We start from the raw sequence: 115,343 nt of genomic DNA on the forward strand, positions 1-115,343 counted from the left end.
TAACCCTAGTCACATACTTTATGTATGCTCCTAGGGCTTAGTTTCTCTTGCCGCCTAGCTACAGAACGAACTATTTAGAGCATTTACTCTTCGTCATATTTTATGCTGTAGCGTTGTTGGCTACGTTCACTAACCTTAGTTACAACTTAGCGTATGCTCCCCGCGCTGTTTTCACTTTGACGCCTAGTGGCACTCGAACTATATAGAGCATCTACTCCTCGTCATATTTTATGCTGTAGCGTTGTTGGCTACGTTCACTAGCCCTAGTCACATACTTTATGTATGCTCCTAGGGCTTAGTTTCTCTTGCCGCCTAGCTACAGAACGAACTATTTAGCGCATTTACTCTTCGTCATATTTTATGCTGTAGCGTTGTTGGCTACGTTCACTAACCCTAGTCACATACTTTATGTATGCTCCTAGGGCTTAGTTTCTCTTGCCGCCTAGCTACAGAACGAACTATTTAGAGCATTTACTCTTCGTCAGAAATCTAATTTATTCATTAATCTTTTCAATTAATTGATAAGCTGCGGTGATGCGGTCGGAAATTGGGTACCATTTATTGGATAAAATCACGATGCCGATTTGTTCTTCAGGGATAAAGGCGGCATAAGCTGCAAAACCATTTGTGGAGCCTGTCTTGTTGTAGAACGCTCGCGTTTCTGGCGGCATTGCCGGTTTAATTGCTTCGATTTTCTGTGGTTGTAATGCCATTTCATCACGGTTACCTTGATGTAATTGTGATAAAGAGACAGGCCACGGGTAACTTTCCCACATCATATCTTGTACAAATGAATCTGTTAGATAAAAGCCTGTGTGGGTATCTTCTACCGCTTCTTGCCATGATTTTGCGACTTTTACCGTCTGCATATTAATATCTAAGAAACGGATCAAATCTTTGGCAGTAGATTTCAAACCATAGGATTCGGCATCTAAAATCTGTGGTGCCACTCGCGATGGGTGATCTTTCTTATTATAACCCTGAGCATAATTTTTCATTTGGTGCTTAGGGACATGAATATAGGTATGTTTGAGCCCCAGTGAAGGCAGCATTAATTTTTCCATCGCTTGTTCAAATGGCATTTTGAGTTGTTTAGCGGTGACGATGCCTAATAATCCAGTACCTAAATTTGAGTAAGAACGATATTCTCCAATGGTTTTTTCAGGGAGCCAATGTTGGTAATAGCTTATTAATTCAGCTGAATTCGTAATGGTCTCCGGCACAAATAATGGTAATCCAGAGGTGTGGGTGGCTAAGTTCATCACGGTGATATGGTCAAATGCTGAATCTGTTAACTCGGGTAGGTAATGACTCACTTTTTGTGAGAAATCTAATTTACCTTGTTCTTGTGCATAAGCGGCTAATGTTGCTGTAAATGTTTTCGAAAGAGAGCCAATTTCAAATAATGTGTTGTTATTGATAGGGGCTTTGTTTTGCTTAGACAATACACCGTAATGATAAAAATAGTGCTTTCCTTCAATGGAGATTGCCACCGACATTCCGGGTATCTGTTGTTGTTTCATTAGTGGTTTAATAATGTTATCAACGTTTTGTTGAGTTAGCGCGTTGGCTGAAATTGTGGTTAAGGCTAAGCTAAGAGCGGCAAAAATCCGCCCCTGACGAAAAACATTTCTCATAGGTAGTCCAATTAAATAAAAGTTTAAGTTGTTGCTAATATAAATAAGGAAGAACTTCATTGCATAACTGAAGTGCTTTAGTATAGATTTCTAGGCTGTTATACCGTTGTTGTATAGCAGTATGCGTGTTTTACGCCTTCATTTAAAACGATATAAAGTTCGATGAGGTAAAAGAAAATCTTATGTCAGGGAATTATCGTCATCGACTACCTTTAAATGCTTTGCGTGCATTCGAAGCATCTGCCCGCCATTTAAGTTTCACGCGAGCAGGTATGGAATTGAATGTGACCCAAGCGGCGGTAAGCCAGCAGGTTCGGTTATTAGAAGAGCAACTAGGTTTAGAATTATTTATCCGCTTACCTAGAGGGTTGGCCTTAACAGATGAAGGCTTAGCGCTCCTACCTGTGTTGAGTCGTTCTTTCGACCAAATTGAGTCTTTATTGCAGCAGTTTGATGATGGGCACTACCATGAAGTGTTAAGTATATCAGTAGTGGGAACATTTGCGGTGGGTTGGTTACTACCTCAATTATCAAAATTTTCTAATTTATACCCGTATATTGATTTACGGATTATGACACATAATAACGTAGTCAATTTGGCGGCAGAAGGTGTTGATTTTGCCATACGCTTTGGGGAGGGGTTATGGCCTCTGGCTGAGAATATTCCATTATTTAGCGCATCGCATACTGTGTTATGCTCTGAGAAAATGGCTAACCGCTTAACGACTCCCCTAGATTTAAAAGCGCATCATTTATTGCGCTCATACCGTAAAGATGAATGGGAAAAATGGTTTCTTGCCGCAGGTTTAGAGCCGTGGCGAGTGAAAGGGCCTGTGTTTGACTCGTCTCGTCTAATGGTTGAAGCTGCGTTATTAACGGATAGTGTGGCATTGGTACCGAGTTGTATGTTTGAACATGAGTTGAGTGCTGGGAGTTTAGTGCAGCCATTTGATATTTCAGTGACATTAGGGGGCTATTGGCTTAGTCGCTTGAAGTCCAAACCATGTACACCTGCGATGATGATATTCCGTAATTGGTTATTGGATGAATCCCAACAAAGATAAATCGGTGCAATAATGTCATGCACCGACATTTAATAAATCAGCATATAATGATGCTCATATTTAAATATTAAAATACTAACGCCTCAGCAGAAAAATAATTTTTTTTACTAAGTGGGGTGTCTGTATTTTTATTTATTTCTGTCTCGTCAGTTAAAAAATAGGCAGGGTCAATATTAAATATCTGAGATAATTGATATATCGTATCAACATGGATATTGACTTCGCCATTTTCATAACGTGATTGATGTTGTTGGCTAATACCTAATAAGCTACTTAATTCTTTTCCGCTCATACCATTAGCTTCTCTTAATGCTCTAATTTTTAGACCAACAGATTTTGATATTTTTCGTTTCATAATGTTCTCTCTAATTTTAATAACACAAAATTAATTAAGAATTTTTAATATTATTAATGTTTCTTATGTGGCTTAATTCTCTTTTTTAGTACTAAAAAAATGAAAAAAAGATTTAATATCAATCTTAAAGTATTCTGCATATTGAGATAACCTATCTATATTTATTCTATTCACTCCTCGTTCATATCTAGATTGTTGTTGTGGACTAATTCCTATTTCCTTAGATATAATAGATATAGGAATACCTAACTTTTTTCTATGATAATAAATTTGATATCCAATTTGTTTGGATATTGAATAATTTTTTGACATGTTTTCCCTTTATAAAATAAATCATAAACAACAGGGCTACACTAGATATAGATAAGACAAAAACTAGAGCTTAATAGTTAATATATAGATAATTAAAAAAAAAGCATGTGTTTAAATCAAGATATTGTATTTTTATATGGAATGGTATTATTTAATGACCACCCATTTTAGATGGTCGTAATATGATACTTAAAACTAGGCCAATTATTCATATCGAATATTGACTGTTGCTGTACTGTTCGCTTTCCCAGGCGTTATTTTAGCTGCCGTTTTAATATAGCGAGCTTTCCAGTTGAACCGGATATCTCCAGCAGCTGAATTAGTTATGGTATTGTTTTTAGTAGCTAGTTTTATAGGGGCATTACTTGCATTTAGTAGTTGTATGGCAATACCTGTTGCAGAGCCCGTGCCAGATAACTTGATTTTCCCTGTTTGCGTATCAACATACCCCGCACTACTGGTAATGGTTGTTTTAATATTAGTTCCGGCAGCACAACTTAAGGTGATCGGGATATTAACACTAGCACTTACTGCGCCAATATCCTTAAATTGTGTGTCATACCAATCACCTAAAACAACGGTATAGTTGTTCGACTTTGTTGTGCATTTTGCTACATTTATTCGCACGGCATTCATCGGTATATTTAATGTACTGATATTCCAATTTATATGGTTAGGGTTTTCTTGGACTAATCGTGCAACAGCCCCTGCCTTAAGGGTATTAGACTGTGTTACATTTCCGGTTTTTTTTACTATAACAACCCATTTGGGCACTTCAATACGCCATGGCATTCTATCTCCGATAGGGTATGGACTATAATAATTTAATGACCCTGCCCCCATCGCTCGAATTTCTACACTGATACCTGGAATATTAGTGGCAGCTATTTTATTTAAGTTTGGCACCCAGCCATTTATATAGCTGGCATGTAATCTTGCCTGTCCACATTGACCGTCTTTTCCTGAGAATGTCGTAATATTATCACTAGCAAAACGAATTGTATATGTACCTAAATTCCTTGTTGAATTATCATCATATTGAATAGTATGAGTTTGTGTAGGAACATTGACATTAATATTCCTTAAGTTTGGGTTTTGAATACAAGCAGAATATGAATATGTAGAATACAATAGTGTTGTCATTAATAATGCTTTTATATTAGATTTCTTCATAGATGTTTCCTCTGGTTTTTATAGGGAATTCTTTTTTAATATATTCTTTCTCTATTTCAGTGAAGATGAAAAACTCTAATATACTAATGTTAAATATCTCAGCATACTGATTTAGCCTATCTAAATTTATTCGGTTAATACCATGTTCATATCTTGATTGTTGTTGTTCACTCACACCAATTATGTTTGCAATCTGGTTTAATGTCATTCCATTCATTTTTCTATAATATGTTATTTTACTTCCAACTATTTTGGAAATAGGGTAGTAATTAGACATAATGTATCTCCTATTAAAATAAATATAGGCGTAATAAGAAATTATATTTAATTACTGATAAGTAAATGTAAATTCTAAGTGGCTTTTAAAAGACCCTGCAATCATTCCATTACCATAACCTGAAACTCTAGCTGATAACGGAATTTCTACGCTTCTAGTTTGTGTGTTGACATTTGTTGTAATGGTATCGCCGTTTTTTATAGTCGCTTTATTTGCAGTTCTTGCTAAATTCAAAGCAACATTTTTTGCTGTCCCGTTGTTTATAAAATACTCTGGAGTTGTTGGGTCTGGAGTGCCTGATATAGCCATTACAGCTTGGCTTGTTCCTACAGGGCAATTTTTGAGCTTAACTGAAAAATCAACCCATGACGATTTTTGTGTATCCTTAATATTCCAAATATTAATCTTTTTTAAATCAATAAGGTAATTAGATTTTTCAAGTTCACAAGGCGCAGCTATGACAGTACCGTGTACTTTAATATTCGCAGCTTGCCCAAAAACAATGAAAGAGCAGCTCATTAGTGATAGAAATAAAATAAAGTGTCTCATATTCTTTTCCCTGTTTATAAATAGGTAATTGTTGCTGTAATATTTGCAGAAATAGTTCCAGGGGTGACATTACCTAATGAGCTAAACGCACGTGTTCTTAATGGGATGTTAATATTTGTTTGTCCATTTGTAGTGACTTGCAATACTTTTTGGTTACCTAAAGCGGTTGTTCCATTACCATTTTGTAGTTGTACAGCTAGGTTCCTTGCCGTACCTTGGTTTTTGTATAAACTTGTTGCATCCGCAGTATCCGCGGTTCCTGTAAACGTCAGTTTTACTTGGTTAATATAGGTAGAACAGTTATTTAAGCTAATATTAAAGTTTTTCCATGGGGAACCTGAATTGGTATTTTTAAAGACATCTGCAGAAATACTTTTTAGGTCAATATCAATATTATTCCCACCAGTAATATTACAAGTAGCCGCTTTAATATTTCCGGTAAAATTCAACGTGACAGTGCTAGCAGCGAATAAATTCCCACTGAATATTAAGCTACTAAGTAAAAGTAAATTTTTAGGTATTATTTTCATTTTTTATTCCTACTCATAGCGGATATTTACAGTAGCGGAGGCATTCGCTGTACCTGGCGTGATATTATCTGCCGTTTTTATATAGCGAGCTTTCCAATTAAACATATAATCACCAGCCGGCACATTATTTTGCAGGCTGTTCTTGGTATTCAGCTTGATTGGATTATTATTTTTATCCAATAATTGTATTGCGACACCAGTAGCACTATCAGCTCCTGTTAGCCCTAATTTTCCTGTCGCCGCATCTTCATATTTAGAGCTTGTGACAGTCGCTTTAATATTGGTACCTGCCGCACAGGTTAATGTAATTGGAATATCAACCGGTGTACTGGTTGAGCCTATATTAGGAAATTGTGTATCATACCAATCTTGCATATCAATATTGTAGGTTGACTGATTATTCTTTAATGAACAGCTAAGCACATTGATACGAATAGCATTAGTTGGCATATTTAAGGTTGTTAAAGTCCACGTCACACTGGTTGGTGCACGGTAAGTTACGGTTAACCTTGCGACATTTCCGGCTCTTAATGTGCCACCTTGTGTTACCGAACCAAGTTTTTTTACTGTGATGCCCCAATGCGTTGTTAATATATTATAATTGGAGTTGTTTTTATCCCATGAAGCATTAAACGCTCCAATGCCTGCGGTTGTAACAGAAATGCCAATACCCGGAATATTAGATAGGGCAACTTTATTGGCATTTGGTGACCAGCTATTGATAAAACTCCCCGTTAAGTATGAAGTAGCACAAGAACTCGAATCACTAGCTACCCACTGAGATGTAGATGAAAAATCAGCACGGAGAGACCCTAAATCTCTAGGTGTAATATCATCATATTGAATGTTATATACTGCGGTCGGTACGTTAGCGAATTTATTATTTAAATTTGGGTTTAAGGTACAAGCTGCATTAGCATACCCTGAGTATAAATATATAAAACTCATAGCCAATATCGATTTATAAATAAAATTTTTCATTATTTATTCCTTATTATCGGCAAACTGCTGCTGTTTTATATAACCCCATATAATTCGATATACCTGCTAAGTTATAATTGACTTGGCATTGTTGTTTATCGTTATATTGAATAATAAAATTGCCGTTTTCAGCTAAGCCTGATAAATAAATTTCGCCATCATTCCCCACCATACTGTTTAACTGCGGGTTATCGTTAAAGATAGCTTGGGCGCCAAAAGGTACAGGTTTACCGTCAGTAAAAGTCAGCAGCATAATTGCGCGGTAGCCAACGTTTGCGGTAAAGCTCGCTTTGACTAAAGCCCCTCGGCTTGGTGAAACACTTCGACTGGATAAATCCATCTCAGTATTCTCAGGTAATGCAGAGGTATCGATATCGATCATATTTTTGCGATAAGCAGTGACATAAGGTACCAATGCGTAACCTTGGTTATTTGTAGTCACCCCAGCTTGGTTTAGGATCGGTACATCACCTGCATCAGGAATTTCAACAAGCGCCGCGGTTTCTCCCAACTGTTGGCCAAGTACAAGGCCGCCAGAATGTGCGACTAAGCTACCGTTAACCCCGTAATAGAGGTTATAGCTGTCTTTGCTGTAGCCACTACCGCCTGAGACTTCACCATATTGGCCTTTATAAGAAGCATTCATATTACCGTTAGTGCCTTGGTCTCGAGTAGTAAAGCCTTGTTGAACGCTCCAATTTAACCGGTTATTTAACTGTGATGCTGAAAGACCAATGCTTCCGGTACTTGCACTATTACTGCTGCTACTACTGTTAAAGTTGTAATAGAAGGTATCGTCAAATACCGAAAAGGGTACGCTGACGGAAAGCGCTAATTGATGGTCATCTTCGCTTTTTGAACGACTTCCTGACCGATAAGAATAGCTATTGGTATTTTTGTTATAGGTATAATTCAAACTATAACTGACACCTTGCCAACTATTGTTATAACCCACCGTGGCAGATTGCGTTTTTCGGTCACTGTTCCAATAATCTTCATTAATATAACCAACAGAAATTGAACCAAAACTATCCCCTAAGTTTTGGCTGAGGGTAATTTCACCACGATTACGGCGTCGTTCAATTTCAGGGGCATAGTTTGTATCCCTATAACCATCAAACACTTCCGCTAAACTATAAAAGCCTTTGGTGGAATAACGATAACCTGCCAATGCGATATTAGTACCAATATCATTGATATTTTTGTTATAGCGGAAACGGTATGATTGGCCTTTTTCCTTAACATCATTACTGAGCGTTGAATTTGCATGAGTAACGTCAATTGATAAGGCACCAAAGCGCCCAAGGTTTTGCCCTGCACCAATGGAATAAGACTGGTAATGTTCACTAACTTGGCTTCCTCCATATGCGGTGATGCCATAAGGCAAGCCATAGATTAAGGTGAACTGACCAAATTTTGTTTTATCAATGCTATTATCATAAGCGCGGTATTCACCGCCAGTTACGCTATAAGAAAAATACCCTTCACGTTGTAATACGGGTAATGAAGCGAAAGGAACAATTTGGTATTGCTCGCTACCATTAGACTCTTTTATTGTGACATGTAAATCGCCGCTCCCCCCTGTTGGGTAGAGGTCTGTAATTTCAAAAGGACCAGCAGCCACTTCAGTTTGGTAGATAATGTAGCCATTTTGGCGGATTGTTACTTGTGCATTGCTACGTGCTATCCCGCGAACTACAGGCGCATAACCATGCAAGCTTTCAGGGGACATATCGTCATCTGTTGCCAATTGTGCACCACGAAAGGGCACACTATCAAAAACCATCGAAGGCGAAACACTATCACCTAAAGTTAATTGGCTTTTGATACTATTAATGCCACGCGATGCATAAGTGTAAATGGTGTCCCATTTACCGGATTGGTCATTATTACTGGACCATGTTGTATAGTTACGCAAACGCCAGGCCCCAAGATTTATACCGGGTCTTAAATTCACATAATGAGATGTACTATCTGAATCATTATTTTTTCGGTCGTAATTTTTTGAACCATTATAGCTATAGTTTAATAATAACGCGTTGATTCCATTGTCAATGTTAGCTAAATCAACATATCCCCTTGGGTTTCTATCCAAGGCAATTTGAGGAATACTAAGATATAAACGTTGTGAACCAAATTCAAAATCACTTTTTGCATCAGGGATGGCAGCAAGGTTTATACAGTGGCTTCCTGAATGTTGCAATTCAGGGTAATCATTAACTTTAATGCCAAATTCTTTGAGATCATTAAGAGATAAACAAGGAGCTAACTTGTTATTACTGTCTTTATCAAACTTAAGGCTTTTAGCACCAATTAGGTTGGTATTAACATAGATATCAACATAGTAATCCCCTGCTAATTGTTCATCATTTTCAAATTGTGATAAGTCAACTGAATCTTTATTAGGTAGCTCTAAAAAATCAGGGTCAAAATAGACTGTATCATCTGGTTTTTCTTCAGCATATAATGCCGTCGTATAGCCTAAATATAATAATAGACCAAGAAATATTTTATTTAATTTCATATCGTAACCTAACTCATTTTATAAGTTTATATTTTCTTTTCGAGTGTTTCTGGTGCAGACCCATAGTCATTAATAACTTCCCATTTAATTATTCCATTAGAACTAGGGTTATTAACGTCAAAAGATGCACTTGCAAATGGTGCGACATAAGAAACATCATTTGCTTTAGTTCCATTAAAGCTAATGCTTTGAAAGTTCATAAAATAGGGAGTTGGGTTTTTAACAATAATGTTATTTCCTGACTTAGACCATACTAATTTTTTTTGTTCTTCAATAAAATCAACATTCTTTAAGCTTTTTGGACGATAGATCAGCTTCATTTGTGTTTTAAATGCAATTTGCAATGAATTTTCTGTTCTTTCTGTCGCAGGGATCGTTTTTATATTCAGCCAGAATAATGACTCTCTATCATTCGGTAGTTTATTCTCAGTTAGAAAGATTCTAAGTGCATTTGTGTTATCTGGATTCAACCTAAATAATGGTGGTGTTATAGCAAAATCAGATTGTTTTTTTTCATCGATATTATCAATCCAAGACTGAATTAAATAAGGGATCTTATCTGGATTTTCTACACTAATGCTGACATCTTTGTTTCCCTCATTGTAAATAACACGAGTTCCACCAATAATGACACCTGCATATGCAGTGTTTAATAGTGTAAATACAGAAATGAAAATATAGATAATGAATTTCATAATACCACCATTGATTATAATTATATAAGGCTTAATTCCTTTTAAACCTTATTTGTTATTTAGTTATAATTGATTGTAAATGTTGCAGTGCCGTTAGCAGGACCAGGAGTTACAGTGTCAGATTTAGCAATATAACGTGCTCTGAAGTCTAAATTATTTTCAACACCATCTTTTAATGGGTATGTTTTAGAGGCAGTAAATAGTGGGACTACTTTATTAGCATCATCAGTAATTTGAATACCGACACCAGTTGCAACACCAGTTTCTTCTTTTAATTTAATAACTTCATCATCGCCGATATAAGAATCCGCATCAAACTTAACAGAAGCACTTGTTACAGTCGTTGGGCAATTAATTAATTTAATGGTAAATTTAGTGGCGGCAGCAGTACTACCTGCACTTGGTAATGCGGTTTTTGAAACTTTACCTAAATTAACTTTTAATGCATCAGAACCAGCAGCTAATTCACAGGCTTGGTCAATAATTTCACCAGTAAAATCAATAGTACCATCCGCTGCTAATGCATTATTAATAGCAAAGATTGAGGATGCAGCAATTAATGATGCAAGTAAATTCTTTTTCATCTGTTTTTCTCCGGAATATAATTTATTTATTTTTCATTGAGTGGTTGAAAATATCAATTACTCAACTGAAGAGTATTTTGAATCTATTTTTTAAAATAAACAAGTTTTGTTATATTTGGTGAAATATAATTAAATTTTAATATGATTAATATCATAATAAGTAATTAACACACTATGGGTTAATAATTAACTCCATGTACTTACTTAAAGTAAATTTCATTTTTACTGGGTTTTTTACTAAAGTTAAATAACGATATAAAACTAAGATTACCTATAAAGTGGTGGATAAATTTAATTTATCTCTTATATGGTGATTGTTTGGGTTTATCAGGCGTTAGCATATAGAGTATACTTGAAGTGTTTGTCATTTATATTATCTAAAAATGAAAAATCATTATAAATATCAAATCACGATGGTCTAAATATGCTTGTTTTGGTGTTTTTATTATGGATATCATTTATTAACCATCGCATTTCAATGGTCTATATAAGTGATTGCTTATTGTTTTTATTATCAATGGCTGAGAGAGAAAATTAAATGTTAAGCTAATTATCATAAATAAGATGGAGATGTATTCTTTTATTTCGCCACCTTATTTTAATGATATGCTTTTGTTTTAATTAGGCTTACATAAACAAATAATGAATTACTCAAGCCCTAATTCTTTTAATTTTCGAGTTAAAGTATTCCTTCCCCAGCCTAATAAACGGGCAGCTTCTTGTTTATGGCCCTTGGTATATGTCAATGCGCAACTTAGCATAGTACGCTCTAATATAGGAATTGTTTGTGCTAATAAATCGTCTTTACCTGCTGATAACGCGTTATTAGCCCACTTTTCTAATAATTCAAACCATTGTGCTTCTGAGTTGGCTTGATGTGTAGGTAAAGTTACGTATTCATTGGCCTTCAGGTTATTTTCTTCAGTATTTTGTATCGGGCGCTCTTCCAGCAAATCTTCCGGTAGGTCTTGCGGTAAAATTTCTTGGCTAGCGGCCATCACTGTGAGCCAGCGACAAACATTTTCTAATTGGCGGACATTACCCGACCAATAATAGCGCTGGAGGATTTTTTCGCTATCAGCATGTAGCACTTTACTCTCTACACCTAACTCCTTAGCGGTATTTTGTAAGAAGTAATGCGCAAGGCGTGGGATATCTTCGGTACGCTCGCGTAATGGTGGTAATTGTACTCGAATGACATTCAACCGGTGAAATAAGTCTTCACGAAAAAGCCCTTCTTTGACGCGTTTTTCGAGATCTTGGTGGGTTGCTGCAATAATACGCACATCCACTTTTACAGGAGTATAACCACCAATCCGGTAAAATTGCCCTTCAGCGAGAACGCGTAGTAATCGAGTCTGCACATCGAGGGGCATATCGCCAATTTCATCTAAAAATAATGACCCATGATTGGCTTGTTCAAACCGGCCTTGGCGCACTTGGGTTGCACCGGTAAATGCCCCTTTTTCATGACCAAATAGTTCGGATTCAATTAAATCTTTTGGGATCGCAGCCATATTCAGTGCAATAAATGGCTGATTAACACGAGGACTATGCTGATGTAAGGCGTGAGCAACTAACTCTTTCCCTGTTCCTGATTCACCATTAATTAGCACGCTGATGGATGAGCGAGATAAGCGACCAATGATTCGATAAACCTCCTGCATGGCTGGGGCTTCACCAATCATGGTTGAAGACACAATAGGAGCCTGCTGTTTAGTATCCCGATCAGTGTGATTTTGTTCACGGCTGTGATTGAGTGCCCGTTCGACCAGTGCCACTGTTTCATCAATATCAAATGGCTTTGGTAGATAATCAAAGGCCCCAGATTGGTAAGCATTGACCGCGGCATCAAGGTCTGAATGCGCCGTCATGATAATAATCGGCAGTAAGGGATGAGATTGCTTAATAGTATTTAGTAATTCAATACCATTTGTGCCTGGCATACGAATATCAGATAACAACACGTCAGGAAGTGAGGTCTCTAAGGCAGCGAGAACAGCATCAGCGCTATCAAAACAGGTGCATGAAAATTCAGCACTGCTAAGTGCCCGTTCTAATACCCAGCGAATAGAACTGTCATCATCAACAACCCAAATTTTTCCCTGTGCCATAGATATCTCCTATTTTTTGATTGGTAGATAAATAGAAAACTCGGTATGCCCCGGCCAACTGGTAAATTCGATTTTACCCGCGTGTTGGTCGACTAAGCTTCGAGCAATAGATAAACCGAGCCCTGTACCATCAGGTCGCCCACTAACCATTGGGTAAAATAAAGTGTCTTGAATTGCTAATGGGATACCTGGGCCATTATCTTCAATATCAATACGCGCTGTTAGTCGATAGCGTTCACCTTGTAACATCACCTGAAATGCGGTGCGTGTCCGTAGCGTAATATTTCCCCCAGTTACCGCGAGAGCTTGCAGCGCATTGCGTGCTACATTTAGTAGTACTTGCTCGATTTGATCAGGGTAATATTCGAGTTCAGGTAAGCTTGGGTCATAATCACGAACCAGTGTGACGTTATCCGGCTTTTCTAAGGATAGCAAACGCGTCACATTTTCCATTATATGATGAATGCTTTGCTGGGTTTTAGGACCCGGATATTGCGGACCAAGCAACCTATCGACAAGTGCCCTTAAGCGGTCAGCTTGCTCAATGATAACTTGAGTATATTCATTCAGTTGAGGGTCAGGCAGTGCTTTAGATAATAACTGCGCAGCACCTCGCAAACCGCCTAGTGGGTTTTTTATTTCATGGGCAAGTCCGCGAATGAGCTCGCGGGCTGCAAGTTGTTGGGCATTTTGCGCTAATTCTTGGCTTAGACGCCGTTGACTATCAAGTTGAGAAAGCTCAACTAAAATAAATTGTTCAGAAAATGGCTGAGCACTGAAAGACATCACATGGGAATGGTTATTAAACACCAGTGTGACCTCATTTTCTGTAAAGCTATGCCCTTCCTTTAAACTACTCAACATCAGTTCATCATTGAGTGAACAATAACTAAAGAGAAGAGGGAGAGGGGTACCATATAGCTTACGCTGGCTTTGAGTTAAAATCTGGAGTGCAGCATGATTGGCATAGTGGATAACCAGGTCGTAATCCAAAATCAGCACGCTATTAATTAGTGAATCGAGAAGTTGTTCTGGTGCTGGCAAATGTTCGGTTTTCATGTAATGTTGCTCCTGCACTATTTTGGTGCATTATACCTGATAGACCAAACAACCGATATTTGATTTTGTTCCGCTAATATTTTACAGAGAAAAGGCCCCATCAAAAGATGGGGCAAGTGCTTCACGGCAACAAAGACTAGCAGTGGAACGGCGTGTTACACACTGTAGTACATTTCAAATTCGAGAGGGTGTGGTGCCATACGGACACGCTGGATATCGCTGCGAACTAATTCGATATAAGCGTCAATGGCGTCATTCGTGAATACACCGCCACGGGTTAAGAATTCACGGTCTTTATCTAACTCAGCCAAGGCTTCGTCTAAAGAGCCTGAAACTGTTGGGATTTCTTTGGCTTCTTCAGGTGGTAAGTCGTATAAGTTTTTATCCATTGCATCGCCTGGATGGATTTTATTGATAATGCCATCAAGGCCTGCCATTAACTGTGCAGCAAACGCGAGGTATGGGTTAGCCGCAGGGTCTGGGAAGCGTACCTCAATACGACGTGCTTTAGTGCTGGCAACCACCGGAATACGGATAGATGCAGAACGGTTACGCGCTGAGTAAGCCAGCATGACTGGTGCTTCAAAGCCCGGAACTAAACGCTTGTATGAGTTGGTTGTTGGGTTGGTAAATGCGTTCAGCGCACGAGCGTGTTTAATGATACCGCCGATGTAGTACAGCGCCATCTCAGATAAACCGCCGTATTTGTCACCAGCAAACAGGTTAACACCGTCTTTAGACAAAGACATATGGCAGTGCATACCTGAGCCGTTATCACCGACGAGTGGCTTTGGCATAAAGGTTGCGGTTTTACCGTATGCATGGGCAACATTATGAACAACATATTTATAAATCTGGGTTTCATCCGCTTTTTTGGTCATAGTATTAAAGCGGGTAGCAACTTCGTTTTGACCTGCTGTTGCCACTTCATGGTGATGCGCTTCAACCACTAAGCCCATTTCTTCCATTGTGGTACACATTGCAGAGCGCAGGTTTTGTGATGAATCAACGGGGGGAACTGGGAAATAACCGCCTTGTACTGCTGGGCGATGACCTTTATTGCCGCCTTCGTATTTTGTGCCAGTATTCCACGCTGCTTCGATATCATCGATATGGTAGTAGCTACCATGCATATTATTGCCAAAACGGATATCATCAAAAACGAAAAATTCAGGCTCTGGACCAAACAGAACGATATCAGCGATACCGCTAGAACGTAAAAAGTCCTCAGCGCGTTTTGAAATTGAACGCGGGTCCCTGTCATAACCTTGCATAGTGCCTGGTTCTAAAATATCGCAACGGATAATTAAGGTTATGTCAGCAAAGAATGGGTCGATAACCGCGGTTGATGGGTCTGGCATCAATACCATATCTGATTCATTAATCCCTTTCCATCCACCGATAGATGAACCATCAAACATCTGGCCTTCTTCAAAGAAGTCTTCGTCAACTTGGTGAGCAGGGATAGTGATGTGTTGCTCTTTACCTTTAGTGTCGGTAAAGCGCAGATCAATAAATCTAACATTTTGCTCTTTTATTAACGATAAAACATGTTCAGCGGACATTCTCGGCTCTCCTGGTCGGGTCTAATCAACAATCGTCTAGATGATGCGCTTGTTGTTTTTTGTCTAGCGGTAGTGAGTCGTGTAAAACGAGGCACTGTTATTCGCTCTGTAAATATATAAGCGAAAATCATGCCAACTTTTTAAATTATAGTAAATTCTGATTGTTACAAAGAAATGATGGGAGAGAAAATGATAGAATGGAATAAAATGCACTAAATTGGTGCTTATTGTTAGTTGTTTGCACTATTTTGGTGCGTTTCTTTAAATGTGAATCATTTATGTCATGCATTCATCATAAATATAATATTTTATGTTCTTCGCTTATGCCAGTATTAATAAGGATATATTTGAGCAACATTGAGTATTGAATCTAAATATATTTTTGTACTTTACATAATATTTATGTGGAAAAGTGACGACATAGTTAATAGGGGTATAAATATATGGCAAGATCTCAAGGTTGGGCTCCACCATTAGCATGGGGACCGTGGGTTAATCTTCATACGCACGTAGGGAATAGCGCTTATACTGTTTCATTTGATGCAGTATCAAGTCTGCAATCAACATTTGATGCTGAAATACAATATGTAACCAATTCAGGTGATAGAACCGTTCGTACTATGGGGCCTGGCTCATATAGAATTAATGGAAATAATGGGGCAGGACAAGACCGGATTAGGTTTAAGAGCCATTCAGTAGGGCTGACGATAGGAGTTAGGTACTAAATATAAAAGTGGCTTTATGCTAACTTTACTTATTCATCAAAGATTTAAATAAATTTAAATTAGATTGATTGTTTAGATTTTGGTAAAAACCATCATCTAATGAATGGATGTTTCCTAAATGAATGTTTTTTTGAATAAGAACGTTATTAAAATAAACATTCATTTTTTTATTTTTATTTTTGGTTAGAAAATCATATAGTTTAGGCCGGCAATTATTTGTATTGCTAAGTGTTATAAAAACAATATGTTCATTATTTTTTGATTCATCCTTATATGATTCGATACATTCTTTATCTAATTGAAAAAAAGAATTATTTGTAGAGTAAGATAAAATGTTATCGCTTTTAATTTTGCAACTAATGAGCAATAGCCCCGTTATAATTGCTATAGATGAAATAAAAAAGATTTTTTTTGAATTATTCATAAATGTTATTATCATTCCAAATACTCAATTGTTTATAGTATAAACTATAAACAGAATATTTCATGTTATTTATTCTGAGGTGCGAGAAGAGTAGGACTCGTATATATAAAGAAAGCCCATATAACAAAGAATATGGGCCTCTTACATTATTCATCGTTACTATTGGTTAGTAACGTATTCACTTCTTCAATTTGTTTTACTGCATCATTGATAATGGATGCAATTTGGCGAGTTTGTTCTTCATTGAGTTGCTTTAAAACCATTTTATGGCGTAATAATGCTTTAAAACGACTGACCGCCATTTCAATGTCTTCCGCTAAATTACCACCTTGTTGCATATCGCGTGCTTTTGCCAGTTTACGGGCAATCACCACTTCGATGTCTTTATTCTGAGCTAAATGCGATGCTCCTTCAGGCGTGATAGTAAAGCTTTTACGGTTCCGCTCAACAATTTGTGATTCCAAGAAGCCTTGTTCTTCTAGTAGTGTAAGAGTTGGGTAGATTACACCAGGGCTAGGCACATAAAGGCCGTTAGAGGCTTCTTGAATATCTTTAATTATCTCATAGCCATAACTTGGTTTTTTGGCAACTAATGAAAGCACCATAATATGAAGGTCACCATGGTCAAATAGACGACGCAGACCTTTGCCTCTTCCTCGACCCCTTTGGCGCTCACCGCCATGTCCGTGGCCATGACGGCCTTCACCGTGGCAGCATTTTTCACCATGTCCGTGACCATGACGGCCTTCACCGTGGCAGCGTTCTTCACCATGTCCGTGACCATGACGGCCTTCACCGTGGCAGCATTCTTCACTGTGTCTGTGACTATGACGGCCTTCACCATGGCAGCGTTCTTCACTGTGTTCGTGACTATGACGCCCTTCACCATGGCAACATTCTTTGTGTTCATGACGATGATTACCATGACAGCCGTTATGGTGGTGGTCATGCTGATTTTCGTCATGCTGTGCATAATATACATGACGACAAGATTTAATTAGCATATAGTTATTCCTTAGTTTGTAACTTTAGATATATCGAATCTATTTTGTCGTTTCACTATATTTAGATATATCTAATTAGTCAATTTAGATATATCTAAATGACACAAAAAGACATTAAAAAAGGTAGTTAAGAAAGAAAGTCTATTTTATATTCTTTTTTTTGGCTGCTAATATTGAGTTTTTAGCGTATTATTCTGCTACTTTGTGAATTATTAGTGCTGATACTCACTATTTTATTGGGTATTTTGGCGCTGTTATGCAACTGAATGTTTTTTCGTTAAAAACTTTTTATACAGTGATGGGTTTCACATTTATTCCACTTCTGCGGAAAAACGTGTAAAATAACAGCAAATTAACGTAGAAAGTATGTTTTGGTCGATAATAACGGCTAAAAAAGCATATTCCTTTCCTGTCAATTAAACGGTAAAAATCCTTGTCAATTCAAAATTTAAGAAACATCGCCATCATCGCTCACGTTGACCATGGCAAGACCACACTGGTTGGTAAATTACTGCAGCAGTCAGGTACGTTCGGTGAACGTGAAACTGTTGATGAGCGTGTTATGGACTCCAACGACTTGGAGAAAGAGCGTGGTATTACCATCCTTGCTAAAAATACCGCTATCCAATGGAATGGTTATCACATTAACATCGTAGACACCCCAGGCCACGCCGACTTTGGTGGTGAGGTTGAGCGCGTTATGTCTATGGTTGACTGCGTTCTGCTGGTTGTTGATGCGATGGATGGCCCAATGCCACAGACTCGCTTCGTAACGCAAAAAGCGTTCGACCACGGCTTACGTCCTATTGTTGTTATCAACAAAGTTGACCGCCCAGGTGCACGCCCTGATTGGGTTGTAGACCAAGTATTCGACTTATTCGTGAACTTAGGTGCAACGGATGAGCAACTCGATTTCCCTATCGTTTATGCATCTGCATTAAACGGTATTGCAGGTCTTGACCATACTGAAATGGCTGAAGACATGACGCCACTGTACGAAGCTATCGTAGAGCACGTTGCGCCGCCAGCAGTTGACATCGATGGTCCATTCCAGATGCAAGTATCGCAATTAGATTACAACAGCTACTTAGGCGTAATCGGTATTGGCCGTATTAAACGTGGTGTTGTGAAGCCAAACCAACAAGTCACTGTTATCGATAGCGAAGGCAAAACTCGCAACGGTAAAATCGGTAAAGTTCTGACGCACTTAGGTTTAGAGCGAATTGACTCACAGCAAGCCGATGCGGGCGATATCGTTGCTCTAACTGGTTTAGGTGAACTGAATATTTCTGACACTATTTGCCAAGTGGGTAGCGTTGAAGCTCTGCCTGCATTAGCCGTTGATGAGCCAACAGTTAGCATGTTCTATTGTGTTAACACCTCACCATTCTGCGGTAAAGAAGGTAAATTTGTGACTTCACGTCAAATCCTTGACCGCCTGAATAAAGAACTGGTGCACAACGTGGCACTACGTGTTGAAGAAACTCAAGACCCAGATGCATTCCGTGTTTCTGGTCGTGGTGAACTTCACTTATCTGTTCTGATTGAAAATATGCGTCGTGAAGGTTTCGAATTAGCCGTTTCTCGTCCGAAAGTTATCATTCGTGAAATCGATGGCCGTAAACAAGAGCCATTCGAACAAGTTACTTTAGACGTTGAAGAGCAAAACCAAGGCGATGTGATGAAAGCGTTAGGTGAGCGTAAAGGTGACCTACGTGACATGATGCCAGATGGTAAAGGCCGTGTGCGTCTTGACTACATTATCCCAAGCCGTGGTTTGATTGGTTTCCGTACAGAATTCATGACGATGACCTCAGGTACTGGTTTACTGTACTCTACATTCAGCCATTACGACGATGTTCGCCCAGGCGAAATCGGTGGTCGTCAGAACGGTGTTCTGATCTCTAACGGTCAAGGTAAAGCAGTTGCTTATGCACTGTACAGCTTACAAGATCGTGGTAAGTTATTCTTAGGTCACGGTGCAGAAGTGTATGAAGGCCAAATCATTGGTATTCACTCTCGTTCTAACGACTTAACAGTTAACTGCTTAACGGGTAAAAAACTGACTAACATGCGTGCGTCAGGTACTGATGAAGCGACAACATTATCACCACCAATTAAAATGACTCTGGAACAAGCTCTTGAGTTTATTGATGATGATGAATTAGTTGAAGTGACTCCGCAGTCTATTCGTCTGCGTAAGCGTCACCTGACTGAAAACGATCGTCGTCGCGCGAGCCGTACAAAAGAAGACTAATTTTAGTTAAATTAGTTAATAAGAAGGCGCCGAAAGGCGCCTTTTTTTATGGGTTGAGTTGTGGGTAAACACCCGGCCCTATAGGCAGTCCTGCAAAGTACCAGCCAACAAGCAATAACATCCAAACTATAAAAAAGACAATAGGATACGGTAATATTAAGGTGTAATAAGTTCCGAGCTGTGCATTTTTATAGTAGCGTTGTAAAAAACCTAAAAAGAGAGGAAGAAAAGGTGACATAGGTGCAAGTGGTAGCACCGCTGAATCTGCGATACGAAACACAATCTGAGCAAATGCAGGGTGAAAACCTAGTAGCACAAACATAGGAACAAATATTGGGGCGAGGATCGACCAGATAGCTGAACCACTTGCGATAAACATACAAAGGAAAGCGGATAGGAACATCAAACCAATAAACGCAGGTACTCCGGTCATACCAAGGGCTTCCAGTAAGTCGGTTAACCCAATCGCCATAAATTTCCCCATGTTACTCCAGTTAAAAAAAGCAACGAATTGTGAAAGGGGGAAAACCATAACAATAAACCCTGCCATACTTTTCATTGGGTCAACTAATAAATCAGGAATATCATTAGGCTTTTTGATTTGCTTTGTTGATACACCATAGGTAATGGAGACCACGAAAAAGAAAATAATAATGACAGGAACAATCCCTTTAATGAAAGGGGATGGGATCACTGTATTGGTGATTGGATCGCGTAGTGGGGCACCTTCAGGCACAACAAGTAAAGCCACTAGACCGATAAAAACTAATGCAGACAGCCCACTCATCAATAATCCACGGTTTTGAATTGGTGTTAATTGTTCGATTCGGTCATGGGATGTGCCTTCCCATATAGGCAGGCGAGGTTCGATAAATTTATCAGTAAGTAGTGCCCCCGCAATCGTGAGTACAATCACTGACGTAGCCATAAAATACCAGTTATCAATAACACTAACATGAAGGCTTGGGTCAATGATCATGGCCGCTTCTGTACTTATCCCTGACAATAAGACATCCGTCGTGACAATCAATAAGTTAGCAGTAAAACCTGAAGCGACCCCTGCAATTGCAGCTAGTAAGCCAGCAACAGGATGACGGCCTACAGCAATAAAAATTAGCGCTCCTAAGGGTGGCATGACGACCAGCGCAGCATCAGAAGAGATATGGCTAAAAAAAGCAATAAATAGCACCATATAGCTGGCATAACGTTTATTAATGCCGGAAGCCATTTTATACATCAGAGCTTGGAGTAAACCGACTTTTTCGGCTAAACCGGCACCAATCACAAGTGCAAGAATGGCACCAAGAGGGGCAAAACTACTAAAGTTTTTAACAATATTGGGCAAAATCCATTGTAATCCCTCAACGCTTAATAAATTTTTAACGCTAACCATTTCGTCATTGGCTGGGTTTTTAACGGATAAACCAAACCAAGACAAAATTGCAGTAGCAATCATGAGTACCGCAATCAAATAAACAAATAAAATAAACGGGTTAGGTATTTTATTTCCCACGCGCTCTATCCAGCGAAAAATCGCACCGGGGCTTTTGTGATGAGTTGTTGTGTCACTCATAGAATTTCCTTGTGTCTGTATTCATTGTTATTGTTATGACTATTGAGCGGGATAAATCCCGCCAGTATAAGGAACTACTTTAATTTTGAAGGCGTTACATCTTTAGGGATAGGGCATTGATAGGGTGCGGTTTGTCTTTGTTGATGAAACTCAGCTTTAGCTTGTGCTAATAATTCTGGTTTTAAGAACAACTCAAGTGCACTGGATGCCATAATTTTTCCTGCGAGCAGCATTCCTTTATGAGCAATGGATGTGCGCCCCTGAGCGACTAACTGCCATGTATGTAGTGCGGTACCGAATGCGAAGCATGGGCTAAAACACTGCGCAGTAGGGGTCACCCAACTGACATCTCCTACATCTGTTGAGCCATACATTAATTCTTTTGACTCAACGTAAGGTAGCACTTCGTCAGTGAGTACTTTATTACCTTGCCTTTCACACCAAAGCACCCCTTTTTCACCGCCACTACGAGCTGCATTCAATTTGGCATTGCGCAAATCATCTTTAGTCAAAGTGCTATAGATTTGTTCAGCGAATTGGCGTTCTTGTTCTGTATATTCAGGGATGCCAAATTCCGTAATATGATTAAACATCGCATGTTCTAGAGTGCGATTCGGTACATAGTTTGAACATGCTTTGTCAAAACGCACCTCTAACTGAGTGCCGGTCATTAAGGCTGCGCCTTCAGCAATCTTAATAACGCGTTGGTAAATATCTTGCGCTTCATCGAGCTGCGGAGCGCGCACAAGGTAAAGAACCTCTGCATCTGCTTGTACGACATTTGGAGAGGCACCGCCCGTATTGGTGACGGCATAATGAATGCGTGCCTCTTGAATAATGTGTTCGCGTAGAAACTGAACGCCGACATTCATGAGCGTTACTGCATCTAAAGCACTACGTCCAAGATGAGGTGAGTTTGCTGCATGTGATGCAATACCTTTAAAACGAAAAGCCGTTTGAATATTAGCAAGAGACTTGACGTTGAAGACGCCACTAAAAGATTCTGGATGCCAAGTAATTGCGGCATCAACATCATTGAATAGTCCTTCCCTCACCATGAAGGTTTTACCTGAACCGCCTTCTTCACCCGGACAGCCATAGAAACGTACCGTACCCGATAAGTTATTTTCTTTTAGCCATGCTTTGACTGCATAAGCGGCGGATAAGGCAGCGGTACCTAACAAATTGTGACCACAGCCGTGGCCATTTCCATTTTCAATAACTGGGCTAGGTTCACTGCATGCCGAATGTTGGCTCAGGCCTGCAAGGGCATCGAATTCCCCGAGTAGTGCAATAACGGGAGTGCCTGAACCGTAACTTGCGATAAAAGCGGTTTCGATATTACCAACGCCTCTTTCGACGTGAAAACCTTCCTTTTCTAACGCATCAGCGAGCAGAGTCGATGAGTAAGTTTCTTCAAAACGTGTTTCTGGATGATCCCAAATATCATCACTTAATGTAGTGAATTGATGTTGGTTTTTTTCAATATAATCATTAATAAATGATGTAAATGTATTATCCATTTTGAGCTCCGAATTCAGGTAAATGCAGGGCGATAGTGGACAGCGTTTTAACGGCGGTCGTCATCACTTGTTCATCGAAATCAAAGCGCTCATTGTGGTGACCCGCGCTGAGCTGGGTGCCAAAAATCATATAAGTTGCTTGTCCCCCGAGTTGTTTGACGCGCTCCATAAAGTAGGTCGCATCTTCAGAGCCCGCGGCTTGGGAGCGGTCTTTCACCACAGATGTGAATTCAGGGAGGTGGGCTTGAGCCAAATCGCAAATAAAATCAACCCATTGTGGACTTGGATGGCTACTTTGTGCAGCGCCCATTAATTTAATATCAACGGAAACATCTTGCATCTTGGCTGCACCCTCGATGATATTTAGGGCTTTTTGATAGATAAACTCATTAATTTCATTAGTTTCACCTCGAGTTTCTACTTTTAATAACGCAGAGTCTGGAATGACATTTCGACCGATCCCTGCTTGTAAAACCCCAACATTTATTCGAGAACTACCTTCACTATGGCGTGGAATGCCATATAAGCCTAAAGTCGCATGGGCTGCGGCCAGTAATGCATTTTTACCATCTTCAGGTTTTGCACCTGAATGAGCAGCAACACCTTGATAGGTAACATCAAATTTAGTTGTCGCTAAAAAGTTTTTGCTGCCACAAACGACTTCGCCTTGTGGGACTCCAGTTCCAAGGTGAATAGCAACAAAAAAATCGACATCATCGACAACACCTGCCTCCATCATGGATTTCGCGCCGCGAGTGCCTTCCTCCGCTGGTTGGAAAATAATTTTAATACGACCGGAGAGTTTGGATTCGTATTGTTTGAGAACATGCGCAAGCCCTAATCCAATAGCGGTATGGCCATCATGACCACAGGCATGCATCATGTGTGGGTTACAAGAGGCAAACCCTTCATTGTAAGGACGGTGTTGGCACGAAAGGTCTTCGTTTAGGTCAAGGGCATCCATATCGACTCGGAAAGCTAGAGTTGGACCGGGTCTTTCGGTATCTAATGTCGCGACAATTCCTGTAAACCCCCCAGAGAAATGCCCTAGCCATTGGGTAAGAGCCCCTTGCTCAATTGCTCTTTTTTCTTGTTTTTCTAATTCAGCAGGAGAAGGGAGCCCCATTCTAGCGTCAGCTTTAATCACTTCTTTGCCAAGTTGTAATTGGTAGCCAAGCTGATGCAGCTCTTCTGCTACTAGAGTCGCAGTACGAAATTCTAACCAACCAGACTCTGCATATTGGTGAAAATCTCGACGCCATGTCTGTAACTGCTGTGCCATTTGATTGATAGTGGCATATAAGTCAGTATCCATTTTTTATCTCTTTTAGTTATCACAAAAAAAGTAAATTCTGTTATGTTTGATTACGAATTATTAACATTTAGCGAGATAAAATTTTGTTTATTAATTAAAAATAAATTTATTTAGATGCTGATGTATTTTTTACCTTTAAAAATTATTTTAAAAGGCTAAATGTTAATTATTTGTTTCTTTGTTTTTAGACTTTACACAATCAAATCAGAGCAAAAAAGATACAATTATCTTTCGCTATATAACTAAAAGTTATCGGGGTAAACACATGGCTCCAGCAATAAAATTGAATCAGCTTAGGGCATTTGTAGAGGTAAGCCGTCATGGCAGCATTCGAGCCGCTAGCCGTTTTTTACAACTCTCCCAACCGGCACTAACGAAATCGATTCGTGAATTAGAAAGTACGTTAGGGGCAAAGTTATTTATTCGCAGCAACCAAGGGATTTACTTAACAGAATGCGGTGAGGGTTTTTTAAGGCGTGCGAGCTTAATTCTTGAAGAGTTAAGGGTTGGGCAGGAGGAAATCTCCCAACGGATTGGTTTGATTGGCGGGACTGTCAATATTGGTGTGGCAGGGAGTATCGCTCGTTCTTTGATGCCTAAAGTCGTCACACAATTTCACCGCGATTTCCCCAATATTAAATTGCGTATCATGGAAGGGCAGCTACTAACCATGTTAACTCAGCTAAGGCAAGGAGAGCTGGATTTTACGATTAATACATATTACCCAGGCAGTTTAGACGCAGAATTTAATTTTGAGCGGCTGATGCAAAAAGAGTACAAGGTGATTATGCGTAAAGACCATCCTTTACGGCATGCGAAATCTTTGAGTGAGTTGGTTGATTGTGATTGGACGATGCCAACTCCCAAGGGGACGTATTATAAGCAACTTGCTGACGTTTTTTCGTTGATGGAGCGTCCCATGGTCTTTAGCGTAACTTGCGAAACGTTAATTGGCTGCTTAAGTTTAGTTGCTCAAAGCGATTTTCTAACCATTGTTTCTGTGGATACGATCGACGAGCCGTTATTCGAACAAAGGTATATCGCTTTAGATTTAAAAGAACAATTACCCTATGCCACCTTTGCTTTGGTTCAACGAAGAGATGCCACATTGACACCCGCAGGGGAACACCTAGCCCGATTATTTCGTATTTATTGCCGTAATAATGATGATGGGAATAAGGTAGGTAGATAATATTTTTGCATTTATCTATTAAAGGAATGGTTAAGTAAGGCGGTTTCCTGAGTTAGTGGTTCACCAATATTTTGACAAAATAACGTGAAATATCACCAATTAGGGCTGTTCAGTTGCATGAATAATGATTAAAGTAAATTTAGTGAATAACAATGAGGAAAATTTATGCTGTATATCTTCGATATGGGTAATGTGATTATTGATATCGACTTTAATCGTGTGTTTGATAAATGGGCTGAGCTTAGTGGTACACCAAGTGAAGAAATCAAATCGCGGTTTTCTTTTGGTAATATCTTTCAATTGCATGAATGTGGCAAAATTTCAGATATCGAGTTCGCAGAGCTTCTGTGTGAAGAAATGGGCATTACACTGAGCTTTGAAGATTTTGCTGAAGGCTGGCATGCTATTTTTATTTCGTTAAGAGCTGAAGTGATTGATATCATGGAGCGCTTGCGCGAACAAGGGCACCGTGTTGTCGTCTTATCAAATACGAATCGCCTACATTTAGACTATTGGCCAGAACACTACCCAGAAATTGCAGCTAGCTCTGATTTCCTTTACCTATCCCAAGATTTAGGCATGCGTAAGCCTGACCCGGAAATTTATGAATATGTTCTGCAATCTGAAGAATTTGATGCTGCAGATGCTATTTTCTTTGATGATGTTGAGGAAAATGTAAAAGCCGCGGAAGCACTTGGCATTCGCAGTATCCATGTTACCAGTAAAGACACCATTCCCGAATATTTCCGGACTTACGATTTTAGTGCCGAAGTTAAGTAACTTACTGGTTTTTATAATGGAGTAACTGTAAAACGTTGCTCCATCTTTTTGTTATAGAGTAAACATGATTGCATTAATTCAGAGAGTCACTCACGCGAGTGTCGTTGTTGATGAAACCGCCGTAGGGCAAATTGATTCAGGTCTACTGGTTTTGCTTGGTGTCGAAAAAGACGATGATGAGCAAAAGGCAAAGCGTTTATGTGAAAAGGTGCTGGGCTACCGTATTTTTAGTGACGAACAAGGGAAAATGAACTTAAACGTCCAACAAGCTGGCGGTAGTTTACTGGTTGTTTCGCAATTTACTTTAGCCGCAGATACCAAAAAGGGTATGAGACCCAGCTTTTCTGGTGGGGCAGAGCCAGAGCGTGCAGACCGCTTGTATCAATACTTTGTTGAGCAAAGCCGCCAACAAGGCATTAATACGCAAACAGGCCAGTTTGCTGCAGATATGCAAGTCAATTTAACTAATGATGGACCGGTCACCTTCTGGCTACAGGTGTGAATCAACTTTTTAAGGGGGAAACGATGTACCATCTACGTACGCCGAAAGATGAACTTGAGTTTGCAACTTACTACCATTTTCGTTGGGAAATGTTGAGAAAACCTTTTAATCAACCCCTAGGTTCAGAGAAAGATGGCTATGATGCCACTGCACATCATCAAATGGTTGTTGATGATAAAAACCGTATTCTTGCGATCGGCCGCTTATATATTAATGCAGATAACGAAGGTGCGATCCGTTTTTTAGCCGTCAACCCAGTAATGCAAGGTAAAGGGCTGGGGAAGCTGATTATCATGGCACTTGAGTCTGTTGCACGCCAAGAAGGGGTGAAGCGGATTGTATCCAGTGTGCGTGAAGAAGCGGTTCCTTTTTTCGATAAAATGGGGTTTGCAAATCGCGGAATAGTCGCAGGGCAGTTAAAAACACCAGTTCGTCATTATTTGATGATTAAACCGATTGAAACCTTAGATCAAATTTTACACCGTCCAGATTGGTGCGGTGAATTGCAACAAGCTTGGTATAAATACATACCATTGAGCGAGAAAATGGGAGTACGGATAGAGCAGTACACTGGGACTCGCTTTATAACAACCATGCCCGAAGCGGGCAATCAAAATCCCCATGAAACTATTTTCGCAGGCAGCCAATTTTCGTTAGCAACATTAACGGGTTGGGGGTTAATTTGGTTATTGATGCAGGAACACCAGTTAGGCGGTGAGATTGTGTTAGTGGATGCGAATATCCGCTACGGTAAGCCTGTCAGTGGTAGGCCAACCGCCACTGCTGATTTAGCAAATATGAGTGGTGACCTTGACCGATTAGCTCGTGGCAGCCGAGCCCGAGTGAAACTTAAGGTCGAGGTAAGTAATACTGATAACCAAGTGGGTGCTGTTTTTAGTGGGACTTATATGGTATTACCCATTGAAACAACAAAATAAAGTATATTTTTGATTATTAAATAACAGAGGCAGGTAATTTATATAATTAGCGTTACCTGCCTTAGTTTTGTGTTTATTATGGCGTACCTAGTACAGGGACCTCTTCTTGAAGTATTGCTCCTTCCATTGGCGGTTGTTCTGCTTCGGTTTCAACTGAAGAAGTCACTACCCCGTTAACAACGGTTCTGAACATACGTTTACCTTGTAACGGAACGGCCATTAGCTCCCCGTTTAGGCTTTTTGAGAGAGACGGTGCGAGTAAATCGCCTTGTAGAGTCGCATCAAAATCACCAATAACCTGTGCTGGGAAACCAGACCAGCCCCACTGATTTAAATCAGTTAAATCAATATTAGAACCGGATGCACGTAACAGGAATGGCACTTTATTTGGCGTTTGCTTAACCAGCAAACCGATTTTGCTGATACCTTTATCAGTACTGACCGTTAAACTTGCAGCGGCTGAAGATTTGCCACTTTGACGAACTTCTAAGAATGGACGTCGAACTGGAACTTGGTTAATTGTGCCGCTATCTGCATTAAACGTCGCTTTACCGCTCCAAACTCCCCATTGTTTTTGTTTGACCAAATCAACGTTTTCAATGTTGGCACTTAACGCTGTAAACTCGAAAGGGAACTCGGGTTGGATATTCATTAACAGAGACTGAGATAAGCTAAATTTCTTGATGGATAACCCAGATAACCATGCAGGAGCTGGCTCTGCCAAGAAGGATAGCCATGTTTCAGGTAATGTGTACAAAATACCCGCTAGCTTGCCTTCATTGATGGTCAGTACTTGGTCATTACGTTGCCAAGAGCCGTTTAGGTTGAATACCCCTTTATTGTAGTAACCAGACAGCTTATCGATATTAAGGGCATCGCCATCAATATTTAATTCGCCAATCAGTGTGCTGAGTTGTTGGTTTTTCACAACCAGTTGCTCAACATTGAAACTGATTTTACTTTTAGGGCTAGACCAACTTCCCCGAACGAGGTCAAGGTGGTCGATTTCAGTACTCAGCCCTGAAAGAGCCCAATCTTTACCTTGAATATCAATATTGGCTAATTCAAGGTTTTTGATTTTTATGGTTCTATCACTTTTAATCGCAGTAAATAATGTATCGAAATCAATACTGTTTTCCCAGCCCACTTTATTCATGATGAGAGAACCGATTGTGATTGAACCATCAGCAAATAGTTTACCTTCCCCTGAGACATAGCCATTATTTAGGTAGGCACTTGCTTTGCTAATTTCAGTGGCTTGCGTTTGCCGTTTCCCTGTCACTGCGACATTTTTTAACGACAGTTTATTCATTTTTAATTGGTTGGCTGTAAAACGAAAATCACCATAGCCAAAAGGGGAATTAACTGTTGGTTGCCAAGGTGTTATTCCCCCAGTGAACCCATCAACCTGAATATCATCATCACCTTGTTTTAGCAGAATTTTACTGTTCTCGAATTGCAAGATATCCGCAGTGATAGGTAAGGGCATTTCCCCTTGTGTGATGGCAGCTGACAAGTCACCTTGTGTAATAACAAAACGCCGAATAGCATTTCCACTGAATAAATTACGCCAGTTGATATCGACGACAATTTGCCGTGCATCCAAGGCGAGGTTTTTGTCTTCTGAAGCTAACTTAACATCTTGAAAGATAAATTCCCCAGGGTTGGAAAACTCATGCCCCATGACCCCGACATTAATATCATAACGGGTAAATTGACTTAAAAATTGGCTGGAATAGGAGGCTCCTAGACGCGTCTGTAAGCCAATATAGGCAAAAATAAATAGAAGTAATAGTAGCAAAAGTGCATAGGTAACAAATTTGATTAACCATTTCACGGCTTGCTACTCCTTCATCATGTGGGTGGATAACAAGATAGAGACTTGTTTAATATCGCGGCAGTTTAAGGATAGCATACAGAAGAACCGCCAGAATATTCAACTCTGACGGTTAAAATGAAAGCTTATTTTTCGAGGGGAAAGACTAAATTCAGAACAATTGCAGTTAAACCACCGGCAGCAATTCCAGAAGAAAATAAGGTTTTTAGCCAGTCGGGCGCAAATTGTAGGATCAGAGGTTGCTGTGAGACCCCCATTCCTACCGCAAGTGAAAGGGCGATTATCATGATTGCTCGACGATTTAATGGCTCTCTAGACACAATACGTACACCTGACGCGGCGATAGTGCCGAACATCACGATGGTCGCGCCACCCAGAACAGGTTCAGGGATTTGCTGTACAAAGCCTGCAACAGCAGGGAATAAACCTAGCAATACGAGCATTAAGGCGACGATATAACCGACGTAGCGGCTAGCGACCCCTGTTAACTGGATCACCCCGTTATTTTGCCCAAAGCAGGAGTTCGGAAAGGTATTAAATACAGCAGAAACCATTGAGTTTAAACCATTAGCGAGCACCCCACCTTTAATACGTTTCATATACAAAGGACCACGAACGGGTTGTTCTGATACATCCGAAGTCGCAGTGATATCACCAATCGTTTCTAAAGAGGTCACCATAAAAATAAGAATAAGTGGGACGAGTAGGTTCCAATCAAATGATAACCCATAATAAAACGGTTCTGGTACGGTAATTATCGCTTGGTTAGCTTCTGCTGGTTGCGCAGTTGGCAACATGTCCATCCACCAAGCAACAATATAGCCGACAGCCATGGCAATGACGAGTGAAGCAACACGTAAGTACGGGTTTTTCTGGCGATTTAATAAAATAATAACGGCGAGTACCACTCCCGCTAAAATTAAATAATCGGGGGAACCGAAGGTATTGTCGCTAATTGCACCGTAGCCACCACCGATGGATGTTAGGCCAACTTGAATTAACGATAACCCGATGATCATGACCACAACACCAGACACTAACGGTGTGATGACGCGGCGAGCTAAATGTAAGAAGCGGGAAAGAATCACTTCAGTAAGTGCGGCAACGAGTAAAGTACCAAATAGTGCTGCCATCATTGAGGGAATATCTGCCCCACCTTGCTTTAGTGCGACTCCGCCCATGATTAAAGGTGCAACAAAGTTAAAACTGGTGCCTTGAATAGAAAGTAAACCTGAACCAATAGGGCCCCATGCTCTAATTTGAATTAAAGAAGCAATCCCTGAAGCGAATAAGGACATACTAATAATACGTTGGGTGTCGTGAGCTGGTAGCCCAAGCGCTTGGCAAATTAACATTGCTGGCGTGATAACAGCTACAAACATAGCCAGAAGGTGTTGCCCCGCGGCAAACAGAGCCTGTGGTAGCGGTGGTTTGTCTTCTAATTTATAGATAAGCTCACTTTGTGTTTGTATGGTTGCTTCTGTAGTTTGTTTTTCAGACGTTGCAGTATTCATTGCCTTCATTTCCCCCACCAAAAAACGCATTGTAATGCGGCGAAATTAAAAAGCAATCGTTTGCGCAGAAAAAGTTTTATACGATAGTTAAATAACGCTGTCACATTTTTATATCTTTTAACTTGTATTTATAACAGTTTTTTTTTCTAATCCTATAACCTGCTTTTGGCGTTTTAAGGAAGATATTAACGTCTTATTGGTTTTTAATAATTTTAACAACAGACGAGGTACGTAAATGTATCATCTCGATGTCTACGGTACGCTAGTAGCTGCTACCTTAGTATTATTGCTTGGGCGTAAACTGGTAAAATCAGTTCCCTTTCTTGAAAAATACACTATCCCAGAGCCCGTTGCGGGCGGGTTGTTAGTCGCTTTTAGTCTTTTATTGCTGAAGCAATTATTTGACTGGAGCCTTTCTTTTGACTTATCACTGCAAGAACCAATGATGCTGGCATTTTTTGCCACAATCGGCCTAAATGCTAACTTAGCGAGTTTGAAGGCAGGTGGTAAGGCATTGTTTATTTTCATTTTTGTTGTTGTAGGGTTACTGCTTGTTCAAAACACGGTGGGTATTGCTCTTGCTGAGTTACTTGGCCTAGACCCATTAATGGGGCTGTTAGCGGGTTCTGTAACTTTATCCGGTGGTCATGGTACTGGTGCGGCATGGGGTAAAATTTTTACCGAGAGTTACGGTTTCCAGAGTGCAACAGAAGTTGCTATGGCTTGTGCAACGTTTGGTTTGGTTCTGGGTGGGTTAATCGGTGGGCCTGTTGCTCGCTTCTTAACTCGAAATATCCCAACGCCGGGAAATACTGACGATGATAAAGACGTTCCTAGCGCATTTGAAAAACCGCAATCAGGGCGAATGATCACTTCAATGGTTTTAATTGAAACTATTGCATTAATTGCTATCTGTTTGCTGGTGGGAAGCTATATTGCAGGTTTATTAGCGGACACAGTGTTCGCGTTACCGAAATTTGTGTGTGTGCTGTTTGTCGGTGTGATTTTAAGTAATAGCTTATCATTGCTGGGTTTTTACCGTGTATTTGATCGCGCGGTTTCCGTCATGGGGAACGTCAGCCTTTCATTATTCTTAGCAATGGCATTAATGAGCTTAAAATTATGGGAATTAGCATCATTGGCAATTCCGATGATAGTTATTTTGGCTGTTCAAGCTTGTGTTATGGCAGGGTATGCGATTTTTGTCACCTTCCGAGTGATGGGCAAAAATTATGATGCTGCTATTTTAGCTGCGGGTCATTGTGGCTTCGGTCTTGGTGCAACACCGACTGCAATTGCAAATATGCAGGCGGTAACAGATAGGCTAGGCCCATCTCACCTAGCATTCTTAGTAGTGCCAATGGTTGGAGCATTCTTTATTGATATCGTTAATGCAATCGTGATTAAACTGTATCTATTGCTACCGATATTTCCAACGATTGCTGGATAACATAGATTAAATAATAATAAGTAAAGCAGGTATTGCCGTGAAATTTTTCACGGCAATTTTCGTTTTAAGATATGAATAAACAATAATGATAGGTTGCTATGTAATAATTAAGCGTGGCTATATTGTTCCCGCTCTGGTAACCAGCGATCAATAATTTGCTGCGCGTTTTCAGGGTAGTGTTGCTGAATATGACGAGCAATGCGTTGCACTTCTGGCAACATATATTGGTCGCGTAATAAATCAGCGACTTTAAAATCGGCATTACCCGTTTGCTTCGCCCCTAATAGCTCCCCAGGCCCGCGAATTTCAAGGTCTTTTTGGGCGATCACAAAACCATCATTGCTGTCTCGTAAGACTTGCAACCTTTGCTTTGCGGTGTGAGTTAACGGTGTTTTATAGAGTAATACACAGTGGGAGGCGATAGCCCCTCGCCCTACACGCCCTCTTAATTGATGCAGTTGTGCGAGGCCTAAACGTTCAGGGTTGTCGATTATCATTAAACTGGCATTAGGCACGTCTACACCGACCTCAATAACCGTGGTCGCAACAAGTAGCTGAATTTCATTATTTTTAAAAGCAGCCATGATGCTTTGTTTTTCTGCGGGTTTCATACGACCGTGTACCAAACCCACTTTCAATTCAGGCAATGCTAGGGCTAATTCTTCACTTGTTACCTGAGCGGCCTGAGCTTCTAATAATTCCGAATCTTCAATTAAAGTGCATACCCAATAGGCTTGGCGGCCTTCTTCGATACAAGCTTGGCGAACTCGTTCGATAATATCATTACGCCGTGTATCCGGTATTGCAACCGTAGTTACAGGTGTTCGACCCGGTGGAAGTTCATCAATAATTGATGTATCTAAGTCTGCATAGGCGGTCATTGCTAGCGTGCGTGGAATGGGCGTTGCGGTCATAATTAATTGATGGGGGTGGAAGCCTTGTTTTTCGCCTTTTTCACGCAGAGCGAGCCGCTGATGAACCCCAAAGCGGTGTTGTTCATCAATAATTACCAGCCCTAAAGCTTTAAAGCTGACTTGTTCTTGGAAAATAGCATGCGTCCCAACAACCATTGCCACTTCACCATTGGCTATCGCTTCTTGTTGCTGTTGGCGTGCTTTACCTTTTTGCTTCCCAGCGAGCCAGCCAACTTTGATACCTAAAGGTTCGAACCATTGCTTAAATGTATTAGCATGTTGCTCCGCTAAAATTTCGGTAGGTGCCATTAAGGCAACTTGTTTGCCATTCTCGATAGCACAGAGAGCCGCTAAGGCCGCGACAAGGGTTTTCCCTGACCCGACATCACCTTGAATTAAGCGCATCATAGGCGCGTTTTTAGCAAGGTCTGCTTCGATTTCACTGACAACTCGATTTTGAGCCTTGGTGGGTGAAAAAGGAAGTTGGGCTAAGAGTTGTGTTTTTAGCTTACCATTATTGATTAATGGCTCTGCATACAGACGCTCATTACCTGCACGGATCGCTAACATACTTAGGTGGTGAGCGAGTAGCTCTTCAAGCACTAAACGTTTTTGGGCTGGGTGATGACCTTTTTCCAGTTCACTCAACGCGACGTTTGGTGGAGGGGTGTGCAACAGGCGTATTGCGTCTGGTAAGCTAATCATCCCCCGGCTAAGTTCTTCAGGAAGTAGTTCTTTAATTTTCCCATTACTAAGCAGAGCAAGAGCTTGATCGATGACTTTGCGTAATGTGGCTTGGCGTACCCCTTCTGTTGTGGGGTAAACCGGTGTTAAATTTTCTTGTAAAGTAACATTATCGGCATCTTGAGAAACTTTATATTCAGGGTGAATAATTTCTGGGCCTGTATTTCCTCGACGTACTTCACCATAAGCTGTAACCCGACGCCCTTCGGCTAAGTTGTTTTTCATCGCCGCAGAAAAATTGAAGAAACGTAAGGTAAGGTTGCCGGTTCCATCTGTAATCAGGCAAGTCATCATCCTTCGTCGTCCAAAGACAACTTTTGTTTGTAACACCTCGCCAGTAATAGTTGCTGTAGTTCCAGGTAAAAGATCTTTGATTTGGTAAAGGCGGGTATGGTCTTCGTAGCGAAGAGGAAAATGGAGGAGCAGGTCTTGAACGGTGTTCAAACCGATTTTACGCATCTTTTCTGACTGGCTTGCACCAATTCCATGCAATGAGGTCAGAGAAATGGTATCAAGTAGCCCATTATTCATATTATGTCCTTTTCCTTAACCAAATTGCCGTCTTTTCATTTTTTCAGTTAACTGCATTTGTACCCACCATTCGTCATCAGCTTCAATCTGCCCCTGATCATTAATAAATGGACGAGGAAGGCCTTTACGTTTAGCAACCTCTGCCAGTACAGGGTAGCCACCTTCAAATAGCCATTCTTGTTGTTCATGTGGCGATAATAGGCTGTATTCGCGTTCATACATGCCCGCTTGCTGCCGTTGCCTTTGTGCTTCATATAGGATTAATGCACAAGCAACTGAAACGTTTAGAGATTGCACCATGCCTGCCATTGGAATGATGATATGGCTATCCGCTAATGTGAGAGCTTGTTGTGAAATTCCTTTTTTCTCTTGCCCCATCATAATACAAGTTGGACGGGTATAATCAATCTCGCGAAAATCAACCGCATGCTCAGATAAGTTGGTTGCTAGAACTTGCATATTTTGTGATTTTATTTGGGTAATCGCATTTTCAGTTGATTGATGCGAAATGATTTTTACCCAACTATTGCTTCCCGCGGCTGAGGAGACAGAGAGCCTCATCTGTTGGTCGGGCCAAATAGCATGAATTTGATGGACCCCTACGGCGTCAGCGCTACGTACAATAGCGGAAACATTGTGAGGTTTGTGAATTTCTTCAAGACAGAGAGTTAGGTCGGGTTGCCGCATCGCCATCATTTGGCAAATGCGGCGATAGCGGCGTTCATTCATAGTAGTTAATTACGGTTTCGGCTAACACGTAGGACATCTGGCATGATACGAATTTTACGCATGACATTCGCCAATTGAACACGGTTTTTAGTTGTTAGGCGGATAAAGGCACAATACACGCGACCATCTTTTTCTTCAGTATTCATACTTTGAATACTAGAGTTTGCATCATTGATTGCGGCAGTTAAGTTTGCAAGAGCACCTTGGTGGTTGATCATATCCACTTTAATTTCAGCGATGAAATCGGTATTAGTGTCGTTATCCCAGTCGACCGGCATAAATTTATCGGGTTCTTTTTGATAACCGCGTATATTGCGACAAGATTCATGGTGGATAACCAAACCTTTACCGGGACTGATATGTGCGACAATTGGGTCGCCGGGAATAGGGCGGCAACATTTGGCGAAAGTAATTAAAACGCCATCAGCCCCTTTGATTGATAATTTGTTGCGACTTTCTACGACAGGTTGTTCTTCCGGTGTCGTTTGAGCGTTATTTTGTAAATTACGGGCAACGACTACGCTCATTGCATTCCCCAACCCGATTTCTGCCAGTAGGTCATCAATTGAGTTTAGTTTCATGCGTGCCAGTTCAGCATCGATGTTCCCTTGGGGGATATCCGCTAATTTATTTCCGGCTCCTAAAGCGTGATTCAGTAAACGGCGACCTAAGTTGATAGAATCTTCACGTTTTAAATTCTTTAATAATTGGCGTATTTTGGCGCGAGCCTTCGAACTCACGACAAAATTAAGCCAAGCTGCATTTGGCCGCGCACCAGGAGCAGTAATGATTTCGACAGTTTGACCACTAGTGAGTGACTGTGATAGCGGATAAGGCTGGCGGTCAACACGGGCGCCTACGCAGGCATGGCCAATATCAGTATGCACGGCATACGCAAAGTCAACAGGCGTTGCTCCGGTCGGTAATTCAACAATTCGCCCTTCCGGTGTAAAAACGTAAATTTCATCAGGGAATAAGTCTGATTTAACGCTTTCAATAAACTCAAATGAACTGCCCGCACTTTGTTGTAATTCAAGCAAACTTTGCATCCAGCGCTGTGCTCTAACTTGCGCTGTAGTGCCTTGTTCACCTTGTTCTTTATAAGCCCAGTGTGCAGCAACCCCCATTTCAGCCATTTGGTCCATATCTTCAGTACGAATTTGTACTTCAACAGGTACCCCGTGAGGCCCAATTAGAGAGGTATGTAGCGATTGATAGCCGTTAGCTTTAGGAATAGCAATATAGTCCTTTATGCGCCCCGGACGTGGCTTATATAGACTATGCATTTGGCCTAACACGCGGTAGCAAGTATCCACATCTTTGACAATAACCCTGAAAGCATAGATATCCATGATGGAATGGAAACGCTGCTCTTTTTGGTGCATTTTACGATAGATGGAATAAAGGTGCTTTTCCCGCCCACTGACTCGGCAAGGTACACCAGCTTCGGTTAGGCGGCCGTCAATTTCAGAGAGGATTTTTTGGATCATCTCTTTACGGTTACCTCTAGCCGCTTTTACCACTTCTTTGATTACGCGGTAACGGTTAGGATATAACGCTTCAAAACCGAGTTCTTCGAGCTCTGTTTTTATATGATGTATACCCAATCTATGAGCTAAAGGGCTATAGATTTCAAGGGTTTCACGAGCAATGCGACGGCGTTTATCAGGCCTTAAAGACCCTAAGGTGCGCATATTGTGAGTGCGGTCTGCCAGTTTGATCAAAATGACCCGGATGTCTTTTACCATCGCCATGATCATTTTGCGGAAGTTTTCTGCTTGAGCTTCTTTTTTGTCGCGAAAGTTAAGCTTGTCTAGTTTGGATACCCCTTCGACCAAACCGGCCACCGTGGTACCAAACAGCTCTTCTATATCTTGGAATGTCGCTGGAGTATCTTCAATCACATCATGAAGTAGCGCTGCCATAAGTGTTTCATGATCCAGCCGCATTTCAGCAAGAATACAAGCAACAGCAACTGGGTGAGTTATATAAGGCTCACCACTCGAGCGGGTCTGTCCTTCATGGGCATCCCGCGCGACAACATAGGCTTTTCTTAGTAATTCAACTTGTTCTTTAGGGAGATACTTTTGAATGACTAAATTAAGGCTTTCAAACAGATACAAGGCAGACCCACCTTAGTGATTAGCGACGACCTTCAGCGATTGCAGAAACTGCCTGCATTTCAGCCGCTTCTTGCTCTTGCTGCTCTTGGCGCTCACGCACATCTAAAATGTGACCGTTGATTAAGCCTTCTTCTACTTCACGTAACGCGATAACAGTATATTTATCGTTTTCTTCAGGAACTAAAGGGTCTTTTCCGCCCGTTTGTAACTGACGAGCTCTACGTGCTGCGACCAATACGAGGTCAAAACGGTTACCAATTTTCTCTACTGCGTCTTGAACAGTTACGCGTGCCATAAGTGTGCTACTCCAAAGAAATAAAAAAATGACCTGATATGATACTGAAACTATTCTCAGTCTGCTAGTAATTTGCTGATTAAAGCACCATGTCTTTGAACTTGGCGCTCTAATTTCAAACGTTCAGTTCGGATGATAGATTGTAAATCACTTAATGCCGTGTTGAAATCATCATTAACAATAAGGTAATCATACTCGTTGAAATGTTCAATTTCACCTACTGCTTGCGACATCCGTTTTTCAATCACTTCATCGCTGTCTTGCCCACGGCCTCGTAACCTGCGATATAACTCATCTTTTGATGGAGGGAGAATAAAAATACTACGGGCTTCAGGCATTTTTGCCCTAATTTGTTGCGCTCCCTGCCAATCAATATCTAAAAAAACATCGACACCGCTATTTAGGACATCTTCGATGATAGGTTTAGACGTTCCATAATAATTACCAAAAACACAAGCATGTTCTAAGAACTCACCTTTTTCGACCATACCTAAAAAATCAGCTTCAGATACAAAGAAATAGTGTTCGCCATGAATTTCCCCAGGACGTGCTGCTCGTGTTGTATGAGAAACAGAAACTTGAGTGTCATACAATGGTTGTGTTTTTAATAAAGCCTGAATGAGACTTGATTTACCCGCACCGCTAGGCGCAGAAACAATATATAACGTGCCTTGTATCATGATGATTTCTTGAATAGTCGAGGATTAAACATAAAAGATGGTGATAAACCCGACATAGTATACACATACTTGCGCTAACATGCAGCGATAACAATAAACCATGAATTTTAGATAAAAATATTTAATTTGTGATCAAGTTGTGAGCCGGTGCCAGAAATTAGTCTTTTACTTATGAAAATCACATTTTTTTTGCGAAGACTTTTGCAAATAACGGCATTTTGATATGAGTGCTACAAAAAATAGCTTCATGCTTAAGGGGGTAGAAAAGAGCTAAATGAAGGCACCGTCATCGGTGGATAACGACAAGGAATGTTTATGTTTTCTATTATCTGTAGGTATATATTGGTTTTAGTTTATAGGCTAAGCAAATTAATTGTTGGGTTAGTGGTTGGTGTAAATGTGGTGCAGGCGGCGAGTAATCATTCAGTTGACCCACTGTGCGAAGCAAAAAACCTCACCTTAATAGCTCAAGAGAGTAATAGGTTAGGGGGACAATTACAGAAGTGGGATCAGGCTTATCAGTTATCAGGTAGTAGCCCAATTAGTGATGAAGCCTATGACCAATTACTCAACCTATGGCGCTCTATGCAGCGGTGTCGCCAGCTTTCAGAAAAACTTCCCCCTGTCCCTCTTCCTGAAAAAGTGTTATTGGCTAAACACCCAATCCCCCATACAGGGTTAAAAAAACTTAATGAACGAGAAGTCTATAACTGGATAAATACACGCAAGGATATTTGGCTTCAACCAAAAATCGATGGTGTAGCAGTCAGCTTGGTTTATGAAAATGGGCAACTTATTTCAATGATAAGTAGAGGTAATAACCTTGAAGGCATAGAGTGGCGAGCAAAAGCGGATTTTATCCCTACAGTACCTAAAAAAATTAAACATCAGGGGACATTAATCCTTCAGGGGGAGCTTTTTTGGCAAATGCATGAACATATTCAAGCAGAATATGGGGGAATGAATGCGAGAAATAAAGTCGCTGGGTGGTTAATGCGAAAAAATTTGCCAACATCCAATGAAAATAATATTGGCATTTTCATTTGGGCGTGGCCATCGGGAAATACTGACCCCAAAACACAGCTGTCATTACTTTCTAAAATCGGCTTCCCACTTGCAGAGCAATATAGCCATAAGATTGAAAGTAAAGCTGATGTTAAGCAATTACGTGAATATTACTATCAAAGTAAATTACCTTTCGTAACCGACGGCATAGTATTAAAAAGTTTCCCTGCCCCAAGCGCACAGGCTTGGCAGGCTAAGCAAAATAGTTGGGCGATAGCGTGGAAATACCCGTTTCGTAGCACGTTGTCAGGTATCGTCGAATTACAGTTCAAAGTAGGTCGAACAGGGCGGGTCAGTGTTGTCGCAGTCATTAGCCCAGTGACGATTGATTCAAAAAAAATTTCTAGGGTAAGTCTAGGGTCGCTGTCTTCATGGAAAAAACGTGATTTGTTAGTCGGAGATAAAGTCCTTGTCTCCCTTTCAGGGTTGGGGACACCGAAAATTGAAGAAGTTGTTTGGCGGCGAGAAGAACGACTTTATCCTGATACCACCAATTTTATACAATTCCACTCATTAACTTGTTTTACTTATACGAGGTCTTGCCTGCAACAGTTTGTTGCGAGGCTCGTTTGGTTAGGTAAGCAATTAAATATGAAAGGGATCAGTGAAGCAACATGGCAGCAGTGGGTCACTCATAATAACCTCACTCAGCTAACAACATGGCTATCAGAGTCATGGCAAAATAGTTTACCTAAAAATAAAAGAAATCAGTTATTAATTGAGCAATTAAGATTGGCCAGTGTCCAACCACTTTCTGCATGGTTAAGGGGGCTAGCGATCCCTTTACCAAAAGAATATATAGGGCGAATTACTGATTTGAAAATGTTGGATAACCAATCTGTGATTAACAAAATGAAATTAACCGCCAATCAAAAGAAAAAACTTAGCAAATGGTTAGCAGAGCCTGAAGTCAAATTGATTCTACAAGTGTTGGCGGGTAGACAAGTAAACTCCCCTTAATTTAGTGTTGTTAATGGGGAGTAAGTAATCGCTCAAAAGTTGTTATTCAACATACGGCAGAGCCCCGTCGTTCAGCTCACTTTGGGGCGAGAAGTTTGGTTATAGAGGTATTTAATCTTGGCTTTCATAATTAAAAATGGGCAGCCCAAGGCGATAGCGAATTGCTATTAACCTAGCACTTAAGCCAACAACAAGGGTAATGATAACGACAATATCTTTGGGGAGTGGGGTATGCACCAAACCGATGTAAATCCAAGCAGCGGCAAAAGAGACACCCGCATAGACTTCTTTTTGGAACACTAAAGGTATGGTATTACACAACATGTCTCTTAAAACACCACCAAAAACACCAGTAATCACTGCGGCGATTGCTGCAATGATTGGGCTGTAATTCATATCTAACGCAATTTGAGCGCCAAGTATAGAAAAAACAATAAGCCCGATAGCATCCAAAATTAAAAATAACCGTCTTAAGTGTTTCATCATCGGAGCTATCCAAATTGTTACAATAGCGGCTCCAGCAACAGTCAGAATATACTCTGGGTGTTCGACCCAACCAAGAGGGTAGTGACCAAGTAAAATATCACGGACGGAGCCACCGCCAATCGCAGTGGCAGATGCAATAATGATGACGCCAAAGACGTCCATTTTTCTCCGACCAGCAGCAAGCGCCCCAGTCATGGCTTCGGCGGTGATACCAATGATATAAAGTACACTTAATAACATGATGGTTTTATTCGATGCTAAGGTTATTACTAAAGGGTATTATTACTTTAATAACTTCTCGACTGAGATTTTCTAGTACTCAATAGGGTAGATTAGTTAAAGTAATCCGATAGTGATAGTTAATGATGCCAAAGGATAACAGATTGAATAGCAAATTACCTTATAAAGAAACACGTTTAACCTATGATAATAGATGTCATCAGCTGACTAATATTAATGTATGGACGCCTGATAGCGAATGGTTAGCTTATGATGTCCGTCCAAGCGGGAGCTCTTTTACTGGTTTATCGATAGAAAAAATTCATGTAAATACGTTACAACTGGTTGAGATTTATCGTGCGAGTCACGGGGCTCATGTCGGTGTTGTTACTGTCAGCCCAAATTCACCGGCCAAATATGCCTTTATACACGGCCCTGAATATCCAGATGAGCATTGGCAGTATGACTTTCATCATCGTCGAGGAGTATACGTTCATGATGAACAGCTAAATGTTGCCTATCCTATTGATGCCATGTGTATTACACCTCCTTATTTAGTGGGGGCGTTAAGGGGAGGCACTCATGTACATGTTTTTAGCCCTGATGGAAAATGGCTGAGTTTTACCTATAACGACCATGTAATGCATGAATTAGATGCAAAATTAGACCAACGGAATGTAGCGGTAGCCGTTCCAGCTGGGCCTGTTGAGGTCGCTGTGAAACAGCATTGTAGGGAATATAATGGGGATTATTTCTGTTGCGTAGTAACGCAAACCACATTAGAGCCTGCGCCAAATAGCGATCAAATTAGCCGAGCATATGAAGAGGGGTGGGTCGGGGTTAGAGGGTATCAAAAAAGCAATGGGGAGTGGCAAGAAAGGGCATTAGCATTTATTGGTGATACCCATTCTATAAATGGGGACATTGTGCCAGAGGTTTATCTTGTTGATCTCCCAGCAAAGCCTGAAAAATACACAATAGCAGGGGAGTTCCCCATTCAAGGCACGGAGTCACGGATGCCCTTTCCACCAAAAGGGGTGTCTCAAAGGCGTTTAACCTTTACACATCACAGAAAGTTCCCAGGGCTAGCAAAGCAGCCAAGGCATTGGCTTAGAGCCTCACCGAATGGTCAATCAATCGCCTGTTTGATGGCAGACGACCACGGTAATGCTCAGTTATATTTAGTAAATACACTTACAGGGGGGATATTACAAATTACTCATAGCTTATCTCCAATTCAATCAGCATTTAATTGGGATAGCACTGGTGAGTATATCGCTTTTATCTGGGATAACAGTGTAGTTCGTTGTCATGTTGCATCTGGGGCTATAGAAAGATTAACAGAGAGAACCCAGCAACCTCCAGTAGCAGATGCTGTTGTTTTTTCTCCTAACAATAAACTGATTGCTTTTATGCGTGACCTAGATGGTTTCAGGCAAATTTATATCGTAGAAACAGGGTTATCTTGTTAAATTTTAGTAAGGTATTCACTATTATTATGAATAAAAATGTTCTAGTTAACTTTTTTATTCATAATTTGCTTTATTTTATTCTGTTGTTATTTCTCGTCAAAGTAGGAAGATAACATTTAATTTAGGCTATATAAATAAGCATCTATAGTTTAATTACTTTGACCCAATAAAAAGATAATTCTAATCAAAACTATTATAAAAAATAGGTTGTTAGTTGCCTTTAAGTTTACAAAAATCCCATAAAACTAGTGGGTATATAATTATTTAAATTAAGTCATTACCATTAAAAAACAGGTAACATTAAATAAATTCATTAATTTATTGCTTTTTTATCTAATTCTTCCAAGCGCTTTTTGGGGGAATCTTCTTTTGAGTCGTTATTCGACCTAGAATAGTCTAATGGAATTAAAAGGGTATCCATTATGAAAGAAAATGGAAGGTCAATAGCAAGTAGCGGCCTAACAACCCAACCTGTTTCATCATCTTTAATCATTTTAATACTATTTTTAGAACCCGGATAATAGCCTTCTGAAGGGCCGGCATGAGTCATAATACTTGAACAACCACTTAAAATAACCGGTATTATAAGGGTAAGTAACCGTGCTGAAATTAAACTCGACATATGCTAGTTAACCTAAATTGGTTTGTTAGTTCTAACTTGTAGTTATAATAACTAAAAACAAAAAATTCACAATGACAGAGCGATATTATTATCGAATTTAACAAGATATATTTTTTATGTTAATGCATTATTTTTAAGTATTAGCTGAGGTTGTTTATTCTTTGTGTATCTATATAGACTGTGAATAACGTTAAAGAATAAAGGTTTACTATTCTATATTTGTTATCAGATTGAAAACTCAAAATAAATAGCCATTTTAATTCATCCTGAACTGTGCTCTATGGCACATATTACTGCTGTGCTATTTGGCATAATCGATTCAGTAGTATGTTTTCTCGCCTATTTAGGTTGAGGTAATGGGTTACTTATCGTCAAAAGGATGCGGTCTATGAGTGAATTAGCTCTTACTGTAAGTTTGTTGGCGTTGGCTGCCGCGCTTGGATTATGGATTGGTAATTGGAAAATCCGTAATGTTGGGTTAGGTATCGGAGGTGTCCTTTTTGGAGGGATCATCGTTGGGCACTTTGCTCAAAGTTATGGTTTACAACTCAATAAAGACATGCTGCATTTTATTCAGGAGTTTGGCTTAATACTTTTTGTATACACGATAGGTATTCAAGTTGGACCCGGTTTTTTCTCTTCGCTTCGAGTTTCGGGCTTGAAGCTTAATGGCTTTGCATTGATGGTCGTTGTATTAGGGGCTGTTGTAACTGCAATTATTTATAAAGTCGCTAATATTCCTTTGCCAATCATATTAGGTATTTTCTCAGGCGCAGTAACCAATACTCCATCTCTGGGGGCAGGGCAGCAAATTTTAACAGATTTAGGCTCAGACCCAAATCTTGTTGACCAAATGGGAATGGGGTATGCCATGGCATATCCTATGGGGATTTGCGGTATTTTATTGGTGATGTGGCTTGTACGAATTATCTTTCGAATTTCAGTGGATAAAGAAGCGTCTGCATTCAATAGCTCTAATTTTCAACAGCGCGATGCCCTACAAACAATGAACATTGCTATTCGTAACGCGAATCTTGATGGTTTGATGATGCAAGATGTTCCATTGCTTGGTAGTGAAGCCATTGTTTGTTCAAGGTTAAAGCGTGGCGATATGCTTGTTGTCCCTCAACCAACAACAGAGATTCACTTAGGTGATTTACTTCATGTTGTTGGTCAGAAAGAAGATTTAAACAAAGTTCGTTTAATTTTGGGTGAAGAAGTCGATGCCTCGTTATCGACATCAAATTCAACTTTACATTCTGTCAGAGTGGTAGTGACCAATGATGCTGTACTAAGTAAACGGCTTAAAGAGCTAAATTTAAAACAAAAATATGATGTTGTGGTTACACGCCTAAATCGTACAGGTATTGATTTGGTGGCAAATAATAATTCAGTTTTACAGTTTGGCGATATTCTAAATATTGTTGGACGGCCTGAATCTATTGAAGCGGTGACTGCTTTATTAGGTAATGCGAAACAAAAGCTTCAACAAGTACAAATGCTTCCAGTCTTTCTTGGTATTGGTCTTGGGGTTGTATTGGGGTCTATTCCCGTTTTTGTACCAGGTTTTCCTGCCGCACTTAAATTAGGTTTAGCTGGTGGGCCGCTGGTTGTCGCATTAATTTTAGGCCGGATAGGGACTATTGGCCGCTTATATTGGTTTATGCCACCGAGCGCTAACCTTGCTTTAAGGGAGCTCGGTATTGTGATGTTTTTAGCTGTGGTGGGGCTAAATTCTGGTGGTGGGTTTATTGATACCTTAATTAAAGGTGATGGGTTAACGTGGATTGGCTATGGTTTGTTGATTACGTTTGTGCCTTTATTTATTACGGGGGTCGTTGCCCGAATTTTTGGCAAAATGAATTATTTAAGCCTTTGTGGAGTATTAGCGGGTTCGATGACTGACCCTCCGGCACTGGCATTTGCGAATGGTATTCACCCGACGAGTGGTGCCCCTGCATTATCTTATGCGACAGTATATCCATTGGCGATGTTTTTAAGGATTATTTCTCCTCAATTACTTGCAATCTTATTTTGGGCAGTTTAGCGTTTTCTTATAAAATAAATATATATTTTTCAATTTGATAGGGTGAGTTAGAAGGGCTGTGATTGATAAGGTACATAAAAAATAATAGTTAGTATCACGATATATAGAGATAAAAAGTACCGTTGTTCAAGCAATCACCAAGTCTAAAACCTGTTTTAATAGTTTTGAATGATATTCGTATTGAAAAATAAATTTGATTTCAATTACGGAGTTCTCGCTAATTTTAGCCCTTTCTATCATTGAAAGGGCTTTTTTTTACTTCAATTTAAGAAGTGACTTCTTGATAAGCTTTTTCTAATTCTTCAGCCAGTATTTTAATGCCTTGTTCAATTTTTGCGGGTTCAGGAACATAGTTCATACGCATACATTGGTGTGCATGTGGCCAATCTTGCTCGATACCAGGAAAAAAGTAGTGGCCAGGAACCATTAAGACCCCCCGTTTTTTCAAGCGTTGGTATAATTCTAAACAATTAATAGGTAAATCTTTAAACCATAGCCACAGGAAAATAGCCCCTTCAGGCTTATGTATTAAGCACTTATCTTCAGGGATATAACGGCGAATGATGTCAATTGCCTCTTCTACACGTTGTTTGTAAAAAGGCCCTATGACATTTTGGGACAGCGATATAAGGTCGTCTTTTTTCAGCATCTCTAAAGCTAGGGCAGGCCCAATCCCACCGGGAGCTAAGCTAATAATGCCATTCATGTTACTGACAGCTTCTATGATTTCTTCATTCGCGATGATAATACCGCAACGAGTCCCCGGTAAACCAAGTTTAGATAAGCTCATACATAGAATGACATTTTCATTCCAAAATGGTGTGGCTTCACTGAATATAATACCTGGAAAAGGAACACCATAAGCATTATCTATTAATAGTGGAATGTTATTTTGTTTAGCTAATTGATCTAAGTGTTCAACTTCTTCATCGGTAATTACATTACCAGTTGGGTTTGTTGGACGAGAAACACAAATAACACCAATATCATCAGTGACTTCTAGTGTATTGAAATCCACACGGTATTTAAATTGACCATTAGGTAGAAACTCAATTTGCGGTTTGTTGGCGACAAATAAATCATCGTCGAGCCCAGAATCCGCATAACCCACATATTCAGGCGCTAAAGGAAATAGAACTTTACGGGTGATACCATCTTCAAAGCGACCAGCTAGCAAGTTAAATAGGTAGAAAAACGCACTTTGGCTACCATTTGATAGAGCGATATTCTTCGCACTAATATTCCAACCTAGTTTTGCTTTTAGTGTTGCAGCAAGCGCTTTCAACATGGCATCTTTGCCTTGAGGACCATCATAATTACATAAAGTGTCCGTCAATTGGCCATTAGCACACATTTCGGTTAACAGATCTTGGAAATACTTGTCCATTTCAGGGATATGAGCTGGGTTCCCTCCCCCTAACATTATGGAGCCTGGGGTTCTTATGCCTTCATTCAAGTCTTTCATTAATAATGAAATACCTGAATTTTGAGCAAATTTATTACCAAATTTAGAGAATATCATCGCATTTATTCACATATGTCTATATAAATTGTTAATAGGATTTAAAACATACTCTGCTGAACCTTAGAGTTCAACCGCTCATTTGCATATATTTGTGATTTAAATATCTGGTAATGGATAAATTAATGGATGAAAATTCTGCGATGTTAATGGTTTGATAGTTTCTTTTTCTTTTTATACGCTAAGTATCATCCATAAACACTAATTTATTTAAACTGGCAACAATGTATTAAATGGTCATTTATCATGCCAGTGGCTTGCATAAAGGCATAACAAGTAATTGAACCGACAAACTTAAACCCACGTTTTTTGAGCGCTTTAGAAAGCAGCATAGAAAGTTCTGTTTCGGCGGGGACTTGGGACGAGTTTTCCCAGCCATTGACAATAGGTTGGCCATTAACAAATTGCCAAAGAAAAGTGGAAAAGTCCTCTCCGCTTTCTTTCATTGCTAAATAGGCTTTTGCGTTGGCAATTATCGCTTTAATTTTTAACCTATTACGGATAATACGGGGCTCTTGCATAAGGCGTTCTATATCACTGTCGTTCATCAAGGCGATTTTTTTAGGATCAAATTGATAGAATAATTCCCGATAACCTTGGCGTTTTTTCAAAATAGTGTACCAAGAAAGACCTGCTTGTTGCCCTTCAAGGCAGATCATTTCGAACAGGGCTTGGTTATCATGGGTTGGTTTGCCCCATTCATGATCATGATAAGCAATATATTCAGGGTCTTTATTAACCCAATGGCAACGTGTTGATGCTGTATTCATTTTTCATCCTTTTTACAATCATATTAATCTTTTTTAAAAATGAGATATTTATACTGTATAAATAACCAGCTTAAAAGGGGGTGAAAGTATTTTTTTTTATTTTTAGAATAAATACAGACATATTCAATGCTGTATATCTTGCGGTCAAAGGGTATACTGACGTACTTTCATTAATTTAACGTATCGCGTGCGGATCTAACATGCAAAAGTTTGATACCAAAACCTTTCAAGGTCTTATCCTGACATTGCAGGATTACTGGGCGCGCCAAGGCTGTACCATTGTTCAACCACTGGACATGGAAGTCGGCGCAGGAACCTCCCACCCAATGACATGTTTGCGAGCATTAGGCCCTGAGCCTATTGCGGCGGCTTATGTTCAGCCATCTCGCCGGCCAACAGATGGCCGCTATGGTGAAAACCCAAACCGTTTGCAGCATTATTATCAATTTCAGGTGATTATTAAACCATCACCAGATAACATCCAAGAATTATACCTCGGTTCTTTAAAAGAGCTGGGTGTTGACCCAACTGTTCATGACATTCGCTTTGTTGAAGATAACTGGGAAAACCCAACTTTAGGGGCTTGGGGTTTAGGTTGGGAAGTATGGTTAAATGGTATGGAAGTGACTCAATTTACCTATTTCCAGCAAGTGGGTGGGCTTGAGTGTAAACCTGTGACTGGCGAAATCACTTATGGCTTGGAACGCTTGGCGATGTACATCCAAGGTGTTGATAGCGTATATGATCTTGTATGGTGTGATGGTCCGCTGGGCAAAACCACTTATGGTGACATTTACCATCAAAATGAAGTTGAACAATCAACTTACAACTTCGAATATGCAAATGTTGATTTTCTTTTCAAATGCTTTGAAGAATATGAAAAAGAAGCTCAACATCTTCTCGCTTTGGAAACTCCACTTCCACTGCCGGCTTATGAACGTATCTTGAAAGCTGCTCATACTTTTAACTTACTTGATGCGCGTAAAGCTATTTCTGTTACTGAACGCCAACGCTATATTTTACGTATCCGCACCCTGACGAAAGGGGTTGCTGAAGCTTATTATGCTTCACGCGAAGCGCTTGGATTCCCTATGTGTCATAAGAATTAAGAGGCTGTCATGACTCAACAGACTTTCCTTGTGGAAATCGGCACCGAAGAGTTACCGCCGAAGGCTCTTCGTTCATTAGCTGAATCATTTGCTGCAAATTTTACCAGCGAACTTGATAGCGCGAATATTGCGCATGGCGCGGTAACGTGGTTTGCTGCACCCCGTCGTTTGGCACTAAAAGTTGCTGATTTAGCATCTTCCCAACCTGACCGTGAGGTTGAAAAACGTGGTCCTGCTATTTCTCAGGCTTTTGGCCCTGATGGCCAACCAACTAAAGCCGCAGAAGGTTGGGCTCGAGGCTGTGGTATCACCGTTGACCAAGCTGAGCGTTTAACAACCGATAAAGGCGAGTGGTTACTTTATCGTGCCCAAGTTAAAGGGCAAGCCGTGAATGAACTACTGGTTGATATGGTTAGCCGCTCACTTGCTAAACTACCTATTCCTAAATTAATGCGTTGGGCAGATAAAGACACCCAATTTGTTCGCCCTGTTCACACTGTAACATTGCTGTTAGGTAGTGATGTCATTGAGGGTGAAATTTTAGGTATTAAGAGTGGGCGCACAATTCGTGGGCACCGTTTTATGGGTGAAGCAGAATTCACCATTGATAACGCCGAGCAATATCCTGCTATCCTACGTGAACGCGGTAAAGTGATGGCTGATTACGAAGAGCGTAAAGCCGTAATCAAAGCGGATGCAGAAAAGGCGGCTCAAGCTTTAGGTGGTAACGCTGATTTAACTGATAGTTTACTTGAAGAAGTTGCTTCATTGGTTGAGTGGCCAGTTGTTTTAACGGCGAAGTTTGAAGAGAAATTTTTAGACGTCCCATCTGAAGCATTGGTTTATACCATGAAAGGTGACCAGAAGTATTTCCCCGTCTATGATAATGCGGGTAAATTAATGCCTAATTTTATCTTTGTGGCGAATATTGAATCTTCTGATCCTCAACAAATTATTTCAGGTAACGAAAAAGTTGTACGCCCTCGTTTAGCTGATGCGGAGTTTTTCTTTAAAACTGACCGTAAGCAACGTTTAGAAGACAACTTACCGCGCTTAGAAACGGTGCTATTCCAAAAGCAATTAGGTACTTTGCGTGATAAAACAGACCGTTTAGAAGCACTATCGGGTTGGGTTGCCAATAAAATTGGTGCAGACGTTAATCATGCGACTCGTGCTGGCTTACTCGCTAAATGCGACTTAATGACCAATATGGTGTTTGAATTCACAGATACTCAAGGTGTAATGGGTATGCATTATGCTCGGCATGATGGTGAATCAGAAGACGTCGCATTGGCTCTGAAAGAGCAATACCAACCACGTTTTGCCGGTGATGCACTTCCCTCTACTGATGTTTCTGCTGCATTAGCCATTGCTGAGAAAATGGATACACTTGCCGGTATCTTTGGTATTGGGCAGCACCCTAAAGGTGATAAAGACCCATTTGCTCTTCGTCGCGCGGCTTTGGGTGTGTTACGCATTATCGTTGAGAAAGGCTATCAGCTTGATCTCGTTGAAATGACCGCCGAAGCAGCTCGTTTATACGGCGATAAATTAACGAATAAAGACGTCGTTAATGATGTGGTCGAATTTATGCTTGGCCGATTCCGTTCTTGGTATCAAGAATTAGGTTATAGCATTGATACCATCCAAGCTGTATTAGCTCGTCACCCAACTCAACCTGCTGACTTCGATGCACGAGTTAAAGCTGTGACTCACTTCCGTACGCTAGATGAAGCACAAGCGCTTGCAGCGGCAAATAAGCGTGTTTCTAATATTCTGAGTAAATCAGAAGAAAAATTAGCGGATACTGTCTTAGCTTCTGTACTGAAAACACCAGAAGAAGTGAAACTAGCAACTCATGTTGTAGTTCTACAAGAAAAGCTTGCTCCAATGTTTGCGCAAAGAAATTATCAAGAAGCATTAGCTGAGCTAGCTTCTTTACGCGATGTAGTGGATGAATTCTTTGAAAATGTGATGGTAATGGACGAAGACCAAGCGGTTCGTGTTAACCGTTTGACGCTATTAAGCCAATTACGTGAGCTGTTTTTAAAGGTAGCAGATATTTCTTTACTGCAATAACTTAAAATTAGGCCATAAACTGGTTTTATGATGCTATTTTTATAAAAGTTAATCTGTTTGATAAATAAGCACTAAATTAATTTAGTGCTTATTTTTTTAGTAAAATAAGGTGAGTTGCCTATAAACCTTACCATTTTGGTGGTTTTATCAGCACTCGAGCCAAATTAATAAAAAATGGGTTGACGACCCCCATTCTTGGCAGTATTATTCACACCGTTTTCGGCGAGTAGCGCAGCTTGGTAGCGCAACTGGTTTGGGACCAGTGGGTCGGAGGTTCGAATCCTCTCTCGCCGACCAAATTTTAAAACCCACCTCAATGAGGTGGGTTTTTCCGTTTATGGCACTTCTCATTTCCTCTCCATTTTTAAGAATAACTTTACTTGCATCCAACACCTAGATTCTGCTGATATAGATAAAAGCATACGGTTTGAGAATATCTCATGGGTTACGTATTTTTTGCTGGCAGCTCCCTCTATTAGGGTGGTTTTAGCTAATAAAACAGTTTTTCATGACAAGGACCTGTTAATGAAAGCAAAATACGTTGTACCAAAACACATTCGTTTTTTATTGTTAGGGTTATATATTCTTGTTACTTCTCACGCTTATAGTTCCGCTATAACTCAACCTATTAATACCGCGCAATGCATTCTTATTAATCAAGTTCATTTGGTAAATTCCCAGCGGTTAACTAAAGTAGAGCCAAGACGTATTAATGCATGGAGGCAGCAAATTGAAGGGCAATGCGTTGATGATCGTAAGCTATTGGAGTATGCCGATTATATTACAGCTGACCTTGTCCGCGCAGGTTATTTAACCTCATATTTATACTATCCTGAGCAAACATTTTTGTTTGGTATTTTGCGTATAAAAATCGTTGAGGGGACTATCTCTGCGGTGAGTTACCAAAATGAAAAAAACAAAGATCGCTCTTTATTATCTATTTTTCCACTGAAGCCAGGGGACCTATTAAATCTCCGCCATATTGAACAAGGCTTATCTAATTTACAGAATGTATCTTTACTTCCATTTCATATAAATCTAGTGCCTGATGACGTCGATAAAAATGCCACTCAAGTTATCGTTGTTGGCCAGCAACGCCGTGCATTAAATGGGGTGATTTCTTATGAAGCTCACAGGGCTGCTGGGCAAACGACTAATGTTATAAGCCATATATGGATGCTTGCAAATCCTTTACTACGAAGTGATTTTTTGTATTCAGAGGTTAACCATCACTTAAATGCTTTTAACGGAAGCGAAATGAAATCAATGGTATTGTTATATTCTCTCCCATACCACTATTGGCTATTTTCTGTATCTGCTGAGTACCATAAAAACCAAGTAGTAATAACAAATTATGATGTTAATTTACCTTTTCAACAGCGTAGCTGGGGTTTATTGCTACAAATTGAGCGCATACTGAATCGCACTGAAAACGCAGTTACTTCATTCGGTATTGGTAGCCAAGTTCAAAAAAGTGATACTTTTTTATCCGACTTACGTTTACAGACGCAAAAACGTCTGGCGAGCTATGCTATTGCTGAATTCTCACATCAGGTTGATTTTTTAAAGGGGAATACGCTTGTTTCTTTAAAATATAAACAAGGGGTAGATTGGTTTGGTGCTAATGCACAAAAAACGACAGGTTTGGATAAAGCACAAATCTTTCAGTTTTCACTGTCTAACTTGAGAGAAATACAGCCGTTTTATTATCTAAGCCAACTTGATGTGCAGTTAAGTCGTTCCAATCTAGATGCTTTATTAGAACGTGATACATTCATAGGAAATGGCGGTGTGAGTGGTTTTCTTACGGGGGTAAAACATTTTGAAATGGGGGATCATAGCTTAAAATTTCACAATGAGCTGCGGTGGCAGACTCCTTGGCCACATGTACAGTTGTATTCGTCATTAGGCTTAGGAACAACGGCGAATGACCGAGCGACATTTTGGAAAGAGAACCTACTGTTAGGCTGTAAAATAGGCGCGAAAGGTCAGTTAAAGGGCTTGTCTTACCATTTATTCATTGATACCCCTTTATGGCAATCTCAGCCGCTTGCTTTCAATACAGTCAGTTCCGGTATTAAATTCAGTTTTCATTATTAATTTAATTGGTTTTTCCTGTATCCATTTGTTTTTATTCTATATATTTTAATTTTGGATAATTATATCTTTTATGGTGGGTATAAAAGCATTTTCTGTATTCAGTCTAATTAAATAAAAAAGTGACATATAGCGATTTTATTCTTTAAGTTATCAAATAGTTAAAATTATGTTTAGCTTGTTTAGTTGAATGTTTTTTGTCTGCATGAAAAACAAGCTAAATAATAACAAACTAAAATAGTTTCTAACTTTATTTCCTTTAGAGTTTTATTTTGCATACCTCCGTATAGCACGCTATATTCGTTCACTAATTCAGCACTTAATCACAAATATAAAAATAAATAGCTCAAACATAAAACACTAATCATCAATAATAATGTGGTTATAACGTCTGCCTTTTGTCTTGATTGGTAATATATTAAGCTAATTTAGCGTGACAAATGTTTCTAATATGTTACGAGAGTTGTGGGTGTGTAGCAAATACGGCTATTGACGAAGTGAGTGACAGTTGATTAATTGCACAATGAATAACAAAAAATACAGATACTACATCTGTCATTTATATGACGGGTTTAGGCATTAAGCAAAAACAACATAGGAGCATACAGATGCGCTCTATTAAAAAGACAGGTCTACTTACTGTAGGGTTAACATTAGCAGCATTGGCTGTATCGGCCTCAGTACAAGCAAAAACATTAGTTTATTGTTCAGAAGGTTCTCCTGAAGGTTTTAACCCTCAACTCTTTACTTCTGGAACAACGTATGATGCAAGTTCAATCCCATTATATAACCGTTTAGTTGAATTTAAATTAGGGACAACAGAGATCGCACCTGGCTTAGCTGAAAGCTGGGAAGTAAGTGATGATGGCAAGGTATATACCTTCCATTTACGCAAAGGGGTTAAATGGCACTCTAATAAACAATTTAAGCCAAGCCGTGACTTCAATGCAGATGATGTGATCTACACATTTATGCGCCAAAAAGACGCTAATCACCCATATCATAAAGTATCAGGTGGTAGCTATGAGTACTTTATGGGCATGGATATGGACAAAATCATTGATAAAGTTGAAAAAGTTGATGATAACACAGTAAAAATTACGCTAACTCGCCCTGAGTCTCCATTCTTAGCGGATATGGCTATGGACTTTGCATCAATCCTTTCTGCGGAATATGCGGACCAAATGCTCAAAGCAGGTACGCCAGAAAAAGTGGACTTAAACCCAATAGGGACGGGCCCATTTGTTTTACAGCAATACCAAAAAGACTCTCGTATTTTGTATAAAGCCAATGATCAGTATTGGGGTACAAAACCGAAACTTGACCGCTTAGTTTTCTCAATCACGCCGGATGCTTCAGTACGTTATGCTAAGTTACAAAAAAATGAATGCCAAGTTATGCCATATCCAAACCCGGCTGACTTAGAGCGGATGAAGCAAGATAAAAACATTACATTGATGGAGCAGCCAGGTCTGAACGTTGGCTATCTTTCATATAATGTTGAGAAAAAACCACTGGATAACCAAAAAGTTCGTCAAGCCCTCTCAATGGCAGTGAATAAAGACGCCATCATTGATGCGGTTTATCAAGGCGCAGGTCAGAAAGCGAAAAACTTAATCCCGCCAACAATGTGGGGATATAACGACGCTGTGAAGGATTATGAATATAACCCTGAAAAAGCAAAAGCATTATTAGCAGAAGCAGGCTTCCCTAATGGCTTTGAGATTGATTTATGGGCAATGCCAGTACAACGTCCGTATAACCCAAATGCGCGCCGTATGGCTGAAATGATCCAAGCGGATTGGTCAAAGATCGGTGTTAAATCTAAAGTTGTGAGCTATGAGTGGGGCGAATATCTCAAACGTGCGAAAGATGGTGAGCCTCAAACCGTGATGATGGGTTGGACTGGTGATAATGGTGACCCTGATAATTTCTTCGCAACATTATTTAGCTGTGCAGCAAAAGAACAAGGTTCTAACTATTCAAAATGGTGTAATCAAAGCTTTGAAAACTTGATCCAACCTGCACGTCAGACGGCTGATCATGACAAACGCGTCGAATTGTATAAACAGGCACAAGTCGTAATGAATGAGCAGGCTCCTGCGCTTATCATTGCACACTCAACGGTGTTTGAACCTGTACGTAAGGAAGTGAAAGGCTATGTGGTTGATCCATTAGGTAAACATCACTTCGAAAACGTCGACATTGAGAAGTAATCGTATCTAATCTGTTAATGCCCTTCGTTGCTAATTTGCAGCGCGGGGCGTTTTCTCCTCTAAGGGGTATTCTTCTAGATGATAATTTTGCATGGTGAGTTTTGTATTAAGTAGTCTGTAAATTAATCATGTTAACGGTTTCTTGCATCTAAGCGTGCTGTAAGCAGCACCCATAAGGATCAATAACCCAAAGACTTAGAAGAAACAGAGAAGTTCAGTTGTTTGTGAGCACCCGGAAAATTTATTTTCTGAGTAGCCAAACGGACTAAGAGCCGTCAACGGCATTATTAAAGAGATTCAGGATATGCTGCAATTTATCCTCCGACGATTGGGGCTTGTGATCCCGACGTTTATCGGTATCACACTACTTACTTTTGCTTTTGTTCACATGATCCCCGGTGACCCAGTTATGATCATGGCTGGGGAGAGGGGGATCTCTCCTGAAAGGCACGCCTACTTAATGGCTGAGTTAGGCCTTGACCAGCCACTTTGGAAGCAATATCTGCATTATGTTAATGGGATATTTCATGGTGACTTAGGGATTTCTCTAAAAAGCCGTATTGGTGTTTGGGAAGAGTTTTTACCTCGCTTTTTAGCGACAGTTGAATTAGCCACTTGTGCAATGATTTTTGCGGTTTCTGTTGGTATCCCTGTTGGGGTTTTAGCCGCTGTAAAACGTGGGTCAATCTTTGACCACACCGCGATTGGTCTTTCTTTAACGGGTTATTCAATGCCGATATTTTGGTGGGGGATTATGCTCATCATGTTAGTGTCGGTGCAATTAGACCTCACCCCAGTTGCTGGGCGGGTGAGTGATATGGTCTTCCTTGATGATTCAAACCCACTGACCGGTTTTATGTTAATCGATACTTGGATTTGGGGTGAAGAAGGTAACTTTATTGATGCTGTTGAGCACTTGATATTGCCTTCTATTGTATTAGGGACGATCCCTCTGGCGGTTATTGTTCGCATGACGCGTTCATCAATGTTGGAAGTGTTAGGCGAAGATTATATTCGAACAGCGCGAGCGAAAGGCCTTGGCCGTGCACGCGTGATCCTAATCCACGCACTACGCAACGCTTTACTTCCCGTTGTAACGGTTATCGGTTTACAAGTTGGCGTCATGTTAGCAGGCGCTATTTTAACAGAAACTATTTTCTCATGGCCTGGGTTGGGACGTTGGTTAATCGAAGGGCTGCAACGTCGTGACTACCCTGTCGTACAAGGTGGCGTACTGCTCGTGGCAACGCTGATCATTTTTGTTAACTTAGTGGTCGACTTGCTATATGGCATTGTAAATCCACGCATTCGTCATAAAAAATAAGGAGCGCTAAATGTCTCAATCTACTGAGCCAACTGTTGTCAGCGCCCCACAGCCGATGACACCATTACAAGAATTTTGGCATTATTTTAAACGTAATAAAGGGGCCGTTGTTGGGATGTTTTATATCATCCTGATGGTACTAATTGCTATTTTTGCGGGTGTATTAGCACCACATGCCCCTGATGAACAGTTTCGTGATTTTTTATTGGCTCCACCAGTTTGGGATGAGGGTGGGAGCTGGCAGTTTATTCTAGGAACGGATGATGTTGGGCGTGATTTACTTTCTCGCTTGATGTATGGCGCTCGTTTATCTTTATTAGTTGGGTGCTTGGTTGTCGTGCTGTCCTTGATAATGGGCGTGACCATTGGCGTAATTGCAGGTTACTTCGGTGGTATTGTTGATGCGCTAATCATGCGTGTAGTTGATATCATGTTGGCATTACCTAGCTTGCTATTGGCTTTAGTTTTAGTCGCAATTTTTGGGCCTTCTATTGTTAATGCGTCTATTGCTCTGACTTTTGTTGCTTTACCTCACTATATCAGGTTAACGCGTGCCGCCGTTTTAGTGGAAGTGAACCGTGATTATGTGACGGCCTCTCGAGTTGCTGGTGCAGGCTCAATACGTCAAATGTTTGTGAATATTTTACCTAACTGTTTGGCTCCATTGATTGTACAGGCCTCTTTAGGTTTTTCGAATGCTATCTTAGATATGGCTGCTTTGGGTTTCCTCGGTATGGGCGCTCAGCCACCAACTCCTGAGTGGGGAACTATGCTGTCTGATGTGCTGCAGTTTGCACAGAGTGCATGGTGGGTGGTGACTTTCCCAGGACTGGCGATTTTACTGACGGTGCTTGCGTTTAACCTGATGGGTGATGGTTTACGCGATGCATTCGATCCAAAACTCAAGCAGTGATGAGGTAATCTAATGGCACTGTTAAATGTAGAACAACTCTCGGTTCATTTTGGCGATGGAAAAGCGCCATTTCGCGCGGTTGATCGTATCAGTTATAGCGTTGATAAAGGGCAAGTCGTTGGTATCGTCGGTGAATCTGGTTCTGGGAAATCGGTTAGCTCACTTGCCATCATGGGGTTAATTGATTACCCCGGGAAAGTGATGGCAGAATCGTTGGAGTTTGATGGACGCGATTTATTGTCTATGCCTGAAAAAGAACGTAGACAAATTATTGGTGCGGATGTCGCGATGATTTTCCAAGACCCGATGACCAGCCTAAACCCATGTTTTACCGTGGGTTATCAAATCATGGAAGCACTCAAAGTGCATCAAGGTGGCAGTAAAAGCACACGGAAACAGCGGGCTGTCGATTTACTCGACATGGTAGGTATCCCTGATCCTCAATCACGCTTGGATGTCTATCCCCATCAATTATCAGGTGGGATGAGTCAGCGGGTGATGATTGCAATGGCGATTGCTTGTCGCCCTAAACTGTTGATTGCTGATGAGCCAACAACAGCTTTGGATGTCACAATTCAAGCGCAGATTATTGAGCTACTTTTGGAGCTACAACAGCAAGAAAACATGGCGTTAGTGTTGATCACCCATGACCTTGCACTTGTGGCTGAAGCTGCACACCATATCATCGTGATGTATGCAGGGCAGGTGGTTGAATCAGCAAAAGCGAGTGATATTTTTAAACACCCACGTCACCCTTATACCCAAGCACTATTGAGAGCATTACCTGAGTTTGCAACGAATAAATCACGTTTAGCATCACTCCCTGGTGTTGTTCCCGGTAAATATGACAGGCCTGTCGGTTGTTTATTAAATCCACGTTGCCCATACGCAACGGATAAGTGCCGTCAAGAGGAGCCAATGTTACAAACCGTTGGTGATCGCCAAGTCAAATGCCATATGCCGTTAGATGATATGGGGAGGCCAACATTATGAGTGACAAACAACATACCCCATTGCTAAAAGCCGTGGATTTGAAAAAGTATTATTCTGTTAAAAGTGGTTTTTTTTCTGCGGAGAAAACCCTTAAAGCGTTAGATGGGGTTTCTTTTGAATTAGAGAAAGGTAAAACGCTAGCCGTAGTTGGGGAGTCGGGGTGCGGTAAATCCACACTTGGTCGTTTGTTAACGATGATAGAGCAACCTTCTGATGGCGAATTGTATTATCAAGATCAAAATTTGCTGATTAGAGATAAATCAGCGGAGAAGCTGCGCCGTCAGAAAATTCAAATTGTTTTCCAAAACCCATACGGCTCATTGAATCCCCGTAAAAAGGTGGGGCAAATTTTAGAAGAACCTTTATTGATTAATACTTCGCTATCGAAAGAACAGCGCAAAGAAAAAGTATTATCAATGATGGCAAAAGTAGGTTTAAAAACAGAACATTATAGCCGATACCCACACATGTTCTCGGGAGGGCAAAGACAACGTATTGCGATAGCACGAGGTTTAATGCTTGACCCAGACATTGTTGTTGCAGATGAGCCTGTTTCTGCGCTGGATGTCTCTGTTCGCGCTCAGGTATTAAACTTGATGATGGATTTACAACAGGATCTTGGCTTGTCTTATGTGTTTATTTCCCATGACTTATCTGTGGTTGAGCATATTGCTGATGAGGTCATGGTAATGTATTTAGGACGTTGCGTTGAAAAAGGCACGAAAGAGCAGATTTTTAATAACCCTTTGCATCCTTATACACAAGCCTTGTTATCTGCAACACCAAGGTTAAACCCAGACTCAAGGCGTGAACGTATTAAGTTAACAGGGGAATTGCCGAGCCCACTGAACCCACCTCCAGGCTGTGCTTTCGCGGCTCGTTGCCGTAGAGCTTTTGGCCAATGTACTCAGTTCCAGCCGACATTAAATGAGTATGACCAACAGTTGGTAGCGTGTTTTGCTGTTGATGAAGACGAGAAACAATCTGTTGTCGTGAGTTAATGTTTAATACGGCGGAAAGTCTGACTTTCTGCCGTTTTTCTCTTCTATTTTATATTTAATTCTCTTTAGGATATCGTTTATCCTAAATATCCAATCTTTCTTTTTAAATTACTCTTTTGGGGATAAAATCAAGTATACTGATTGACGTTTCTATTTTTCTTTAAAAAGCTGCTTGATTAGGAAGGTTGTGGTCAAATGAACACACAGGTCCAACGCTCACTAACGTTAAAAAGTATGATCGTATTCTTTGGAATTACGTTACTCTCTCTCGCGCTTTTTTTAGCTATCCAATTCAGCTACTTAATTGAACAACGTAAGCAAGATTATTTAGACCAGCTTAGTAATGCTGTTGTACAAATTCAGAAACCATTAACCGACGCATTGCTAAGTTCGGACCTTAGCGAGGCGAAAAGATTACTCATTAGCTTAAAGACATCAGGTATTATGGGTAATGCGATTGTGACGGTTGATAATGCAACGGTGATGAATTTAAGTTTTGCAACACCGAAGCCAATCCCCGAGTGGGCGACTTACTTTGTCGGCATTCCAGTCGAAATGACGGTACCTTTATATGCATACGGCAATGCTGTATTGCAAGCGAAGCCTCAAGGGTATTTAACCTTACAAGTCGACCCTAATCGTGTATATCGGTTTGCTTTAAACACACTGGCATTGATGACAACGACTTACTTATTGTTGGTGCTTATCATTGCTATTGCAATGACGTGGTGTGTCAGCAGGATGATTGTCAGGCCATTGCGTAAAATGGCTATCGAGTTACAGACAAATGATCAAGTTAATCAGCTGGTTGTTTCTGAATATCATCATGATGATGAGCTTGGGTTACTTGCAAAAGGTTACAACCGTCAAAGAAAACAGCAAAATTCAGACTAAGCCATGAACATGAACTCAGCTTTATGGTCTAATATCGTTATAGTGGTGAAAATTAAAATTGGATAAAGCCAAACGGTATTGTTTAACCCGGTAAGTTCACGCTTTTCGTTAATTTACCTGTCGTAATTTGCGGTTAAATATAAAGATATAAAACACATAGGGGTTTACATGCAGGGCTTGAAAGTTCGGTATATTATCAGTGTTGTATTATTATCAGTGACTCAATTTGCAAGCGCTGAATCTCTGCAACCTGATCCAGCATGGCAGCAAGGAAAGCTAGAAAATGGCTTTAGCTGGCAATTATTACAAACACCACAGCGTCCAAATGACCGTATCCAACTCAGATTAGCAATTAAAACAGGTTCATTAACAGAAAAAGCGAGTGAGAAAGGGTACAGTTATTTAATTCCTAAAATGGCGTTGTATCATCAGACTGAAACATTTCCAACCGCAACGTTACAAGAGTTTTGGCGTCAGGCAACAGACCCAGACATGCCAATTCCACCTGCGGTTGTTTCTTATGATTACACAACTTACAGCTTAAGTTTACCTAACAACAGGCCTGATTTAATCAAGCAAGCATTGAGTTGGCTAGCTACCTCTGTAGTGAAAGCCGAATATACCGAAACGACACTGCATAATGGCTTAACAGCTGAAAACGTGCCTGTTGCAACACTGCCTTTAAATGCAAGCGACCCAGTTTGGCGAGCTCGTTTAAAAGGTTCTGCGATGATGGGTTATGACCCTGGCCAAAAACCAAATGACAATGTCGATCTCGAAAGCGTGAACGCTTTTTACCAAAAATGGTATACGCCGGATGTGATGACGTTATACGTTGCTGGTCATGTGGATTCTCGGATGTTATCTGACTCGATATCGCAAACTTTTTCATCTCTAGAAGGCAGACGCTCTGAGCCTGTTTCTGTCGCGGTGCTATCGACGGTAAAACCACAATCTATTGATATTTTACAAGAGCAACTGGCGCAGGATACCCTTTCTTTGATTTGGGATATCGATTGGTTACCAATTAAAGACTCAAATATATTATTACGTTATTGGGCAAGTGACTTAGCGCGCGAAGCGGTTTATCGTTCTTTGCAAAAAACGTTTAATCAAAAATTTAACCAAGGTGAAGTGGTCCCCGGGCTTGATTGTCGTGTGCAATACCAGAAAGCCACTTGTACGCTATCTGTCAGTGCTGCACCCGAAAAAATGGCCGCGGTGACTGATATTGTCATTAATGAGTTAGCTACAATTAACCAAAATGGTATCCCTGCCGAGCTGTTTGATGACATGATGAAAGAAAAACAGGTGCAGCTATCGCAATTGTTTGCTGCCTATGCCCGCACTAGCACTGATGTTTTGATTAGTCAGCGTTTGATTTCCCAGCAAAATGGGGTCGTTGATATTGCTCCCGAACAGTATCAACGTTTAAGGCAGTCTTTTTTAGCATCGCAAAGCCTTGAGCAAGTTAACATGGAAGCGCGTCGCTTATTATCGCAAGAAGCAGCTTTTGTTTTAGCGCAGCCAAAAGATAAACAAACAATGGATGCGGAACAAATTCGCCAAAAATTTATTAAAGCACTTTGGCCTCAAGCCTCCACATCAACTGCCACGCAAACAGATCTCGTGCCTGCTAAACCGGCCGTTGCACAATAAATGATGAAGGGTAGCCGTTGGTCGCCATTGGCTATCCTTTTTCAAACTTGTTGGCTTAGTAACGATTCAATAGCCGTTATTAGTATTTCTCGTGAACCCCTGTTATCGACAAACCCTGCGGCACTTGTTTTTGTTTGAGGGGAGTAATAAGCCACAGAGCCCCAAAAACCTAAATGAGAATATAAGGTAATGCCGTTAACAACATTTGCCATAATGCCGAGTCGATAATTTTCTGCTCCATCATGGGGGCCGGTACTTAACATGGTTGTTAGGGTCGCTGGCGATGAAAAAATAGCCCCCCCGAAAAGCGCCTCTAAAAACACTGCCATCTGCTTTGATGACATCACTAAACCACCACCGCCATAAGCATCCATAGAGGCGTGGATATGTGTCCCTTCCAACTTCCCTAAATATTGGCGTGATCTAGGTGCTGCTATTGTTGGGGGAGATTCTAGGTGTTCCCAATAGGCAGTTTCTAGTCCAATTGAATCAAATTTGAGTAATTCTCTTACTGCTAGACCAAGTGATTTGCCTGTTATTCGCTCAATAATATCCCCCAACAAAATATAGCCAGTATCTGAGTAGATGTACGATTTAGCAGGTGGAAAAAATGGAAACTGCTTGTGGATGTACATTTCTAATTGCTCTGCACGGCTCCACTGATAATTAGGGCGTTTGAGAACTTCAGTTAGGTAGTCGGCATCAGCATGGTCTAATAGCCCGCTACTGTGATTGAGTAAATGACGCACGGTAATTGCATTCGTGTCATATTGGGCACTTAGTAATAAATTATATTTTGGGTCGATATGTTTAGAGATAGCATCATTGATGCTCAGTTTGCCTAATTCAGCAAGTCGTAAAATCGCTGCCGCGGTAAAGGTTTTTGTATTACTCGCTATCCGTAGTGGTGTATCGACAGTGAGTGGGGAGCCTGCAAGGTCTGACCCCCTAGAACAGAAACTAGCAACACTGCTTTTCGTCTGGTTGTGATAATAGAGAACAACCCCACAGGTTAATTCTTCAAGTTGTTTCACAAAGCTAGTCATCATGACCCCATGTTAGGTAATTATAATGAAGGCACTATATTAATCATGACTAGATGCACTAATACACGCTTTAAATGCGCTAAAAGCAGGGACATGGTAATTTTCGCGGTAAATCAAAAGGGTATCACAGTGAGTCACTGTAATTCTGCCTAATTTTAAAGATGAAACAGGCATTGATTCGATTAATTTTTTTGGAAGAAGTGCCACACAGCTCCCTGCGGTAACACAAGCCACCATCGCGTGATAAGAGTTCATTTCTTGTACATTCCAATCGAAACTTGCTGGAATATTTAACCATTGCTCCGCAATATTCCGATAGCTACACCCTTGTGCAAAAGCCGCTAAACAACGGGTTTTAACTTGATTTACAATGGTTGCTGAATGTTCATGTTCAGGAAGCAACAATTGCAATTCTTCTTGCCAAATGACCTCGGTCTTGATCCCCATTTGTGAGAGTTGGTTAGGTTCATATAGCGCAGAAGGCAGTGCGACAAACGCACAATCCAGTTTGCCGCTATTGACTTGTTCTAGCAATGAAAGTGAAGACCCAGTACGTAATAACAATTTAGTATTTGGGTTTTGCTGATGAAATTGTGCTAAAGGTATGGGTAGCCGACAAGCCGCCGTACTTTCCATGCTTCCAATACGCAACTGCCCACCTTCTCGCCCCCCACTAATGACATGGCGAGCTTCTTCCTCAAGGGCTAATAACCGATGAGCATAATCAAGAAATTGCCTACCAGCCTCTGAAAGTTCAAGGCGTTTATTTTGCCGAATAAACAACAGTTCGCCAAGATTTGACTCCAATTGTTGAATTCGTGTTGTGATATTCGATGGTACGCGACCTAAACGTGCAGCTGCGCGGGTGATATTGAGCTCAGCAGCAACGGTACAGAATATTTTAAGAGTTTCAGTGTTCATTTTCTCTTTATGTGAATATAGTGCTATATTCATTCTCAATGTAAGAAAGTAAAGTGTATCCCGACATTACAATAAAGGAAAGAAAATGGCTAAAGAAAATGCATTTTTACACCGGTTAGGCTTACGCTATCCTATCATTCAAGCTCCGATGGTGGGGGTGTCTACACCTGCATTAGTGGCGGCAGTTTCTGAGTCCGGTGGGTTAGGTTCATTAGGGTTAGGGGCAAGCACAGTTGAACAAGCACGTCAGATGATAGCTCAAACACAGGCACTGACAGATAAGGCATTCAATGTGAATCTATTTTGTCATCAACCACCAAAACGCAACCAAACTAATGAACGCGCATGGATAGAATATCTGGCGCCTTACTTTGCTCAGTTTAATACGGCTCCTCCAACTCATCTTAATGAAATCTACCAAACTTTTTTAGGTAACTCTGAAATGTTGGCGATGTTGTTAGAGATGAAACCAGCTTCAGTCAGCTTTCATTTTAATATCCCTTCAGCCGAGGTCGTACAGCAATTAAAGTCGCAAGGCATTTATACCTTAGCCACCGCGACTAATTTGCAAGAAGCCCAGTTAATAGAACAGGCCGGGATTGATGCAATTGTTGCTCAAGGTATTGAGGCTGGTGGGCATCGCGGTATATTTGATGTAAATATGCAAGATGAACAATTAACGACTAACGCATTGGTATCATTACTTATAAAACAGACCCAGTTACCTATTATTGCAGCAGGGGGAATGATGGATGGTTATGATATCAAAGGGGCATTAGATGGCGGTGCAGCCGCAGCGCAGTTGGGAACGGCGTTTATTTTGTGTCCTGAATCTGCCGCAAATAGTAGCTATCGGCAAAAATTGAAAAGCCAGACAACGGATACCACCACTTTAACAACTGTAATCTCAGGGCGGCCGGCAAGGGGGATTGCGAATCAATTTACGCAAATAGGCCTTGATTATAAAATAAATGAATTACCTGATTATCCAATTGCTTATGATATTGCAAAACAGTTAAATGCCGCAGCAAGTCAGTTGGGGAGTGATGACTTTTCTGCTCATTGGGCAGGGAAAAACCTAGTGAAAATCCGCGAAATGCCAGCCGCCTTGCTTGTGAAAACGTGGGTTGAAGAGATGAATGGATAAATTGTGTAAATAGTAGGGCGGCGATTATCGCTGCCCTAATTGGATGATTAAAGCGTTGTTTCGGTAGGCAATGAGTCTTTTTGCTCATCGGTAGCTATCCATGCTGCACAAAATAGGGTTAAACGGGCAAAAAAGTAGAAAAAAGCCATTAAACCTAGTACTGAACCAAATGCTGCACCGGAAGGAGATGACGCTAGGTTCGGTAAAATCCATGTCATGATTGATTTAATAATTTCAAACCCGATGGCAGCCAGAAAAGTCCCTTTGATGAGTGACCGACGACGATGTTGCATACGAGGTAAAATCCAAAAAATCCATAAAAATAATAGGAAATTAGCCATGATAGAGATAGTTAACCCTATTAGTGTCCACGCAGGTTTTAACCACTCGATACCATCAAGCCCTAATGTGCTGACAATGGTTGCTTGTGCAGAACCGGCCACTGAAGTGAGCATGATTGTGACAACCAATGCGATCAGCAAACCAATCAAAGCAAAAAAATCGCGGATATAGCGGAAAATAATGTTTTCGTGCTCATCTTCATTTCGCTCCCATACAGGGCGCGATTGAGCCAAAATAGCTAAACGTAAGTTATTTACCCAGTTGACCCCTGAATATACCGCTAAGGCTAAACCGGTTAACCCGACCGTCGTACGTTGGCGAATTGCAGTATCGATGGTTCTTTCTAATGTATTAGCTAGGGTTGGGTCAGTAATATTTGCAGAAATTCCTCGGACTAATTTTTCAAGTAGTTCAGGGTTACTGGCTAAGACAAAACCCGCAGCTGCAAATGAAAACATTAAAACAGGAATTAACGATAGAAATGAGAAATAGGTAATTGCGGCACCAAACTGGTTTCCCATACGGTCAGTAAAACGTTGTGCGGTACGAATGAGGTGTGCAATAAATGGAATTGCACAAATAAAATTAACAACACGCATTGAGAATGTGAGCGCTTTTTTACTGCCATCAATACTTTTATTCAGTGTCGCTTTCAGCTTGTTGCTATCTTTTTGTTCTTCTTCCTGCATATTCGACATTTAATCCCCTTTTCCTGCAACGAAAACTGTCTTACTTTGGCCTTGTTCAGTGGCTAGTTATGAATGATATGCACAATACTATAGCCTAAAATAAAGGGTAACTTCATCCCAATGCCTATTTTTTAGATAAACAAATGTCATTGGAATGATATTGTGCAGTGAAAGTAACCAATTCATTAATCAGGAAAAAGGGAATATATCAAAATTAAAGAGCCCCTTTGTATATCTGCATCTCGTCTTGTGCTTCTTTTAATTCAGCCTGCGCTTCAGCTAATTTGCGTTCACGTTTTTTAATCTTTTTGAGGTCATTACCTTGTTGCTTTTCTTCTTTTAATTCAGCTTCGCGTTCTTGCACTTTTTCACGTTTTTCGTCGACATTCTTTTGGCTATCACGATATAAAGACTCTGGGGTGCAATAACGATTAACGTTATCTAATGCTTCTTCTAAGCCGCGAACACGGTATTGGTTGCCATGCTGTTTCGCGTATTTTATCTGTGCTTCAATTCTTTGTTTTTTAATGTCGCAGCCATTTTGTGTTTTAGCTGCCATGACTGATGAACTTACAAAAAACAAAGCGGAAGCTGTGGTTACTATCAGTAGCTTCTTCATGATTTACCCCTGGTTATGTTGAAATTTGTATTTAGGATAGCGTTTTATTTCATTTAGGTCATGTGAATTTTAGCGCTGCCTTCACTGTGACAATTGTGGCTAAATTTAGCTATAATGAGGCTGAAGAATTAATCCGGCCTATTTTTTGTTCAAAAAGGCACTCTTTAAAGCACCTATTTAATAGTAGTCATCTTATTTGGCTAGTGTTGAATTTCCTCAGGAAATAAACGTTACATGTTAAGTTATCGTCACAGCTTTCACGCAGGCAACCATGCCGATGTGTTAAAACACACGGTACAGAGTTTGATTATTGAGTCTCTAAAAGAGAAAGAAAAACCTTTTCTGTATTTAGACACGCATTCAGGTGCAGGTCGTTATCAACTAACCAGTGAACATGCAGAAAAAACAGGTGAATACCTCGAAGGGATTGCGCGGATATGGGAGCAACCAGATTTACCTGAGGAATTACAGCCCTATATGAGTATTGTACGTAAGCTCAATGATAATGGCCGTTTGCGTTATTATCCGGGCTCGCCTTTATTAGCCAAATATTTATTGCGTGAGCAAGATAAACTGGTATTAACGGAATTACATCCGAGCGATTATCCGTTATTACGTACTGAGTTTTCACGTGATAATCGAGCACAAGTTTCTAAAGAAGATGGCTATCAACAATTAAAATCAAAGTTACCACCACAAAGTCGTCGAGGTTTTGTGTTGATGGACCCACCTTATGAAATGAAAACAGACTATGAAGCGGTCGTTAAAGGTGTGGTTGAAGGGTACAAACGTTTTGCAACGGGAACCTATGCAATTTGGTATCCCGTCGTGTTGCGCCAACAAATAAAACGTATGCTTAATCAATTAGAAGCAACAGGGATCCGCAGAATTTTACAAATCGAATTGGCTGTGCGACCTGACAGCGACCAACGCGGCATGACGGCATCGGGTATGATTGTCATCAACCCACCGTGGAAATTGGAACAGCAAATGAAAAATGTGCTGCCTTGGTTACATAAAACACTGGTGCCTGAAGGTATAGGGCATACTTTAGTTGAGTGGGTTGTACCAGAATAATTCGCACAATAGGATAGGTATAGCCAATTGAATTAACAGGTATTAGCTATCATAAAACGCTATTCATGCCATGGCAATCAATAGCATGATGCGAGAAAATGAATCAATGAGTCATTCAATCAATGGGAATAACCAAATTATGAGCAAACATTACGACTATATTGCAATTGGTGGCGGAAGCGGTGGTATTGCGTCGATGAACCGTGCAGCAATGTATGGGCAAAAATGTGCCTTAATTGAGGCTAAAGCATTAGGTGGAACTTGTGTGAACGTAGGTTGCGTACCGAAAAAGGTTATGTGGCATGCGGCACAAATTTCTGAAGCCATTCGTAATTATGGTCCTGACTATGGTTTCGATACGACAATTAATCGTTTTGATTGGAAAACATTAATTGATAGCCGTACTGCTTATATTGATCGCATTCATCAATCTTATGACCGCGTTCTTGGCAATAATAAAGTTGATGTGATCAGTGGTTTTGCTCGTTTTGTTGATGCACATACTGTTGAAGTGGATGGCGAAACTTATACCGCGGATCATATTTTAATTGCCACCGGTGGTCGCCCTGTGATCCCTGCTATCCCTGGTGCAGAGTATGGTATGACTTCTGATGGTTTCTTCGAGCTGGAAGCGCTACCAAAGCGTGTTGCTGTGGTGGGTGCGGGTTATATCGCTGTTGAATTGGCAGGTGTTTTAAATGGACTCGGTGCGCAAGCACACTTATTTGTTCGTAAACATGCGCCACTGCGTTCATTCGACCCTCTGATTGTAGAAACGCTGGTTGAAGTTATGAACACGGAAGGGCCAAAACTGCACACAGAGTCTATTCCAAAAGAAGTGGTAAAAAATGCCGATGGTTCTTTAACGTTAAAATTGGAAAATGGCCAAGAGCATACAGTTGATGCATTGATTTGGGCTATTGGTCGTGAGCCAATGACGGATAACCTGAATATTGAAGCCACGGGTGTTGAGCTGGATGAGAAAGGCTACATCAAAGTGGATAAATACCAAAATACCAATGTCGCTGGTGTATATGCAGTGGGTGATAATACTGGTGCTGTTGAATTGACTCCTGTGGCTGTTGCGGCAGGGCGTCGTTTATCCGAACGTTTATTTAATAATAAACCAGATGAACATTTAGATTACAGTAATATTCCAACGGTAGTATTTTCACACCCACCAATTGGCACTGTGGGTTTAACTGAGCCAGAAGCCGTTGAAAAATATGGCGCTGAAAATGTGAAAACTTATAAATCGTCTTTCACAGCCATGTATACTGCGGTAACTTCTCATCGTCAACCTTGCCGTATGAAGTTAATTTGTGTGGGTGAAGAAGAAAAAATTGTCGGTATTCATGGCATTGGTTTTGGTATGGATGAAATTCTGCAAGGCTTTGCAGTAGCGTTAAAAATGGGCGCAACCAAGAAAGACTTTGATAACACTGTGGCTATTCACCCAACCGCAGCGGAAGAGTTTGTGACTATGCGTTAAGCATACGAATAATATTGGTTATACTGTTAATGAATAAAAGAGCCAAGTAGTTAATAACTTGGCTCTTTTTACATGGGGATTACGCGAGTAGCTCGGCAATTTCAGGAATAGTTGACAAGCTTTTCATGTAAGCTTTCATTGCTGGTGTGACTTCCATCATATTGTATTTAGTGAAGAATATTACAAATGCCCCTACATACACATCCACTGCGGTGAATTGCTCGCCACAAATAAAAGGTTTAGCGTTATTTAAACCGGTTTCTAAGCACGCCATTGTGCGTTCAACAGAACCAAATCCAGATGATTTTTGTTGTTCTTCATTGAGCTGAATATTAAGGCCGTTAATTGTGAACGCAGTTTCTATTGGGCCCGCGGTAAAGAGGAACCATCGATAATAATCAGCACGCTTGGCGTCGTTAAGTGCAGGAGCTAAGCCTTTTTCAATAAATTTGTCCGCTAAATATAAACAAATCGCCGCTGTTTCAGTGACGATAGCCTCACCATCAACCAATGCTGGGACTTTTGCCATTGGGTTAATTGCCAAATATTCGGCCGTGTGCATATCTGCACCATAATCTAATTCAATACGTTTATAAGGAACATCTAAAATTTTTAACAGTAGGTCAACAGTATTACCGCGTGACATTGAATTAGTAAAAAGCACCAGTTCGCTCATGATTATTCCCTTATAAGAAGTTGAGCACTTACTATAAGGTAGAGCTGTGTCAGAAATTGTCAGTAGACACGCAGAGGACTTCTTTACTCCATCGTTCAAGCAAATAATTTTTAGGGTAGGGGAGTTTATGCTCAAGGGCACGATAGGATTGAATGCGGTCTAAACGAAAATGGCGATAACTTTCCCGTAATTCACACCAAGCGGCGAGTACTTGGGAATCTTTCATATAACCAATTGCAATCGGCCAAATAATTCGTTCACTCTGTTGGTTCTGGCCATCTAGGTAAATAATTTGAGCTTTACATTCTTCGCGCAAGCTTAGGCGCAAGTCTTTAGCAATAATATCGTTTATTTCATGGAAATGTGTGGTGGGCGCAAACAAGGTGTTTTGGTTTAAGATTTTCTGTGAATTACCTGCTACGACAGCATTTATTTTACTAATGGCACGTATTGCTGAGTTTTTTAGCTCTCTATCGGCATTACTTTTAACCCAGCGCAAACCTAAAACCAGTGCTTCCAGTTCATTTTCATCGAAAGTGAGTGGAGGCAATAATAAGCCGGTTTTTAGTTGGTAACCAATACCCGCCTCACCTAAGATTTCAGCGCCTTGGTTGCGTAACGACTCAATATCTCGGTAAATAGAGCGGATACTGACTTGTAGCTGAGAAGCAAGAGCTTCTGCCGTAATGGGGTAGCGGTTTTCTTTGAGTATTTGCAATAAAGTCAGTAAGCGTTGAGTGCGAGTCATTTATCAGCCTAGCTAGAACGATAGATTAAGAAATTAAACACAGAATAGGGTATTACAGGGAAAAATCAAAGCTGCGAAAGATGGCGGAAAATTATTGGCCTGATAGCCGGTAAGTTTAGCTTTCAGGCCTGATATGTTTAGAAAGTGACGACGGTTTTTAAGCCGAGTACCCATGCATCAGAGGTTTGCTTAATCCCCCCTGGATTGTGCCAGTATTGGACATCAGGTTGTAGCTCTAGCCAAGAAACCGGTTTGAAACGGTAATACAGTTCTGCGTTAAACGCGTTAGAGGTTATAGGGCGAAAGAAAGGGTCATGGTAATCTGTGATGCCAAATTGTTGGTTATACTGTTTTTGGCCTTTGGCAAAGTGATCACTTAATTCAATATAAGAAACACCTAAACCCACCCAGTCTTCAGGCCTTGCATCGAATAATCCACGATAACGCAAGGAACTTGAAACCACATAATTCATAAAATTACTACGTTCATCGTGGTAGCTTCCACTTAAGGATAAACTTAAACCTCTATTGGGGTCGTCTTGGTGGCGAGTTAATTGTTGGTTCATGCCACCATAGATAAACCATGTGCTGTGGTAGGTTTTATCTTTGTAGAGATCTTGCTGTTTGGCATTGGTGTACAATAATCCTACATTATAGGCCCCCGGTAACCCATTGACGAAAGTGCGGCTTTCGACCTCTAAAGGTAATACAATGCCTTTACTGCCTTTAGTTGACCAGCTCCAAGCGTGGCTTCTATCAGTTGCTTGAGGATTTTGTTCCATAACCCCTGTTTTAATAGTCACCTCTGGTGTGATTTTATAGCTGACAGTGGTTCCCCACGTGTGAATATTCCAGTTACTCCAGACAAGAGCATTTGCAGATTTACCACCACACTGGGTGCGCAATTGAAAATCACATGGAATAATTTGGTCGAATTCTTGTACTTTATTCATCATGCCAATACGCCAAGTGAGACGGCGTTCGTCAAAACTTCGGGCGAAAGTTAGCCAACCTAAGCGTGTAATAGAACCACCGCCAGCACTTTCTTGGGTTTGGTCATAATTAGGAGTTCGTGGGTCTTGAACCCGTTTTAAGGTGAGGTCATCATTGTGATTGCGGTTAACAATATTCCCTTCAATACGAGCATCTGGGATGCCTGTCCACCGCTCTAGGTCTTGGGTAAAGGTGAAGGCAAATTGGTCAATATAAGCGGTGTATTTATCATCATCATAACCGCCACTTGCATTATAGGCAACTTGGCTTAAATAATTACTATGAAATGAAAAACCATGATCCGATAAAATAGGGCGAATGCCAAGCATGTCGCCAAATAGCCCTTTAGGGGCAGGTTCAAACCCTAATACAGTACCATCCCATGATTGTTCATTAGCAATAGCGGGTAATGTTAAAAATAACAGGGGAAATATAATTTTTTTATTCATTTATTATGGAACCTATTTTAAGGCGCAAAAAACTAATAAATACAAAATAGTATTTATTAATATCTACGTAAATTTTATATATTAAATATAGGATGTAGAAACTACCTATATAATATCTGTAATATTACTAGAGAGGCTTATAAAGTATAAACCCCTCAATATTTAATTAGGTTAATTAACGAATTAATAACTCCCCTTTTGACTTAATGATTTTTTGATACCAATAAAAGCTTTTTTTCCGTTTGCGTTCAAGCGTGCCATTGCCTTGGTCATCTCTATCAACATAAATAAACCCATAACGTTTAGACATTTGCGCATTTGAGGCGCTAACAATATCAATCGGTCCCCAACTAGTATAACCCATAACATCTACACCATCTTGAATGGCTTCATGTACTTGGACTAAATGGTCGTTAATATATTGTATGCGGTAATCATCAATAATATCTCCCTCAGGAGTCACTTGGTCGATAGCCCCTAGCCCATTTTCAACAATAAATAATGGTTTTTGGTATCTATCCCATAATAAATTTAATATTGTTCTTAGCCCTTGAGGATCAATTTGCCATCCCCACTGTGAGCTTTCTAAATGAGGGTTTGGGATCATACTGAGAATATTACCTCGTTTCTTATTATATTCTTCTTTATCTGCGGTAATGCAGCCAGTCATATAATAACTGAAAGAGATAAAATCAATAGTTTGTTTAAGATCTTGTTTATCTTCTTCGGTAATATTCAGATGAATTTGGTTATCTTTAAAATAACGTAGCATATAACCGGGGTAAGCCCCACGGCATTGAACATCACCAAAGAATAACCATGTGCGATTTTCAGTCATGGCTTCCCAAATATCATTGGGCTTGCATGTTAGGGGATAAACTAACCCACCGAGCAACATGTTCCCTATTTTGGCATCAGGGATAATTTCATGGCAGGCTTTTGTCACTCTTGCGCTGGCAACAAGTTGGTGATGGATAGCTTGATAAATCGCTGTTTTTGAACTGGTCTCTGCTAATCCTACACCTGTCATCGGGGCGTGAAGTGACATGTTGATTTCGTTAAATGTGAGCCAAAGTTTGACTTTGTCTTTATACCGTTGAAAAACAGTGCGTGCATAGCGTTCAAAAAATGTAATGACTTGGCGACTTCCCCAACCACCATATTCAGTGACTAAGTGATAGGGCATCTCATAATGAGATAAAGTAACTACAGGTTGAATATGGTATTTCGCCATTTCTGCAAATAATTTATCGTAGAAAGCCAGCCCTTCTTCATTTGCTTCTTGCTCATCGCCACGTGGGAAAATACGGCTCCATGCGATAGAGGTACGTAAACAGGTGAACCCCATTTCAGCAAAAAGAGCAATATCTTCTGGGTAACGATGATAAAAATCGATAGCGATATCTTTAATATATTGGTCATTATTGGTGCGTTTAACGACTCCACCAAAAATACCATTTGGTTGAACATCAGAGGTACTTAACCCTTTTCCTGCTGTCAAATAAGCGCCTTCGGCTTGGTTTGCTGCAATGGCGCCTCCCCATAAAAATGTCTCAGGAAATTTTGTCATCATTTTATTCCTTATTTCGGATTAACTGTCATGAATGTAATACCGGGATTGATTGTTTGGTTGAGCGTGATGGTTTTAACAGCAGCATAGTCATCACTATTACTAACAATGATTGGTGTTGTTACGTCATAACCAGATTCAATAATTTTTTCTAAATCGAAGGTGAGTAACAGGTCACCGGCTTTGAACGTATCCCCCTGTTTTACCTCAGGAGTAAAGTAGAGACCGTCTAGTTTCACGGTGTCTATACCCACATGGATCAACACCTCAATACCGCTTTGACTTAATAGACCTAGCGCATGCCCAGTTTTAAAAAATGAGGCCACTTCCCCATCAAATGGGGCATATACCGCACCAATGTTTGGAATAATTGCGGTACCTTGGCCGAGTAATCCACTTGCAAAGGTTTCATCGGGAACTTCATTTAAAGGTAATGTACGGCCAGACATTGGCGATAGAATGTCATTCGGAGCAACGGGTTGCACTTGAACATCAGTAGGTTGAGCTTGTTGTGGCTGCTTTTTAACGCCAAAAAAACGGGTTGCTAGGCAAGCGAAGGTAAATGAAATCAATGAGCCGATGATTGCTCCCCAAACGGTTTTGTCAAAGCCGCTTGCAGGGATGATTTGGGTAAAGGTAAAAATATTCACTAGCCCAAAAGAGTAAGTTAGCGTTTGGCTGTAGCCGATGATTGCACCACCGACACCGCCTCCAATACAGCCGAAGATAAAAGGTCGGCGTAGTGGTAGGGTAACACCGTACACAGCGGGCTCAGTGATACCAAAGATCCCCGCGGTGACGGAAGAGCCTGCCATAATTCGCATTTTTGCATTATGGGTTGCTAACATGACGCCAAGTGCTGCACCGACTTGCCCAGCAACAGCAGGGAGAAGTAATGGCACGAGTGCATCTTGCCCAAATACACTGAGGTTATTGATACTAATTGGAACAATTCCCCAGTGTAGACCGAAAATAACACACACCTGCCAAATTGCGCCCATAAATGCGCCAGCAATAATGGGGGTAAAGTTATAAATAGCTTGGAATGTATCTGCAATTAATAGGCTTAACCAAGTTGCTGACGGGCCGATAACCAAGAAAGTGAGGGGGACGATAATTAATAAACATAAAAATGGTGAAATAAAATTTTTCATCGCCGCGGGTAATAAGAGGTTCAGCCTTTTTTCTAATAAACAGCTCAGCCAAGCTGCAAAGATAATAGGAATAACAGACGTACTGTAATTAATAAATGTGAGTGGAATTCCTAAAAAATATTCGGGAGCTGCACCCGCAAGGCTTTGTTGAAACGCAGTTAACATGGATGGATGTACTAGCGCACCTCCAATAGCCATGGTTAAGAATGGGCTACCCCCAAATTTTTTCCCTGCGGTATAACCGAGCACTAGCGGGAAGAAATAAAATAGTGAATCACTGGCTGCAAACCATAATTTATAGGTGGCACTTTGTTCTGATAGCCAATGAAGTGTAACAAATAAAGAAAGAAAGCCTTTTAAAATCCCTGATGCAGCCATAACTCCCAGTATTGGCGTGAATATACTGGAAACAATATCGATAAAATGGCTAAAAATATTTTCTTTATCCTCTTTTTCGCTGGATAGGTTTTTATCTTTTTTAGAGGGAGACACTACGGTTGTATCTTCTTTGCCAATTAATTGATTTATTGCGTTATAGACTTCATGAACGTGATTGCCAATGACAACTTGAAATTGCCCACCGCTTTCAACAACGGTAATCACCTCTGAATTTTGTTTCAAATGTTCAGGGTTGGCTTGTTTTATTTCCTTAAGTTTAAAGCGTAAGCGAGTGGCACAATGAATAACATTGACGATATTGTCTTGACCGCCAACATCGTGAATGATTTGTTCTGCTAAAGGTTGGTACTTCATAAAATATTCCTTTATCACATGATGATAAACATTAGTGCTATGAATGTGCAAAAAAAAACCTGATACTCTCTTCTTATCAGTAAGAAGAGTCATTATCAGGTTTTGCCCACCAGAATTGGCGGTAACAATCCATTAGGTTTTTATTGTAAGTCAGTCACATAGCGTATTTAATTAAGTTATATCGAGTTCTCTTTTCTGACACGCTCAATGTGGATAGTAAGAAACATACATTCCTCATCCGTTAAAGTGCGTTGGTATTTTTTTTGTAAAAACTGGCTTATTTTTTCGGCGCATCGCCAAGATGTTGAATAGTTTTCTTTAATGACAAGATGCATCGAAGCATCATCATTTGGCACGGGTGTATTATTCATCATGCGATGGGCAAAAAACTTTAAGTGAGTAATAAAACGTTGATAACTCAAAGTTTCTTCATGATAGTCAACTTTGAGGTTATATTTCACGATATTAATGATTTCTTGCATTACTTTCATTGTTTGTATGACAACAGGCATTTCCCCAGTAAGTTGTGCATTTACAAAATGTAAAGCAATGAACCCCGCTTCATCAACAGGTAGCTCGATACCGTGTTTTTCATTAATTAGAGCTAATGAATCTAAGCCTAATTGGTACTCTTTTGGATATAAACGTTGTATTTCCCATAGCATGGTATTAGTGATTGCTAAGCCTTTTGTTTGCCTTTCAATGGCATAATTACAATGGTCGGTTAATACAATATATAAACTTTCGTTTAATTCACCTAACTGGTATTTAGCTCGTTGAATTATCTCATCACAGGTTTTCATGATGGAAATGGGAATATGGCTAAGTAATTCGCTAAGCCGAGCAGTTAACTCGTCGCTACGTAACTCATAAATTTTTTCAATTTTTGTTATATCGACATCGTCATGTGCTTTTTTTTGAAATGCCAAGCCCCTCCCCATGACAACGATTTCCTGTTGTTTCTCATTCAGGGCAATGACCACATTGTTGTTTAATATTTTTGCGATCTTCACTTTCAATCCCTTAGAAACGAAAAAAACCCGATAGCCCAATGACAAATCATTGGTATATCAGGTTTTGCCTGTCAGTAATGACAGTAACAATCCAGTATTCTTACTTTTCTGCACTTTAATCAAATTGGGATATGAATTCAAATGTCAAAGCTTGAAAATGTGAGGAACCTCGTATTGCTATGTATAGTTAATCCAAATTTACTTGTTTATTAATTACACAAAAATTAGCAAGCTAATGGCTCTTTTGCCACCAAGATACAATATAATCAGCAATTTGTTCAGGGTTATTAATATCTAACTGTGGCACATTGGTATCGATAATTTCATTACTAGCAACAGCAACGACATAGTTGTCAATCAAGCCGTTGAGTGGCTTACCGACCTCTGAACGAAACAAGGCAATTTTATCGATCGTTTCCTGTTTAAACCCTTCGACTAAAATAAGGTCTAATGACGCGGGGTCGAAGCGACTCGCTAAATAATACAAATCCATTCCATTGGCATCAGGGGTTTCAGTCATCAGTGCCCAGCGTTTTTGACTGGCGACTAAGGTTTGGTCAGCCCCAGCCTTGCGTAGTTCAAAGCTGTCTTTGCCCGGTTTATCTACTTCCATATCATGGTGTGTATGTTTGATTAAGCCAACACGTAAGTTACGCTGGCGGAGCAAAGGGATCACTTTTTTCAACAATGTTGTTTTACCGGTACCGCTATAAGCAGTAATTCCTAGTAGAGGTAGAGTATTTTGCTTCATAGTTATTTTTGTTGTAACTCCCAATTACGACTATCTTCTAAGGTATTTAGGTTTGCAAATGCATCGAATTCTGATGAAAAAATAATCCCTTTTGCATTAACTTCTTGCATAAATATCATCAATTTACGATCACCTCTTGCAAGGTAATCATCAAGTTGTGTTTTTAATGAACGATGGAGCAAGGCAAATGTAGGGTGCTCGCGTCTTTCATCTTGTGCATAACAGGCTAAATGATTGCCTTTTTCGTTAAACATTTTTTCAGCTAAATTTAGCGGAAAAGCGGGGACATCGCAGGGGACAAATAGCAACCAATCAGTTTTGGCATAATGCATTGCAGATTGCATACCTGCAAGAGGGCCAGAAAAGTTATTCTCTAAATCAGAAATGACCGTTAACTGACTTTCATTGTAACGAGCTTGGTTACGGTTGGCATTGATCATTATTGACCCTACCTGTGGGCTTAGGCGCTCTAATATGTGTTGGTAAAGAGGTTTACCCATCAAAGGGACTAAACCTTTATCTTGCCCCCCCATTCTGGTGCCTAGGCCACCTGCAAGTATGACACCTGTTATTGACTGGCGAAACGTCATGTTCAATATCCTTGAATATCTTCAATAAAATGTTTTAACATTCCCAGAAAACACCTTCGAGTATAGTAATTGCTAAAATTTATTCTATTTGGTTATAAAATCAATGAATATTCGTCACAATTGCAGTTAAACTTTACGTAGATTGACAACAGTTCGCTTTTTCTCTTGTATGATTATTGGTAACTTGTATCGAATATTCGTGATAAAGGAATAAACATGAAATGCCATCGTTTAAATGAAGTTATTGAGCTACTACATCCTGTTTGGAAAGATAATTCAGATTTAAACCTAGTAGAGTTATTACAAAAGCTGGCTGATGAAGCAGGTTTTAAAGGCAGTTTGTCTGAATTGACAGATGATGTACTAATTTATCATTTAAAAATGCGTGGCACGAACAGTAATGAAGTGATCCCTGGTCTAAAAAAAGATTATGAAGATGACTTTAAAACAGCCATTTTGCGCGCTCGCGGCATCATTAAAGATTAAACTGTGATGGATAAAATAGAGCATTCGAATTTCCATTTCAGTGGAATTTCTCCTGATTTGATTCTAGATGCCTTGATGGAAGTGGGGATTTACCCTGAATCGGGCTTAATAGAGTTAAACAGCTATGAAAATCGAGTTTATCAATTTCAAGACGAAAACCGTCAGCGTTATGTGGTGAAATTTTATCGCCCTGAACGTTGGAGCCGCTCACAAATTCAAGAAGAACACGACTTTACATTGGAATTAGTCGAGGAAGGTCTCTCTATAGCTGCACCAATTGAATTTGCAGGGCAAACAGTATTAGAGTTCGGTGGTTTTTTATTTGCTGTTTTTCCGAGTATCGGTGGTCGGCAATATGAAACTGATAATTTATTTCAATTAGAAAGTGTAGGGCACTTATTAGGGCGAATACACCAGATTGGTAAACGTAAAAACTTTGCATTTCGTCCTACAATGGGTGTTGAGGAATACCTTGATCAACCTCGGCACATAATTACATCTAGCCCACTGATAACTGCACGTTATAAAGAGCAGTTTATTGAGTCACTGGATGCATTAATTGCACAAGTAAAATTACTGTGGCCTACAACATTGTCGTCAATTCGCTTACAAGGTGATTGCCACCCCGGTAATATTTTATGGCGAGATGAGGCTTGGCTGGTGGACTTTGATGATGCTCGAAATGGTCCCGCAATCCAAGATTTATGGATGTTATTAAATGGCCCTCGTCAAGAGCAGGTCATTCAATTAGATACATTATTAGAAAGTTATAATGAGTTTTGTGACTTTGATGTAAAACAGCTAAAGCTTATTGAACCTCTCAGGGCTATGCGTATGGTGCATTATCTTGGATGGGTTATCCGTCGCTGGCAAGACCCTGCATTCCCTCGTGCATTTTCATGGCTGCAAGCTGATGATTTTTGGAAAAAACAATCACTCGAATTTATACAACAAACCGAACGATTGAAAGATCCCCCTTTGCAGTTAACCCCTCAGTTTTAACTTTTAAGTCTTTGTTTTTGGAGAATGTAGTATATGAAAAAAATTATGTTGGCTTTGCTTGGTATTGCTATGTCATTTGGTGCTGCTGCGGCAAATTATACCGAAGGTAAAGAGTACACTGAGGTACAACCTGTGCAAGGTTTACCACAAGTTATTGAGTTTTTCTCTTTCTATTGCCCACACTGTTACCAATTTGAAACTGTGTATAAAGTACCTGCAACAGTAGAAAAAAACTTACCAGACAATGTAACAAAAGCGCGCTATCACGTCGATTTCCTTGGTCCTTTGGGGCCTGATTTAACTGAAGCTTGGGTGGTTGCTACTGTTCTGAAAGTAGAAGATAAAATGACCCCTCTTTTGTTTGAAGGTATTCAAAAAACGCAAACTATTAACACCAAAGCAGATATCCGTAATACCTTTATCAAAGCTGGTATTCTTGCTGAGGAGTATGATGCAGCTTTAAATAGTTTCGCTGTTAAAGGTCTTGTTGAGCAACAAAGACAAGCCGCGCAGAACTTAAAGCTTAGAGGCGTTCCAGCCGTATTTGTTAATGGTAAATACCAAGTACGTAATAACGGCATCACTGTAGATAACGCCGCAGACTATGGTAAAGAATTCTCTAACGTTGTGAATTTTTTAGTCAATAAAAAATAAGTATGATTGATGGTGGTAATATCGCCACCATCAACTGTCATATAAAGTATATTGAATCAATATCCACAATTACTTAATCTCCTCTTCTTTGCATTAAAGCAATTCTTAATTACACTAAGTCATTGATATTACTTTCTTGTTTTAGTCTTTTTAATGCATGTTACTTGTTGAATTTACTGAGCAACATAAATTTATACACACGGTTATCCACAGGTTTTGTCAAAGCAGCTAGTAACATTAAGTGACTAGAGTTAATGAAAGTAATCACTTAGGTTAACTATAGCTAGGTCGTTTACTTGAAAGAAGATGCTGATCGGCGAGATTTTAACAAAGTGGCTAAGTGGAAAAAACTTGGGATGTATCTGAAGCGACATTATGGCATCCTATTAGCATTCGTTCCCGATAAAAGATGATGACAGATTATGGCTCAGATTGCAGAAAACCCTCTTATTTTGGTTGATGGTTCCTCTTACTTATACCGTGCTTACCATGCATTTCCACCTTTGACCAACAGTGCTGGTGAACCTACAGGGGCTATGTATGGCGTAATTAATATGCTGCGTAGCTTGGTCATGCAATATAAACCTAGCCATGTTGCTGTTGTCTTTGATGCGAAGGGAAAAACATTTCGTGATGAGTTATTCGAAAGTTATAAATCTCATCGCCCGCCGATGCCAGATGATTTACGCGCACAAATTGAACCACTACACAGTATGGTTGAAGCTATGGGGCTACCGTTGCTCGTTGTTTCTGGTGTAGAAGCTGATGATGTAATAGGTACTTTGGCCTGTGAAGCTAGTCGTAACGGTACACCTGTTTTGATTAGTACTGGTGATAAAGATATGGCACAACTTGTGGAGCCTAATATTACGCTCATCAATACCATGAATAACACTATTTTAGGTCCGGATGAGGTTCAAGAAAAATATGGGGTTCCACCTGAGCTTATCATCGATTTCTTAGCGTTAATGGGGGATTCATCAGACAATATCCCAGGTGTGCCTGGTGTTGGTGAAAAAACAGCGCTGGCTTTATTACAAGGGATTGGCAGCTTAGAAAAAATATATGAGAACCTAGAAGCTATAGCGCCTTTGGGCTTTAGAGGGTCTAAAACATTAGCGCCAAAAATGGCTGAAAATCGTGAATTAGCTTTCTTATCATACCAACTGGCCACTATTAAAACGGATGTTAAGTTAGACAAAACCTGTGAAGAGTTACGTGTCGATCAACCTGATGTAGACAAATTGCATCAGTTGTTTAGCCGTTATGAATTCAAGCGCTGGTTGTCTGATGTAGAAAATGGGACGTGGATGGAAGGTAAAGGTTCAACTGCTAAAGCAAATCCGGCTATAGCAACATCTACGGCAAAAGTCTCAGTACCGACGGCCCCCACCTTAAATGCTGAAAATTACCAAACAATTTTAGAAAAGGCAGACTTAGACCGCTGGGTGGAAAAATTGAGCTCAGCATCTTTGTTTGCTTTTGATACTGAAACGGATAGCTTAGACACACAAGAAGCGCGCCTTGTGGGGATGTCATTTGCAATTGAAGCGGGTCATGCCGCCTACCTACCGTTAGCCCATGATTATCTTGATGCACCAGCTCAGTTGCCACTGGATGAAGTTTTACAAGCAATGAAACCGATACTGGAAAGTGAAAAAATCCTCAAAATCGGGCAAAACTTGAAATACGATGCGGAAGTTCTTGAAAATTATGACATTGAGTTAAAAGGTATCGGCTACGATACGATGTTGGAGTCGTATGTGCTCAATAGCGTTGCGGGGATGGGCCGTCATGATATGGACAGTTTGGCTGAGCGTCATTTGAACCATAAGACAGTGAGTTTTGAAGAAATTGCGGGCAAAGGCAAAAAACAGCTAACTTTCAATCAAATCGCGTTAGAGCAGGCCTCGAACTATGCGGCAGAAGATGCTGATGTAACATTATTACTGCACCAAGCACTGTATCCTCAATTGGAAGCTGAGCCAAAACTTAACCATATTTTTAAGAATATCGAAATGCCATTAGTTCCTGTTTTAGTCAGAATGGAGCGTAAAGGAGTTTTGATTGATGCAACAGTATTAGCCGCACAGTCGAAAATCATTACTGCGCGTTTAGCAGAACTTGAAAAAGAAGCGTTTGAGCTCGCTGGTGAAGAGTTTAATCTGGCATCACCAAAACAATTACAGGCAATTTTATTTGAAAAATTACAACTACCTGTTATCAAAAAAACGCCAAGTGGTGCAGCCTCGACCAATGAAGAAGTACTTGAAGAACTTGCATTAAACCATGCTTTACCAAAATTACTTCTGGAGCATCGTAGTTTAGCTAAATTGAAATCGACTTACACAGATAAACTACCGCTTATGATAAACCCACGTACGCAGCGTGTGCATACGTCGTATCATCAAGCCGTTACGGCGACTGGGCGTTTGTCTTCAAGGGACCCAAACTTACAAAATATCCCAGTAAGAACAGAAGAAGGCCGCCGTATTCGCCAAGCTTTTGTTGCACGCGAAGGCTATAAAGTCATGGCTGCGGACTATTCACAAATTGAATTACGTATCATGGCACATTTATCTCAAGATAAAGGCCTACTCACTGCATTTGCGGAAGGCAAGGATATTCACAAAGCAACGGCAGCAGAGGTATTTGGTGTTCCACTTGAACAAGTAACCAGTGATCAGCGTCGTAGTGCTAAGGCAATTAACTTCGGTCTTATCTATGGGATGAGCGCATTCGGGCTAGCAAGGCAATTAGGTATCCCGCGTGGTGAAGCTCAACGTTATATGGATCTCTATTTTGAACGTTACCCGGGTGTTCTACGCTATATGGAAAATACACGTCTACAAGCATCAGAACAAGGCTACGTTGAAACACTAGAAGGGCGCAGGCTTTATTTGGCTGATATAAAATCAAGTAATGGTATGCGCCGTAAAGCTGCTGAACGTGAAGCTATCAATGCTCCAATGCAAGGAACAGCTGCTGATATTATTAAAAAGGCAATGATTGCTGTCGATGAGTGGCTACAAACAGAGAAACCCCATGCTGATATGCTAATGCAAGTTCATGATGAATTAGTGTTTGAAGTTAAGGAGTCAGAACTCGAACAGGTACAAGCACAGGTTCAGACATTAATGGAGCAAAGCATGAAACTGGATGTTCCGTTAAAAGTAGATATTGGAATAGGTAATAATTGGGATGAAGCTCATTAATTATTAGTTTTATCTGACTGACAATAAAAAACGCCTAATAAAACCATTAGGCGTTTTTTTATGCATTTGACATTATTCACTATAAATTGAATATAACTACCCGATAAACCACTAAACTAACAATGAAAACAGAATGATTTCATGACATATTTATGCGACTTACCTCTCATAAATATGTAATTAAAATACGTTTTTAGGGCTGTATTTTTAAGGTGTACTTGCTGAATCGTAGTAAGCTTTGAAAAAAAACTACAAAAAGCCTTTTTTTCGAGCGAAAAATAAAGTACATTAATAGGCGTAGGGTACAGAGGTAAGATGTTCTATCTTTCAGACCTTTTACTTCACGTAATCGGATTTAGCTGAATATTAGCTGCTCCAGTCAATTTTTTTGATTGGAGCATTTTTTTGCCTAAAATTCAGTAGATTAGACTATCAAAGGCTTAGTGAGCTATTTCTAGCTCACACAGTGATGGGATTAAATTGGTGTGTTATACCAGCTATCTAACTTAATACGAAGTTTATCAACGCCTATTTTTTTCAGTGCTGAGAAATATTCAACTTCAATATCCCCCTCAAGTGGTGCAAGAGCTTGACGCACTTCCGTCAGCTGTTTTTTTCTCGCGCCAGAGGCAAGTTTGTCCGCCTTAGTCAGTAAAACGAGGACTGGTACACTCATTGCAACAGACCATTCTATCATTTGCATATCAAGATCTTTCAATGGATGGCGAATATCCATTAGCACCACAAGCCCTTTAATACATTCCCGCTTTTGTAAGTATTCACCGAGCGCTTGTTGCCATTTGCGTTTCATTTCTTCGGGAACTTCGGCATAACCATAACCGGGAAGGTCAACAAGGCGAATGCCTTCCTCAACTTCAAATAGGTTGATTAGCTGAGTTCTTCCTGGGGTTTTACTGGTGCGTGCTAAACCTTTTTGTTGAGTTAATGCGTTTAAAGCGCTTGATTTACCCGCATTTGAGCGGCCAGCAAAAGCAACCTCGATACCGGTATCTTTTGGTAAATGCCGAATATCCGGTGCACTGATGACAAATTTTGCCATCTGGTAGTTATGATTCTTAATTGCCATTTGTCGTTCTCCCTGAGTTAGCCTCAAAAGGCTGGGGGATTATAGCTTTGCTTACGCCATCCCGACAACTTGAAATATCCCTTGTATTGGTTTTACTGACTTAATAGTGAAATGCTTTACCTTTAGCGTGATATAAATCGTAAAATCTAGCTAATTGATAAATAATCATTATCTGTGAAGTTTTTTGTCTAAATTAGTCTACAATTTAACACGCTTGGTAGGTTTGACCGTTTTTGGCGTAAATATAGGTAAATCTTCAGCAATCTTGCTAGCTTCGCTCTAGAATTGCTTGATTGTAGTTGTAATGAGTCACAATGAAAGGGATCTTACATGTTAAAACGAATTTTTGTGCCAATTTTGGCCATTTGCGCAATTAGCGCGTCCTCTTTTGCATTATCGGCGGGTGAGACTTATGTTAAATTAGTCACTTCAGCGGGTGATATTGAATTAGAACTGAATGGTAAGAAAGCCCCTGTTTCGACAGAAAACTTTGTTCAATATGTTAATGAAGGTTATTACAACGGAACCACTTTCCACCGTGTTATTCCTGGGTTTATGATCCAAGGCGGTGGCTTTAATAAAGATTTGCAGCAAAAACAAACTCGAGCGCCAATTAAAAATGAAGCAGATAACGGGCTACGTAACCTACGTGGCACCATCTCTATGGCTCGTACTGCAAATAAAGATAGCGCAACAAGCCAGTTCTTTATTAACGTTGCTGATAACGCGTTTTTAGACCATGGTCAACGTGACTTTGGTTATGCGGTTTTTGGTAAAGTGGTAAAAGGTATGGATGTAGCGGATAAAATCTCTAAAGTGAAAACAGAGAATGTTGGTCCGTATCAAAATGTTCCTGTTGAACCCGTTACTATCATTTCAGCAGAAGTGATTAAAAAGCCTTAATCTTATATACACAGTGGGTAGGTGAATTTACCTGCCCGCTTGAGTTGTAAATATCGGTTCTGTGACATGTTCTGATGCACCTTACTTGTGTTATCCACTAAAAGTTAATCCGAATTTTCTATTTTTTGAGGTGGCTTTTACTTCCTTGTATTTAAAGTAATTCTTAACTTCAATATCATTTTGTTATCGTAATGTAAATATAATTCCATGATTTTTATATGGAAAATTATTTCTGATAAAAGCATTCATTGACTTAAATAGGCTATTTTCTTGTCTTGGCTGTGCTATGATAGCCGACCTTATTATTTTTTAGCGTTTTTAATCATCGTTCTGATTGCCAAGACCTAAAAAATATGCATAAGAAAATAATATATAATGATAAAAATCAGTCGGATAGCCTAATATGCTTCTACTTATTGATAATTACGATTCATTTACCTACAACTTATACCAATACTTCTGTGAGTTAGGTGCTGAGGTTGTTGTAAAACGTAATGATGAAATTACCATCGAAGAAATTGAACAGCTTTCGCCTACCCATCTTGTGATTTCGCCTGGGCCATGTACGCCTGATGAGGCTGGTATCTCCCTTGAGGCAATAAAATATTTTGCGGGTAAACTCCCTATTTTGGGTATTTGCTTGGGGCATCAGGCGATTGGGCAAGCTTTTGGCGCATCAGTCGTTAAGGCTCGTCAAGTTATGCACGGCAAAACATCAGCAATCCATCATAATCACCAAGGTGTGTTTAAAGGTTTAAACCGTCCTTTGACTGTGACTCGTTACCATTCTTTAGTTATTGCAGCAGAGACACTTCCTGTTTCTTTTGATGTGTCAGCATGGTCATTAAATAACGGTGATGTTGATGAAATCATGGGAATACGGCACAAAACTTTACCTATAGAAGGTGTTCAATTCCACCCAGAAAGTATTCTAAGTGAACAAGGTCATGAATTACTGAATAATTTTCTGAAGTATTAGTTTGCGAATATCATTGATAACAAATTAATTATGCATATTTCTCCGTTAACTATTGCTCTTTTGTGATTTTTTATTCATATTTGATGATTATATTTTCATTTTAGCAGAGAGTAAGGGTAGGTGAGGGGTATGTCAGAACAACAATCAGTCAATCGGCAGACTTTTGATCAAGTTATGTTGCCTATTTTTTCACCCGCTGAGTTTATCCCAGTTAAAGGTGAAGGTAGCCGTGTTTGGGATCAGCAAGGTAAAGAATATATTGATTTTGCAGGGGGGATTGCCGTTCTTGCCCTTGGCCATTGCCATCCTAGCTTAGTGTCGGCAGTGCGTGAACAAAGCGAAAAACTGTGGCATGTCAGTAATATTTTTACCAATGAGCAAGCACTTAAGTTAGCGCAAAAATTAACTAGCGCTACTTTTGCTGACCGTGCATTTTTTGTTAATTCAGGTTCTGAAGCGAATGAAGCCGCATTTAAGTTAGCGCGTCGTTATGCCATCACCAAATATAATCCTTATAAAACTAAGATTATTGCATTTAAGCAAGCTTTCCATGGCAGAACATTATTTACGGTCTCTGTTGGTGGGCAAGCGAAATATGCAGATGGTTTTGGGCCAAAACCTGCCGATATCATCCATGTCCCTTTCAACGATCTTGAAGCAGTAAAAGCGGTTATAGATGAAAATACCTGTGCGGTAGTGCTTGAGCCTGTACAAGGTGAAGGTGGAGTGACCGCGGCAACATCTGCATTTTTACAAGGTGTACGTAAGCTGTGTGATGAAAATAATGCACTGTTAATTTTTGACGAAGTACAAAGCGGTATGGGGCGTACAGGGAAATTATTTTCATATATGCATTATGATGTGACCCCCGATATTTTAACCACGGCAAAAGCACTGGGGGGCGGCTTTCCTATTAGTGCTATGATCACCACAGAAGAAATTGCTAAAACAATGGAAGTTGGGTCTCACGGTACAACCTATGGTGGTAATCCATTGGCTTGTGCGGTAGGGAACGCGGCCTTTGATATTATTAATACTGAGGAAGTACTAAATGGTGTCGAAAAACGTCGTGAATTATTTATCGCTCATTTAAATAAACTGAATGATAAATACCACGTTTTTTCTGAGATCAGAGGAATGGGCTTATTAATTGGTGCTGAGTTAGACGGCAAACTATTGAACCGTTCGAAAGATATCCTGCAAGCCAGTGCAGTAGAAGGTTTAATGATGCTTAATGCGGGTGCTAATGTATTGCGGTTTACGCCGTCACTGATTATTTCTGAAGAAGAAATTAATAGCGGTATGGTGAAATTAGAGACAGCGATTGGGAAGTTGTTGAAATAACTAAGAGATAAGTTGCAGAATGATTTCTGCAACTTATTGAAAGTTTAATTTTTATAGCATTTACTGAGTTGGTAATTGTATTTTTATTGCCTTCAATCGTGCTTGTAATTGCTCTTTTGAACTACTAATTGGTATTCCAGCAGCTAGGCATTGAACTTTATGTGTATATAAATATTTTTTTACTCCTTTATTATTGGCTAAAGGATATTTATTTTTTAGTGTCTCTTCTTTTTGAGCTATTTTTTCCTCACTAACCTTAACATCTGATGTAAGGTTATTGTCTTCATTATCGGAATGGTAGCCAGAAGATAACGAGGTGAGACTAATTGAGGCCATAGATAGCGCTTTGTTGGCAAGCTTTTCCTGTAGTGCTCTAATTTCATGATTTTTATTATTATTATCAATTCTTAAGTCTTGGACTAAACCTCTATAATCAAGGTTATCATTATCTAACACTTCAATTGAATTATATAACAAGTCATTTTCTAATATTAAGTTTTTAATAATTCTGTTATCTTTTGTGTTTTCAGTTTCTAATTTTTTTTCAAATAGGTCATCAAAATCAAAGTCGTGAGACTCATTGTGGTAAATAGGTGTATTATCTTCATCGTAGGTAATGAAAGATTCACATATTATCGGTTTTTTCAGAGCTAAAATATTTTTTTCTAGAGCATTTTTATCCAATGTAATATTGTGAACTTTATTTTTTATATCTTTTAATTCATTACTCAATAAAATTTTTACTGAGTTTTGTATTTTAATTAATTTTTCGATTTTTTTATTTTTTCCTTCTATGTTATTTTCCATTGGTATTTCTTTTTCTAATGACACTAAGTATTTACTTTCTTTTTTTAAGTATGCAATTCCTCTTGTTTTTGATTCATATCTTATGGCTGATTTCAGATCATCAATTTCGTTTTTTAGCTCTTCGCTTTTATTGGTCAATTTTTTATTTTTGTCTAATAAATCTAGGTAATGTTTAAGATAGCCTATTGTTTCATTTTGTTTCGCTATGATTTTATCTGTAGCTGGAATTTCGCTAAAAAAATCATTCTTACCTAGTAAATTATCAATGGAGTTTTCTGTTTTATTTTTTAAATCCTTAATGAATTGTGGGATATTAAATGAATTATCTATAAGCTTATTTTCAAGGGAAGAAATTGTTTTTTTGTTTGAGTTTAATTTATTAAGTAAATTTAAATCACTTCCCTTTGAACCAGCTTCTGGTAAGCTAATATAGAATTTTGATTCCGTATTTTTTTTGTTAAAATGAAAAAATGAGAATGGATTATTTATTTTCAAATTTTTAATTTTTTGTGTAATAGTGGGTGTTTCTTTCTTAGCCCCAGTTGATGAGTTTTTTCTGTATAGTGAGCTAGTTATGGTGGTATCTAGGGGGGTGGTTTTCATAGTCATATCCTATATTAATATTAAAAAAGTAATTTGCTAAGTAAATATTCATGCTTAATATTGAAATAATTAATTTATTCAATGCATTGATTTTATCTTATGGCATTATGATTTTACTAATAATGTATTATTAATCATTTGAATTAATAATGATCTTATATAAAATAGAGATTTTTTATTTAATGGTTTGTTTTTTTAATTCTTTCAATAAGTTATCGTTAATATGAATTTGGTTTTGTATTTCAAATATATTATCTTTAAGTGCCTTCATTTCCATGGTTAGTCTTTTTTCTTTTTCAATGCTATTGCTTATTTTTATTAAGTCAGCGGTTTTAATTGAATTAACATTTCTATTAAAGTGATTTTTTCGTGGTTTATAGTCTAATGGCATAGATTTGTTAGATAGTTTGTAATGTTGCATGATATATTGTGTTCTTAATACTGAAGTTTTTGTTTGTTGTATATTTCCCTTGAATTCAAAAGTGCTTTTAGGTAGAGGAATGTATTTGGAATTATCTTGATTATTATCAGCGACTTTATAGTGCACATATTTAAACTTTTTCTGAGAGGAATTCTTTGTTTTTTGTTTCATTGGTTCCAAAGGTAAATCAATATTATTGGTATTTTTTTTGTTTGTTCTGGTTATTAAAGGGGTTTTAGTGCTATTTTTATTTCCTAGTTGCTTAGGATGATGGTGATTTTTTATGATTTCGTTTTTTATTTCTGAGTTTTTGATGTTAATCCCTGGAGTTTTAACGTACCGATACAAAAAATCAGCATATTTATGAATTTCTTTATCAGCACTATTAAAATCCTCAAAAACTGTCTGGTTTTCTGTTATTAGTGAGTCTGCATCTTGTTCATTATAAAAAGTAGATGCATAAAATTTATACAAGCGGACTTTCAATTGATTAACTTTATGCTTAAATTCGTCAGCGCTCAATAATTTAGTATTATTTATACTTTCTGAATCACTTTCATAAGCTGAGTCAATGCTTTCTAGGCTATAAGCATCTGATAGTTTAGATTGTTGCTGAGTGGATAAGGGCTCTTTTCTCGATGATGCAGTCACAGCAAAGATTTTCTTTATAAAATCATCGGAATTGCTAATGTTTTTAAAAATTTCGGAATGGCCTGACAAATTGCTAAGTGTAATTTTCATAAATATAACCCTACTTAATATTATGATTATTATTTTATAGAGAGCTAAATAGATAAAATATAAAGAAACGATACTCATTAATATAAGCATATAAATATGTTGCTATAATTAAACTGAAATAGCCTTATATCGACGATATAAAGCTATTTTAAATTGCATGCCTCGCCAAGAGAGCGAGGCTGAAAGGTTAATTAACGTGTACCGTAAACAACGATGGTTTTACCGTGTGCAGAGATCAAGTTTTGATCTTCCAGCATTTTTAAAATACGGCCAACAGTTTCACGGGAACAACCGACAATTTGGCCAATTTCCTGACGGGTAATTTTGATTTGCATACCGTCTGGGTGGGTCATTGCGTCAGGTTGTTTCGCTAGATTCAATAGGGTTTGAGCGATACGGCCTGTGACATCTAAGAAGGCAAGGTTGCCGACTTTTTCGGATGTTGTTTGTAAACGACTGGCCATTTGCGCTGAGAGACGCATTAAAATATCAGGGTTAACCTGAATCAATTGACGGAATTTTTTGTAAGAAATTTCAGCAACTTCGCAAGCGATTTTAGCTCTCACCCACGCAGTACGTTCTTGCCCTTCTTCAAATAACCCCAGTTCACCAATGAAATCCCCTTGATTCAGGTAAGAGAGGATCATTTCTTTGCCTTCTTCATCTTTAATTAAAACAGCCACTGAACCTTTAACGATATAGTAAAGGGTTTCTGCTTTCTCACCCTGATGGATCAGTGTGCTCTTGGATGGATACTTATGAATATGGCAGTGTGACAAAAACCATTCAAGAGTAGGGTCTGTTTGTGGCTTGCCGAGAACCATTAGCGTTATCCTCTGTATGTTATTGCAGCCATCCGGAAAAGCTTACCAGAAAGGCTGGCTTTAAAGTCACTAGCTTAGCATATTAATTTGCCTTATATACCCTAAATAATGTGAAGAGCTGAATAACTTCAGCGCATTCGATAGGCTAGGGTAAACAAATTGATATCAACACTATAATATAATCAATTAAACCGCTGAGTTTTGATCTTAGTCCTATCAACTAAGTATTGTTTGTAGCATATCCAATGAAGAAAGTCTCCCCTGTATCGCTTCAGCCTAATAAAGCTGATATAACATTCATTATATCTATGGAACAATGTAGCCTTTAAACCGATTTCATTTCAAGGGGAATAAAATGGAAGCAAGAGTAAAATGGGTAGAAGGACTTTCCTTTCTAGGTGAGTCAGCTTCAGGGCATCAAGTCATGATGGATGGTAATGCAGGTGATAAAGCACCTAGCCCAATGGAAATGGTGCTAATGGCGGCAGGTGGATGTAGTGCAATAGATGTCGTTTCAATTTTACAAAAAGGGCGAAATGATATTACTGATTGTGAAGTTAAATTAACATCGCAGCGCCGTGAAGAAGCTCCACGTTATTTTGTTAAAATACATTTGCATTTTATCGTAACAGGAAATGAATTAACGGAAAAAACGGTTGAAAGAGCTGTTCAGCTCTCGGCTGAAAAATATTGCTCAGTGGCACTGATGCTAGAAAAAACGGTTGAAGTCACTCATAGCTTTGAAATAAAAAATTAAAAATAAATTTATTTTTTATATTAAAATTTTAATAAAAAGATGCTTACCTTAATTAATGGTAAGCGTCTTACTTATTATTTGAGATATAATTTAACTGTTTTTCTGATTAATTAACTTTTCAACTAATGGCATCATGATCAATTCCATTGCTAGACCGAGTTTTCCTCCGGGTACGACAATGGTATTCATAGCCGAAATAAAAGAACCGCAGATCATTGAAAGCAAATAGGGGAAATCGATGTGTTCGAGCCCTCTAAAGCGGATCACAATAAAACTTTCATCTTGTGAAGGGATAGTTTTGGCTGAAAATGGGTTGGAAGTGTCTACAGTCGGAACTCGTTGGAAATTGATATGAGTACGCGAAAACTGAGGGGTAATGTAGTTGATATAGTCCCCCATTGAACGCACAACAGAGTCCATAACCGCTTCACGGGAATGGCCCCTTTCGGTCGTATCACGAACCAACTTTTGAATCCATTCAAGATTGACAATCGGGACAACGCCAACAAGTAAATCAACATGTTGCGCTACATTATGCTCAGGTGTAACAACCCCACCATGCAGACCCTCGTAGAATAACACATCAGTTTTTTCAGGGAGTGGTTCCCAAGGTGTAAAAGTACCTGGTTGTAGACCGTACGGAACCGCTTCATCATAGGTATGTAGGTATTTTCGTGATTGTCCACAACCTGTTTTTGCATAATCAATTAAAGTTTGTTCTAGCAAAGCAAAGTCATTCGCTTCAGGACCAAAATAACTGATATGCCGACCTTGTTCTCTCGCCTTGCGGATAGCCATGTCCATTTCAGGCCGCGTGTAACGATGAAAGCTGTCCCCTTCTAATGTAGCTGGTTGGATATTGAGTTGGTGGAAAACTTTACGGAATGCTTGGCTAGTTGAGGTCGTACCTGCACCACTGGAACCGGTGATAGCAATAATCGGATGTTTTTTGGACATAGCGAACTCCCTGTGTTGCGCTTATGTCCACTATGGCAAAATAGCGAACAAAGCGGGTTAGCGGGTTTTAGGCATGAAATTAACCGACTCATGCAATTCAGACCAGACTAGCACAATTTCGCCAGAAACTAACTGCCGTTTCACATCATTAACTTTGTCTTGTAAGCTTTTCTCATGTGCCCCATAGTCAGTTCCTTCTCGTAAAACATAGCTTTCGATGAGGCTTTCCAGTGCTTCTGGAGATAACTCACGCCAAGGGATAATCATGGGTTTTCCTTATTTAAATAAGGGGTTAACCATTGCGGAATTCGAGTTTCTAGCCACATTTGCGGTTTTCTAAAGGTCCCGCTGACAAAACCAACGTGCCCGCCATGTTCTGTCATTTGATATTCCACATTATGGGGAAGAAAAGATAAATCAGGAACAACCTCAGGAGCCATAAATGGATCATCTTTGGCGTGAATAATTAATGTTGGTTTAGTAATGTGAGCCAATTTAGGTAATGCACTGCATTTCTGATAGTAATCTGAGGCATCATCAAAACCGTGGATACGTGCAGTGATAACATCATCAAAATCACGAATGCGTTTAACTTGCTTAAGCTGCAATAAATTCAGTGGTAATGACCCAGGATAGCGTACGAGTTTACGAGTTGCGTTACGTTTTAAGCCATTTAATAAATAGCGCTGATAAAACTGGGAAATGCCTTTTTCCATTCGTAGGGAGCAAGCCTCTAACATTAATGGGGCAGATACAACCACTCCCGCATCTAAATCCGCATTTTGACCACTTTCAGCCAAGTAACAAGCCAACATATTCCCACCAAGGGAATACCCCACAGCAGCCGTTGGCGTATCACCAAAAGTTTGTTTTAACCAGCGTAAGAAGTAGCGAGCATCATCGGTTTCACCTGAATGATAAATACGCTGTTGGCGATTGGGTTCGCCGCTACACCCACGAAAGTGCATGACAACGCCTAGCCAGTCGTGTTTTTCCGCTGTTTCTAACATTCCATGAGCGTAAGGGCTCTTAAAATTACCTTCTAACCCATGAAAAATGACTAAGCGTGGTTTATGAGCCGCAAGCTCAGGTTTTTCACTCCATGCGAGATCAATAAAATCACCGTCAGGCAATTCAAGTCGCTGCCAAATAGGTTTAATTTTCGGGGTTCTACGAAAAATCCTAGGCAGTAGAGTTTGGAGGTGTGGATTTTTAGCCCAACTGATTGGACGAAAGTTTTCAGACATAACCTTATTTTTATTTAATAGGAGCTCTTGTGAGTCACATAACATACTGTTATTTTTTTGTGATGCAAGTAAACAAATTTGGGTTTGAGGATTAAATTGTAAATGACACTGGGGCTGATCTTTTCTCTTTTTACATTTCTATTCATTGCAGCAGTCACACCCGGCCCTAATAATATGTTGCTAACATCAAGTGCGGCAAACTACGGTTTTCGTCATGCGATTACATTATGCTTAGGTATTATGCTAGGTATGCAATCGATACTTTACCTCTCAGCATTTGGTATTGCTGCACTTTTATTGCTCTATCCTGCGATTCATATTGCCTTAAAAGTGGTGGGCAGTGTGTATCTTCTCTGGTTGGCATGGAAAACAGCAACAGCTAATTATGCACCAATTAAGACGGATAGCGAAGTGGGGAAAAGCGTAACATGGTATCAGGGGGGCTTATTACAATTTCTAAACCCTAAAGCTTGGATGATGGGGCTAGGGGCAGTTGGTGGCTTTAGCCTGCCTGGTGAGTTATTCAGCCAATCTATTTTAGTCATGAGCGTGGCATTTGTAATCGTCAACTTAGTGGCAGGTTTGATTTGGATGGGCTTTGGCTCATTGATTAGCTTATTTTTACGTAGTCGCCAAGCTTGGTTTATCTTTAATTTAGCGATGGGGCTGCTAACTGCGCTGTGTGTCCCATTGATTTGGTTGGAATAGCGTTTTTTATTGATTGAAAAAAGCAGCCCTAAGAGCTGCTTTTTGTTTAGGGCATGATTAACTTAAATCTACGCCTTTACTACCAAACAGGTAGGTAAATAGGAAGCCGCACACATAGGAAACCAATACTCCCCCCGCGTACACAGCCATCCCGGCGAGGACACCTTGACCGGATGTCATTAATGGAATGGCAATTAACCCAGATGGCCCAAACACAGTATTTAAACCGACAGGTAACCCCATCCACGCGACGGCCCCGATAAAGAAACCACCAGCTGCGCCACCTAAACAGGCGGTGACAAACGGTTTGACGCGCGGGAGTGTGACACCATAAATCAGCGGCTCACCGATCCCTAAGAAACCGGGGAACAGGGCGCCACCAATTTGCCCACGGGTGACTGAACCTTTTTTCGCTTTCACATACAAGGCGAGGGCTGCACCCACTTGACCAGCACCCGCCATTGCCAATATCGGAAATAGTGAGTTAAACCCTTGTGCATCAACGAGGGCAACGTAGACAGGAATAAACCCTTGATGAACACCAAACATCACGGCGATTAAGAACACCCCAGCCAAAATAGCTGTTCCAATAGGATTGCCATTTAAGTGCATGAATAACCAAGACATTCCATCAAACAGCCAAACACCAATCGGCATGATAAAGATAAAGGTTGCTGCGCCCACAATTAACAGAGTTATGGTTGAGGTTAAAATAATATCAAGGCTGGATGGGATAATTTTGCGAACTTGTTTTTCAACCCATGCCCCAAAAATACAGGCAATTAAAATTCCAATGATGTTGCCTCGAGGGTCAATGTGCCAGCCGAAGAAGTTTGACATCCCCGAATAAAAGCCTTTTGTTGCTTCTGGGTCGTAACCTAAAATAAATAAAGCGGCAATAATGGCACCATTAACGCCACTACCTCCAAAGGCTTTTTGGGCATTATAGCCAATTAATAGTCCCATAAAGGTAAATAAACCTTTGCCGAATATCGCGAGATAGGCAATGGCACTTTTTAACCAGCCCAACTGTTGGGAGTCCGGTGGAAATAAGTTTTCATTGGCGACTAACAACCCAAGCAATGAGGCTATCCCCATCAAAAGACCCGCTCCGATGAATCCTGGAATCAATGGGGTAAATATGGTGGCGAATTTTGAGAGAAAGCGGTGTACTGCGCTAGTTTGTTTCTTTTTTAACTGCTGTTTATTAGCAGAAGCAATTTGGTTAAGGTCTTGGGTCTGATGAGAAGACTCGTCGATATCATCTTCAGCATCTTCTAGCATTTGGTTCATTAAGTCCGCGGCAGTTTGGGCTTTACCGGGGCCCAGAACAATTTGCAGTTGTTCATCACTTTCGATAACGCCAAGCACACCTGCGATTTGTTTTAGTGCGGCTTTATCGACTAATTGATCATTATTGAGTGTGAGTCGTAAACGGGTCATACAGTTACCCGCTAATTTAATATTGCGACGACCCCCAACCTGTTGCAGGATCTGCTGCATCATTTCTATTGTTATTTTAGCCATACCATTTATCTCATTAAAATCCGCGAATTAGGCGGAAGGTGCCATATTGAGTGCTGTACGAATAAAACCATGATTGTCCGAGAGTAGTTGACGTGCATCATCGGCATTCAGGCCGGTTAACACCATCAAAATGGCCGTTTTACAGTGCCTATCACATTGTTGAAGCGCGGTTTCTGCGGTTGCTCGGTCGCAGTCTGTTGCCTCCATGACAATCTTCGTTTGCCTTTCAATTAATTTGGCATTGGTGGCTTCTACATCGACCATCAAATTACCAAATACTTTTCCAATGCGGATCATCGCACCAGTAGTGATCATATTCAGCACTAATTTCTGAGCGGTTCCCGCTTTCATGCGTGAAGAGCCTGTGACCACTTCTGCGCCCACAACAGGGGTGATAGCGATATCTGCTGCATTAGCGATAGGGCTATTTGGGTTACAGCTGATGGCAGCTGTGGTTGCACCAATCTTGTTTGCATAGGCTAACGCACCTAACACATATGGGGTACGCCCACTCGCAGCAATACCAACGAGTATATCTTTTTCATTAAATTGAATATTTTTCAGGTCTTGCTCACCTAATTCGGGTTTATCTTCTGCATTTTCAACGGCACGGAAAATCGCTTGGTGACCGCCTGCAATAAGCCCAACGACTTGCTCATGGGGGGTACCGTACGTTGGTGGGCACTCGCTGGCATCAAGTATTCCTAAACGCCCTGATGTTCCTGCTCCCGAGTAAATTAACCGCCCGCCGTTTAGAAATGCGTCTGCGACCTTATCAACCAATTGTGCAATTTCAGGAAGAACTTTCTCGACTGCCAAAGGGACTTGTTTGTCTTCGTTGTTAATCACTTGCAGCATTTGCAAGGTCGGTAGTTGGTCAATATGCGTACTCGCCGCATTGCGGCTTTCCGTTACCATTTTGCTTAAATCGATAGCCATAAAAAATTGCTCCTAAATCCATAATTGGATTAATATTAAGGAATTATTTATTCCAATGGTGTGATTGGAATCACGGTGTTATCTATTCTAACTTGCGAATATAAAAGAATATTTTGTTATTTTTTAAATGGCTTTAAATTGTATGCGATTGAATTATAGTTATTATTTTTGATTCATCAGCGAATTAAAAGAGGAATAATTTATTATTATTTTATTTTTATGAACCCTGATATAGCGATTATCAGCTGAGGTTGTCATGACATTATTGGATATCATTACTTATTCATTACCGCGATTAGCCGAAAATCAACGTAAAATTGCACAATTTATTATTGAAAATCCGGAAAACGTACTGAACTTATCTTCTCAACAATTGGCAGAAATCTTAGATGTGAGCCAATCAGCTATTGTTAAGTTTAGTCAAAAAGTTGGGGTAAAAGGCTACCCAGCGCTAAAACTGGCATTAAGTGAGATTATTGGGCGTCAACAGCTTAATGAAAGTGCCCCTCACGTGGCTTTGCATAACCGTATTGCACCGAATGATAACTTGATGGTGGTAGCTCAAAAATTAGCGATGGAAAAGAACCATTCCATCACGGAAACAACAAAATTAATTGATTTCAAGCAATTTGAAAAAATTGTCGAACGAATAGACCAATCTCAGCGAGTACAAATTGTTGGCATTGGTGGGTCAGGGCTGACGGCAAAGGACTTGAGCTACAAGTTACAAAAAATAGGTATTACGACACTCGTCGAATCCGACCATCATGTGCAAATTGCCGCCGCTTTAACACTTAATGCCAATGACATACAGATAGTTATCTCTTTTACAGGTAAGCGCAAAGACATGCTAACAGCGGCTAATATTGCACGTAAACAAGGAGCCTGTGTGGTTGCCATTACCCGGGACCGGCATTCACCTCTTGCACAAATTTCTGATTACATTCTTGAAAGTGTCGCAGAAGAAGATGAATGGCGTAGTTCTTCTATTTCATCGAGAACCGCTCAGAATACGCTGACCGATTTAATCTTTATGGCGCTATTACAAAGGCGAGAAGCCAAAGCAAAATCGCTAGTAATGAATGCAAGAGTTGTTATTAATAAATTAGATGAATAGCGTTGAAAAGGAAGAACGGGCTCATCGATAACTTTGCAAAAAATCCTTATTTACGTTAAGACTAACGATATAAGTATTTTAATTTTAACTAGTTTAAGAGGAATTATTGATGAGAGCACTCATTGTTTATACTGAGTTAACCGACGAAGATTCCGTTATCAGCCATGCCGTAGCAAGGCTTGCTAGTGAGCTTAATGATGAACACGTAGAGACCGTGATTATCCGCGATTTTGAAGATGGAATGGCATACATTCGCTCGAATACCAGCATTGATTGTTTGTTATATGGGCGTGATATGTCCGACAAACAAGAACAAACACAAGCACATCAATTAATTACTCAACTTCATCGCCGCCAAGAAGATGTCCCCGTTTTTTTATTGAGTGATCGCGAAGAAGCTTTAACGGCATTTGACCGAAAAATGATGGAACAAGTCGATGAGTTTGCATGGATTTTAGAAGATTCAGCTGATTTTATCGCAGGGCGCGTCCTCGCCGCTATTATTCGTTATCGTGCGCAATTATTGCCGCCACTGATGAAAAGCTTAATTAAATATAGCGATGTACATGAATACTCGTGGGCAGCACCGGGTCACCAAGGTGGCGTTGGTTTTACCAAAACCCCTGCGGGCCGCATTTATCATGATTTTTTTGGTGAAAATTTATTTCGTACTGATATTGGTATTGAACGCGTCGCAGTAGGCTCTTTACTGGATCATACCGGTGCTTTTGGTGAGTGCGAAAAAAATGCAGCGCGTATTTTCGGGGCTGACCAGTCTTATTCCGTGGTTGTGGGAACCTCGGGCTCCAATCGAACCATTATGCAAGCCTGTATGACTGATGAAGATGTGGTGGTAATCGACCGGAATTGCCATAAATCTATCGAACAAGGGCTGATCCTTACCGGAGCTAAGCCCGTATACATGACCCCGAGTCGTAACCGCTACGGAATTATTGGGCCAATTTACCCGACAGAGATGACGCCGGAAGCGATCACTGAAAAAATCGCTCAAAATCCACTAACATCGGATAAAATCGGCAAACGCCCAGCTTATAGCGTGGTAACCAATTGCACCTATGACGGTGTTTGCTACCATGCACGTAAGGTGCAAGATTTACTCGATAAATCCTTAGATAGAATCCATTTCGATGAGGCATGGTACGGTTATGCACGTTTTAACCCAATTTATCATGGCCATTTTGCCATGCGGGATGAACCACGAAATGGCGATGAACCGACCATCTTTGCTACACACTCCACTCATAAATTACTTAACGCGCTTTCCCAAGCCTCATTTATTCATATCCGAAATGGCCGTAATGCTATTGATTTCAATCGCTTTAATCAGGCTTATCATATGCATGCCACCACCTCACCGCTGTATGCGATTTGTGCCTCGAATGATATCGCAGCAGATATGATGGATGGTAATAGTGGGCGTTCTTTGACAGATGAAGTTATTCGTGAAGCTATCGATTTTCGCCAATCATTAGGTTACTTGTATAAAGAGTTTCTTAACGATGATGAATGGTTCTTTAAACCATGGAATCAGGAAATGGTGAAAGACCCTGCAACAGGTAAAGGTTATGCCTTTGAAGAAGCCCCTGTTGAATTGTTGATGAAAGAGCAAAGCTGCTGGGTAATGAATCCTGAAGATAAATGGCACGGTTTTAAGGATATCCCTGAAAACTGGGCGATGCTTGACCCAATTAAAGTCAGTATTTTGTCACCGGGAATGGGGGAGGATGGCAAACTGCTGGGTACAGGTGTACCCGCGGCACTAGTGACCGCGTGGCTAAATCATTATGGTATTGTGCCGACCCGCACCACTGACTTCCAGATTATGTTCTTGTTTTCTATGGGGATCACCAAAGGGAAGTGGGGGACTTTGGTCAATGCGCTGCTGTCTTTTAAACGCCACTATGACAATAATACTGGGCTGAAGAAGGTATTACCGGAAGTGGTGGAAACCGCTCCTGAGATTTATGGTCATATGGGGTTACGTGACTTAGGTGATAAAATGTTCACTTATCTGCAAAAAAATAACCCCGGAGGGCAACTGAACCAAGCTTATGAGCAACTGCCTGAAGTAATGATGAGCCCAAGGGATGCGTACCAAGAGATTGTCGCTAACCGTGTTGAAGCGGTGCCCCTTGATAAACTGGCAGGGCGCATTGCTGCTAACTCAATAATTCCGTATCCACCGGGTATCCCAATGTTGTTATCAGGTGAAAGCTTCGGTGATAAAAATAGTCCACATATCGGTTACTTGCATAGCTTGCAAGCGTGGGACAGTGAGTTCCCCGGTTTTGAACACGAAACCGAAGGGACTGAAATTATCGATGGGCAGTATTATGTGATGTGTGTGAAAGGATAAGATTCAACTATGATAAAAACGAAAAGCTATCAAAGATAGCTTTTCGTGATTTTAAGGAATTGTGATGTTTTATAACTAATTTATTTCAAACTCACTGGTCATGGCTTCTAACTGTTCTTGCAGCTCCATCCATTCCATTTCAACGTCTTCAAGTGCTGATTTGTGCTCAGTCTGCTTTTTCAAACATTCTGCCAAATCGGCTTTTTTATCTTGTTCATAGATAGCTGCATCAGAAAGTTTTGCCTCTAGCTCACTCAGGGCGTTGGAATGTTTATCCATCCGCTTTTCCAATTCCGTGATTTTTTTACGGATTGGCTGAGTCAGTTGACGGAACTCTGCTTCGCGGCGCTTTTGGTCTTTTCTATCTTGGGCGGTGACTGTTGAAGTTGCCGCAGGCTTATCTTTTTCTTGTTGATCTCGGACTTGCTGTAGTTCCAGCTTGTTTTGCTCGGCAAGCCATTGTTGGTAATCTTCTAAATCACCATCAAATTGCTCGACCGCGCCGCCGTGAACTAAATACAGCTCATCGGTAGTTGAGCGCAATAAATGCCTATCATGGGAAACCACCACTAAAGCCCCTTCAAATGCCATTAAGGCTTCTGTCAACGCTTGGCGCATGTCTAAATCCAAGTGGTTGGTTGGTTCATCGAGTAACAACAGATTCGGGCGCTGCCAAACAATCAACGCTAAGACTAAGCGTGCTTTTTCACCGCCAGAGAAACGGCCACTAGGGTCTGTCACTTGGTCACCCTTAAAGCCAAAACCGCCTAAATAGTCGCGTAACTGCTGCTCAGTTTGCTCAGGAGCCAAACGAGCTAGATGCTGCAAGGGCGATTCTTCAGGATGTAGATACTCTAATTGATGCTGAGCAAAGTAACCTAACTTAATACCTTTAGCGAGGGAGATCTCCCCTTGTAATGGTGGTAAATCGCCAGCTAGCATTTTAATTAAGGTGGATTTACCAGCACCATTACGGCCTAATAAACCAATACGTGAACCAGGCACTAAATTCAATTTTATCGATTGCAAAATGACTTTTTCGCCATAACCCGCACTGACTTTTTCCATTTTTAATAATGGGTTAGGTAAGCTTTCAGGTTTGCGGAATGAAAAATGGAACGGGTTATCCACATGAGCGGGCGCCACCATTTCCATTTTTTCTAACATCTTAATACGGCTTTGCGCTTGCTTGGCCTTTGTCGCTTGCACTCTAAAACGGTCAATATAGCTTTGTAAATGAGCGGCTTTTGCTTGTTGGCTTTCATACAACGCTTGTTGTTGTGCTAATTTAGTTGCACGTTGGCGCTCAAAAGAAGAATAGTTGCCCGTGTATTCGAACAGGCTTTCTTGTTCTATATGCAGGACTTTATCAATAATTGGATCAAGGAAATCCCTATCATGGGAAATTAAAATTAATGTACCTTGGTAGCCTTTAAGCCACTTTTCTAACCAAATAACCGCATCTAAATCAAGGTGGTTAGTTGGTTCATCGAGTAGTAATAGGTCAGAACGGCAAAGTAGAGCCTGAGCGAGGTTCAAACGCATACGCCACCCACCAGAAAAAGATTTCACTGGTGAGTCTAATTGCGCTTGGCTAAAGCCTAAGCCGTGTAGCAAGCTGGAGGCGCGAGAACGGATTGTCCATGCATCAATTGCATCGAGTTGCCCATGGATAACCGCAATGGCATGGCCATCATTTTTTTCATTGGCTTGTTGTAGCTTTTGTTCTAGAGCACGGAACTCACGGTCACCGTCAATCACATACTCAAGGGCAGGGACATCAAGGGCAGGGGTTTCTTGGTTGACCCATGCCATGGACCAATTACTTGGGAAGGTTGCAGAACCTGCTTCAGCTTGTAATTCGCCTTTTAATAGTGCTAGAAGGGTCGATTTACCGCAGCCGTTTTTACCCACTAAACCAACTTTTTGGCCAGGGTTAATCGTCGCAGTGGCGTTATCCAGTAGGACACGAACACCTCGGCGAATTTGGAGTGAAGAGAAAACAATCATAGCAACCGTCTATTAAAAATATGTTAAATTATCAACGTATATACTCTAAATAATTCACGGTGCTGTTAGGCGACAAACAAATGAGTCGCTAGGAGCCTATTTAAGTAGGTGACTAGTGCGAATGCGCGTAGTCAACAACACAGCAGCGTGAAGTATGACGAGTATAGCAGGCTGCATGGTAACGGAAAATGTTCCGTCTGACACGCCTTTGAGGAGGGAAAGATGTCAAATACACCTAAAGTACTGGTGATCTACGCTCACCCAGACCCTGATGAGTCTATTGCTAACAAGGCATTACTTAGTGTGGTGTGTGGTTTTGAACATGTGACAGTCCATGATTTATACGCAACCTATCCTGATTATTTTATTGATGTAACTGCGGAACAAGAATTACTGTGCCAGCACGATATCATTGTTTTTCAACACCCTCTCTATACTTATAGTTGCCCTGCGTTGTTGAAAGAATGGTTTGACCGTGTTTTAACGCGCCGTTTTGCAACGGAGATGGGTTATCAAAAACTGAAAGGGAAATACTGGCGTTCTGTGATCACGACAGGCGAACCCATTCATGCATATCAACATGACGGCTATAATCATTACCCACTTAACGAAATACTTCGACCATTTGAATTGACCGCATTGATGTGTGATATGCAATGGTTGGAACCTATCATTATTTATGCAGCACGTCGGCAGCCCACTGAGCGGTTTCAACAGCTGATTGATGACTACCGTCAATGGATACAACAACCGCTAAGCGCGGGAGGGCTCTCCTAATGTCAGAATTGGGGCTATTTGAATCTGTCATTATTTTTTTATGTGCCGGTGTGGTGATGGTACCTATTGCACAAAAAATCCGTTTAGGGGCGGTGCTTGGGTATTTACTCGCGGGGATTATGATTGGGCCATTTGTTTTGGGCTTTATTCATAACGTCGATGACATTTTACATTTCTCTGAAATGGGGGTGGTATTCCTAATGTTCTTAATTGGTTTAGAGTTAAAACCATCTAAACTGTGGGAACTTAGGCGCTCTATTTTTGGTGTAGGAACCGTGCAGGTGGTTGTTACTGCGGCAATAATGGCATCACTGTTATTTTTAGCGAAGTTTTCTTGGCAAGCTGCTGTGGTTGGTGGGCTGGGGATGGCAATGTCTTCAACCGCTATGGCTTTGCAACTCATGAATGAAAAAGGCATGTCCAACAAAGAAAGCGGGCAGCTTGGTTTTTCTGTGTTGTTATTCCAAGATATGGCGGTGATCCCCATTATGGCATTGATCCCCTTATTAGCTGGGGATTCAGCCACAAGTGATTGGCAAAAGATTGGCTTAAAAGTTATCGCATTTGCCGGTTTATGGGTGGTGGGGCGTTACTTGTTACGCCCAATGTTTAAATTAGCGGCGAAATCAGGCGTACATGAAATTTTTACAGCTGCAGCACTATTGGTAGTGTTAGGGTCTGCATTAATAATGGAAAGCCTTGGGTTCTCTATGGCATTAGGGACGTTTATGGCAGGTGTGATGCTAGCAGAAACAGAATTTCGCCATGAACTCGAAATTAATATTGAGCCATTCAAAGGGCTATTGCTGGGGTTATTTTTTATCTCAGTTGGGATGTCACTAAATTTACAAATACTCTGGGCGTATTTACCACAAGTTTTGGTTGCTGTGGTCATTCTTGTCGCGGTAAAAGCCCTTGTCCTTTATGGCCTGAGCCATGCAGCAAGGCTTAGGAATGGTGCTAGAGCACAATTTTCTGGTGTTTTAAGTCAAGGCGGGGAATTTGCTTTTGTCATTTACGCAACCGCATCTGGTGCAAGTGTGATTGACGAGCGCCAAATGGACCTCTTATTGGTGGTCGTCACCCTTTCTATGATGACAACACCACTTGTGATGCAGTTGATAGATGCTTATCTGAACTACCGCTATAATCGGCAACCAACGTCAAGTGAAAAACCATTTGTTGAAGATAACGACCCTCATGTTATTTTGGTTGGTTTTGGTCGTATGGGGCAAGTGGTAGGCCGCCTATTAATGGCCAATAAAGTCAAAATTACCGTACTTGAACAGGATGTTACAGCGATAGGTACAATGCGGCGCTATGGCTATACTGTTTATTATGGGGATGCGCGTGAGCTACAATTATTGCGCTCAGCGGGAGCAGAAAAAGCGAAGGCAATTGTGATCACTAGTGATGTGCCCGAAGAAGTTATGGAAATTGTACATTTATGCCAAGAGAATTTCCCTAATTTACATATCATCGCACGCGCGAAAGGCCGTGTAGAGGCACACGAATTATTGCAAAGTGGTGTCACTGACTTTAGTCGAGAAACCTTCTCTAGCGCATTAGAATTGGGGAGTAAGGCATTAATTAGTACCGGTATGCATCCACATAAAGCATACCGAGCTAAACAACATTTCCGCCGTCTAGATATGCGTGTGCTTAGAGAGATTATTCCTGAAAATGAAGGGGATAGCGGCCAAGTTTCTCGTGTCAAAGAGGCAAGGCGCGAGTTAAATGAGCTGTTTGAAAAAGAAATGCTTAGAGAGCATCGCCAGCCACATGGCTGGAATAAAGATGAATAAAGGAAACCAACATGTCGTCAACACGTAAACGGTTTATTGCAGGTGCAATTTGCCCTAAATGTAAGTCACAAGACACGTTAATGATGTGGCGTGAAGATAAAATTGATGTAGTTGAATGTGTCAATTGTGGCGATCAGCAGCGTCAAGCTGGGGATGAAACAACTGGGCATATTAGGGAAAAAGAGCAAGTTATAGGGATTTTTACACCTGAATGAGAGAATTTTGTCAATTCTCAATACATCACTATAGTTTTTCGGTACAATTGGCAGAAAAATTTTCCCCATATGGGTAGTAGGAGATGTCATGAAAGTAGCAAAAGACTTGGTGGTCAGCTTGGCTTATCAAGTAAGAACAGAAGACGGTGTTTTAGTTGATGAGTCCCCAGCAAGCGCGCCAATGGACTATTTGCATGGCCGTGGGTCTTTAATTTCAGGTCTAGAAAAAGCATTAGAAGGCCGTGCTGTCGGTGAAAACTTTGATGTTGAAGTTGCTTCAGACGATGCATATGGTCAATACGATGACAACTTAGTTCAACGCGTTCCTAAAGATGTATTCATGGGCGTTGATGAGCTAGAAGTGGGTATGCGTTTCTTAGCTGACACTGACATGGGCCCAGTTCCTGTTGAAATCACCGGTATTGAAGGTGATGAAGTTATCGTTGATGGTAACCACATGTTAGCAGGCCAAAACTTGAAATTTAATGTTGAAGTCATGGCTATTCGTGAAGCAACAGAAGAAGAAATTGCACATGGGCACGTTCATGGTGCAGGCGGTCACGACCATGACCACGACCACGAAGGTGGTTGCTGTGGCGGTGGCGGTCATAGCCACGGCTCAGAAGGCGGTTGTTGTGGCGGCGGTGAAGGCCATGGTCACAAACAAGGCGGCTGCGGTTGCCATTAATAACTAGCAATAGCTAAGTATTAGAAGGAAGCGAAAGCTTCCTTTTTTGTGGCCTCATTAATAATGAGGCGGGGGTGTTTCTTCTTCTGGCCTTGCTAAATGGCTATCTTGCGAAGATTTCAGCCTTTCCGTCACAATGCGTAAATGCTCTTGCATACGGTTAAGTTGCATTTGTTGGTCGGTGATAACCTGGTTGAGTTGTTCAATCGCCAATTCTTGAAAGGCGACTTTGCTTTCTAAAAGTTCTAAACGTTGTTCTAATGTATCAGATGAGCCCATCTTCGACTCTCCTTAGGTGTATTTGTCATAATTAAACCATCATAATAACCGAACATTACAAATCCATAGATAAGTTTTAGTTAAAGATGTAGGCGATGAAACCTCTTTTTGTTAATGTAGTCTAAGAAATTCTTATTTTTTTCTATACTAATTGGTAATCAGTTTCTAAAGTTAAAAGTTGATTATCAATAAACATAAAAACGAATAGTTCGCTATTCGAACATACTCGAATAAAAGTTATCGGAGATTAGGATGAAATCACTGTTTAAGGCAAGCCTTTTAGCAACTACGCTAGCATTTACTTTCGCTGCTCCACAGGTGATGGCAGCGGAAGCCAAAGCACAAAGCAGCGCATTCAAAAACGCAGAAGAGCGTAATGCGTATGCATTAGGTGCTTCATTAGGCCGCTACATGCAGAATTCTTTAGAAGAACAAAAAACCATTGGTATTAACTTGGATAACGCTCAATTACTGGCGGGTGTTCAAGATGCTTTCAATGGCAAAAGCAAAATGACGGATGCAGAGGTTGAAGAAACACTGCGTCAATTTGAAGGGCAAGTCAAAGAAGCTGCCGACAAAAAAATGAAAGAAGAATCAGCAAGCAATGAGAAAAAAGGTGCTGAGTACCGCGAAAAATATGCGAAAGAAAAAGGCGTAGTAAAAACTAAGTCTGGCTTACTGTACAAAATTGAAAAAGAAGGTACAGGTGCAAAACCTAAAGCAGACGAAACCGTTGTTGTTCACTACAAAGGTTCTCTGATTGATGGTACTGAATTTGACAGCTCATACACACGTAATGAGCCACTGACTATTCCTTTAAACTCAGTCATTAAAGGCTGGACTGAAGGTCTAGTTAACCTGAAAAAAGGCGGTAAAATGCAGTTAGTGATCCCTGCTGATTTAGCGTATGGCGAAAACGGCGTTCCGGGTATCCCTGCAAACTCAACTTTAGTCTTTGATGTTGAATTATTAGATATCAAACCAGCGGCTAAATAAGCGCAAATAAAGTTTGTTTCAAGAGCCCAAGGCGTCAGGTCTTGGGTTTTTTTTGTATAAAGCATTTTAATTATCTCTACGGCGACTCATTGGCATCTATAAGATATCTTTGTTTTCTGCCATGGTAGCTCCTTATTTAAAAATAAAGAAAATACAGTAGATAATACGGTTAAAAATATAAATGTTTTAGGTGAGTTTCTAATGATATGGAAAGGCGTAAAATATGAAATGTCAATATCTGATAAATAAAAAACAAAAAGGTTAATCGCATCAACGATTAATACTAATGAAATAGCTAACATAAAAATACGTTTAATTATGGATTTGATATGTAATGAATAATTTAGAACAGAGGTAAGTAACAGTGAGCGCATTACCATAATTAGTAAAGTAAAGGCTATTGAATAGATAGTCAGTTCATCGATGTACACTGTTACAATGCCGGTGATTAACAGTAATAAGTCATATATTTCATTGAATGAAACTATTAGAAAGTAAATAGTTAGAACTATAGATTTGTATTTTGGTATAAGAAACCTTACGAATTAATAAAATTTTTTAGTGAAATTGCTTTTTAATTATAATGGTGAGTTTTTGATGTTATTTCAGCTAAGTAAAATTGTAAATAATTATACCTTTATTATTTAATTAATAATTATGAGTTGGTTTTACATATATTATTAATAATAAATCACTATCGCGAATAGTCCCATTTATATGAATAACGAAAAAACTAAATTTACTCTGTTATAGATCTTGCTAAGTCGAGGTACTCCCGGTTAATGAGTAAGTTGTCGATACGTCACACCATGGTGGTGACGAAAGAGACTAACCTTGATGAATTTTCTGTAAAAAAATTCTCAAATTGTTTAAAACTTGTGATAAAACAGACTGTCTTGCATTCATTCGCTTGACGGCAACGTCTTGGAGTTTTAACTTCACAAGACTCTATTTTATTTTTTATCATCATAATTGTTGATTACAAGTCGTATAATTAAGGTAAATTAGTCGAATAATGAATGCCTTATTAGTCAACGGGATGAATTTTTACATTTAGAAGGATGATGTTGAAAATGTCAGATTCTTTACAGTCACACGACCTCAGCGATATCAATATACTGGATAACCAGCCGTTTACTGAGACCGACCACGAAATCTTAAAATCATATGAAGCGGCGGTTGATGGCTTAGCAATGTTAATTGGTGGGCACTGCGAAATTGTTCTTCATTCTTTGGAAGACCTAAACTGTTCAGCAGTGAGAATAGCGAATGGGCAACACACTGGTCGTAAAATTGGCTCGCCGATAACGGATCTCGCACTGCGCATGTTGCATGATATGGCAGATGAAGAATCCAACGCTTCCAAGGCTTATTTTACGAAAGCCAAAAGTGGCGATTTAATGAAATCAGTGACGATTGCTATCCGTAATCGTAAGCAGCGTGTTATTGGCTTGCTATGTATTAATATGAACTTGGATGTGCCATTCTCTGAAATTATTCAATCGTTTGTTCCAGAAACAAAACAAGAAGTCACTTCAGATGTTAACTTTGCATCTTCTGTTGACGATCTTGTTGCACAAACACTGGAATATACTATCGAAGAAGTCGGTAATGACCGTAATGTTTCGAATAATGCGAAAAACAAGCAGGTAGTACTTAACCTTTATGAAAAAGGGATTTTCGATATCAAAGACGCGATAAACCAAGTTGCTGATCGCCTGAATATTTCTAAACACACAGTTTATTTATATATTCGTCAATTCAAGAGCGGTGAATGAGTCACGTAAATTCATTAAGTTACTGTTTATTAGTTACTGGTCCGGCTTATGGAACGCAACAAGCCACAAGTGCGTTCCAATTTGCGAAAGCCCTTCTTGCAGAAGGGCACCAATTGAAAACCCTATTTTTTTATCGGGAAGGGGTGACCAATGCTAATTTGTTGACCTCGCCTGCAACGGATGAATTTAATTTAGTTGCAGCATGGCAGGAACTGGCAGAGCAATCAGGGTGTGAAATGCACATTTGTGTTTCTGCCGCATTACGACGGGGTATCGTTGACCAAGAACAAGCGCAAAATTTAACGCTGCCCGTCGCTAATCTTGCAAATGGCTTCATCATGAGCGGCTTAGGGAGCTTAGCTGAGGCTATGATGACCACAGACAGAACAGTCCAATTCTAAGAACAGCCCAACACTAAGGTATTGTGTGAAAAAAATTGCCTTTGTCTTTACAACTATGCCTCATGGAAATGCAAGTGGCCGAGAAGGGTTAGATGCCTTATTGGCGACTTCAGCGCTGACAGAAGACATTAATGTATTTTTTATTTCTGATGGTATTTTTCAGCTTCTTGCAAAACAACAACCTAGCAAAGTTCTGGCCCGAGATTACATCGCTACGTTTAAAATTTTACCGCTGTATGATATTGAAAATATTTATCTTTGCCGCGCTTCTATGCAAGAAAGAGGGTTGGATGAACATCATGAATGGGTAGTCCCGCCTAAGATCCTTGGCGTTGAAGAGATTCGCAAGAAAATTGCGGAATGCGATGTGGTGCTTAGATTTTAATCTTTTGTGTGGTTTTTGATCTATGATAGGATCTTTTCTATGCTGTATACATTAGCAACATCTCCGTTTAGTTGTGATTTTTCGGCAGTGTTACGTTTAATTACTGATAAAGACGTAGTTTTACTGATGCAAGATGGCGTGGTTGTCGCGGTACAGCAGTCGCCTTACCTTGATGCATTGCAAAAAACAGGGGCTCAGTTGTATGCATTAGATGTAGACATCAACGCGCGGGGGTTACAAAATTCCCTCTCAAACGCAGTTTCTGTAATCACTTATCAAGGTTTTGTGAAGCTAACAGAAGTCCAAAAACAACATTTTGCCATATAAAGGCACTAAAAGTTGTATATTTCTTGACACCTGAGCCAGTCAGCAATAAAATTTCGCGTCCTCGTGTATCGTCATGTTGGCGAACGAGGTCGAAATCCGTGTTTACGAAGCAAAAAAACCAGGAGCTTTTTTAATAATGGCAACTATTAATCAGCTGGTACGCAAATCCCGTAGCTCGAAAGTTGTGAAAAGCAACGTTCCAGCACTGGAAGCTTGCCCGCAAAAACGTGGTGTATGTACACGTGTATATACTACTACTCCTAAAAAACCAAACTCAGCATTACGTAAAGTATGCCGTGTTCGTTTAACTAATGGTTATGAAGTTTCTTCCTACATTGGTGGTGAAGGCCACAACTTGCAGGAACACTCCGTAATTCTTATCCGTGGTGGTCGTGTTAAAGACTTGCCAGGTGTGCGTTATCACACCGTTCGCGGAGCACTGGACTGTTCTGGTGTTAAAGACCGCAAACAAGCACGTTCTAAGTACGGCGCTAAAAAGCCTAAGGCTTAATGGATATCCGTTAAGTAAGGCCAAACATTTTTAATCTTAATGTCAAAATAAACTCGTAGAGTTTTGGACAAACCTGAATTAACAACGGAGTCATATCCATGCCACGTCGTCGCGTAATAGGTCAACGTAAAATTCTTCCAGATCCTAAGTTCGGATCAGAATTACTGGCCAAATTTGTAAATATCCTGATGGTAGACGGGAAAAAATCTACTGCTGAAGCAATCGTATATAACGCACTTGAGACCCTTGCTCAGCGTTCTGGTAAAACTGAACTTGATGCATTCGAATTAGCACTGGATAACGTGCGTCCGACTGTGGAAGTTAAATCCCGCCGTGTTGGTGGTTCAACTTACCAAGTTCCAGTTGAAGTTCGCCCGGTTCGTCGTAATGCCCTGGCAATGCGTTGGATCGTTGATGCTGCTCGTAAACGCGGTGATAAATCTATGGCTCTGCGCCTGGCAAACGAATTATCAGATGCTGCTGAGAACAAAGGTTCCGCTGTTAAGAAACGTGAAGACGTTCACCGTATGGCAGAAGCTAACAAGGCGTTCGCACACTACCGTTGGTAATTTTTTATCGACCTTAGTGCTGTATCTCAGGGTAGCCTTTGCTACCCTTTATATGAAGAAATGAACGCCCACGAGAGAGGAAAAAATGGCCCGTCAAACGCCCATAGCACGTTATCGTAATATCGGTATCAGTGCACACATCGACGCCGGTAAAACCACAACTTCTGAACGTATTCTGTTCTATACTGGTGTAAACCATAAAATTGGTGAGACTCACGAAGGTTCTGCAACAATGGACTGGATGGAGCAGGAGCAAGAGCGTGGTATTACTATCACATCTGCTGCGACTACTGCATTCTGGTCTGGTATGGCAAAACAGTATGAGCCACACCGTGTTAACATCATCGACACCCCAGGACACGTTGACTTCACCATCGAAGTAGAACGTTCTATGCGTGTTCTTGATGGCGCAGTAATGGTTTACTGTGCGGTTGGTGGTGTTCAGCCACAGTCTGAAACTGTATGGCGTCAGGCTAACAAATATAAAGTTCCACGTATTGCGTTCGTTAACAAAATGGACCGTATGGGTGCGAACTTCTTACGTGTTGTTGAGCAATTAAAAACACGTTTAGCAGCTAACGCAGTTCCACTGCAATTACCAGTCGGCGCAGAAGAGTCGTTCACTGGTGTTATTGACTTGCTGAAAATGAAAGCAATCAAGTGGAGCGATGAAGACCAAGGCGTTACCTTCGAATACGAAGATATCCCTGCGAACATGCAAGAAGCAGCTGAAGAGTGGCACAACAACCTAATCGAAACCGCAGCAGAAGCATCAGAAGAACTGATGGAAAAATATCTGGGCGGTGAAGAACTGACTGAAGCAGAAATTAAAGCTGCATTACGTCAACGTGTTCTTGCAAGTGAAATTATCCTGGTTACCTGTGGTTCTGCATTTAAGAACAAAGGTGTTCAGGCGATGCTGGATGCAGTTATCGATTACTTACCTGCGCCAACAGATGTACCTGCGATCAATGGTATTCTGGACGACGGTAAAGACACTCCAGCTGAGCGTCACGCAAGTGATGATGAGCCATTCTCATCATTAGCATTTAAAATTGCAACTGACCCATTCGTGGGTAACTTGACGTTCTTCCGTGTTTACTCTGGTGTTGTTAACTCAGGTGACACAGTATTGAACGCAGTTAAAGCGAAAAAAGAGCGTTTTGGCCGTATCGTACAGATGCACGCTAATAAACGTGAAGAGATTAAAGAAGTTCGCGCTGGTGACATCGCGGCAGCTATCGGTCTGAAAGACGTTACTACAGGTGATACTTTATGTGCGATTGATGCACCAATCATCCTAGAGCGTATGGAATTCCCAGAGCCAGTAATCTCTGTTGCAATCGAACCAAAAACTAAAGCTGACCAAGAAAAAATGGGTATTGCATTGGGCCGTTTGGCGCAAGAAGATCCATCTTTCCGCGTATCAAGTGATGAAGAGACGAATCAGACTATCATCGCTGGTATGGGTGAATTGCACTTGGACGTTCTGGTTGACCGTATGCGTCGCGAATTTAAAGTTGAAGCGAACGTTGGTAAACCTCAAGTAGCTTACCGTGAAGCAATCACTGCTAAAGTGACTGATATCGAAGGTAAACACGCTAAACAGTCTGGTGGTCGTGGTCAGTATGGTCATGTCGTTATCGATATGTTCCCACTGGACAAAAACGATAAAGACGGTGCTCCAATGGACTACGAATTTGTCAACGAAATCAAAGGTGGTGTAATTCCTACTGAATACATCCCTGCGGTTGACAAAGGTATCCAAGAGCAGCTGAAATCTGGCCCATTAGCGGGTTATCCTGTGGTTAACATGGGTGTTCGTCTACATTTCGGTTCTTACCATGATGTTGACTCCTCTGAATTGGCGTTTAAACTTGCGGCATCAATCGCGTTTAAAGATGGCTTCAAAAAAGCTAAACCAGTTCTGCTTGAGCCAATCATGAAAGTCGAAGTGGAAACACCAGAAGACTACATGGGTGATGTTATTGGTGACCTGAACCGTCGTCGTGGTATGATTGAAGGTATGGATGACCTACCTACTGGTAAAGTCGTTCGTGCACAAGTACCATTGTCGGAAATGTTCGGTTATGCTACTGACCTGCGTTCTCAGACACAAGGTCGTGCTTCATACTCTATGGAGTTCCTGAAGTACAATGAAGCACCAAACAACGTTGCACAAGCTGTTATCGAAGCTCGTAACGCTAAATAATCGGTTTTTTATCGATTAACTACTTTAATTTAAGTTCCTTCTTTATAGTGAAGAGGGAACTCCATAAGGAATAGAGTCGTGTCTAAAGAAAAATTTGAACGTTCAAAACCGCACGTTAACGTTGGTACTATCGGCCACGTTGACCATGGTAAAACTACTCTGACAGCAGCTATCACTACTGTTCTGGCTAAAACTTACGGCGGCGCAGCGCGTGCATTCGATCAAATCGATAACGCACCAGAAGAAAAAGCGCGTGGTATCACCATCTCTACTTCTCACGTAGAGTACGATACTCCAACTCGCCACTACGCACACGTAGACTGCCCAGGACACGCCGACTATGTTAAAAACATGATCACTGGTGCTGCTCAGATGGACGGTGCAATCCTGGTTGTTGCTGCGACAGATGGCCCAATGCCACAAACTCGTGAGCACATCCTGTTAGGTCGTCAGGTTGGTGTTCCATACATCATCGTTTTCCTGAACAAATGTGACATGGTAGACGACGAAGAGCTGTTAGAATTAGTTGAAATGGAAGTTCGTGAACTTCTGTCTCAATACGATTTCCCAGGCGACGACACTCCAGTTGTTCGTGGTTCAGCTCTGAAAGCGCTGGAAGGCAACCCAGAGTGGGAAGCGAAAATTGTTGAATTAGCAGGTTACTTGGATTCTTACATCCCAGAGCCAGAGCGTGCAATTGACAAGCCATTCCTGCTGCCAATCGAAGACGTATTCTCAATCTCAGGTCGTGGTACAGTAGTAACAGGCCGTGTTGAGCGTGGTATCATCAAAGTTGGTGAAGAAGTTGAAATCGTTGGTATCCAAGACACTGTAAAAACTACCTGTACTGGTGTTGAAATGTTCCGTAAACTGCTTGACGAAGGTCGTGCAGGTGAGAACGTTGGTGTTCTGTTACGTGGTACAAAACGTGAAGAAATTCAACGTGGTCAAGTATTGGCTAAACCAGGTTCAATCAAGCCACATACTCAGTTCGAATCAGAAGTTTATATTCTGAGCAAAGATGAAGGTGGTCGTCACACTCCATTCTTCAAAGGTTACCGTCCACAGTTCTACTTCCGTACAACTGACGTAACAGGTACTATCGAACTGCCAGAAGGCGTAGAAATGGTAATGCCAGGTGATAACATCAACATGATCGTTACCCTGATCCACCCAATCGCGATGGACGACGGTTTACGTTTCGCAATCCGTGAAGGTGGCCGTACTGTAGGTGCGGGTGTTGTTGCAAAAATCATTGCATAATACCGCTCTTTCTGAATAAGAAAGAACTACTTTAGTAAAAAAGGGCGTCTATTAGACGTCCTTTTTATACGTTGCAAAATTAAGAACCTATCTCATCAATCGTTTATATAATTATTGGTGAGATAGGCTCTGAAACAACGATTTGAAACAATAAATTGGTAACTGCGTTGTTTACTTTACGCAGTTATATGAGATTTATTAAGGTTTTGCTCAGAAGATATGGTATATTTTACCGCTGCCACAAAAAAGAAGGTTATTTTCCTATTGGTGTGGTTGAAAAATTTGCTGAGCATGCTGAAATTCCTGCGGAATGGATAGCACTTGTGAAATGGATAGTACTGGCCAACAAATAGTACTTGCGAAATAGAATGTGACTGCATTTAGTCGTATTTGCAGAACCAATAGCGCTAATTTAACTCCATTAAACAAGGCTAATCGCCTTTAACTCGCAGGTGATGTTATTGATATCCTTATCAGGTGCTACA

At 40.3% G+C, this 115,343-nt stretch carries 101 protein-coding genes and 1 tRNA gene; 49 read left to right on the forward strand and 53 right to left on the reverse strand.

The genetic code is table 11. The features are described 5' to 3' along the window. Nucleotides 1–494: 494 nt before the first annotated feature. Entirely contained in the window at nucleotides 495–1,637 is a 1,143-nt protein-coding gene (gene ampC, locus ACHB7C_RS15910; protein WP_210831989.1) for a class C beta-lactamase, read from the reverse strand. Between the two features lie 182 nt (nucleotides 1,638–1,819). Here ampC and ACHB7C_RS15915 point away from each other — a divergent pair, with 182 nt between their 5' ends. Continuing rightward, complete coding sequence (locus ACHB7C_RS15915) at nucleotides 1,820–2,701, forward strand: LysR family transcriptional regulator (RefSeq protein ID WP_042847728.1); 882 nt, start codon at nucleotides 1,820–1,822, stop codon at nucleotides 2,699–2,701. Between the two features lie 67 nt (nucleotides 2,702–2,768). Here ACHB7C_RS15915 and ACHB7C_RS15920 read toward each other — a convergent pair whose 3' ends face one another. The 13 genes from ACHB7C_RS15920 to glnA form a co-directional block, all read right to left on the reverse strand. Beyond that, nucleotides 2,769–3,056 carry a helix-turn-helix domain-containing protein gene (locus ACHB7C_RS15920; RefSeq protein WP_129466941.1) on the reverse strand — a complete coding sequence of 96 codons (288 nt, stop codon included), beginning with the start codon at nucleotides 3,054–3,056 and terminating at the stop codon, nucleotides 2,769–2,771. A 72-nt stretch (nucleotides 3,057–3,128) separates the two neighbouring features. Continuing rightward, nucleotides 3,129–3,368, reverse strand: coding sequence for a helix-turn-helix domain-containing protein (locus ACHB7C_RS15925; RefSeq protein ID WP_042847724.1), 240 nt, complete (start codon nucleotides 3,366–3,368; stop codon nucleotides 3,129–3,131). A gap of 204 nt (nucleotides 3,369–3,572) precedes the next feature. After that, nucleotides 3,573–4,541, reverse strand: a complete 969-nt coding sequence (locus ACHB7C_RS15930) for a fimbrial protein (protein ID WP_210856135.1) — start codon at nucleotides 4,539–4,541, stop codon at nucleotides 3,573–3,575. Beyond that, the gene (locus tag ACHB7C_RS15935; protein WP_048605457.1) at nucleotides 4,528–4,818 is read right to left on the reverse strand and encodes a helix-turn-helix domain-containing protein; all 291 of its coding nucleotides are present in this window, start codon (nucleotides 4,816–4,818) and stop codon (nucleotides 4,528–4,530) included. The genes ACHB7C_RS15930 and ACHB7C_RS15935 overlap by 14 nt, the downstream gene beginning before the upstream one ends. A 51-nt stretch (nucleotides 4,819–4,869) precedes the next feature. After that, nucleotides 4,870–5,367 carry a fimbrial protein gene (locus ACHB7C_RS15940; protein WP_042847721.1) on the reverse strand — a complete coding sequence of 166 codons (498 nt, stop codon included), beginning with the start codon at nucleotides 5,365–5,367 and terminating at the stop codon, nucleotides 4,870–4,872. A 14-nt stretch (nucleotides 5,368–5,381) separates the two neighbouring features. Continuing rightward, a complete protein-coding gene (locus ACHB7C_RS15945) occupies nucleotides 5,382–5,897 on the reverse strand; it encodes a fimbrial protein (protein WP_131680889.1) in 516 nt (171 codons plus the stop codon). Between the two features lie 9 nt (nucleotides 5,898–5,906). After that, nucleotides 5,907–6,878, reverse strand: a complete 972-nt coding sequence (locus ACHB7C_RS15950) for a fimbrial protein (RefSeq protein ID WP_042847719.1) — start codon at nucleotides 6,876–6,878, stop codon at nucleotides 5,907–5,909. A gap of 13 nt (nucleotides 6,879–6,891) precedes the next feature. Beyond that, a complete protein-coding gene (locus ACHB7C_RS15955) occupies nucleotides 6,892–9,402 on the reverse strand; it encodes a fimbria/pilus outer membrane usher protein (protein WP_131680888.1) in 2,511 nt (836 codons plus the stop codon). Between the two features lie 26 nt (nucleotides 9,403–9,428). After that, complete coding sequence (locus ACHB7C_RS15960; RefSeq protein WP_048605455.1) at nucleotides 9,429–10,097, reverse strand: molecular chaperone; 669 nt, start codon at nucleotides 10,095–10,097, stop codon at nucleotides 9,429–9,431. Nucleotides 10,098–10,156: 59 nt separating this feature from the next. Then, on the reverse strand, nucleotides 10,157–10,681 hold the full coding sequence (locus ACHB7C_RS15965) for a fimbrial protein (RefSeq protein ID WP_042847716.1): 525 nt from the start codon (nucleotides 10,679–10,681) through the stop codon (nucleotides 10,157–10,159). Between the two features lie 647 nt (nucleotides 10,682–11,328). After that, entirely contained in the window at nucleotides 11,329–12,795 is a 1,467-nt protein-coding gene (glnG, locus tag ACHB7C_RS15970; RefSeq protein ID WP_042847715.1) for a nitrogen regulation protein NR(I), read from the reverse strand. Between the two features lie 9 nt (nucleotides 12,796–12,804). After that, nucleotides 12,805–13,854 (reverse strand): nitrogen regulation protein NR(II), encoded by a 1,050-nt coding sequence (gene glnL, locus ACHB7C_RS15975; RefSeq protein ID WP_042847714.1) that lies wholly within the window; start codon nucleotides 13,852–13,854, stop codon nucleotides 12,805–12,807. Nucleotides 13,855–14,009: 155 nt separating this feature from the next. Next, entirely contained in the window at nucleotides 14,010–15,419 is a 1,410-nt protein-coding gene (gene glnA, locus ACHB7C_RS15980; RefSeq protein ID WP_042847713.1) for a glutamate--ammonia ligase, read from the reverse strand. Nucleotides 15,420–15,862: 443 nt separating this feature from the next. Here glnA and ACHB7C_RS15985 point away from each other — a divergent pair, with 443 nt between their 5' ends. Next, on the forward strand, nucleotides 15,863–16,144 hold the full coding sequence (locus tag ACHB7C_RS15985) for a colicin Z C-terminal domain-related protein (RefSeq protein ID WP_166685429.1): 282 nt from the start codon (nucleotides 15,863–15,865) through the stop codon (nucleotides 16,142–16,144). A gap of 25 nt (nucleotides 16,145–16,169) precedes the next feature. Here ACHB7C_RS15985 and ACHB7C_RS15990 read toward each other — a convergent pair whose 3' ends face one another. Then, a complete protein-coding gene (locus tag ACHB7C_RS15990) occupies nucleotides 16,170–16,568 on the reverse strand; it encodes a hypothetical protein (RefSeq protein WP_042847710.1) in 399 nt (132 codons plus the stop codon). 146 nt (nucleotides 16,569–16,714) lie between these two features. Then, on the reverse strand, nucleotides 16,715–17,572 hold the full coding sequence (locus ACHB7C_RS15995) for a PadR family transcriptional regulator (RefSeq protein ID WP_395347870.1): 858 nt from the start codon (nucleotides 17,570–17,572) through the stop codon (nucleotides 16,715–16,717). Between the two features lie 433 nt (nucleotides 17,573–18,005). On the opposite strand from ACHB7C_RS15995, the gene typA reads away from it, so the two are divergent. After that, nucleotides 18,006–19,829, forward strand: a complete 1,824-nt coding sequence (gene typA / locus ACHB7C_RS16000) for a ribosome-dependent GTPase TypA (protein ID WP_042847704.1) — start codon at nucleotides 18,006–18,008, stop codon at nucleotides 19,827–19,829. Nucleotides 19,830–19,875: 46 nt separating this feature from the next. Here the strand turns inward: typA and abgT are convergent, their stop codons facing one another. The 3 genes from abgT to ACHB7C_RS16015 form a co-directional block, all read right to left on the reverse strand. After that, on the reverse strand, nucleotides 19,876–21,402 hold the full coding sequence (gene abgT, locus ACHB7C_RS16005) for a p-aminobenzoyl-glutamate transporter (RefSeq protein ID WP_042847702.1): 1,527 nt from the start codon (nucleotides 21,400–21,402) through the stop codon (nucleotides 19,876–19,878). A gap of 74 nt (nucleotides 21,403–21,476) precedes the next feature. Then, nucleotides 21,477–22,925 carry a M20 family metallopeptidase gene (locus tag ACHB7C_RS16010; protein WP_042847700.1) on the reverse strand — a complete coding sequence of 483 codons (1,449 nt, stop codon included), beginning with the start codon at nucleotides 22,923–22,925 and terminating at the stop codon, nucleotides 21,477–21,479. Further along, nucleotides 22,918–24,240 (reverse strand): M20 family metallo-hydrolase, encoded by a 1,323-nt coding sequence (locus tag ACHB7C_RS16015; protein WP_129466945.1) that lies wholly within the window; start codon nucleotides 24,238–24,240, stop codon nucleotides 22,918–22,920. Before ACHB7C_RS16015 ends, ACHB7C_RS16010 begins: the two co-directional genes overlap by 8 nt. A gap of 265 nt (nucleotides 24,241–24,505) precedes the next feature. Between ACHB7C_RS16015 and ACHB7C_RS16020 the strand changes: the two genes are divergently transcribed. The 4 genes from ACHB7C_RS16020 (at nucleotide 24,506) to fabY (ending at nucleotide 27,652) form a co-directional block, all read left to right on the forward strand. Further along, nucleotides 24,506–25,432 (forward strand): LysR family transcriptional regulator, encoded by a 927-nt coding sequence (locus tag ACHB7C_RS16020; protein ID WP_071547616.1) that lies wholly within the window; start codon nucleotides 24,506–24,508, stop codon nucleotides 25,430–25,432. A 165-nt stretch (nucleotides 25,433–25,597) separates the two neighbouring features. Next, complete coding sequence (gene yihX, locus ACHB7C_RS16025; RefSeq protein ID WP_042847693.1) at nucleotides 25,598–26,212, forward strand: glucose-1-phosphatase; 615 nt, start codon at nucleotides 25,598–25,600, stop codon at nucleotides 26,210–26,212. Nucleotides 26,213–26,276: 64 nt separating this feature from the next. After that, nucleotides 26,277–26,714 (forward strand): D-aminoacyl-tRNA deacylase, encoded by a 438-nt coding sequence (gene dtd, locus ACHB7C_RS16030; RefSeq protein WP_042847691.1) that lies wholly within the window; start codon nucleotides 26,277–26,279, stop codon nucleotides 26,712–26,714. 23 nt (nucleotides 26,715–26,737) lie between these two features. Continuing rightward, nucleotides 26,738–27,652 (forward strand): fatty acid biosynthesis protein FabY, encoded by a 915-nt coding sequence (fabY, locus tag ACHB7C_RS16035; RefSeq protein ID WP_042847688.1) that lies wholly within the window; start codon nucleotides 26,738–26,740, stop codon nucleotides 27,650–27,652. A 76-nt stretch (nucleotides 27,653–27,728) separates the two neighbouring features. On the opposite strand, the gene ACHB7C_RS16040 is transcribed toward fabY, so the two are convergent. Beyond that, nucleotides 27,729–29,489 carry an AsmA family protein gene (locus ACHB7C_RS16040; protein WP_166685432.1) on the reverse strand — a complete coding sequence of 587 codons (1,761 nt, stop codon included), beginning with the start codon at nucleotides 29,487–29,489 and terminating at the stop codon, nucleotides 27,729–27,731. Between the two features lie 125 nt (nucleotides 29,490–29,614). Then, nucleotides 29,615–31,003, reverse strand: coding sequence for a uracil-xanthine permease family protein (locus ACHB7C_RS16045; protein WP_042847810.1), 1,389 nt, complete (start codon nucleotides 31,001–31,003; stop codon nucleotides 29,615–29,617). Between the two features lie 235 nt (nucleotides 31,004–31,238). Between ACHB7C_RS16045 and gltS the strand changes: the two genes are divergently transcribed. Next, nucleotides 31,239–32,453 carry a sodium/glutamate symporter gene (gene gltS, locus ACHB7C_RS16050; protein WP_042847684.1) on the forward strand — a complete coding sequence of 405 codons (1,215 nt, stop codon included), beginning with the start codon at nucleotides 31,239–31,241 and terminating at the stop codon, nucleotides 32,451–32,453. Nucleotides 32,454–32,560: 107 nt separating this feature from the next. On the opposite strand, the gene recG is transcribed toward gltS, so the two are convergent. The 5 genes from recG to gmk are packed head-to-tail and all read right to left on the reverse strand — an operon-like array spanning nucleotide 32,561 to nucleotide 38,469. Continuing rightward, complete coding sequence (gene recG, locus ACHB7C_RS16055) at nucleotides 32,561–34,642, reverse strand: ATP-dependent DNA helicase RecG (RefSeq protein WP_042847683.1); 2,082 nt, start codon at nucleotides 34,640–34,642, stop codon at nucleotides 32,561–32,563. 15 nt (nucleotides 34,643–34,657) lie between these two features. Next, the gene (trmH, locus tag ACHB7C_RS16060) at nucleotides 34,658–35,371 is read right to left on the reverse strand and encodes a tRNA (guanosine(18)-2'-O)-methyltransferase TrmH (RefSeq protein WP_166685433.1); all 714 of its coding nucleotides are present in this window, start codon (nucleotides 35,369–35,371) and stop codon (nucleotides 34,658–34,660) included. A gap of 5 nt (nucleotides 35,372–35,376) precedes the next feature. Then, nucleotides 35,377–37,494 (reverse strand): bifunctional GTP diphosphokinase/guanosine-3',5'-bis pyrophosphate 3'-pyrophosphohydrolase, encoded by a 2,118-nt coding sequence (spoT, locus tag ACHB7C_RS16065; protein WP_042847681.1) that lies wholly within the window; start codon nucleotides 37,492–37,494, stop codon nucleotides 35,377–35,379. A gap of 19 nt (nucleotides 37,495–37,513) precedes the next feature. Beyond that, nucleotides 37,514–37,789 (reverse strand): DNA-directed RNA polymerase subunit omega, encoded by a 276-nt coding sequence (gene rpoZ / locus ACHB7C_RS16070; RefSeq protein ID WP_004262665.1) that lies wholly within the window; start codon nucleotides 37,787–37,789, stop codon nucleotides 37,514–37,516. 56 nt (nucleotides 37,790–37,845) lie between these two features. Further along, nucleotides 37,846–38,469: a guanylate kinase gene (gene gmk, locus ACHB7C_RS16075; protein ID WP_187550772.1), complete on the reverse strand. Its 624-nt coding sequence runs from the start codon at nucleotides 38,467–38,469 to the stop codon at nucleotides 37,846–37,848. Nucleotides 38,470–38,784: 315 nt separating this feature from the next. Here gmk and ligB point away from each other — a divergent pair, with 315 nt between their 5' ends. Further along, a complete protein-coding gene (gene ligB / locus ACHB7C_RS16080; RefSeq protein WP_210790061.1) occupies nucleotides 38,785–40,494 on the forward strand; it encodes an NAD-dependent DNA ligase LigB in 1,710 nt (569 codons plus the stop codon). 111 nt (nucleotides 40,495–40,605) lie between these two features. On the opposite strand, the gene ACHB7C_RS16085 is transcribed toward ligB, so the two are convergent. Next, nucleotides 40,606–41,220 carry a trimeric intracellular cation channel family protein gene (locus ACHB7C_RS16085; protein ID WP_042847674.1) on the reverse strand — a complete coding sequence of 205 codons (615 nt, stop codon included), beginning with the start codon at nucleotides 41,218–41,220 and terminating at the stop codon, nucleotides 40,606–40,608. 122 nt (nucleotides 41,221–41,342) lie between these two features. Between ACHB7C_RS16085 and ACHB7C_RS16090 the strand changes: the two genes are divergently transcribed. After that, on the forward strand, nucleotides 41,343–42,671 hold the full coding sequence (locus tag ACHB7C_RS16090) for a DUF3748 domain-containing protein (RefSeq protein WP_198861075.1): 1,329 nt from the start codon (nucleotides 41,343–41,345) through the stop codon (nucleotides 42,669–42,671). A 313-nt stretch (nucleotides 42,672–42,984) separates the two neighbouring features. Here the strand turns inward: ACHB7C_RS16090 and ACHB7C_RS16095 are convergent, their stop codons facing one another. Next, a complete protein-coding gene (locus ACHB7C_RS16095) occupies nucleotides 42,985–43,293 on the reverse strand; it encodes a YceK/YidQ family lipoprotein (RefSeq protein ID WP_166685436.1) in 309 nt (102 codons plus the stop codon). 388 nt (nucleotides 43,294–43,681) lie between these two features. Here ACHB7C_RS16095 and ACHB7C_RS16100 point away from each other — a divergent pair, with 388 nt between their 5' ends. Beyond that, the gene (locus tag ACHB7C_RS16100) at nucleotides 43,682–45,340 is read left to right on the forward strand and encodes a putative transporter (RefSeq protein WP_042847668.1); all 1,659 of its coding nucleotides are present in this window, start codon (nucleotides 43,682–43,684) and stop codon (nucleotides 45,338–45,340) included. Between the two features lie 265 nt (nucleotides 45,341–45,605). On the opposite strand, the gene ACHB7C_RS16105 is transcribed toward ACHB7C_RS16100, so the two are convergent. Both ACHB7C_RS16105 and ACHB7C_RS16110 read right to left on the reverse strand, forming a co-directional pair. Continuing rightward, nucleotides 45,606–46,862 carry a valine--pyruvate transaminase gene (locus ACHB7C_RS16105; RefSeq protein ID WP_042847666.1) on the reverse strand — a complete coding sequence of 419 codons (1,257 nt, stop codon included), beginning with the start codon at nucleotides 46,860–46,862 and terminating at the stop codon, nucleotides 45,606–45,608. A 206-nt stretch (nucleotides 46,863–47,068) separates the two neighbouring features. After that, nucleotides 47,069–47,632, reverse strand: a complete 564-nt coding sequence (locus tag ACHB7C_RS16110; RefSeq protein ID WP_042847664.1) for a DNA-3-methyladenine glycosylase I — start codon at nucleotides 47,630–47,632, stop codon at nucleotides 47,069–47,071. A gap of 200 nt (nucleotides 47,633–47,832) precedes the next feature. Between ACHB7C_RS16110 and glyQ the strand changes: the two genes are divergently transcribed. The 11 genes from glyQ to ACHB7C_RS16165 all read left to right on the forward strand — a co-directional run bounded on the left by glyQ (nucleotide 47,833) and on the right by ACHB7C_RS16165 (nucleotide 61,917). Then, nucleotides 47,833–48,741: a glycine--tRNA ligase subunit alpha gene (gene glyQ, locus ACHB7C_RS16115; RefSeq protein ID WP_004262647.1), complete on the forward strand. Its 909-nt coding sequence runs from the start codon at nucleotides 47,833–47,835 to the stop codon at nucleotides 48,739–48,741. Between the two features lie 9 nt (nucleotides 48,742–48,750). Further along, nucleotides 48,751–50,820, forward strand: a complete 2,070-nt coding sequence (glyS, locus tag ACHB7C_RS16120) for a glycine--tRNA ligase subunit beta (protein WP_042847662.1) — start codon at nucleotides 48,751–48,753, stop codon at nucleotides 50,818–50,820. A 220-nt stretch (nucleotides 50,821–51,040) separates the two neighbouring features. Then, a tRNA-Pro gene (locus ACHB7C_RS16125) sits at nucleotides 51,041–51,117 on the forward strand. Nucleotides 51,118–51,345: 228 nt separating this feature from the next. After that, nucleotides 51,346–52,920 carry a ShlB/FhaC/HecB family hemolysin secretion/activation protein gene (locus ACHB7C_RS16130; protein WP_166686798.1) on the forward strand — a complete coding sequence of 525 codons (1,575 nt, stop codon included), beginning with the start codon at nucleotides 51,346–51,348 and terminating at the stop codon, nucleotides 52,918–52,920. A gap of 605 nt (nucleotides 52,921–53,525) precedes the next feature. After that, nucleotides 53,526–55,133, forward strand: a complete 1,608-nt coding sequence (gene dppA / locus ACHB7C_RS16135) for a dipeptide ABC transporter periplasmic-binding protein DppA (protein ID WP_042847660.1) — start codon at nucleotides 53,526–53,528, stop codon at nucleotides 55,131–55,133. A gap of 304 nt (nucleotides 55,134–55,437) precedes the next feature. Beyond that, nucleotides 55,438–56,457 carry a dipeptide ABC transporter permease DppB gene (gene dppB / locus ACHB7C_RS16140; RefSeq protein ID WP_048605437.1) on the forward strand — a complete coding sequence of 340 codons (1,020 nt, stop codon included), beginning with the start codon at nucleotides 55,438–55,440 and terminating at the stop codon, nucleotides 56,455–56,457. A 10-nt stretch (nucleotides 56,458–56,467) separates the two neighbouring features. Next, a complete protein-coding gene (gene dppC / locus ACHB7C_RS16145; RefSeq protein ID WP_042847657.1) occupies nucleotides 56,468–57,370 on the forward strand; it encodes a dipeptide ABC transporter permease DppC in 903 nt (300 codons plus the stop codon). Between the two features lie 12 nt (nucleotides 57,371–57,382). After that, nucleotides 57,383–58,363, forward strand: coding sequence for a dipeptide ABC transporter ATP-binding protein (dppD, locus tag ACHB7C_RS16150; RefSeq protein WP_042847656.1), 981 nt, complete (start codon nucleotides 57,383–57,385; stop codon nucleotides 58,361–58,363). Then, entirely contained in the window at nucleotides 58,360–59,364 is a 1,005-nt protein-coding gene (gene dppF, locus ACHB7C_RS16155) for a dipeptide ABC transporter ATP-binding subunit DppF (RefSeq protein ID WP_042847655.1), read from the forward strand. The genes dppD and dppF overlap by 4 nt, the downstream gene beginning before the upstream one ends. Before the next feature lie 195 nt (nucleotides 59,365–59,559). After that, on the forward strand, nucleotides 59,560–60,258 hold the full coding sequence (locus ACHB7C_RS16160) for a HAMP domain-containing protein (RefSeq protein ID WP_071547621.1): 699 nt from the start codon (nucleotides 59,560–59,562) through the stop codon (nucleotides 60,256–60,258). Nucleotides 60,259–60,426: 168 nt separating this feature from the next. Next, nucleotides 60,427–61,917: an insulinase family protein gene (locus ACHB7C_RS16165; RefSeq protein ID WP_129466952.1), complete on the forward strand. Its 1,491-nt coding sequence runs from the start codon at nucleotides 60,427–60,429 to the stop codon at nucleotides 61,915–61,917. Between the two features lie 41 nt (nucleotides 61,918–61,958). Here the strand turns inward: ACHB7C_RS16165 and ACHB7C_RS16170 are convergent, their stop codons facing one another. Continuing rightward, nucleotides 61,959–62,963: a serine hydrolase gene (locus tag ACHB7C_RS16170; RefSeq protein WP_166685439.1), complete on the reverse strand. Its 1,005-nt coding sequence runs from the start codon at nucleotides 62,961–62,963 to the stop codon at nucleotides 61,959–61,961. 39 nt (nucleotides 62,964–63,002) lie between these two features. After that, a complete protein-coding gene (locus tag ACHB7C_RS16175) occupies nucleotides 63,003–63,884 on the reverse strand; it encodes a LysR substrate-binding domain-containing protein (RefSeq protein WP_071547624.1) in 882 nt (293 codons plus the stop codon). Between the two features lie 85 nt (nucleotides 63,885–63,969). On the opposite strand from ACHB7C_RS16175, the gene ACHB7C_RS16180 reads away from it, so the two are divergent. After that, on the forward strand, nucleotides 63,970–65,031 hold the full coding sequence (locus ACHB7C_RS16180) for a nitronate monooxygenase family protein (RefSeq protein ID WP_272656532.1): 1,062 nt from the start codon (nucleotides 63,970–63,972) through the stop codon (nucleotides 65,029–65,031). Nucleotides 65,032–65,078: 47 nt separating this feature from the next. Here ACHB7C_RS16180 and yhjD read toward each other — a convergent pair whose 3' ends face one another. Together yhjD and ACHB7C_RS16190 are read right to left on the reverse strand one after the other, a co-directional pair. After that, nucleotides 65,079–66,071 (reverse strand): inner membrane protein YhjD, encoded by a 993-nt coding sequence (gene yhjD / locus ACHB7C_RS16185; protein WP_370661209.1) that lies wholly within the window; start codon nucleotides 66,069–66,071, stop codon nucleotides 65,079–65,081. Between the two features lie 205 nt (nucleotides 66,072–66,276). Then, nucleotides 66,277–66,681: a DUF1090 domain-containing protein gene (locus ACHB7C_RS16190; protein WP_042847646.1), complete on the reverse strand. Its 405-nt coding sequence runs from the start codon at nucleotides 66,679–66,681 to the stop codon at nucleotides 66,277–66,279. A gap of 234 nt (nucleotides 66,682–66,915) precedes the next feature. On the opposite strand from ACHB7C_RS16190, the gene ACHB7C_RS16195 reads away from it, so the two are divergent. Both ACHB7C_RS16195 and gorA read left to right on the forward strand, forming a co-directional pair. Further along, a complete protein-coding gene (locus ACHB7C_RS16195) occupies nucleotides 66,916–67,758 on the forward strand; it encodes a 23S rRNA (adenine(2030)-N(6))-methyltransferase RlmJ (protein WP_048605429.1) in 843 nt (280 codons plus the stop codon). Between the two features lie 139 nt (nucleotides 67,759–67,897). Next, the gene (gene gorA, locus ACHB7C_RS16200; RefSeq protein ID WP_042847802.1) at nucleotides 67,898–69,250 is read left to right on the forward strand and encodes a glutathione-disulfide reductase; all 1,353 of its coding nucleotides are present in this window, start codon (nucleotides 67,898–67,900) and stop codon (nucleotides 69,248–69,250) included. 79 nt (nucleotides 69,251–69,329) lie between these two features. Here the strand turns inward: gorA and ACHB7C_RS16205 are convergent, their stop codons facing one another. From ACHB7C_RS16205 to mobA, 8 genes are all read right to left on the reverse strand, one after another. Continuing rightward, nucleotides 69,330–69,926, reverse strand: coding sequence for a glutathione S-transferase family protein (locus tag ACHB7C_RS16205; RefSeq protein ID WP_042847644.1), 597 nt, complete (start codon nucleotides 69,924–69,926; stop codon nucleotides 69,330–69,332). A gap of 49 nt (nucleotides 69,927–69,975) precedes the next feature. Next, complete coding sequence (locus ACHB7C_RS16210; RefSeq protein ID WP_042847643.1) at nucleotides 69,976–70,674, reverse strand: YafY family protein; 699 nt, start codon at nucleotides 70,672–70,674, stop codon at nucleotides 69,976–69,978. A 137-nt stretch (nucleotides 70,675–70,811) separates the two neighbouring features. Next, nucleotides 70,812–72,116 (reverse strand): carbohydrate porin, encoded by a 1,305-nt coding sequence (locus ACHB7C_RS16215; RefSeq protein WP_071547625.1) that lies wholly within the window; start codon nucleotides 72,114–72,116, stop codon nucleotides 70,812–70,814. A gap of 175 nt (nucleotides 72,117–72,291) precedes the next feature. Further along, nucleotides 72,292–73,686, reverse strand: a complete 1,395-nt coding sequence (locus ACHB7C_RS16220) for a glycoside hydrolase family 1 protein (RefSeq protein WP_198861423.1) — start codon at nucleotides 73,684–73,686, stop codon at nucleotides 72,292–72,294. A gap of 11 nt (nucleotides 73,687–73,697) precedes the next feature. Further along, on the reverse strand, nucleotides 73,698–75,593 hold the full coding sequence (bglF, locus tag ACHB7C_RS16225; RefSeq protein WP_131680827.1) for a PTS beta-glucoside transporter subunit IIABC: 1,896 nt from the start codon (nucleotides 75,591–75,593) through the stop codon (nucleotides 73,698–73,700). A 176-nt stretch (nucleotides 75,594–75,769) separates the two neighbouring features. Beyond that, nucleotides 75,770–76,606 (reverse strand): BglG family transcription antiterminator LicT, encoded by an 837-nt coding sequence (licT, locus tag ACHB7C_RS16230; protein ID WP_042847639.1) that lies wholly within the window; start codon nucleotides 76,604–76,606, stop codon nucleotides 75,770–75,772. 232 nt (nucleotides 76,607–76,838) lie between these two features. Beyond that, a complete protein-coding gene (mobB, locus tag ACHB7C_RS16235) occupies nucleotides 76,839–77,357 on the reverse strand; it encodes a molybdopterin-guanine dinucleotide biosynthesis protein MobB (RefSeq protein ID WP_048605423.1) in 519 nt (172 codons plus the stop codon). A gap of 2 nt (nucleotides 77,358–77,359) precedes the next feature. Continuing rightward, on the reverse strand, nucleotides 77,360–77,947 hold the full coding sequence (gene mobA, locus ACHB7C_RS16240) for a molybdenum cofactor guanylyltransferase MobA (RefSeq protein WP_048605421.1): 588 nt from the start codon (nucleotides 77,945–77,947) through the stop codon (nucleotides 77,360–77,362). A gap of 216 nt (nucleotides 77,948–78,163) precedes the next feature. Here mobA and ACHB7C_RS16245 point away from each other — a divergent pair, with 216 nt between their 5' ends. From ACHB7C_RS16245 to polA, 4 genes are all read left to right on the forward strand, one after another. Then, nucleotides 78,164–78,433, forward strand: coding sequence for a YihD family protein (locus ACHB7C_RS16245; protein WP_042847634.1), 270 nt, complete (start codon nucleotides 78,164–78,166; stop codon nucleotides 78,431–78,433). A 6-nt stretch (nucleotides 78,434–78,439) separates the two neighbouring features. Continuing rightward, nucleotides 78,440–79,435, forward strand: a complete 996-nt coding sequence (locus tag ACHB7C_RS16250; RefSeq protein WP_349483867.1) for a serine/threonine protein kinase — start codon at nucleotides 78,440–78,442, stop codon at nucleotides 79,433–79,435. 33 nt (nucleotides 79,436–79,468) lie between these two features. Then, nucleotides 79,469–80,089: a thiol:disulfide interchange protein DsbA gene (gene dsbA, locus ACHB7C_RS16255; protein WP_042847629.1), complete on the forward strand. Its 621-nt coding sequence runs from the start codon at nucleotides 79,469–79,471 to the stop codon at nucleotides 80,087–80,089. Nucleotides 80,090–80,511: 422 nt separating this feature from the next. Continuing rightward, on the forward strand, nucleotides 80,512–83,304 hold the full coding sequence (gene polA, locus ACHB7C_RS16260) for a DNA polymerase I (RefSeq protein ID WP_131680831.1): 2,793 nt from the start codon (nucleotides 80,512–80,514) through the stop codon (nucleotides 83,302–83,304). Nucleotides 83,305–83,779: 475 nt separating this feature from the next. Here the strand turns inward: polA and yihA are convergent, their stop codons facing one another. Then, the gene (gene yihA, locus ACHB7C_RS16265) at nucleotides 83,780–84,391 is read right to left on the reverse strand and encodes a ribosome biogenesis GTP-binding protein YihA/YsxC (RefSeq protein ID WP_042847624.1); all 612 of its coding nucleotides are present in this window, start codon (nucleotides 84,389–84,391) and stop codon (nucleotides 83,780–83,782) included. Nucleotides 84,392–84,721: 330 nt separating this feature from the next. On the opposite strand from yihA, the gene ppiA reads away from it, so the two are divergent. From ppiA to ACHB7C_RS16280, 3 genes are all read left to right on the forward strand, one after another. Continuing rightward, on the forward strand, nucleotides 84,722–85,294 hold the full coding sequence (ppiA, locus tag ACHB7C_RS16270) for a peptidylprolyl isomerase A (RefSeq protein WP_042847622.1): 573 nt from the start codon (nucleotides 84,722–84,724) through the stop codon (nucleotides 85,292–85,294). A 403-nt stretch (nucleotides 85,295–85,697) separates the two neighbouring features. Next, complete coding sequence (locus ACHB7C_RS16275; RefSeq protein WP_042847620.1) at nucleotides 85,698–86,273, forward strand: aminodeoxychorismate synthase component II; 576 nt, start codon at nucleotides 85,698–85,700, stop codon at nucleotides 86,271–86,273. Between the two features lie 129 nt (nucleotides 86,274–86,402). After that, nucleotides 86,403–87,617 carry an aspartate aminotransferase family protein gene (locus ACHB7C_RS16280; protein WP_042847617.1) on the forward strand — a complete coding sequence of 405 codons (1,215 nt, stop codon included), beginning with the start codon at nucleotides 86,403–86,405 and terminating at the stop codon, nucleotides 87,615–87,617. Between the two features lie 60 nt (nucleotides 87,618–87,677). Here the strand turns inward: ACHB7C_RS16280 and ACHB7C_RS16285 are convergent, their stop codons facing one another. The 3 genes from ACHB7C_RS16285 to crp form a co-directional block, all read right to left on the reverse strand. Further along, nucleotides 87,678–89,027: a hypothetical protein gene (locus ACHB7C_RS16285; protein WP_395347892.1), complete on the reverse strand. Its 1,350-nt coding sequence runs from the start codon at nucleotides 89,025–89,027 to the stop codon at nucleotides 87,678–87,680. A gap of 175 nt (nucleotides 89,028–89,202) precedes the next feature. Next, nucleotides 89,203–90,189 carry a hypothetical protein gene (locus ACHB7C_RS16290; protein ID WP_395347894.1) on the reverse strand — a complete coding sequence of 329 codons (987 nt, stop codon included), beginning with the start codon at nucleotides 90,187–90,189 and terminating at the stop codon, nucleotides 89,203–89,205. Between the two features lie 191 nt (nucleotides 90,190–90,380). Beyond that, the gene (crp, locus tag ACHB7C_RS16295; RefSeq protein ID WP_004262556.1) at nucleotides 90,381–91,013 is read right to left on the reverse strand and encodes a cAMP-activated global transcriptional regulator CRP; all 633 of its coding nucleotides are present in this window, start codon (nucleotides 91,011–91,013) and stop codon (nucleotides 90,381–90,383) included. A gap of 355 nt (nucleotides 91,014–91,368) precedes the next feature. Here crp and ACHB7C_RS16300 point away from each other — a divergent pair, with 355 nt between their 5' ends. After that, a complete protein-coding gene (locus ACHB7C_RS16300; protein WP_042847613.1) occupies nucleotides 91,369–91,770 on the forward strand; it encodes an OsmC family protein in 402 nt (133 codons plus the stop codon). Nucleotides 91,771–91,860: 90 nt separating this feature from the next. Here the strand turns inward: ACHB7C_RS16300 and ACHB7C_RS16305 are convergent, their stop codons facing one another. From ACHB7C_RS16305 to ACHB7C_RS16315, 3 genes are read right to left on the reverse strand one after another with little or no spacing between them, the layout of a single operon-like run. After that, the gene (locus ACHB7C_RS16305; RefSeq protein WP_042847611.1) at nucleotides 91,861–92,727 is read right to left on the reverse strand and encodes a phosphoribulokinase; all 867 of its coding nucleotides are present in this window, start codon (nucleotides 92,725–92,727) and stop codon (nucleotides 91,861–91,863) included. A gap of 57 nt (nucleotides 92,728–92,784) precedes the next feature. Further along, nucleotides 92,785–92,994 carry a YheU family protein gene (locus tag ACHB7C_RS16310; RefSeq protein WP_034783253.1) on the reverse strand — a complete coding sequence of 70 codons (210 nt, stop codon included), beginning with the start codon at nucleotides 92,992–92,994 and terminating at the stop codon, nucleotides 92,785–92,787. After that, nucleotides 92,991–93,974 carry a hydrolase gene (locus ACHB7C_RS16315; protein WP_042847799.1) on the reverse strand — a complete coding sequence of 328 codons (984 nt, stop codon included), beginning with the start codon at nucleotides 93,972–93,974 and terminating at the stop codon, nucleotides 92,991–92,993. Before ACHB7C_RS16315 ends, ACHB7C_RS16310 begins: the two co-directional genes overlap by 4 nt. A gap of 102 nt (nucleotides 93,975–94,076) precedes the next feature. Here ACHB7C_RS16315 and ACHB7C_RS16320 point away from each other — a divergent pair, with 102 nt between their 5' ends. After that, the gene (locus ACHB7C_RS16320) at nucleotides 94,077–94,682 is read left to right on the forward strand and encodes a LysE family translocator (protein WP_048605414.1); all 606 of its coding nucleotides are present in this window, start codon (nucleotides 94,077–94,079) and stop codon (nucleotides 94,680–94,682) included. Between the two features lie 57 nt (nucleotides 94,683–94,739). Here ACHB7C_RS16320 and murP read toward each other — a convergent pair whose 3' ends face one another. Together murP and murQ are read right to left on the reverse strand one after the other, a co-directional pair. After that, nucleotides 94,740–96,209, reverse strand: a complete 1,470-nt coding sequence (murP, locus tag ACHB7C_RS16325) for a PTS N-acetylmuramic acid transporter subunit IIBC (RefSeq protein WP_042847605.1) — start codon at nucleotides 96,207–96,209, stop codon at nucleotides 94,740–94,742. A gap of 27 nt (nucleotides 96,210–96,236) precedes the next feature. Further along, a complete protein-coding gene (murQ, locus tag ACHB7C_RS16330; protein ID WP_042847603.1) occupies nucleotides 96,237–97,148 on the reverse strand; it encodes an N-acetylmuramic acid 6-phosphate etherase in 912 nt (303 codons plus the stop codon). A 256-nt stretch (nucleotides 97,149–97,404) separates the two neighbouring features. On the opposite strand from murQ, the gene ACHB7C_RS16335 reads away from it, so the two are divergent. Then, nucleotides 97,405–98,265 (forward strand): MurR/RpiR family transcriptional regulator, encoded by an 861-nt coding sequence (locus tag ACHB7C_RS16335; RefSeq protein WP_042847601.1) that lies wholly within the window; start codon nucleotides 97,405–97,407, stop codon nucleotides 98,263–98,265. A gap of 109 nt (nucleotides 98,266–98,374) precedes the next feature. After that, entirely contained in the window at nucleotides 98,375–100,642 is a 2,268-nt protein-coding gene (gene adiA, locus ACHB7C_RS16340) for an arginine decarboxylase (RefSeq protein WP_048605411.1), read from the forward strand. Between the two features lie 75 nt (nucleotides 100,643–100,717). Here the strand turns inward: adiA and ACHB7C_RS16345 are convergent, their stop codons facing one another. Continuing rightward, nucleotides 100,718–102,652 carry an ABC transporter ATP-binding protein gene (locus ACHB7C_RS16345; RefSeq protein WP_395347899.1) on the reverse strand — a complete coding sequence of 645 codons (1,935 nt, stop codon included), beginning with the start codon at nucleotides 102,650–102,652 and terminating at the stop codon, nucleotides 100,718–100,720. Nucleotides 102,653–102,874: 222 nt separating this feature from the next. On the opposite strand from ACHB7C_RS16345, the gene kefG reads away from it, so the two are divergent. From kefG to slyD, 4 genes are all read left to right on the forward strand, one after another. After that, the gene (gene kefG / locus ACHB7C_RS16350) at nucleotides 102,875–103,429 is read left to right on the forward strand and encodes a glutathione-regulated potassium-efflux system ancillary protein KefG (protein WP_042847597.1); all 555 of its coding nucleotides are present in this window, start codon (nucleotides 102,875–102,877) and stop codon (nucleotides 103,427–103,429) included. Further along, complete coding sequence (gene kefB / locus ACHB7C_RS16355; RefSeq protein ID WP_042847594.1) at nucleotides 103,429–105,234, forward strand: glutathione-regulated potassium-efflux system protein KefB; 1,806 nt, start codon at nucleotides 103,429–103,431, stop codon at nucleotides 105,232–105,234. Before kefG ends, kefB begins: the two co-directional genes overlap by 1 nt. 11 nt (nucleotides 105,235–105,245) lie before the next feature. Then, the gene (locus ACHB7C_RS16360) at nucleotides 105,246–105,449 is read left to right on the forward strand and encodes a YheV family putative zinc ribbon protein (protein WP_042847592.1); all 204 of its coding nucleotides are present in this window, start codon (nucleotides 105,246–105,248) and stop codon (nucleotides 105,447–105,449) included. Nucleotides 105,450–105,537: 88 nt separating this feature from the next. Continuing rightward, nucleotides 105,538–106,137 carry a peptidylprolyl isomerase gene (gene slyD, locus ACHB7C_RS16365; protein ID WP_042847590.1) on the forward strand — a complete coding sequence of 200 codons (600 nt, stop codon included), beginning with the start codon at nucleotides 105,538–105,540 and terminating at the stop codon, nucleotides 106,135–106,137. A gap of 57 nt (nucleotides 106,138–106,194) precedes the next feature. On the opposite strand, the gene ACHB7C_RS16370 is transcribed toward slyD, so the two are convergent. Next, nucleotides 106,195–106,416: a SlyX family protein gene (locus ACHB7C_RS16370; RefSeq protein ID WP_042847589.1), complete on the reverse strand. Its 222-nt coding sequence runs from the start codon at nucleotides 106,414–106,416 to the stop codon at nucleotides 106,195–106,197. A 252-nt stretch (nucleotides 106,417–106,668) separates the two neighbouring features. Between ACHB7C_RS16370 and fkpA the strand changes: the two genes are divergently transcribed. The 9 genes from fkpA (at nucleotide 106,669) to tuf (ending at nucleotide 114,858) form a co-directional block, all read left to right on the forward strand. Continuing rightward, entirely contained in the window at nucleotides 106,669–107,412 is a 744-nt protein-coding gene (fkpA, locus tag ACHB7C_RS16375) for an FKBP-type peptidyl-prolyl cis-trans isomerase (protein WP_042847796.1), read from the forward strand. A gap of 1,073 nt (nucleotides 107,413–108,485) precedes the next feature. Further along, complete coding sequence (locus tag ACHB7C_RS16380) at nucleotides 108,486–109,190, forward strand: transcriptional regulator (RefSeq protein WP_042847586.1); 705 nt, start codon at nucleotides 108,486–108,488, stop codon at nucleotides 109,188–109,190. After that, complete coding sequence (gene tusD / locus ACHB7C_RS16385) at nucleotides 109,187–109,591, forward strand: sulfurtransferase complex subunit TusD (protein ID WP_042847585.1); 405 nt, start codon at nucleotides 109,187–109,189, stop codon at nucleotides 109,589–109,591. The genes ACHB7C_RS16380 and tusD overlap by 4 nt, the downstream gene beginning before the upstream one ends. Nucleotides 109,592–109,646: 55 nt before the next feature. Beyond that, the gene (gene tusC, locus ACHB7C_RS16390) at nucleotides 109,647–109,976 is read left to right on the forward strand and encodes a sulfurtransferase complex subunit TusC (RefSeq protein ID WP_208292484.1); all 330 of its coding nucleotides are present in this window, start codon (nucleotides 109,647–109,649) and stop codon (nucleotides 109,974–109,976) included. Nucleotides 109,977–110,015: 39 nt separating this feature from the next. Further along, on the forward strand, nucleotides 110,016–110,303 hold the full coding sequence (tusB, locus tag ACHB7C_RS16395; RefSeq protein WP_042847582.1) for a sulfurtransferase complex subunit TusB: 288 nt from the start codon (nucleotides 110,016–110,018) through the stop codon (nucleotides 110,301–110,303). 136 nt (nucleotides 110,304–110,439) lie between these two features. Continuing rightward, entirely contained in the window at nucleotides 110,440–110,814 is a 375-nt protein-coding gene (gene rpsL / locus ACHB7C_RS16400; protein WP_004923923.1) for a 30S ribosomal protein S12, read from the forward strand. A 98-nt stretch (nucleotides 110,815–110,912) separates the two neighbouring features. Further along, nucleotides 110,913–111,383 (forward strand): 30S ribosomal protein S7, encoded by a 471-nt coding sequence (gene rpsG, locus ACHB7C_RS16405; RefSeq protein WP_004262486.1) that lies wholly within the window; start codon nucleotides 110,913–110,915, stop codon nucleotides 111,381–111,383. Between the two features lie 85 nt (nucleotides 111,384–111,468). Continuing rightward, nucleotides 111,469–113,595, forward strand: coding sequence for an elongation factor G (fusA, locus tag ACHB7C_RS16410; RefSeq protein ID WP_042847580.1), 2,127 nt, complete (start codon nucleotides 111,469–111,471; stop codon nucleotides 113,593–113,595). A gap of 78 nt (nucleotides 113,596–113,673) precedes the next feature. Continuing rightward, nucleotides 113,674–114,858: an elongation factor Tu gene (gene tuf, locus ACHB7C_RS16415; RefSeq protein WP_166686806.1), complete on the forward strand. Its 1,185-nt coding sequence runs from the start codon at nucleotides 113,674–113,676 to the stop codon at nucleotides 114,856–114,858. Nucleotides 114,859–115,343: the final 485 nt, after the last annotated feature.

The sequence above is a fragment of the Providencia sp. 2024EL-00732 genome (assembly GCF_044006275.1).
In the GTDB taxonomy this organism is placed as follows: Bacteria; Pseudomonadota; Gammaproteobacteria; order Enterobacterales; family Enterobacteriaceae; genus Providencia; species Providencia huashanensis.

Coding starts and splice junctions, on each gene's coding strand:
- yhjD (WP_370661209.1), bottom strand. CDS start 66,071: ATGTCGAATATGCAGGAAGAAGAACAAAAAGATAGCAACAAGCTGAAA.
- dsbA (WP_042847629.1), top strand. CDS start 79,469: ATGAAAAAAATTATGTTGGCTTTGCTTGGTATTGCTATGTCATTTGGT.
- tusC (WP_208292484.1), top strand. CDS start 109,647: ATGCCTCATGGAAATGCAAGTGGCCGAGAAGGGTTAGATGCCTTATTG.
- ACHB7C_RS16245 (WP_042847634.1), top strand. CDS start 78,164: ATGAAATGCCATCGTTTAAATGAAGTTATTGAGCTACTACATCCTGTT.
- ACHB7C_RS16195 (WP_048605429.1), top strand. CDS start 66,916: ATGTTAAGTTATCGTCACAGCTTTCACGCAGGCAACCATGCCGATGTG.
- ACHB7C_RS16345 (WP_395347899.1), bottom strand. CDS start 102,652: ATGATTGTTTTCTCTTCACTCCAAATTCGCCGAGGTGTTCGTGTCCTA.
- glyS (WP_042847662.1), top strand. CDS start 48,751: ATGACTCAACAGACTTTCCTTGTGGAAATCGGCACCGAAGAGTTACCG.
- ACHB7C_RS15955 (WP_131680888.1), bottom strand. CDS start 9,402: ATGAAATTAAATAAAATATTTCTTGGTCTATTATTATATTTAGGCTAT.
- ACHB7C_RS15990 (WP_042847710.1), bottom strand. CDS start 16,568: ATGAATAATTCAAAAAAAATCTTTTTTATTTCATCTATAGCAATTATA.
- ACHB7C_RS16180 (WP_272656532.1), top strand. CDS start 63,970: ATGGCTAAAGAAAATGCATTTTTACACCGGTTAGGCTTACGCTATCCT.
- ACHB7C_RS16220 (WP_198861423.1), bottom strand. CDS start 73,686: ATGACAAAATTTCCTGAGACATTTTTATGGGGAGGCGCCATTGCAGCA.
- ACHB7C_RS16315 (WP_042847799.1), bottom strand. CDS start 93,974: ATGTCTGAAAACTTTCGTCCAATCAGTTGGGCTAAAAATCCACACCTC.
- ACHB7C_RS16160 (WP_071547621.1), top strand. CDS start 59,560: ATGAACACACAGGTCCAACGCTCACTAACGTTAAAAAGTATGATCGTA.
- ligB (WP_210790061.1), top strand. CDS start 38,785: ATGTTTTCTATTATCTGTAGGTATATATTGGTTTTAGTTTATAGGCTA.
- ppiA (WP_042847622.1), top strand. CDS start 84,722: ATGTTAAAACGAATTTTTGTGCCAATTTTGGCCATTTGCGCAATTAGC.
- glnG (WP_042847715.1), bottom strand. CDS start 12,795: ATGGCACAGGGAAAAATTTGGGTTGTTGATGATGACAGTTCTATTCGC.
- dppA (WP_042847660.1), top strand. CDS start 53,526: ATGCGCTCTATTAAAAAGACAGGTCTACTTACTGTAGGGTTAACATTA.
- gmk (WP_187550772.1), bottom strand. CDS start 38,469: ATGATACAAGGCACGTTATATATTGTTTCTGCGCCTAGCGGTGCGGGT.
- ACHB7C_RS15930 (WP_210856135.1), bottom strand. CDS start 4,541: ATGAAGAAATCTAATATAAAAGCATTATTAATGACAACACTATTGTAT.
- ACHB7C_RS16370 (WP_042847589.1), bottom strand. CDS start 106,416: ATGGGCTCATCTGATACATTAGAACAACGTTTAGAACTTTTAGAAAGC.
- ACHB7C_RS16100 (WP_042847668.1), top strand. CDS start 43,682: ATGAGTGAATTAGCTCTTACTGTAAGTTTGTTGGCGTTGGCTGCCGCG.
- rpsG (WP_004262486.1), top strand. CDS start 110,913: ATGCCACGTCGTCGCGTAATAGGTCAACGTAAAATTCTTCCAGATCCT.
- ACHB7C_RS16335 (WP_042847601.1), top strand. CDS start 97,405: ATGACATTATTGGATATCATTACTTATTCATTACCGCGATTAGCCGAA.
- ACHB7C_RS16215 (WP_071547625.1), bottom strand. CDS start 72,116: ATGAATAAAAAAATTATATTTCCCCTGTTATTTTTAACATTACCCGCT.
- ACHB7C_RS16250 (WP_349483867.1), top strand. CDS start 78,440: ATGGATAAAATAGAGCATTCGAATTTCCATTTCAGTGGAATTTCTCCT.
- ACHB7C_RS16165 (WP_129466952.1), top strand. CDS start 60,427: ATGCAGGGCTTGAAAGTTCGGTATATTATCAGTGTTGTATTATTATCA.
- gorA (WP_042847802.1), top strand. CDS start 67,898: ATGAGCAAACATTACGACTATATTGCAATTGGTGGCGGAAGCGGTGGT.
- ACHB7C_RS15950 (WP_042847719.1), bottom strand. CDS start 6,878: ATGAAAAATTTTATTTATAAATCGATATTGGCTATGAGTTTTATATAT.
- ACHB7C_RS16280 (WP_042847617.1), top strand. CDS start 86,403: ATGTCAGAACAACAATCAGTCAATCGGCAGACTTTTGATCAAGTTATG.
- recG (WP_042847683.1), bottom strand. CDS start 34,642: ATGAATAATGGGCTACTTGATACCATTTCTCTGACCTCATTGCATGGA.
- polA (WP_131680831.1), top strand. CDS start 80,512: ATGGCTCAGATTGCAGAAAACCCTCTTATTTTGGTTGATGGTTCCTCT.
- ACHB7C_RS15985 (WP_166685429.1), top strand. CDS start 15,863: ATGGCAAGATCTCAAGGTTGGGCTCCACCATTAGCATGGGGACCGTGG.
- glnA (WP_042847713.1), bottom strand. CDS start 15,419: ATGTCCGCTGAACATGTTTTATCGTTAATAAAAGAGCAAAATGTTAGA.
- ACHB7C_RS16210 (WP_042847643.1), bottom strand. CDS start 70,674: ATGACTCGCACTCAACGCTTACTGACTTTATTGCAAATACTCAAAGAA.
- ACHB7C_RS16275 (WP_042847620.1), top strand. CDS start 85,698: ATGCTTCTACTTATTGATAATTACGATTCATTTACCTACAACTTATAC.
- ACHB7C_RS16380 (WP_042847586.1), top strand. CDS start 108,486: ATGTCAGATTCTTTACAGTCACACGACCTCAGCGATATCAATATACTG.
- ACHB7C_RS16170 (WP_166685439.1), bottom strand. CDS start 62,963: ATGACTAGCTTTGTGAAACAACTTGAAGAATTAACCTGTGGGGTTGTT.
- ampC (WP_210831989.1), bottom strand. CDS start 1,637: ATGAGAAATGTTTTTCGTCAGGGGCGGATTTTTGCCGCTCTTAGCTTA.
- murP (WP_042847605.1), bottom strand. CDS start 96,209: ATGGCTAAAATAACAATAGAAATGATGCAGCAGATCCTGCAACAGGTT.
- tusB (WP_042847582.1), top strand. CDS start 110,016: ATGCTGTATACATTAGCAACATCTCCGTTTAGTTGTGATTTTTCGGCA.
- adiA (WP_048605411.1), top strand. CDS start 98,375: ATGAGAGCACTCATTGTTTATACTGAGTTAACCGACGAAGATTCCGTT.
- ACHB7C_RS15995 (WP_395347870.1), bottom strand. CDS start 17,572: ATGCTAATTAAATCTTGTCGTCATGTATATTATGCACAGCATGACGAA.
- glnL (WP_042847714.1), bottom strand. CDS start 13,854: ATGAAAACCGAACATTTGCCAGCACCAGAACAACTTCTCGATTCACTA.
- dppF (WP_042847655.1), top strand. CDS start 58,360: ATGAGTGACAAACAACATACCCCATTGCTAAAAGCCGTGGATTTGAAA.
- ACHB7C_RS16110 (WP_042847664.1), bottom strand. CDS start 47,632: ATGAATACAGCATCAACACGTTGCCATTGGGTTAATAAAGACCCTGAA.
- ACHB7C_RS15965 (WP_042847716.1), bottom strand. CDS start 10,681: ATGAAAAAGAATTTACTTGCATCATTAATTGCTGCATCCTCAATCTTT.
- ACHB7C_RS16010 (WP_042847700.1), bottom strand. CDS start 22,925: ATGGATAATACATTTACATCATTTATTAATGATTATATTGAAAAAAAC.
- ACHB7C_RS16310 (WP_034783253.1), bottom strand. CDS start 92,994: ATGATTATCCCTTGGCGTGAGTTATCTCCAGAAGCACTGGAAAGCCTC.
- abgT (WP_042847702.1), bottom strand. CDS start 21,402: ATGAGTGACACAACAACTCATCACAAAAGCCCCGGTGCGATTTTTCGC.
- ACHB7C_RS16190 (WP_042847646.1), bottom strand. CDS start 66,681: ATGAAGAAGCTACTGATAGTAACCACAGCTTCCGCTTTGTTTTTTGTA.
- dppD (WP_042847656.1), top strand. CDS start 57,383: ATGGCACTGTTAAATGTAGAACAACTCTCGGTTCATTTTGGCGATGGA.
- fabY (WP_042847688.1), top strand. CDS start 26,738: ATGTACCATCTACGTACGCCGAAAGATGAACTTGAGTTTGCAACTTAC.
- rpoZ (WP_004262665.1), bottom strand. CDS start 37,789: ATGGCACGCGTAACTGTTCAAGACGCAGTAGAGAAAATTGGTAACCGT.
- ACHB7C_RS16305 (WP_042847611.1), bottom strand. CDS start 92,727: ATGTCCAAAAAACATCCGATTATTGCTATCACCGGTTCCAGTGGTGCA.
- ACHB7C_RS15935 (WP_048605457.1), bottom strand. CDS start 4,818: ATGTCTAATTACTACCCTATTTCCAAAATAGTTGGAAGTAAAATAACA.
- mobB (WP_048605423.1), bottom strand. CDS start 77,357: ATGAAGCAAAATACTCTACCTCTACTAGGAATTACTGCTTATAGCGGT.
- ACHB7C_RS15960 (WP_048605455.1), bottom strand. CDS start 10,097: ATGAAATTCATTATCTATATTTTCATTTCTGTATTTACACTATTAAAC.
- ACHB7C_RS16015 (WP_129466945.1), bottom strand. CDS start 24,240: ATGGATACTGACTTATATGCCACTATCAATCAAATGGCACAGCAGTTA.
- ACHB7C_RS16095 (WP_166685436.1), bottom strand. CDS start 43,293: ATGTCGAGTTTAATTTCAGCACGGTTACTTACCCTTATAATACCGGTT.
- gltS (WP_042847684.1), top strand. CDS start 31,239: ATGTATCATCTCGATGTCTACGGTACGCTAGTAGCTGCTACCTTAGTA.
- crp (WP_004262556.1), bottom strand. CDS start 91,013: ATGGTTCTCGGCAAGCCACAAACAGACCCTACTCTTGAATGGTTTTTG.
- mobA (WP_048605421.1), bottom strand. CDS start 77,947: ATGACGTTTCGCCAGTCAATAACAGGTGTCATACTTGCAGGTGGCCTA.
- yihX (WP_042847693.1), top strand. CDS start 25,598: ATGCTGTATATCTTCGATATGGGTAATGTGATTATTGATATCGACTTT.
- ACHB7C_RS16205 (WP_042847644.1), bottom strand. CDS start 69,926: ATGAGCGAACTGGTGCTTTTTACTAATTCAATGTCACGCGGTAATACT.
- ACHB7C_RS15940 (WP_042847721.1), bottom strand. CDS start 5,367: ATGAGACACTTTATTTTATTTCTATCACTAATGAGCTGCTCTTTCATT.
- fkpA (WP_042847796.1), top strand. CDS start 106,669: ATGAAATCACTGTTTAAGGCAAGCCTTTTAGCAACTACGCTAGCATTT.
- ACHB7C_RS16320 (WP_048605414.1), top strand. CDS start 94,077: ATGACACTGGGGCTGATCTTTTCTCTTTTTACATTTCTATTCATTGCA.
- ACHB7C_RS16045 (WP_042847810.1), bottom strand. CDS start 31,003: ATGAATACTGCAACGTCTGAAAAACAAACTACAGAAGCAACCATACAA.
- ACHB7C_RS16020 (WP_071547616.1), top strand. CDS start 24,506: ATGGCTCCAGCAATAAAATTGAATCAGCTTAGGGCATTTGTAGAGGTA.
- ACHB7C_RS15945 (WP_131680889.1), bottom strand. CDS start 5,897: ATGAAAATAATACCTAAAAATTTACTTTTACTTAGTAGCTTAATATTC.
- dppB (WP_048605437.1), top strand. CDS start 55,438: ATGCTGCAATTTATCCTCCGACGATTGGGGCTTGTGATCCCGACGTTT.
- murQ (WP_042847603.1), bottom strand. CDS start 97,148: ATGGCTATCGATTTAAGCAAAATGGTAACGGAAAGCCGCAATGCGGCG.
- ACHB7C_RS16290 (WP_395347894.1), bottom strand. CDS start 90,189: ATGAAAATTACACTTAGCAATTTGTCAGGCCATTCCGAAATTTTTAAA.
- ACHB7C_RS16085 (WP_042847674.1), bottom strand. CDS start 41,220: ATGTTATTAAGTGTACTTTATATCATTGGTATCACCGCCGAAGCCATG.
- slyD (WP_042847590.1), top strand. CDS start 105,538: ATGAAAGTAGCAAAAGACTTGGTGGTCAGCTTGGCTTATCAAGTAAGA.
- fusA (WP_042847580.1), top strand. CDS start 111,469: ATGGCCCGTCAAACGCCCATAGCACGTTATCGTAATATCGGTATCAGT.
- ACHB7C_RS16090 (WP_198861075.1), top strand. CDS start 41,343: ATGATGCCAAAGGATAACAGATTGAATAGCAAATTACCTTATAAAGAA.
- rpsL (WP_004923923.1), top strand. CDS start 110,440: ATGGCAACTATTAATCAGCTGGTACGCAAATCCCGTAGCTCGAAAGTT.
- ACHB7C_RS16285 (WP_395347892.1), bottom strand. CDS start 89,027: ATGAAAACCACCCCCCTAGATACCACCATAACTAGCTCACTATACAGA.
- bglF (WP_131680827.1), bottom strand. CDS start 75,593: ATGAAGTACCAACCTTTAGCAGAACAAATCATTCACGATGTTGGCGGT.
- tusD (WP_042847585.1), top strand. CDS start 109,187: ATGAGTCACGTAAATTCATTAAGTTACTGTTTATTAGTTACTGGTCCG.
- ACHB7C_RS16360 (WP_042847592.1), top strand. CDS start 105,246: ATGTCGTCAACACGTAAACGGTTTATTGCAGGTGCAATTTGCCCTAAA.
- kefB (WP_042847594.1), top strand. CDS start 103,429: ATGTCAGAATTGGGGCTATTTGAATCTGTCATTATTTTTTTATGTGCC.
- ACHB7C_RS16300 (WP_042847613.1), top strand. CDS start 91,369: ATGGAAGCAAGAGTAAAATGGGTAGAAGGACTTTCCTTTCTAGGTGAG.
- kefG (WP_042847597.1), top strand. CDS start 102,875: ATGTCAAATACACCTAAAGTACTGGTGATCTACGCTCACCCAGACCCT.
- trmH (WP_166685433.1), bottom strand. CDS start 35,371: ATGAATGAACGCCGCTATCGCCGCATTTGCCAAATGATGGCGATGCGG.
- ACHB7C_RS16130 (WP_166686798.1), top strand. CDS start 51,346: ATGAAAGCAAAATACGTTGTACCAAAACACATTCGTTTTTTATTGTTA.
- ACHB7C_RS16175 (WP_071547624.1), bottom strand. CDS start 63,884: ATGAACACTGAAACTCTTAAAATATTCTGTACCGTTGCTGCTGAGCTC.
- ACHB7C_RS15920 (WP_129466941.1), bottom strand. CDS start 3,056: ATGAAACGAAAAATATCAAAATCTGTTGGTCTAAAAATTAGAGCATTA.
- yihA (WP_042847624.1), bottom strand. CDS start 84,391: ATGGCAATTAAGAATCATAACTACCAGATGGCAAAATTTGTCATCAGT.
- ACHB7C_RS15915 (WP_042847728.1), top strand. CDS start 1,820: ATGTCAGGGAATTATCGTCATCGACTACCTTTAAATGCTTTGCGTGCA.
- dppC (WP_042847657.1), top strand. CDS start 56,468: ATGTCTCAATCTACTGAGCCAACTGTTGTCAGCGCCCCACAGCCGATG.
- ACHB7C_RS16105 (WP_042847666.1), bottom strand. CDS start 46,862: ATGATATTCTCTAAATTTGGTAATAAATTTGCTCAAAATTCAGGTATT.
- ACHB7C_RS15925 (WP_042847724.1), bottom strand. CDS start 3,368: ATGTCAAAAAATTATTCAATATCCAAACAAATTGGATATCAAATTTAT.
- dtd (WP_042847691.1), top strand. CDS start 26,277: ATGATTGCATTAATTCAGAGAGTCACTCACGCGAGTGTCGTTGTTGAT.
- glyQ (WP_004262647.1), top strand. CDS start 47,833: ATGCAAAAGTTTGATACCAAAACCTTTCAAGGTCTTATCCTGACATTG.